The sequence below is a fragment of the Streptomyces sp. NPDC003456 genome (assembly GCF_042878735.1).
Taxonomy (GTDB): domain Bacteria; phylum Actinomycetota; class Actinomycetes; order Streptomycetales; family Streptomycetaceae; genus Streptomyces.
Map to the genome: position 1 here is coordinate 645,840 of NZ_JBIAOK010000001.1, position 112,475 is coordinate 758,314.

Annotated in this window: 102 protein-coding genes and 5 pseudogenes (2 of these 107 cut by a window edge); 42 read left to right on the forward strand and 65 right to left on the reverse strand. The window is 73.1% G+C overall.

Annotation, left to right across the window (positions count from 1 at the left end):
* On the reverse strand, positions 1-65 hold the 5' portion of the coding sequence (locus tag ACFYWG_RS02415) for a glycoside hydrolase family 15 protein (RefSeq protein WP_383499638.1). 1,774 nt of this gene lie to the left of the window's left edge; the window shows 65 of its 1,839 coding nt (coding positions 1-65); it begins with the start codon at positions 63-65; the stop codon falls past the left edge of the window.
* A 434-nt stretch (positions 66-499) separates the two neighbouring features.
* Between ACFYWG_RS02415 and ACFYWG_RS02420 the strand changes: the two genes are divergently transcribed.
* Positions 500-1,351, forward strand: a complete 852-nt coding sequence (locus ACFYWG_RS02420; protein ID WP_389198785.1) for a YhjD/YihY/BrkB family envelope integrity protein — start codon at positions 500-502, stop codon at positions 1,349-1,351.
* 280 nt (positions 1,352-1,631) lie between these two features.
* On the opposite strand, the gene ACFYWG_RS02425 is transcribed toward ACFYWG_RS02420, so the two are convergent.
* Both ACFYWG_RS02425 and ACFYWG_RS02430 read right to left on the reverse strand, forming a co-directional pair.
* Positions 1,632-2,012 carry an amphi-Trp domain-containing protein gene (locus tag ACFYWG_RS02425; RefSeq protein ID WP_389198787.1) on the reverse strand — a complete coding sequence of 127 codons (381 nt, stop codon included), beginning with the start codon at positions 2,010-2,012 and terminating at the stop codon, positions 1,632-1,634.
* A gap of 147 nt (positions 2,013-2,159) precedes the next feature.
* Positions 2,160-3,134 (reverse strand): helix-turn-helix transcriptional regulator, encoded by a 975-nt coding sequence (locus ACFYWG_RS02430; protein WP_385413862.1) that lies wholly within the window; start codon positions 3,132-3,134, stop codon positions 2,160-2,162.
* 193 nt (positions 3,135-3,327) lie between these two features.
* On the opposite strand from ACFYWG_RS02430, the gene ACFYWG_RS02435 reads away from it, so the two are divergent.
* The gene (locus ACFYWG_RS02435; RefSeq protein ID WP_383499788.1) at positions 3,328-3,729 is read left to right on the forward strand and encodes a RidA family protein; all 402 of its coding nucleotides are present in this window, start codon (positions 3,328-3,330) and stop codon (positions 3,727-3,729) included.
* 57 nt (positions 3,730-3,786) lie between these two features.
* On the opposite strand, the gene ACFYWG_RS02440 is transcribed toward ACFYWG_RS02435, so the two are convergent.
* A complete protein-coding gene (locus ACFYWG_RS02440; protein WP_389198790.1) occupies positions 3,787-5,226 on the reverse strand; it encodes a Gfo/Idh/MocA family protein in 1,440 nt (479 codons plus the stop codon).
* Positions 5,227-5,473: 247 nt separating this feature from the next.
* Between ACFYWG_RS02440 and ACFYWG_RS02445 the strand changes: the two genes are divergently transcribed.
* Positions 5,474-6,514, forward strand: coding sequence for a vWA domain-containing protein (locus ACFYWG_RS02445; protein WP_385413867.1), 1,041 nt, complete (start codon positions 5,474-5,476; stop codon positions 6,512-6,514).
* A 71-nt stretch (positions 6,515-6,585) separates the two neighbouring features.
* Here ACFYWG_RS02445 and ACFYWG_RS02450 read toward each other — a convergent pair whose 3' ends face one another.
* On the reverse strand, positions 6,586-7,638 hold the full coding sequence (locus ACFYWG_RS02450) for an enoyl-CoA hydratase/isomerase family protein (RefSeq protein ID WP_389198793.1): 1,053 nt from the start codon (positions 7,636-7,638) through the stop codon (positions 6,586-6,588).
* 327 nt (positions 7,639-7,965) lie between these two features.
* On the opposite strand from ACFYWG_RS02450, the gene ACFYWG_RS02455 reads away from it, so the two are divergent.
* Positions 7,966-8,121 (forward strand): hypothetical protein, encoded by a 156-nt coding sequence (locus ACFYWG_RS02455; RefSeq protein WP_383499618.1) that lies wholly within the window; start codon positions 7,966-7,968, stop codon positions 8,119-8,121.
* Positions 8,122-8,197: 76 nt separating this feature from the next.
* Here the strand turns inward: ACFYWG_RS02455 and ACFYWG_RS02460 are convergent, their stop codons facing one another.
* A complete protein-coding gene (locus ACFYWG_RS02460; RefSeq protein ID WP_389199440.1) occupies positions 8,198-8,893 on the reverse strand; it encodes an ANTAR domain-containing protein in 696 nt (231 codons plus the stop codon).
* Positions 8,894-9,130: 237 nt separating this feature from the next.
* Positions 9,131-10,162 (reverse strand): LacI family DNA-binding transcriptional regulator, encoded by a 1,032-nt coding sequence (locus ACFYWG_RS02465; RefSeq protein WP_389198795.1) that lies wholly within the window; start codon positions 10,160-10,162, stop codon positions 9,131-9,133.
* A gap of 125 nt (positions 10,163-10,287) precedes the next feature.
* Between ACFYWG_RS02465 and ACFYWG_RS02470 the strand changes: the two genes are divergently transcribed.
* From ACFYWG_RS02470 to ACFYWG_RS02480, 3 genes are all read left to right on the forward strand, one after another.
* Entirely contained in the window at positions 10,288-11,139 is an 852-nt protein-coding gene (locus ACFYWG_RS02470) for a phytanoyl-CoA dioxygenase family protein (RefSeq protein WP_383499612.1), read from the forward strand.
* A complete protein-coding gene (locus ACFYWG_RS02475; protein ID WP_383499610.1) occupies positions 11,132-12,553 on the forward strand; it encodes a sugar porter family MFS transporter in 1,422 nt (473 codons plus the stop codon). Before ACFYWG_RS02470 ends, ACFYWG_RS02475 begins: the two co-directional genes overlap by 8 nt.
* A gap of 241 nt (positions 12,554-12,794) precedes the next feature.
* Positions 12,795-13,694: an NAD-dependent protein deacetylase gene (locus ACFYWG_RS02480; RefSeq protein ID WP_383499607.1), complete on the forward strand. Its 900-nt coding sequence runs from the start codon at positions 12,795-12,797 to the stop codon at positions 13,692-13,694.
* A gap of 67 nt (positions 13,695-13,761) precedes the next feature.
* Here ACFYWG_RS02480 and ACFYWG_RS02485 read toward each other — a convergent pair whose 3' ends face one another.
* Positions 13,762-15,828: a glycosyltransferase gene (locus tag ACFYWG_RS02485; RefSeq protein WP_389198799.1), complete on the reverse strand. Its 2,067-nt coding sequence runs from the start codon at positions 15,826-15,828 to the stop codon at positions 13,762-13,764.
* Between the two features lie 422 nt (positions 15,829-16,250).
* Positions 16,251-16,685: pseudogene (locus ACFYWG_RS02490) on the reverse strand (ATP-binding protein); the annotation flags it as partial.
* Positions 16,686-16,854: 169 nt separating this feature from the next.
* Here ACFYWG_RS02490 and ACFYWG_RS02495 point away from each other — a divergent pair.
* Complete coding sequence (locus ACFYWG_RS02495; protein ID WP_383499602.1) at positions 16,855-17,220, forward strand: STAS domain-containing protein; 366 nt, start codon at positions 16,855-16,857, stop codon at positions 17,218-17,220.
* 773 nt (positions 17,221-17,993) lie between these two features.
* Positions 17,994-19,181, forward strand: a complete 1,188-nt coding sequence (locus ACFYWG_RS02500) for a type III polyketide synthase (RefSeq protein WP_389198801.1) — start codon at positions 17,994-17,996, stop codon at positions 19,179-19,181.
* Between the two features lie 198 nt (positions 19,182-19,379).
* Here the strand turns inward: ACFYWG_RS02500 and ACFYWG_RS02505 are convergent, their stop codons facing one another.
* Both ACFYWG_RS02505 and ACFYWG_RS02510 read right to left on the reverse strand, forming a co-directional pair.
* On the reverse strand, positions 19,380-21,560 hold the full coding sequence (locus tag ACFYWG_RS02505; protein ID WP_383499596.1) for a SpoIIE family protein phosphatase: 2,181 nt from the start codon (positions 21,558-21,560) through the stop codon (positions 19,380-19,382).
* A 271-nt stretch (positions 21,561-21,831) separates the two neighbouring features.
* Complete coding sequence (locus ACFYWG_RS02510) at positions 21,832-23,148, reverse strand: phytase (RefSeq protein ID WP_389198803.1); 1,317 nt, start codon at positions 23,146-23,148, stop codon at positions 21,832-21,834.
* Positions 23,149-23,389: 241 nt separating this feature from the next.
* Here ACFYWG_RS02510 and ACFYWG_RS02515 point away from each other — a divergent pair, with 241 nt between their 5' ends.
* On the forward strand, positions 23,390-23,962 hold the full coding sequence (locus ACFYWG_RS02515; RefSeq protein ID WP_376327857.1) for a DUF6328 family protein: 573 nt from the start codon (positions 23,390-23,392) through the stop codon (positions 23,960-23,962).
* A 358-nt stretch (positions 23,963-24,320) separates the two neighbouring features.
* On the forward strand, positions 24,321-24,944 hold the full coding sequence (locus tag ACFYWG_RS02520) for a serine hydrolase domain-containing protein (RefSeq protein ID WP_389198806.1): 624 nt from the start codon (positions 24,321-24,323) through the stop codon (positions 24,942-24,944).
* Between the two features lie 165 nt (positions 24,945-25,109).
* Here the strand turns inward: ACFYWG_RS02520 and ACFYWG_RS02525 are convergent, their stop codons facing one another.
* The 4 genes from ACFYWG_RS02525 to ACFYWG_RS02540 form a co-directional block, all read right to left on the reverse strand.
* A complete protein-coding gene (locus ACFYWG_RS02525) occupies positions 25,110-25,280 on the reverse strand; it encodes a hypothetical protein (protein ID WP_376327861.1) in 171 nt (56 codons plus the stop codon).
* 198 nt (positions 25,281-25,478) lie between these two features.
* Complete coding sequence (locus ACFYWG_RS02530) at positions 25,479-26,573, reverse strand: barstar family protein (protein ID WP_389199442.1); 1,095 nt, start codon at positions 26,571-26,573, stop codon at positions 25,479-25,481.
* A gap of 73 nt (positions 26,574-26,646) precedes the next feature.
* Positions 26,647-27,024 carry a VOC family protein gene (locus ACFYWG_RS02535; RefSeq protein ID WP_389198808.1) on the reverse strand — a complete coding sequence of 126 codons (378 nt, stop codon included), beginning with the start codon at positions 27,022-27,024 and terminating at the stop codon, positions 26,647-26,649.
* A gap of 93 nt (positions 27,025-27,117) precedes the next feature.
* Positions 27,118-28,590 carry a tannase/feruloyl esterase family alpha/beta hydrolase gene (locus tag ACFYWG_RS02540; RefSeq protein WP_389198810.1) on the reverse strand — a complete coding sequence of 491 codons (1,473 nt, stop codon included), beginning with the start codon at positions 28,588-28,590 and terminating at the stop codon, positions 27,118-27,120.
* A gap of 421 nt (positions 28,591-29,011) precedes the next feature.
* On the opposite strand from ACFYWG_RS02540, the gene ACFYWG_RS02545 reads away from it, so the two are divergent.
* The 4 genes and pseudogenes from ACFYWG_RS02545 (at position 29,012) to ACFYWG_RS02560 (ending at position 32,512) form a co-directional block, all read left to right on the forward strand.
* Positions 29,012-30,511 carry a PHB depolymerase family esterase gene (locus ACFYWG_RS02545; protein ID WP_389198812.1) on the forward strand — a complete coding sequence of 500 codons (1,500 nt, stop codon included), beginning with the start codon at positions 29,012-29,014 and terminating at the stop codon, positions 30,509-30,511.
* Positions 30,512-30,609: 98 nt separating this feature from the next.
* Positions 30,610-30,942 carry a hypothetical protein gene (locus ACFYWG_RS02550; protein ID WP_389199477.1) on the forward strand — a complete coding sequence of 111 codons (333 nt, stop codon included), beginning with the start codon at positions 30,610-30,612 and terminating at the stop codon, positions 30,940-30,942.
* Positions 30,852-31,364, forward strand: a pseudogene (locus ACFYWG_RS02555) (PLP-dependent transferase); the annotation flags it as partial. The gene ACFYWG_RS02550 and the pseudogene ACFYWG_RS02555, both read left to right, overlap by 91 nt.
* A complete protein-coding gene (locus tag ACFYWG_RS02560) occupies positions 31,361-32,512 on the forward strand; it encodes a homoserine O-acetyltransferase (RefSeq protein ID WP_389199444.1) in 1,152 nt (383 codons plus the stop codon). The pseudogene ACFYWG_RS02555 and the gene ACFYWG_RS02560, both read left to right, overlap by 4 nt.
* A gap of 252 nt (positions 32,513-32,764) precedes the next feature.
* Here ACFYWG_RS02560 and ACFYWG_RS02565 read toward each other — a convergent pair whose 3' ends face one another.
* The 14 genes and pseudogenes from ACFYWG_RS02565 to sfnG form a co-directional block, all read right to left on the reverse strand.
* Positions 32,765-33,628, reverse strand: a complete 864-nt coding sequence (locus ACFYWG_RS02565; RefSeq protein ID WP_383499574.1) for a glutathione S-transferase C-terminal domain-containing protein — start codon at positions 33,626-33,628, stop codon at positions 32,765-32,767.
* 98 nt (positions 33,629-33,726) lie between these two features.
* Positions 33,727-33,876, reverse strand: a complete 150-nt coding sequence (locus tag ACFYWG_RS02570) for a putative leader peptide (RefSeq protein ID WP_376327872.1) — start codon at positions 33,874-33,876, stop codon at positions 33,727-33,729.
* Between the two features lie 18 nt (positions 33,877-33,894).
* Positions 33,895-34,369: pseudogene (locus ACFYWG_RS02575) on the reverse strand (LLM class flavin-dependent oxidoreductase); the annotation flags it as partial.
* A gap of 70 nt (positions 34,370-34,439) precedes the next feature.
* On the reverse strand, positions 34,440-34,778 hold the full coding sequence (locus ACFYWG_RS02580) for a hypothetical protein (protein ID WP_376327874.1): 339 nt from the start codon (positions 34,776-34,778) through the stop codon (positions 34,440-34,442).
* Between the two features lie 457 nt (positions 34,779-35,235).
* On the reverse strand, positions 35,236-35,721 hold the full coding sequence (locus tag ACFYWG_RS02585; RefSeq protein ID WP_389198815.1) for a hypothetical protein: 486 nt from the start codon (positions 35,719-35,721) through the stop codon (positions 35,236-35,238).
* On the reverse strand, positions 35,721-36,308 hold the full coding sequence (locus ACFYWG_RS02590) for a hypothetical protein (protein ID WP_389198817.1): 588 nt from the start codon (positions 36,306-36,308) through the stop codon (positions 35,721-35,723). The genes ACFYWG_RS02585 and ACFYWG_RS02590 overlap by 1 nt, the downstream gene beginning before the upstream one ends.
* 791 nt (positions 36,309-37,099) lie before the next feature.
* Positions 37,100-37,789: a hypothetical protein gene (locus tag ACFYWG_RS02595; RefSeq protein WP_389198819.1), complete on the reverse strand. Its 690-nt coding sequence runs from the start codon at positions 37,787-37,789 to the stop codon at positions 37,100-37,102.
* 232 nt (positions 37,790-38,021) lie between these two features.
* The gene (locus ACFYWG_RS02600) at positions 38,022-38,378 is read right to left on the reverse strand and encodes a hypothetical protein (protein ID WP_389198821.1); all 357 of its coding nucleotides are present in this window, start codon (positions 38,376-38,378) and stop codon (positions 38,022-38,024) included.
* Positions 38,362-40,152 (reverse strand): hypothetical protein, encoded by a 1,791-nt coding sequence (locus ACFYWG_RS02605; RefSeq protein ID WP_389198823.1) that lies wholly within the window; start codon positions 40,150-40,152, stop codon positions 38,362-38,364. The genes ACFYWG_RS02600 and ACFYWG_RS02605 overlap by 17 nt, the downstream gene beginning before the upstream one ends.
* A 195-nt stretch (positions 40,153-40,347) precedes the next feature.
* A complete protein-coding gene (locus ACFYWG_RS02610; protein ID WP_389198825.1) occupies positions 40,348-41,505 on the reverse strand; it encodes an LLM class flavin-dependent oxidoreductase in 1,158 nt (385 codons plus the stop codon).
* A 32-nt stretch (positions 41,506-41,537) separates the two neighbouring features.
* A complete protein-coding gene (locus ACFYWG_RS02615) occupies positions 41,538-42,734 on the reverse strand; it encodes an SfnB family sulfur acquisition oxidoreductase (RefSeq protein ID WP_383499551.1) in 1,197 nt (398 codons plus the stop codon).
* Complete coding sequence (gene ssuE / locus ACFYWG_RS02620; protein ID WP_376327886.1) at positions 42,731-43,288, reverse strand: NADPH-dependent FMN reductase; 558 nt, start codon at positions 43,286-43,288, stop codon at positions 42,731-42,733. Before ssuE ends, ACFYWG_RS02615 begins: the two co-directional genes overlap by 4 nt.
* 15 nt (positions 43,289-43,303) lie before the next feature.
* Complete coding sequence (locus ACFYWG_RS02625) at positions 43,304-44,521, reverse strand: acyl-CoA dehydrogenase family protein (RefSeq protein WP_376327888.1); 1,218 nt, start codon at positions 44,519-44,521, stop codon at positions 43,304-43,306.
* 27 nt (positions 44,522-44,548) lie between these two features.
* Positions 44,549-45,676, reverse strand: coding sequence for a dimethylsulfone monooxygenase SfnG (sfnG, locus tag ACFYWG_RS02630; protein WP_383499546.1), 1,128 nt, complete (start codon positions 45,674-45,676; stop codon positions 44,549-44,551).
* A gap of 394 nt (positions 45,677-46,070) precedes the next feature.
* On the opposite strand from sfnG, the gene ACFYWG_RS02635 reads away from it, so the two are divergent.
* A complete protein-coding gene (locus ACFYWG_RS02635) occupies positions 46,071-46,985 on the forward strand; it encodes a LysR family transcriptional regulator (RefSeq protein WP_383499543.1) in 915 nt (304 codons plus the stop codon).
* 14 nt (positions 46,986-46,999) lie between these two features.
* On the opposite strand, the gene ACFYWG_RS02640 is transcribed toward ACFYWG_RS02635, so the two are convergent.
* The 8 genes and pseudogenes from ACFYWG_RS02640 to ACFYWG_RS02675 form a co-directional block, all read right to left on the reverse strand.
* The gene (locus ACFYWG_RS02640; protein ID WP_383499540.1) at positions 47,000-48,373 is read right to left on the reverse strand and encodes an NtaA/DmoA family FMN-dependent monooxygenase; all 1,374 of its coding nucleotides are present in this window, start codon (positions 48,371-48,373) and stop codon (positions 47,000-47,002) included.
* 19 nt (positions 48,374-48,392) lie between these two features.
* Complete coding sequence (locus tag ACFYWG_RS02645) at positions 48,393-49,592, reverse strand: LLM class flavin-dependent oxidoreductase (RefSeq protein WP_383499537.1); 1,200 nt, start codon at positions 49,590-49,592, stop codon at positions 48,393-48,395.
* A 25-nt stretch (positions 49,593-49,617) separates the two neighbouring features.
* Complete coding sequence (locus ACFYWG_RS02650; RefSeq protein WP_385413927.1) at positions 49,618-50,607, reverse strand: ABC transporter substrate-binding protein; 990 nt, start codon at positions 50,605-50,607, stop codon at positions 49,618-49,620.
* Positions 50,608-50,665: 58 nt separating this feature from the next.
* Positions 50,666-51,430 carry an amino acid ABC transporter ATP-binding protein gene (locus ACFYWG_RS02655; protein WP_383499531.1) on the reverse strand — a complete coding sequence of 255 codons (765 nt, stop codon included), beginning with the start codon at positions 51,428-51,430 and terminating at the stop codon, positions 50,666-50,668.
* Positions 51,427-52,446 (reverse strand): amino acid ABC transporter permease, encoded by a 1,020-nt coding sequence (locus ACFYWG_RS02660; protein ID WP_389198831.1) that lies wholly within the window; start codon positions 52,444-52,446, stop codon positions 51,427-51,429. The genes ACFYWG_RS02655 and ACFYWG_RS02660 overlap by 4 nt, the downstream gene beginning before the upstream one ends.
* Before the next feature lie 90 nt (positions 52,447-52,536).
* Positions 52,537-52,980, reverse strand: a pseudogene (locus ACFYWG_RS02665) (transporter substrate-binding domain-containing protein); the annotation flags it as partial.
* The gene (locus tag ACFYWG_RS02670; RefSeq protein WP_383499526.1) at positions 52,977-53,513 is read right to left on the reverse strand and encodes a GNAT family N-acetyltransferase; all 537 of its coding nucleotides are present in this window, start codon (positions 53,511-53,513) and stop codon (positions 52,977-52,979) included. The pseudogene ACFYWG_RS02665 and the gene ACFYWG_RS02670, both read right to left, overlap by 4 nt.
* Positions 53,510-54,721 (reverse strand): LLM class flavin-dependent oxidoreductase, encoded by a 1,212-nt coding sequence (locus ACFYWG_RS02675; RefSeq protein WP_383499524.1) that lies wholly within the window; start codon positions 54,719-54,721, stop codon positions 53,510-53,512. The genes ACFYWG_RS02670 and ACFYWG_RS02675 overlap by 4 nt, the downstream gene beginning before the upstream one ends.
* 593 nt (positions 54,722-55,314) lie before the next feature.
* On the opposite strand from ACFYWG_RS02675, the gene ACFYWG_RS02680 reads away from it, so the two are divergent.
* The 9 genes from ACFYWG_RS02680 (at position 55,315) to ykgO (ending at position 62,207) form a co-directional block, all read left to right on the forward strand.
* Positions 55,315-55,542: a hypothetical protein gene (locus ACFYWG_RS02680; protein WP_383499521.1), complete on the forward strand. Its 228-nt coding sequence runs from the start codon at positions 55,315-55,317 to the stop codon at positions 55,540-55,542.
* 65 nt (positions 55,543-55,607) lie between these two features.
* Positions 55,608-57,596: an FAD/NAD(P)-binding protein gene (locus ACFYWG_RS02685; protein WP_389199447.1), complete on the forward strand. Its 1,989-nt coding sequence runs from the start codon at positions 55,608-55,610 to the stop codon at positions 57,594-57,596.
* Between the two features lie 320 nt (positions 57,597-57,916).
* Positions 57,917-58,486 (forward strand): winged helix-turn-helix domain-containing protein, encoded by a 570-nt coding sequence (locus ACFYWG_RS02690; protein WP_383499518.1) that lies wholly within the window; start codon positions 57,917-57,919, stop codon positions 58,484-58,486.
* A gap of 12 nt (positions 58,487-58,498) precedes the next feature.
* The gene (locus ACFYWG_RS02695; RefSeq protein ID WP_389198834.1) at positions 58,499-59,731 is read left to right on the forward strand and encodes an acyl-CoA dehydrogenase family protein; all 1,233 of its coding nucleotides are present in this window, start codon (positions 58,499-58,501) and stop codon (positions 59,729-59,731) included.
* A 194-nt stretch (positions 59,732-59,925) separates the two neighbouring features.
* Positions 59,926-60,021 (forward strand): putative leader peptide, encoded by a 96-nt coding sequence (locus tag ACFYWG_RS02700; protein WP_376327912.1) that lies wholly within the window; start codon positions 59,926-59,928, stop codon positions 60,019-60,021.
* Positions 60,022-60,254: 233 nt separating this feature from the next.
* Complete coding sequence (locus tag ACFYWG_RS02705) at positions 60,255-61,361, forward strand: ABC transporter substrate-binding protein (protein WP_376327913.1); 1,107 nt, start codon at positions 60,255-60,257, stop codon at positions 61,359-61,361.
* Between the two features lie 220 nt (positions 61,362-61,581).
* Positions 61,582-61,746, forward strand: a complete 165-nt coding sequence (gene rpmG, locus ACFYWG_RS02710; protein ID WP_383499512.1) for a 50S ribosomal protein L33 — start codon at positions 61,582-61,584, stop codon at positions 61,744-61,746.
* 52 nt (positions 61,747-61,798) lie between these two features.
* A complete protein-coding gene (locus ACFYWG_RS02715) occupies positions 61,799-62,056 on the forward strand; it encodes a type B 50S ribosomal protein L31 (RefSeq protein ID WP_389198837.1) in 258 nt (85 codons plus the stop codon).
* A 28-nt stretch (positions 62,057-62,084) separates the two neighbouring features.
* Complete coding sequence (ykgO, locus tag ACFYWG_RS02720; protein ID WP_376327917.1) at positions 62,085-62,207, forward strand: type B 50S ribosomal protein L36; 123 nt, start codon at positions 62,085-62,087, stop codon at positions 62,205-62,207.
* Between the two features lie 87 nt (positions 62,208-62,294).
* Here ykgO and ACFYWG_RS02725 read toward each other — a convergent pair whose 3' ends face one another.
* A complete protein-coding gene (locus ACFYWG_RS02725; RefSeq protein WP_383511353.1) occupies positions 62,295-64,388 on the reverse strand; it encodes a SpoIIE family protein phosphatase in 2,094 nt (697 codons plus the stop codon).
* A 329-nt stretch (positions 64,389-64,717) separates the two neighbouring features.
* Between ACFYWG_RS02725 and ACFYWG_RS02730 the strand changes: the two genes are divergently transcribed.
* Entirely contained in the window at positions 64,718-66,838 is a 2,121-nt protein-coding gene (locus tag ACFYWG_RS02730; RefSeq protein ID WP_389198840.1) for a SpoIIE family protein phosphatase, read from the forward strand.
* A gap of 53 nt (positions 66,839-66,891) precedes the next feature.
* On the opposite strand, the gene ACFYWG_RS02735 is transcribed toward ACFYWG_RS02730, so the two are convergent.
* From ACFYWG_RS02735 to tap, 3 genes are all read right to left on the reverse strand, one after another.
* A complete protein-coding gene (locus ACFYWG_RS02735; RefSeq protein WP_383511357.1) occupies positions 66,892-67,302 on the reverse strand; it encodes an MmpS family transport accessory protein in 411 nt (136 codons plus the stop codon).
* 88 nt (positions 67,303-67,390) lie between these two features.
* Positions 67,391-67,948, reverse strand: coding sequence for a telomere-protecting terminal protein Tpg (tpg, locus tag ACFYWG_RS02740; RefSeq protein WP_376327924.1), 558 nt, complete (start codon positions 67,946-67,948; stop codon positions 67,391-67,393).
* Positions 67,949-67,954: 6 nt separating this feature from the next.
* Positions 67,955-70,249: a telomere-associated protein Tap gene (gene tap / locus ACFYWG_RS02745; protein WP_389198843.1), complete on the reverse strand. Its 2,295-nt coding sequence runs from the start codon at positions 70,247-70,249 to the stop codon at positions 67,955-67,957.
* A 255-nt stretch (positions 70,250-70,504) separates the two neighbouring features.
* On the opposite strand from tap, the gene ACFYWG_RS02750 reads away from it, so the two are divergent.
* Together ACFYWG_RS02750 and ACFYWG_RS02755 are read left to right on the forward strand one after the other, a co-directional pair.
* Entirely contained in the window at positions 70,505-70,948 is a 444-nt protein-coding gene (locus ACFYWG_RS02750; protein ID WP_383511362.1) for an ATP-binding protein, read from the forward strand.
* Between the two features lie 41 nt (positions 70,949-70,989).
* On the forward strand, positions 70,990-71,352 hold the full coding sequence (locus ACFYWG_RS02755) for a hypothetical protein (protein ID WP_376331058.1): 363 nt from the start codon (positions 70,990-70,992) through the stop codon (positions 71,350-71,352).
* Between the two features lie 81 nt (positions 71,353-71,433).
* On the opposite strand, the gene ppk2 is transcribed toward ACFYWG_RS02755, so the two are convergent.
* From ppk2 to ACFYWG_RS02840, 17 genes and pseudogenes are all read right to left on the reverse strand, one after another.
* Positions 71,434-72,396 carry a polyphosphate kinase 2 gene (gene ppk2, locus ACFYWG_RS02760; protein WP_383511991.1) on the reverse strand — a complete coding sequence of 321 codons (963 nt, stop codon included), beginning with the start codon at positions 72,394-72,396 and terminating at the stop codon, positions 71,434-71,436.
* 35 nt (positions 72,397-72,431) lie between these two features.
* On the reverse strand, positions 72,432-72,674 hold the full coding sequence (locus tag ACFYWG_RS02765; protein ID WP_376331062.1) for a DUF6411 family protein: 243 nt from the start codon (positions 72,672-72,674) through the stop codon (positions 72,432-72,434).
* A 205-nt stretch (positions 72,675-72,879) separates the two neighbouring features.
* Positions 72,880-74,166, reverse strand: a complete 1,287-nt coding sequence (locus ACFYWG_RS02770; RefSeq protein ID WP_389198846.1) for an ABC transporter substrate-binding protein — start codon at positions 74,164-74,166, stop codon at positions 72,880-72,882.
* Entirely contained in the window at positions 74,163-75,281 is a 1,119-nt protein-coding gene (locus tag ACFYWG_RS02775) for a branched-chain amino acid ABC transporter permease (protein ID WP_389199450.1), read from the reverse strand. The genes ACFYWG_RS02770 and ACFYWG_RS02775 overlap by 4 nt, the downstream gene beginning before the upstream one ends.
* 19 nt (positions 75,282-75,300) lie before the next feature.
* Complete coding sequence (locus ACFYWG_RS02780; protein ID WP_383511773.1) at positions 75,301-76,200, reverse strand: branched-chain amino acid ABC transporter permease; 900 nt, start codon at positions 76,198-76,200, stop codon at positions 75,301-75,303.
* On the reverse strand, positions 76,197-76,997 hold the full coding sequence (locus ACFYWG_RS02785; protein WP_383511771.1) for an ABC transporter ATP-binding protein: 801 nt from the start codon (positions 76,995-76,997) through the stop codon (positions 76,197-76,199). Before ACFYWG_RS02785 ends, ACFYWG_RS02780 begins: the two co-directional genes overlap by 4 nt.
* Positions 76,994-77,875, reverse strand: coding sequence for an ABC transporter ATP-binding protein (locus ACFYWG_RS02790; protein ID WP_376331071.1), 882 nt, complete (start codon positions 77,873-77,875; stop codon positions 76,994-76,996). The genes ACFYWG_RS02785 and ACFYWG_RS02790 overlap by 4 nt, the downstream gene beginning before the upstream one ends.
* A 207-nt stretch (positions 77,876-78,082) precedes the next feature.
* A complete protein-coding gene (locus tag ACFYWG_RS02795) occupies positions 78,083-78,592 on the reverse strand; it encodes a GNAT family N-acetyltransferase (protein ID WP_383511832.1) in 510 nt (169 codons plus the stop codon).
* Positions 78,593-79,238: 646 nt separating this feature from the next.
* Complete coding sequence (locus tag ACFYWG_RS02800; protein ID WP_385413962.1) at positions 79,239-80,576, reverse strand: PucR family transcriptional regulator; 1,338 nt, start codon at positions 80,574-80,576, stop codon at positions 79,239-79,241.
* A 265-nt stretch (positions 80,577-80,841) separates the two neighbouring features.
* Positions 80,842-82,041, reverse strand: a pseudogene (locus ACFYWG_RS02805) (LuxR C-terminal-related transcriptional regulator); the annotation flags it as partial.
* A gap of 702 nt (positions 82,042-82,743) precedes the next feature.
* Complete coding sequence (locus ACFYWG_RS02810) at positions 82,744-83,673, reverse strand: alpha/beta hydrolase family protein (protein WP_383506870.1); 930 nt, start codon at positions 83,671-83,673, stop codon at positions 82,744-82,746.
* 310 nt (positions 83,674-83,983) lie between these two features.
* The gene (locus tag ACFYWG_RS02815; RefSeq protein WP_383506873.1) at positions 83,984-86,173 is read right to left on the reverse strand and encodes a SpoIIE family protein phosphatase; all 2,190 of its coding nucleotides are present in this window, start codon (positions 86,171-86,173) and stop codon (positions 83,984-83,986) included.
* A 213-nt stretch (positions 86,174-86,386) separates the two neighbouring features.
* Positions 86,387-87,334, reverse strand: a complete 948-nt coding sequence (locus tag ACFYWG_RS02820) for an anti-sigma factor RsbA family regulatory protein (protein ID WP_389198850.1) — start codon at positions 87,332-87,334, stop codon at positions 86,387-86,389.
* The gene (locus tag ACFYWG_RS02825) at positions 87,331-88,200 is read right to left on the reverse strand and encodes an MEDS domain-containing protein (protein WP_389198852.1); all 870 of its coding nucleotides are present in this window, start codon (positions 88,198-88,200) and stop codon (positions 87,331-87,333) included. Before ACFYWG_RS02825 ends, ACFYWG_RS02820 begins: the two co-directional genes overlap by 4 nt.
* 144 nt (positions 88,201-88,344) lie before the next feature.
* Positions 88,345-88,755, reverse strand: coding sequence for an STAS domain-containing protein (locus ACFYWG_RS02830; RefSeq protein ID WP_389198854.1), 411 nt, complete (start codon positions 88,753-88,755; stop codon positions 88,345-88,347).
* An 85-nt stretch (positions 88,756-88,840) separates the two neighbouring features.
* Positions 88,841-89,149, reverse strand: a complete 309-nt coding sequence (locus tag ACFYWG_RS02835; RefSeq protein WP_376331083.1) for an STAS domain-containing protein — start codon at positions 89,147-89,149, stop codon at positions 88,841-88,843.
* The gene (locus tag ACFYWG_RS02840) at positions 89,149-93,315 is read right to left on the reverse strand and encodes a SpoIIE family protein phosphatase (protein ID WP_389198857.1); all 4,167 of its coding nucleotides are present in this window, start codon (positions 93,313-93,315) and stop codon (positions 89,149-89,151) included. The genes ACFYWG_RS02835 and ACFYWG_RS02840 overlap by 1 nt, the downstream gene beginning before the upstream one ends.
* Before the next feature lie 419 nt (positions 93,316-93,734).
* Here ACFYWG_RS02840 and ACFYWG_RS02845 point away from each other — a divergent pair, with 419 nt between their 5' ends.
* The 3 genes from ACFYWG_RS02845 (at position 93,735) to ACFYWG_RS02855 (ending at position 95,165) form a co-directional block, all read left to right on the forward strand.
* Positions 93,735-94,118 (forward strand): STAS domain-containing protein, encoded by a 384-nt coding sequence (locus ACFYWG_RS02845; protein ID WP_389198859.1) that lies wholly within the window; start codon positions 93,735-93,737, stop codon positions 94,116-94,118.
* Positions 94,119-94,229: 111 nt separating this feature from the next.
* Entirely contained in the window at positions 94,230-94,652 is a 423-nt protein-coding gene (locus ACFYWG_RS02850; protein WP_389198861.1) for an ATP-binding protein, read from the forward strand.
* A gap of 114 nt (positions 94,653-94,766) precedes the next feature.
* Positions 94,767-95,165, forward strand: coding sequence for an STAS domain-containing protein (locus tag ACFYWG_RS02855; RefSeq protein WP_389198863.1), 399 nt, complete (start codon positions 94,767-94,769; stop codon positions 95,163-95,165).
* A gap of 130 nt (positions 95,166-95,295) precedes the next feature.
* Here the strand turns inward: ACFYWG_RS02855 and ACFYWG_RS02860 are convergent, their stop codons facing one another.
* Positions 95,296-96,096 carry a class I SAM-dependent methyltransferase gene (locus ACFYWG_RS02860; RefSeq protein WP_389198865.1) on the reverse strand — a complete coding sequence of 267 codons (801 nt, stop codon included), beginning with the start codon at positions 96,094-96,096 and terminating at the stop codon, positions 95,296-95,298.
* A gap of 309 nt (positions 96,097-96,405) precedes the next feature.
* Between ACFYWG_RS02860 and ACFYWG_RS02865 the strand changes: the two genes are divergently transcribed.
* The 4 genes from ACFYWG_RS02865 to ACFYWG_RS02880 all read left to right on the forward strand — a co-directional run bounded on the left by ACFYWG_RS02865 (position 96,406) and on the right by ACFYWG_RS02880 (position 99,617).
* On the forward strand, positions 96,406-97,653 hold the full coding sequence (locus ACFYWG_RS02865; protein WP_389198867.1) for an NAD(P)/FAD-dependent oxidoreductase: 1,248 nt from the start codon (positions 96,406-96,408) through the stop codon (positions 97,651-97,653).
* Between the two features lie 38 nt (positions 97,654-97,691).
* Positions 97,692-98,585, forward strand: coding sequence for an RNA polymerase sigma-70 factor (locus ACFYWG_RS02870; RefSeq protein WP_385413987.1), 894 nt, complete (start codon positions 97,692-97,694; stop codon positions 98,583-98,585).
* 61 nt (positions 98,586-98,646) lie between these two features.
* Positions 98,647-99,051, forward strand: a complete 405-nt coding sequence (locus tag ACFYWG_RS02875; protein WP_389198869.1) for a hypothetical protein — start codon at positions 98,647-98,649, stop codon at positions 99,049-99,051.
* A gap of 137 nt (positions 99,052-99,188) precedes the next feature.
* Positions 99,189-99,617: a DUF6223 family protein gene (locus tag ACFYWG_RS02880; protein ID WP_389198871.1), complete on the forward strand. Its 429-nt coding sequence runs from the start codon at positions 99,189-99,191 to the stop codon at positions 99,615-99,617.
* Positions 99,618-99,698: 81 nt separating this feature from the next.
* Here the strand turns inward: ACFYWG_RS02880 and ACFYWG_RS02885 are convergent, their stop codons facing one another.
* The gene (locus ACFYWG_RS02885; RefSeq protein ID WP_383506912.1) at positions 99,699-100,727 is read right to left on the reverse strand and encodes a saccharopine dehydrogenase family protein; all 1,029 of its coding nucleotides are present in this window, start codon (positions 100,725-100,727) and stop codon (positions 99,699-99,701) included.
* A 112-nt stretch (positions 100,728-100,839) separates the two neighbouring features.
* Between ACFYWG_RS02885 and ACFYWG_RS02890 the strand changes: the two genes are divergently transcribed.
* A complete protein-coding gene (locus tag ACFYWG_RS02890) occupies positions 100,840-101,817 on the forward strand; it encodes a helix-turn-helix domain-containing protein (RefSeq protein ID WP_376331100.1) in 978 nt (325 codons plus the stop codon).
* Between the two features lie 171 nt (positions 101,818-101,988).
* On the opposite strand, the gene ACFYWG_RS02895 is transcribed toward ACFYWG_RS02890, so the two are convergent.
* Positions 101,989-103,194, reverse strand: coding sequence for a glycoside hydrolase family 64 protein (locus ACFYWG_RS02895; protein WP_383506915.1), 1,206 nt, complete (start codon positions 103,192-103,194; stop codon positions 101,989-101,991).
* A gap of 210 nt (positions 103,195-103,404) precedes the next feature.
* Positions 103,405-104,040 carry a DUF998 domain-containing protein gene (locus ACFYWG_RS02900; protein ID WP_383506917.1) on the reverse strand — a complete coding sequence of 212 codons (636 nt, stop codon included), beginning with the start codon at positions 104,038-104,040 and terminating at the stop codon, positions 103,405-103,407.
* A 225-nt stretch (positions 104,041-104,265) separates the two neighbouring features.
* On the opposite strand from ACFYWG_RS02900, the gene ACFYWG_RS02905 reads away from it, so the two are divergent.
* The 5 genes from ACFYWG_RS02905 (at position 104,266) to ACFYWG_RS02925 (ending at position 108,747) form a co-directional block, all read left to right on the forward strand.
* Positions 104,266-105,264 carry an anion permease gene (locus ACFYWG_RS02905; RefSeq protein ID WP_385413999.1) on the forward strand — a complete coding sequence of 333 codons (999 nt, stop codon included), beginning with the start codon at positions 104,266-104,268 and terminating at the stop codon, positions 105,262-105,264.
* A 47-nt stretch (positions 105,265-105,311) separates the two neighbouring features.
* Positions 105,312-106,124, forward strand: a complete 813-nt coding sequence (locus ACFYWG_RS02910; RefSeq protein WP_389198875.1) for a DUF817 domain-containing protein — start codon at positions 105,312-105,314, stop codon at positions 106,122-106,124.
* A gap of 124 nt (positions 106,125-106,248) precedes the next feature.
* Positions 106,249-107,079 (forward strand): PP2C family protein-serine/threonine phosphatase, encoded by an 831-nt coding sequence (locus ACFYWG_RS02915; RefSeq protein WP_383506925.1) that lies wholly within the window; start codon positions 106,249-106,251, stop codon positions 107,077-107,079.
* Between the two features lie 51 nt (positions 107,080-107,130).
* Positions 107,131-108,144: an MASE1 domain-containing protein gene (locus ACFYWG_RS02920; RefSeq protein WP_383506928.1), complete on the forward strand. Its 1,014-nt coding sequence runs from the start codon at positions 107,131-107,133 to the stop codon at positions 108,142-108,144.
* 105 nt (positions 108,145-108,249) lie between these two features.
* On the forward strand, positions 108,250-108,747 hold the full coding sequence (locus ACFYWG_RS02925; RefSeq protein WP_383506932.1) for a molybdenum cofactor biosysynthesis protein: 498 nt from the start codon (positions 108,250-108,252) through the stop codon (positions 108,745-108,747).
* Between the two features lie 45 nt (positions 108,748-108,792).
* Here the strand turns inward: ACFYWG_RS02925 and ACFYWG_RS02930 are convergent, their stop codons facing one another.
* The 3 genes from ACFYWG_RS02930 to ACFYWG_RS02940 form a co-directional block, all read right to left on the reverse strand.
* Entirely contained in the window at positions 108,793-109,443 is a 651-nt protein-coding gene (locus ACFYWG_RS02930) for a YceI family protein (protein ID WP_389198879.1), read from the reverse strand.
* Between the two features lie 176 nt (positions 109,444-109,619).
* Positions 109,620-110,564: a transferase gene (locus ACFYWG_RS02935; RefSeq protein WP_389198881.1), complete on the reverse strand. Its 945-nt coding sequence runs from the start codon at positions 110,562-110,564 to the stop codon at positions 109,620-109,622.
* Between the two features lie 191 nt (positions 110,565-110,755).
* Positions 110,756-112,021, reverse strand: coding sequence for a glycosyltransferase family 4 protein (locus tag ACFYWG_RS02940; protein ID WP_389198883.1), 1,266 nt, complete (start codon positions 112,019-112,021; stop codon positions 110,756-110,758).
* Positions 112,022-112,240: 219 nt separating this feature from the next.
* On the opposite strand from ACFYWG_RS02940, the gene ACFYWG_RS02945 reads away from it, so the two are divergent.
* A protein-coding gene (locus tag ACFYWG_RS02945; protein ID WP_389198885.1) for a VanW family protein crosses the window boundary here: on the forward strand, positions 112,241-112,475 show its beginning. 1,466 nt of this gene lie beyond the right edge of the window; only the first 235 of its 1,701 coding nucleotides appear in the window; its start codon is at positions 112,241-112,243; its stop codon lies off the right edge, out of view.

The following is a 112,475-nucleotide window of genomic DNA, read 5'->3' on the forward strand; positions in this document are numbered from 1 at the left end:
ACCAGCGCGGCGCTCTGCAGATCACCGACGAGTCCGTGGTTCTCGATCAGCGGGTAGTCGTCCATCGGACCGCCCTTCCGGTGCGCGATTCACCCGAACGCCCCCGGCAACAGACTAAGCCGGGGGCCCCGGACCGGCGCGCGGGCCGGCCCGTGCGACGGGCGGGTCCACGGCCTCCCCTGTTGCCTCCCGGTCCCGCTGCCGCCGTCCGCGGGCGGTGCGGCGGGGTGCCGTGGACGGCCCCGTCGCGCACTCTGGGTGAGGAAGGGAGCAGCGCGATGCGGATGTCGCCGGGTGTGCGATCGGCCGGGGGGACCCGGCCGTCGTGTGCGGTCTGGCGGCGCGCGTCGGACGGCCGGTCCGCCGGTCGGTGGGGTGCCGTCGGCCCGCGGGTGCGGATCCGGGTGAGCCGCGCACGCCGTGCGGCGGAGTGAACCGCGGAGCCGGCGCGTCACGCCGGACGCCGCGGGTGGTCCGCCCGTCGTGGTGGGGGGCCCTGGTGCGCGGAAGCGTCGCGCGGCTGCGCTCGGCCGCCTCACGGTTCAGGGCACGCTTCCCCCTGATCACGGCACTGGTGGAGCGCATGCTGGCGGTGAACATCTTCGACTCGGCGACCCGGATCGCGGCCCAGTCGTTCCTCACCGCCATTCCCCTGCTGTTCGTGCTCGGTGCCTACGCCCCCACGGCTCTGAAGGAGCAGGTCGCGACCTCGGTGAGCACCGTGTTCGGGCTGAGCGCCCAGGAGAAGGCCCAGTTGCAGCAGGTCTTCCAGCCGCCGACGGCCGAGCTGCGGCAGGCGACCGGCCTGGTCGGCGGTCTGATGGTGCTGCTGTCGGCGACCGCGGTGAGCCGGGCCGTGCAGCGCCTGTGCAGACGGGCGTGGCAGCTGCCGCGTTCGGGTCCGTCGGTCGCCGCGTGGCGCTGGCTGGCGTGGATCGCCCTGTGGCTGGGCGCCCTGGTCGTGCAGGGCCTGCTGCGCAGCCAGCTGGGGCCGGTGCTCGGGTTCGCGATCGGCCTGCTGCCGCAGACGGCGATGTGGTGGTGGACCCAGCATCTGCTGCTGGGCGGCCAGATCCGCTGGGGGCCGCTCCTGCCGGGGGCCGTGATCACCGCGCTCGCGGTCAGCGGTCTGTCGCTCGCCGCCCAGTTCTACATGCCGCGGGCCCTCAAACGGGCCCTGGACGCCTACGGGGCAGCCGGTTCGGTCTTCGTGCTGCTGTCGTGGCTGATCGTGCTGTGCACGGCCATCGCGGTCGGGCTGAGCGTGGGCGCGGTGCTGTCGCAGTCGACGTCGCTGCGCCGCAGGCGGGCACGGTGGAGTCGCCGCCGGAGGGCACCTGAAGGCACCTGAGGGCACCTGAAGGCACCTGAGGGCACCTGAGGGGCGCCTGCGCGGACCGCCTGCACCGAGGGTGTCCGTGCCCCGGCGGCAGGCATCCGGTCGGTGTCCGCGCCGCCGGCCCGCACGAGGCAGCTCCCTCAGCTTCTGTGCCGAACTGAGGGAGCCTCGCGCTGATGGGCTCCCGGGAACCGACCTCCGCGTACCACCGAGGCTACTCTTCGGCGCGGATCGCCGCGGCGGTCGGTGAGGCGGACGCGGGCAGGCACGGGACTGCTCCCGCCCGGCGGTCTCAGGACGTCTTGGTGGCGGGTCGTTTCGCCGTCCTGCTCCTGCCCGCGCCACGCCCGGAGGTCGCCGCGGCGTCCTTGGGCCGCCTCTCGGACGTCGTCCTGGCCGTGTCGGACGCCGCCGTGTCCTTCCCCGATCCGGACGGAGGCTCTTCCGTCCCGGTGGACCACTTGAACTCGATCTCCAGCTCGGCCTCCCCGCCGCCGATCTCGACCTCGATCTCGCTGCGCAGACCGTCGGGGATGCGCAGGGTCAGTGTGCCCGCGCCGAGTTTGAGCTCGGCGTCCTCACCTTCCCTCAACGCGTCCGCCAGCGCCGAGAGCTGATCCGCGGCCTCGCGGCGGGACAGCGTGCGCTTCTGCTCGAACTTGAGGTCCTTCATGGTCGCCCTCCGATCCGGCGCACAGGATGCGACGAGGTCCATTCTCGCGCGGTGGGCCGGATCGAACCTCTCCGTGCGCCCGCGCCCGTGGACGTCGCCGTCCGGCCCGGCGGCCGTGCACCACAGGTCGCAGGGCTGTGCTCGGTCTCAGGACGGCGCTCCGTAACGGGCGGCCAGGGCTGCGGCGCGGTCGTGCAGGGCGTCCCGCAGCCACTGCGGGGCCAGGGCCTCGGCGTCCGCGGCGAGGTGCCACAGGGCCCATTCGGCGTGCCTCGGGTCCTGGAAGGTGACCTCCAGCCGCGACCGGCCGTCGGCCTCGGTCTCCTCGGCCGCGACGGCCAGCGCGGTGTCCACCAGCTCCTTCCGTCGCGCCGGGTCGACCCGCACCAGCACGGTGACCTGGTCGCCGCCGGTCCGGAACCGTCGGCTGCGTTCCTGCCACAGCCGGTCAAGGTCGACGCCGTCGGGCCTGCGGGCCGGTTCGCGCTGCTCCTCGGCGGCGAGGATGCGGGACAGCCGGTAGGTGCGGTCGGCTCCGGACCTGGCGGCCAGGAGGTAGCCGTGGCCCCGTACGGTGACCAGGCCGATCGGGTCGACCGTGCGCCAGGCGGGGCTCCGGTCCGCGGCCGCGTAGTGGATGCGCAGGCGGTGACCGGCGAACACCGCCCGCCGCACCTCGCCCAGCACCGTCTCGGGCACCTCCTCGGCGTCCTGGCGGCGTGACAGGAGGTCGATGTCCGGCTCGACGAGCAGGCGCCGGGCCGCTCCCGCGGCGGCGGCCCGCGATGTCTCGGGAAGCGCGTCGACCACCTTGCGCACGGCCGAGGCGAGCGCCGAGCCGAGACCGAACGTCTGCGCGCCGCGCCGGGACCCGGCGACCAGCAGGGCCAGTGCCTCGTCGTGGGTGAGCCCGGTGAGTTCGGTCCGGAACCCGGGGAGCAACGCGAAGCCGCCGTGCCGGCCGCGTTCGGCGTACACCGGCACGCCGGCCGCGGACAGCGCCTCGATGTCACGCAGCACCGTGCGGGTGGACACCTCCAGCTCCCGGGCCAGCGCGGTCGCGGAGAGCCGCCCGTGCTGCCGCAGCAGCAGCACGATCGATACCAGTCGGTCGGCGCGCATCCGCGAAGCCTAGGGCCTGTCGTTCGGATCACGCCGCAGACGCGGGACCGCTCATCGGCGTTCACAGGTGCTGCCGATGCCCTGCGCCATGATCCGAACGACAGACCCTAGTGCCGGATACGTGACACAGGGTGTCACGTATTCCTTGGGAGGCTGCTCGCGTCAACGCCCCCCTACGCAAGAGGTGGTTCCCATCGCGCACACATTGGTCAATCCGGAAGGGCTGCACGACCCCGTCCCGTTCGGGTACAGCCACACCGCCGCCGTCCCGGCGGGAACCGAACTGGTGCTGGTGGCAGGCCAGTTCGGGTCGGCGCCCGACGGCAGGGTGGTGTCCGACGACTTCGCCCGGCAGGTGAAGCAGGCGTTTTACAACCTCGGCGTGGCGCTCGCCGCCCACGGGCTGGGGTTGAGCCATGTCGTCCAGCTCAGGACGTACGTGGTCAACCATGACGTCGGGAAGCTCGGGCCGATCGCCGAGGCCGTCCGGGAGGGTTGGGGTTCACGGCCTCCGGCCCAGACCCTGGTCGGCGTGGCGGGCCTGGCCACGCCCGATGTGCTGTTCGAGGTCGAGGCCGTCGCCGCCCGGCACTGACGCGCAGTCGCCCGCACCGGCCCCGTCGGTGCGGGCGGTTCGAGGGGCGGGGCCGCGTCAGGGCACGGGGGGCATCTCGGAGGGCCGGGTGTCGAGGCCCGGGCGCCGGTTCACCCATGCTCCCCGGGTGAAGTCGGGAATGCGCACGGGGCGCCCGCCCGTCGCCAGGGACCGCGCGCTGAGCGGCACGGGTGAGCACCACACGGCCGCGTCGTAGACGTCGATGTCGGGGACGAGCCCGGCGCGCATGAGCTGGACGGTGCGCCACTGCAGCACGTAGTCCATCCCGCCGTGGCCGCCGTTGTTCCCGGCGTCGTCGCCGATCTTCGTCCAGAGCCAGTGGTCGAACTCCTTGCGGTAGGCGTCGAAGTCGCGCCAGGTGTGCCCGCTGTGGTCGGGTTCGACGTAGATCCGGCCGTCGGTCGCCGAGGTGCCCGCGTAGTCCTCGAAGATGCCCCGGGTGCCGGCGAGGGTGTTGATGCGGCTGTACGGTCGTGGCGAGCTGACGTCGTGCTCGGCCCGGACGGTCCGGCCCTGCGCGGTGTCGATCAGGCAGGTGACCAGGTCACCGTTGATGTAGGTCTCCTTCCAGGAGGGGTGCGACCGCGGCAGGAACCTCGCGCGGTAGTCGGCCAGGCCCCGGGGCTCGGTGGCGGTGGCGCGCAGGGTGGTCAGGCGGTCGCCGCGGTTGACGTCCATGGCGGCGGCGATCGGTGCGAGCCCGTGCATCGGGTAGAGCGAGGCGGTGCTGCGCGTGTGCCACCGGCGCCGCCAGGCGTCGGTGTAGTAGGTGTCGGAGAAGAGCAGTTCCCGCAGGTCGTGCAGGTAGCCGCCGTGCCCGTGGGTGAGGTCTCCGAACAGCCCGTCGTGGGCCATCTTGAGCATCGCCAGTTCGTTGCGGCCGTAGGAGCAGTTCTCCGCCAGCATCAGGTGCCGCCGGGTGCGCTCGGAGGTGTCGACGAGGTCCCACAGCTCCTCGAGCCCGGTGGCCACGGGCAGTTCGACCAGGGCGTGCTTGCCCGCCCGCAGCGCGTCCCGGCCCTGTCGGTGGTGGAACTCCCAGGGCGTGGCGATGTAGACGAGGTCGACGTCCTCGCGCCGGAGCATGCGGGTGTAGGCGTCGTCCGAGCCGCCGTACTCGGCGGGGCGCGGTCTGCCCCGGGAGACCAGGCGGTCGGCGACGCGCCGGGCACGGTCGGCCCGTACGTCGCACACGGCGGTCACCGCGCAGCCCGGGACGGCGGACCAGCCCTCCGTCATCCCCGAGCCCCGGTTGCCGAGTCCGATGACGCCGACGCGGACGGTCCGGTGCTCGTCGAACGGCACGTCGATCATGGACTTCTGGCCCGGCCCGCGGCGCGGGGAGAGGCCGGTCTGCTCGGGGGAAGGTCCCGGTACCGCAGCGGCCTGCGCCGAGCCCAGACCGGCGGCCGCCGCACCGCCGGCCAGCGCTCCTCCGAGGAGCAAACGCCTGGTGACTTCGGGGATTTCGGGCATGGGGGTGCACGCTCCTCGGGTCCGCGGATCGGCATCACTCGGTGGGACGACTGTGGAGGGAGCGCCGTCGCCGTGTCAATAGATGCTCATTAGGCCACTGTTGCGAGCAGGAATGAGCACGGAGACGGTCGCGGGCGGCCGGCTGCCGGAGGGGCGCCCGGCCCGTCGGGGACCCGGGAAGCAAGATCGATTGTCAGTGGTGGATGAGAGGGTGGAATCACCAAGCCCGGAACGAGGGGGAGTTGTGATGTCCGGAAGCCAGAATTACATCAACCACGTCGCGCTCGTGCTGGATGCCAGCTCATCCATGTCGCATCTGAGCCACAAGGTCGTGGACGTCGCGGACCAGCAGATCGCCTATCTCGCCCGCCGTTCGAGGGAGCTGGACCAGGAAACCCGCGTCACGGTGTACGTGTTCGCCGACAAGGTGGAGTGCGTCATCTACGACAAGGACGTGCTGCGCATGCCGTCCCTGAAGCAGCTGTACCGCACCGGTGGAATGACCGCGCTCCTCGCGGCCGCACTGAAGTCGCAACGGGAACTGGCACAGACGGCGCAGCTGTACGGGGACCACAGCTTTCTCACGTTCGTGCTGACGGACGGGCAGGAGAACGCCAGCCACCGCTGCCCGGACGCCCCGACCAGGAACGCGCGTGACCTGGTCCGGGCCGTGGCCGACATGATCGAGACGCAGCAGGACAACTGGACGCTGGCCGTTCTGGTGCCCGACCAGATGGGCAAGCGCGAAGCCATGCAGTGCGGTTTCCCCAAGGACAACATCGCCATTTGGGACGCCACCAGCACCCAAGGTCTGGAAGAGGCCGGTCAGGTCATCCGGCAGGCCACCGAGAATTTCATGGTGGGTCGCACGCGCGGAATCCGGGGCTCTCGGGCGGTGTTCTCCACCGGAGCCGATGCGGTCAATGAGAACACCATCAAGGCGGCCGGCCTGACGCCCGTCGATCCGTCGCAGTACCAATTGATTCCGGTGGCTCGGGACGCGGCCATCCGGGACTGGGTCGTCGAATGCGGGCACACCTATCGCACGGGCGGCGCCTTCTATCAGTTGAGCAAGTCGGAGAAAATCCAGGCGCGGAAGCAGATAGCGGTGCTGGAGAAGAAGACGGACCGTGTGTACACGGGTCCGGAGGCTCGGGCCCTGCTCGGCCTGCCGGACACGGAGGTCAGGGTGAAGCCCGACCACAACGACCACTTCACGATTTTCGTGCAGAGCACCAGCGTCAACCGGAAGCTGGTGCCCCACACTCGCCTGCTGCTCATGCTCTGACGAGACGCCAGAACCGCACCGCCGGAAGAGGGCGGGGCCGGCAGGTTCACCTGCCACGGTCGCCCGACGGCCTACTCCTGGGCGAGCCCCAGTTCGCGCTCGCCCAGGGAGGCGAAGAAGCGCTCCACCTCGGCGTCGGTGACCTCGGCGAGGGTCTTCGGCGACCACCTCGGCCGGCGGTCCTTGTCGACGACCTGGGCGCGGATGCCCTCCACCAGGTCGGCGGTGGTCAGCGCGGCACAGGAGACGCGGTACTCCTGGTCCAGGACCTGTTCCAGCGTGCCGAGCCGGCGGGCCCGGCGCACGGAGGCCAGGGTGACCTTGAGGGCGGTCGGTGACTTGGACAGCAGGGTCTCGGCGGTCTCCTTCGCCGCCGGGTCGCCGTGCGCGAGCAGGCGACGGACGATCTCCTCGACGGAATCGGCGGAGTAGCAGGCGTCGATCCAGTCGCGCCGAGCCGCCAGCACTCCCCGCGGGGGTGTCCGCCGCACACCCGCGACGGCCTCGGCAGCCGGCCGCGCGGACAGGGAGTCGAGGAGTTCCGGCAGGGCGTCCGAAGGCACGTAGTGGTCGGCCAGCCCGCACAGCAAAGCGTCTTCGGCGCCGATCTGAGTGCCCGTCAGAGCGAGATGCGTGCCCAGTTGGCCCGGGGCGAGGGCGAGCAGGTGGGTGCCGCCGACGTCCGGCACGAAGCCGATGCCCGTCTCGGGCATGGCGACCCGGGACCGGTCGGTGACGATCCGGACGTCGCCGTGCGCCGAGACACCGACGCCGCCGCCCATGACGATGCCGTCCATCACGGCGACGTACGGCTTGGGGTAGCGGGAGATCCGGGCGTTCAGGCGGTACTCGTCGCGCCAGAACGCCGCTGAGGCGGAGCCGTCCCCGTCGCGGGCGTCGTCGTGGATGGCGCGGATGTCACCGCCCGCGCAGAGGCCGCGTTCGCCCGCGCCGGTGATGACGACGGTCTCCACGGCCGGGTCGCGCTCCCACTCCCTGAGGGCCCCGTCGATGCGGCGGACCATGGTGTGCGTGAGGGCGTTGAGCGCCCCGGGCCGGTTCAGCGTGATGTGGGCGGCGCGTCCGGTGGTGCGGAAGAGGACCGGTTCCTCCGCCGCGCTCATCGGACCGTCTCCCTCAGGCCGTGGACCACGATGACGCCCCTGTCTTCTCGTGCCTCGTGACGCGGTGGCGGGAGCCGCTCGCCCGCCGGCCGCAGGTGGCGAAGGGCTCCGCCACCGGACCCTACGGTGCCCGACGCCCGGCCGGCACGGTCCGGCGGGGTGGGGGAAGGGGCGGTTCGCCCAGGTCTCCGGCCCGCCGCAGGCCGCTCAGCGCCTGGCTGCGATGGCCCCGGCCTTCCGGTCGACCGGGAATCCCGATGGCAGTCGTCTCGCAGTCGTCGTTCCCCCGCGAAGGGGCACCCGGCCCGCGAGAGGGAAGGAGCCGACATGACGAGTCCCGACAACGATCTGTCCCACCCGCTGGAAGAAGTCACCGGGGAGAAGGACGTGCACCCCGAGGAAGAAGGGGCGTCGCAGCCCGACACCTCGGACGAAGGCGGCTCGGAGGGCACCGGCACCTCCGACGAGACCGAAACGCCCTGAGAGGTCTGCCGACGGGGCGGGACGCCGTGCGCGCGGTGTCCCGCCCCGGTGTGCCCGCCCTCCCGGGGGAACCCGGTCAGGGGCGGGGCCGCAGCGGCGGCTGGGGGGTCGGCGGGCGGCCGGCGATGTCGGTCAGCAGGCGGGTGCAGGCGTCGTGGAGCTTGAGGTTGGTCTGCTGGGACAGGCGGCGCAGCAGACCGAAGGCCTCCTCCTCGGTGCACTGCCGCTGCTGCATGACGATGCCGATGGCCTGGTCGATCACCCGGCGGGAGGCCAGTGCGCTCTGCAGGTCCCGGGTGAACTCCTCCGCGTCGGCCAGCCGCTGCGCCAGTGCGATCGCGCCGCCCGCCTGGGCCGCGGACAGTGCCAGTGCGTGCCGGTCCTCCTCGGCGAAGGCGTCGGGGTCCGCGGCGTAGAAGTTGAGCGCGCCCGCGGTGTGGCTGCGGACGGCGATCGGTACCGACAGCGCGGAGCGGACACCCAGGGACGCCGCGAAACGCGGATAGGCGGCCCAGCGGGACTCCTCCAGCATGTCGGGCACATGGACGACCTCTCCCTTGCGCAGGGCCTGCAAGCACGGGCCGTCGTCCTGGCCGTACTGCTTCTCGTCGAGTTTGTCCGCCACTCCCCCGGTGCTCACCACGGTCAGTGGGCGGCCTTCGCGCTGCACCGTCACCCCGCAGCCGTCCGCCGCCGAGGCACCGACCGCGTCGGCGACCAGGAGCTGCAGGAAGTCCCGCAGTGTGTCGGTCTCCAGCAGCCAGTCGATCATGTCGAGCGCGTGCCGATCGTGATCCGGCCGGTTCACTGCCCTCCACCTCCCACAGCATGAACCCGTGGCCTGTCCTTCGTTGTGCTGATACCCGCACGAGGGCGGATACGCGCACCCCGCCGCATCGGTCGCGGAAGGGCGGGCCCGGGGAGGGATCGTGGGCGGCGCGGGGCACGGCGCATCGCCCTGTCCGATCACCCCCCGGCGGGGCGGTAAGGGACCGCGGTCCTCAGCAGGTCAGAGCGCCGGCGCGGTCGCCGCAGGGTCCGTCGTGCCCCGCACGACCAGCCGGTGCGGGATGGTCAGGTCGGAGGCCGGCAGGTCGTTGCGCGGGCTGTAGATGCGGTCGGCGAGGCACTGCAGGGCCCGCTGGGCGATCTGCCGCTTGTCGGGCGAGACGGTGGTGAGGGACGGGTTGCTGAACCGGCCGTCCTCGATGTCGTCGAAGCCGACGATCGCCAGGTCCTGCGGTACGGACACACCGCGGGCATGGGCGGTGTGGAGGGCTCCGAGGGCCAGTTCGTCACTGAAGGCGAACACCGCGTCGGGGACGGTGTCGCCGTCGAGGAGGTGCGCCATGGCCCGGGCGCCGTCCGTGCGGTGCAGCGAGGCCACGGCCAGCTCCCACTCGGGGCGCGGGGTGATGCCCGCGCGGCGCAGGGCCCGGCGCCAGCCTTCGGCGCGCTGCTCGGCGGTGCCGTTCGCCAGGTGCGGTTGCAGACCGATGGCGGCGATGCGGCGGCGGCCCTGCGCCAGCAGGTGGGTGGTGGCCTCGTCGGCGGCGGCCACGTTGTCCACGGCCACGCGGTCGGCCAGGCCCTGCGGGCTGCGCTCGCCGAGCAGGACGACCGGCAGCGAGCGGGCGGTATCGGTCAGGTCGCGCGCACCCAGGGCCCAGGGGCTGATGATGAGCCCGTCCATCACGCGGCCGCCGTCACCGGTGAGCAGCCGCCGCTCGGCCTCGGCGTCGCCCTGCGTCTGGTCGATGATCACGGTCCAGGACCGGCGGCGCGCCTCGTCCACCAGGAGTCCGGCGAGTTCCGCGAAGTACGGCGAGTGCAGCTCCGGGATGGCCAGCCCGACGATGCCGGTACGGCCGGCGCGCAGGCTGCGGGCGGCGAGGTTGGGCCGGTAGCCCAGTTCGTCGATCGCCTCCTGCACTCGCTGCCGGGTCTCGGCCGACACCCGGGCGGACCCGTTGACCACGTTCGACACCGTGCGCGCGGAGACACCCGCGCGGGCGGCCACGTCTTTCAGGCTGCTCCTCACCCGCACATCGTGGCACGGGCCGCGTCCGGCGGGACAAGATCCCCCCAAGAAGGCACCGCCGGCTATTGCCACGTTGAAATCAACGATGCAACATGGCTCGGACAGTTCTGTGCAAGGAGGCACGCATGAGCCCGTACGCCTACCCCGGCATCGCGCCGGCCGGCCTCGACGTCGACGTGACGGCCGACGTGGAGGCCCTGTACTCGGACGGCATCACGGCGCGCAAGGGCGCGTTCACCAAGGAGTGGACCGACCGGCTGCGCGAGGACGTCGAGGCCGCTTTCGAGGAGGCGCGACAGCGGCCCGGCGGCGCGGTCGGACGCGGCCCGAACCGGTACTACGTGGAGATCCATCCCGAGCAGTTGCGCGGCTTCGTCGAGCTCGTCGACCACCCGTGGGTGCGCTCGGTCTGCACCGCCGTGCTCGGGCCCGGCTACCGCATCGTCGAGCTCGGCTTCGACGTACCGCTGGAAGGCGCGGTGAACCAGCCCTGGCACCGGGACTTCCCCATGCCCGAGGAGACCCGCGCCGAGCGGCGGCTGACGTCGCTGGCCTTCAACGTGACGGCCGTCGACACGGAGGAGGACATGGGCCCCTTCGAGATCGCGCCCGGCACCCAGTGGGACGACAGCCCGGAGTTCGGGCACGGCATGTTCCCGCCCCGCTCGCACTACGCGCGCTACGAGGAGCGGGCCGTGCGCAAGTACCCGCAGCGCGGGGACATCTCGGCGCGCACCGCGCTGACGATCCACCGCGGCACCAAGAACCACTCCGCGAAGTCCCGCCCCGTGCTGGTGCTGGGCGTCGACGGCCCCGAGGCCACCAACGGCGACCGGCACGACACCGCCGTCACACGGTCCTACTGGGAGAGCCTGCCCGAGCGGGTCCGGCGCCACCTGGACTGCCCGGTCGTCGACGTCCTGCGGCCGGTGACGCAGAAGCACACCATCGAGGGTCTGGTCATGGGCGATGCCTGAGCTGACCGCGGAGCCCCGGCGCGCCGACCCCGGCGCCGGCGCCCGGGCCCGGGTCCCGGCGGCGGTGTACGCGGTGTCCGGCGTGTCCGCCCTGGGCGGCCTGCTGTTCGGCTACGACACCGGCATCATCTCCGGGGCGCTGCTGCACCTGCGCGAGGATCTGCACCTCACGTCCCGCGAGCAGGAGATCGTCGTCAGCGTGATCCTCCTCGGCGCGATGGCCGGGGCCCTGCTGTCCGGTCGTCTGGCCGTACGGCACGGGCGCCGCAGGATCGTGGTCGCGGTCGCCGTGGTCTTCGCGGTGGGAGCGGCCGCGGCGGCGGTGGCCCCCGGGGTGGGCACGCTGATCGCCGCGCGCTTCGTGCTCGGACTGGCCGTGGGCGGCGCGTCCAACATGGTGCCCGTCTACATCGCCGAGGTCGCGCCCGCGCGGATCCGCGGCCGCCTCATGGTGCTGTTCCAGCTGATGGTCGCCACCGGCCAGCTCATCGCCTACCTGTGCGGCTGGGCGCTGTCCGGCGAGGGCGGCTGGCGCGTCATGTTCGCCCTGGCGGTCCTGCCGGCCGTGGCCCTGGGTGTCGGCATGCTGTTCCTGCCGGAGAGCCCGCGCTGGCTCATCGAGCGGGGCATGACGGACCGGGCCCGGCAGGTCCTGACCCGGCTGCGGCCGGCCGGGACGGACGTCGGCCGGGAGATCCGGGAGATCGCCGAGGTGGCCGCGCGGGTCCCCGCGGGCGGCTGGCGGGACCTGCGGCAGCGGTGGGTGCGGCCCGCCCTGCTGATCGCCGTCGGCATCGCCGCCTTCAGCCAGCTGACCGGCATCAACGCCGTCGTCTACTACGCGCCGACCATCCTCGTCGACGCGGGCTTCGGGGACTCGGTGGCGCTGCTCACGGGCGTCGGGATCGGCGTCATGCTGGTCGTGGCCGGCGTGGTGGGTGCCGTGGCCGTGGACCGGGTGGGGCGGCGGAGCACGATGCTCTGGTTCCTGCCCGGCTCGGCCCTGGCGATGGCCGTGATGGCTCTGGCGTTCCTGGGGGCGGGCGGTTCGGCGGCCCAGCGGTGGACGGTGATCGTCGCCCTGTTCGCCTACATCCTCTTCAACGGGGTGGGCATGCAGGCGGTGGTCTGGCTCATCGGCCCGGAGATCCTCCCGCTGAGCGTGCGCGGCCCGGCGACCAGCCTCGCCACGGTCACCGTGTGGGGCGTCGACCTGCTCATCGCCGTCACGGCGCTGACCGCCATCGAGACGATCGGCCGGTCCGGGACCTTCTTCGTCTACGCGCTGATGAACGTCGCCTGCATCGTGTTCGTGCTGGCGAAGGTGCCGGAGACCCGGGGCAGGTCGCTGGAGAGCATCGAACGGGCACTGCGGCGCGGCGGCACCTTCCGCAAGGCGCTCGACGGCTCGTGAGGTGACGGCGGGCGCGTGCCTGCTGCGCAGGCGAGCTCCTCGGGGCCGGGCGCGGGTGCGGGTGGGCGCGCCGAGCGGCGGCCGTCGCGCTCCGCGGCCGTACGGCGGTCCGGCCGGGCCACCGTGCCCGGCCGGGGCGGGCAGGGTGAGCGGGGCGAGGCGGGGACAGCCTTGGGGTCCCGCCCGTCCGGCCTCGTGGCGGGCCGGCGCATCACGGGCCGCCGTTCCGTACCCTGACGGCATGCGCATGCGCCCCACCCTGAGCTGGACCCCTGCCGGAGACCTGCCGCCGGGCACCTCCGACCCGAGGCCGGTCGCCGACGCGCTCGGCGCCGGCGGTGTCCTGGTGCTCAGCGGCGCGGGCATCTCGACGGAGTCGGGCATCCCGGACTACCGGGGCGAGGGCGGGAGCCTGAGCCGCCACACGCCGATGACCTACCAGGACTTCACCGCCGACGCCCGGGCCCGGCGCCGGTACTGGGCGCGCAGCCACCTCGGCTGGCGCACCTTCGGCCGGGCCCGCCCCAACGCGGGGCACCGGGCGGTGGCCGCCTTCGAGCGGCACGGGCTGCTCTCGGGTGTCATCACACAGAACGTGGACGGGCTGCACCAGGCCGCCGGCAGCGCGGACGTCGTGGAACTGCACGGCACCCTCGACCGGGTCGTGTGCCTGTCCTGCGGCGCGTTCAGCCCGCGCCGCGAACTCGCCCGGCGCCTGGAGGAGGCGAACCCGGGCTTCGAGCCGGTTGCGGCGGGCATCAACCCGGACGGCGACGCCGACCTGACGGACGATCAGGTCGGGGACTTCCGCGTGGTGCCCTGCGCGGTGTGCGGTGGCGTCCTCAAACCCGACGTGGTCTTCTTCGGCGAGTCCGTTCCGCCGCGGCGGGTCGAGCACTGCCGGGAACTGGTCCGGGGCGCCACCTCGTTGCTGGTCCTGGGCTCCTCGCTGACGGTGATGTCCGGGCTCCGCTTCGTCCGTCAGGCGGCTCAGGCCGGCACGCCGGTGCTGATCGTCAACCGGGACCGGACACGGGGTGACCAGCACGCCGTCACGAGGGTCGCCCTGCCGCTGGGCGCCACCCTGACGACGGTGGCGGACCGCCTGGGCATCGCCGTGGAGGACGAGCCGGCCGCCTGACGGGGCACCACCGGATCGCCGCACCCGGCCGAGCCCCGGGTTGCCGCACGCCTATACGGGCAGAGCCTCAGAGGTGCCCGCCGCGGCCTGCGCGACTCCGCGCCAGGCGGCGGCGCAGGGCCGTCGTCAGCCTGATCGGTGCGACGCGCAGGGTGAGGACGTCCCGTGGGGGCCGCGGAAGCGGCTTGGCGTAGTAGGGGCGGCCCAGTCGGGAGACGCGGAACCAGCGGGTGCCGGGGAGATGCCGGGTGTGCGGGACGGGGACCGGCGTGCCGCCCTGGTCTGTGCGAAGTGCCAGCGCCCAGCGGCCGGGCCGCAGTCCGGCGAACGGCATGCGGCCGGTGAAGTGATCGCCGTCCGGCCCGTACGTCAGCGCCACCTCCCGGACCCGCCCCGAGATCTCCTCGGCCCGCAGGGCGACCGGACGGGGGCGGCGGGCGGTTTCGCCGGTCAAGTGCCCGCTGACGACGAGGGTGCCGGGGGCGGAGACGTCCCAATCGGTCGCGGTCACGCGGCACGTGGGCTCGGCTGCCGTCCCGGTCTGCCGGATGTCCAGCGCCAGTTGGCCCTCGGGACCGAACAGGAGCCGCGCGGTGGCGGGTTCGGTGCGGGAGCCGGAGGCCAGTTCGCGGGCCGGCGGTGTGCGGCGTGGGCCGTCGGCGTCCGTCCGGAGCCGCCGGAGCCTGACGGTGCGGCTGACTCCCTGTGCGCGCAGATCGAGGTGGACGTTCCATGTGCCGATGCCGAGCGGGGCGTTCGAGGCCGCGGTGGCCAGGTCCACGTCGACGGTGAAGCGGGTCGCTGCGCCGTCCCCCTCGGACGTGGCGGCCGGCGTCCCGGGTCGTTCCGCGCCGGGCGGGGCGGCGGCGAGGGTGACCGGCACATGGACGTCCGGGTGCCGGAAGCCACTCGGGCGCAGGACCAGCCGGCAGCCGGGCTGGAGCGGGCCGAGGTCGTCGATGCGGGCGTGGCCCGACAGGCGGAGCACGTCGCCCTCGCCGGTCCAGGCCGCCTCGGTCAGGTCGTGGTGGACCGGGATCCGGTCCGTTGCGTCGAAGCAGGCGTCCGGGACCGCCTTCGCCGGATCGCGGAAGAAGGGATGGGCCCAATAGACGCGGCCCTTGTCGACGACGTGGCCGCGCGCCGCGTCCCGCCGGGCGTGGCGCGCCACCGTCATGAGGTCGTCGTAGCGGTCGGCGCGCAGGAGGTGGACGACCAACCGGTCCGGCGGGGCGAGCAGTGGGAAGACGCCGTCGGTCGCGTGGTCGAGCGCCCACTGCCGGAACTGCGGGTAATACTGCCCCCTGGCCCGCTGTTCGTCCTCCCGCGGCAGCAAGGCCCGCACGGGCCCGCACAGTTCCCACTCCACGTGGCGGCGCATGAGCCGGTCCCGGCGCGGCCCGGGTGCGAGGTGGCGGGCGACCGTCTCGAAGCACAGCCGAGTACCGTCCATGCGGTGCACGAGGTCGGCGGCCGTCAGGGTGAGGTTGTTGCCGTTCTGCCGGTTGCGCGAGTAGTAGCAGTCGTAGTCGGCGACGACGGAGATGCCGTCGGCGTTGAGGTAGGCCGCGGCCGTGAAGGGCTTGTCCTCGCAGTTGCGGTACGGCGGGAACCGCAGGCCGAGTCGCTCGATCAGCGACCGCCGGAACAGCTTCCAGCACCCCAGCGTGCGGTACGCGTGGGAGGAAAAGACGTCGGTGCGCGGCTGGTTGTGGGAGAAGACGGCCGTCGGCACGGCTCGCCCGCCGACCGACACCATCTTTCCGAGCACCACGTCCGTCCCGTTCTCGTCGGCCATGGCGACCATCCGGCGCAGGGCGTCGGGGCCCAGGTAGTCGTCGGAGTCGAGGAAGAAGACGTAGTCGCCGACGGCCAGGTCGAGACCGGTGTTGCGCGGGCCTCCGGCTCCTCCGCTGTTGGGCTGGTGGACCACGCGCACGCGGGAGGAGGCACGGGCGAGGCGGTCCAGTTCCTCCCCGGTGCCGTCGGTCGAGCCGTCGTCGACCGCGATGATCTCGATCTCGTCCGGGCGGAGGGTCTGTTCCACGGCGGACCTGACGCACTGGGTGATCTCCGGCATGGCGTTGTAGGCCGGGATGATCACGCTCACGCGGGGCGGGGTCGTGCGGGACATGGCGGGCTCCCGGGCCGTGGGGTGCTGCGGAGGACGGGACGGGCCGTCCCGTGCTCGACGGGGCCGGACGACGGCCGGCCTTCCACGCGAGCTTCCGCCGTCGGCCGCCGCTTCCGCCGTGCCGGGGGTGTCTTCCTGGGCTGTCGGAGTGCGCGAACCACCCGTTCGGCCGCGTGTCGACGCCGTGCGCGTCGGAGGTCGGGCCGGGGAAAGGGAAGGGGCTGGAGCTCGGTGCGCCGGGCGGGCTACGACTGGCCGAACCCGGAGCCCGTCGAGGCGTCCTGGGGGATGGCCTCGGAGCTCGCCGCAAGGTCCTGGGTGAGGGCCTCGGAGCCCCTGGAGACGTCGTGGGTGAGGGCCTCGGAGCCCGTGGAGGCGTTCTGGACGGTGGAGGCGACGGCCGGCTTGCCCGGCAGGTGGTGCAGGGGGATGCGGGCGGTGATGCGCTTGCCGACCGCCTCGCGTTCGACGGTCAGGCTCTCGGTGACCGCCTTCACGATCTCGAGACCGTGCTGCCCGATCCGGCCGGGGTCGGCGGCGCGGGCCGCGGGAAGCGCGGAGTCGCTGTCCCACACGACGACCTCCACGGTGCGCTCGGTCAGGCGCAGTTCCACGAAGACGGGGCCGGGGGCGTACTTGCGGGCGTTGGTGACGAGTTCGCTGACCACGAGCTGGATGAGGTCCCGGACCGGGTCCGGGACCGGCACGTCGTGGTCGTGGACAGCCCGGTCGAGGAAGGCGACAGCATGGTGGCGGGCGTCGGCGATGCAGCTGTCGTCCCCGCCCAAGGCAAAGCCGACCTGCGCCACGTGCTCGTCCGGCGCCCCGCCGCCGTCACCCTCGCCACGACATTCCACTGGCCTCGCCCTCACTCCCCGTTTACGTGCCCGCCAGTACCCCCACTGACGCCATACATACCTCACAGGTGATGTTCGATACAGCCGCGGGGTGCATCCGGGACGAGCGGTGGGGCAGAATCATCCTCGTTCCGAACCTAGGGCGAGCCCTGAACGCATCGAGGAGATCGTGGCCCACATCCAACCCGCGGACCGGCCGGACCGGCTCTGCGCCGAACACCATCTGGTCGAGGGCGTCCGTGTCGTGACCCTTCGGGGCGAGATCGACCACGACGTCCAGGACGTGCTCAGCCGGGCGCTGCTGGGTGGACACGCGTCCGAGCCGCCCCGGATAGTCGCCGATCTCAGTGGTGTGACCTTCATGGACTCCAGCGGCATCAACGTCTTCGTCGCCGCCCACCAGCAGGTCAGCGGAGCGGACGGATGGGTCCGTATCGCGGGGGCCCAGGATTCCGTGCTGCGCGTTCTGCAGCTGGTCGGCGTGGACACGGTCATCCCCTGCCACCCCACCACCGAGCAGGCCCTGATCGCCTGATCACGTGATCGCGCCCGCCGGCCGGGCCCACAGGGGGGCCCGGCGGGGCGCGCACGCATGTCGCGGGCGCGTACGGAGAACCGCACACCGCCCGCACGCCCCTTTGCCGGCCCGCCACGGCCTGGCGCCCGCGCCGGTATGAGCCTCGACACAATTTCGCCCTCGCCGGTCCGCCGCAGACGCGGGATTCTGCTGCCCGGCCTCCTCCTCATCGGTGAGCCGAGCGCTGTCCATTTCGTCGGGCGGGGTCTGCCGCGTCCGGCGGGCTCTGCCGATGGCCGCGCCGATGCGCGCCGGCTCCGCAAGACGGACAGCGGTGTGCTGCCCCACCGGAGCCGCGTGCCGGGCGAAATCCGGTAGCCGGCCGACGCGTTCGACGCGGTGCACGGACGACGCGGTCCCAGGTGGCCGAGCACCCCGCCCGTGGCTCCGCGGAACTCCAGCCGCGCACGGCGACCGACGAACCTCGTGAGGCTTCCAAGTCCTCCGCCCCGGCCACCCGTTGCGGCACCGGCCACCTGAGACCGAGTCATACGCCGGTCGATCTGTGTGCCGTATCACGCCACTCATGCTGGCCTAAGTTGTCTGCATCACAGCGGAAATGTCCTTTTGGCGTCCATGCTCGAAACAGGTACCGAATCTCCCGAAGTGGAGCCCCTCGGCACCCTTTTGGGCGCTGGGCCGCGGAAGTGACCCCTGACACACCCCTCGTGGCGGTCGCACCCGGCGTCAGTGCCCGACCCTCCCACCCCGCTCCCCGGAAGGCTCCCGACATGGCCGCGTACCTCTGCCCCCCTGCCGTCATACACGGCGAGCACACCGTGAAGACCAGCGAGATCGTGGCGGAGGTGCGCGACAGGCATCCCGATGCCGCCTGGGCGCCCCGGATCGACTCCATCGCCGCCAGCACGGGCATCGAGTCGCGCGGCTGGATGCTGCCGCTGGAGACCGCCGTCGCACCCGGCCAGGGAAGCGCACTGGACACCGTGAGCGTCGCGTCGGCCCAAAAGGCCCTGGCCGCCGAGGGGTTCGCGCAGCAGGACGTGGACCGCGCGATCGCCGCCCTGGAGTCCCTGCCCGTCTCCCAGACGATCGAGGAGCGCACCGCACCGGCCTGGGAGGCCGTGCAGGCGTACGGGGAGCGTGCGGCTCGCGGGGCCCTGCAGTCGGCCGGGCTGGACGTGTCCGACGTCGACTGCCTGATCACCAGCCACTCCACCACCCCGGCGCTGCCCGGTCTGGACATGGCCCTGGCCAACAGGCTGTCGCTGCGTCCGGACGCGTTGCTGCTGCCCGCCACGCAGTGGGCCTGCATCGCCGGAACCCGTTCCCTGGCACTGGCGGCGGACCTCGTGGCCGCGGACCCCGACCGCGTCGTCCTCGTCGTCATCTCCGAGGCCCTCAGCACGACCTACCAGCCCGCGGACGACACCCTGGAGTCCCTCATCGTCCGGCTGCTGTTCGCCGACACCGCGGTGGCGGCGGTCGTCACGGGGCGGCAGCGGCCCCAGTCGGTGCTGCGGCTGGACGCCTCCTGGCACCACACGCTGCCCGGCACCCAGGACCTGCACCGGCTCAGGACGCGGGCGGACGGCACCCACTTCGTGATGGACCGGCGCGGGCCGCGTGCCGTGCAGGAGACCGTCACCGCCATGTGGGACTGGCTGCGCTCCCGCTACCAGGACGACCCCGAGGCCTGGCACCCCGACGTCCTGCTCGCGCACCCCGGGGGCACCCGTGTGCTGGAGTACATGGAGCAGACGATGCCCGACTCGTGGCCGTCCGGGCTGCTCGACTACAGCAGGGAGAGCTACACCACCGGCAACCGCGGCGGCGCCGCCGTGTTCGACATCCTGCGGCGGGCGCACGACGCGGGGCAGCAGAAGCCCGGCAACCGCGCCGTCCTGTACGCGGCGGCACCGGGCCTGACGGCCACCGCTCTGGAAGGCGAGTGGCTGTAGGGCGCCGTCGCGCCGCCGCTCCCGGCTGGTGGGGGTGCCGGCAGCACCACCGGGTCGGCAGCGGATCGCCGGTCACGGCCGGGTCCTTCGCCGGTCACGGCCGGGTCCTTCGCCGGTCACGGCCGGGCCCTTCGCCCGGCGGGCGGCTCCTCGGCGGCCGCGATGCTGCACGCCGGTGTCCGCTTCCACATGAGCTGCTCAGCCGCGTGGCCGCGCGACCTCCGCCCACACCACCTTGCCGTCGTCGGTCCACCGCACTCCCCACCGGGTGGTGAGGCGGTGCACGATGCCGAGGCCGCGGCCGCCGTCGTCGAGCACGTCGCTCCTGCGCAGGCGGGGCCGGCCGTTCCCGGTGTCGCCCACCTCGCACAGCAGGCCGTGCCCCGTCCTGATCAGCCGTACGGTGACGGGGCCCGTCGCGAAACGCACCGCGTTCGTGACCAGCTCGCTGACCAGCAGCAGCACGGCCCAGCGGGTGTGGTCCCTGGTCTGCCAGCGCCTGAGCAGCGCGTCGACGTGCACGCGGGCGCGGTGCGGGGCGTCGTCGCGGGCCGGCAGCCGCCAGGTCGCCGTGTCGCCCTTGCGGTAGCCGATCATGCGCGCGAGCAGCAGGGTCACGTCGTCGCGCTGGGGGGCGGGCGCGACCGTGGACGCGACGTGCCGTGCGGCCTGATCCAGTGTGTCCCAGGGATGCACCGCGGCCACGGCCTCCGTCAGCCTCCCGATGCCGTCGTCGATCGACAGCGCCGGGTCCTCCACCAGACCGTCGGTGTACAGCGCGAGCAGGGAGCCCGGGGGCGCGTGGAAGGTGTGGACGTCGAACGGCTCGCGCAGCGCGAACTCGGCCCCGAGGCCGGGGTGGGGCCGGATCCCCAGCGGTTCCGCCCGCCCGGCCGGGGAGACCAGGATCGGCGGCAGGTGGCCCGCGCTGGACATGGTGACCTGGTGGCTGACCGGGTCGTAGAGGGCGATGCAGCAGGTCGATCCCAGGGCGCTGTAGCCGGCCGTCAGCCCGGACTCCGCGTCGTCCAGCAGGGACACGGTCTCGTCCAGGTGCTCCAGCACCTGGTCGGCCGCGAGGCCCGCGGAGAGCAGCGCCCGGGCCTCCATGCTCAGCTGGCCCATGGTCGCCGCGGCCCCCAGGCCGTGCCCGACGACATCCCCCACCACGAGCGCCGTACGGCCGTCCGGCAGGGGGAAGCTGTTCACCCAGTCGCCGCCGACGCCCGCGCTGTCGGGAGTGGCGGGCTGGTAGACGCTGGCGATCTCGACGGTGTCGCCGCCGGTCCGCGGCAGCAGCCGGCGCTGCAGCGCCAGGACCTGTGTGTGCTCGCGCTGGTGCTGACGGGCCAGGTCGACGTGGTGGGCCGTCCGCGCCACCAGTTCCTGCAGGTCGAACAGTTCGCCGTCGCGGAACGGGTGGTCGGCCCGCCGCCAGACCTCCGCCACGCCGAGGACGGCGGGCGGTGTGCCGTCCAGGACCAGCGGGATGCACGCCACACCCGCCGACCGGTCGCTGGGCACCAGGGCGCGGATGACCCGCGGGTTGCCGAAGACCCGCTCGAGGGCCTCCCGATCGGGTATCACGACGGTCTGCGGGTCGTCGTCGCGCATCACCGCCTGCGCCAGCAGGCGTCCGGCCTCACCGGGCAGGTCGTTGCCGGGGGTGACGTAGCCCGCGGGCCACGCCCGGTCCGGCACGAGGGCCGCGCGCCGCAGCCGGATGCGTCCCCGCGGCGTGCCGGTGACTCCCTCGCCCGTCCACACGGCGAAGTCGAGGTCGACGGCGGCCACGTCTCCCCAGGCCAGCAGGGACTGGGCCAGTGACTGCGCGGTCTCGCCGATGTCGAGCGAGGTGCCGATGGCGGTCTCGGCCGCGTAGAGGTGCAGCCTCCGGGCCATGGCGATCACGGAGACCGTCAGGCCCTCCTCGGGCGGGGCGGCGGGCAGGATGCTGATGGAGACGACCAGCTCCGACCCGTCGGTGCGGCGCAGGCGCTGGATCCGGGCCACGTGCGCCTCGCCGGTCTCCACCACCTGCCGCAGGCGGCGGGTGACCGTGGGTACGTCGCCGGGCGGCAGCAGGTCGACGAACGGCTTGCCGGGCGCGGCGTCCAGTCCCGCGAACACGGGAGCGTCCAGCTTGCCGCGGGTGATGATCAGGTCCGTGTCCAGGTTGAGAGCGCCGAGGATCTGCTCCTGACGGCTGTTCGCCGCGGTGTCGGCCGTCCGCTGCCCCGTGGGGGCGCGCTCGTCCCGCGCCTCGGCCGAACCGGTGGCCGCTTCCTCTTCGCCGCGCGGGATGTAACGTCCCAGCGCGCGGCTGACCAGGTGGAACGCCGAGGAGGACGGGGACGAGGGCGAGGGTGTGGAGTCCATGCGGCTCTTTCCGTATGCGGACCCGTGCGATCGGGGCCCCGAGCTCCCTGGTCGCACACCTCATTCAATAACACCGAGGGCCGCCGCGCCCACACCAGCGCAGCACCGACGAACACGCACAGTGAGGGTGAGGTGCGCCCGCCGGGCGGGGTACCGCATGCGGCGGGCAGGGGCTCGCATCGGCGGGCGGGTGCCGCATCCGGCGGGCGGGTGCCCCATCCGGCGGGCGGGGCCGCGAGGCACCCGTGTGCCGGGCGCCCCGCGTCCGGGCTCACAGGTCGGCGGCCTCCTTCACCTCGCCCAGGTCGAGGAACTTGAATCCGGTCGCGTCACGCGTACCGCCCTCGCCGTCGGCCGCCTCGGGGGTCTCGTCACCGTCCTGGACGACCAGCAGGCCGTTCGGGTAGCGACTGCCCAGCGGGGCGTCGAGGACCGCGGCGCCGTCGCACTCCTGCGCCCCGTCGAGTGTCGCCGTGGCCGCCGTGACGCGGAAGCCGCCCTCGTACTCGTTGTCCTCGCTCACCTCGCGGTCGTACAGCGCGAAGGTGTCGTCGCCCTGGCTGGAGGCGAGCAGGTAACCGTCGCCGCCGGGCTCCTGCAGCAGGGTCAGTCCCTCCACGTCCGCGGACAGCCGCTCGCCGCCGTAGCCGGGGTCGGTGCCCACCGTGCACTCCTCGGTCGCCTCGTCGTACACGCCGGGGACGCCGTACTCGCGGACCTTGTCCACCAGGACCGGCTTGCCCGTGAGGTCGGCGCGGAGCCGCCAGATGCCGACGTCCTCCTGGCCGGCGTAGAGCGTGCCGGTCGCGGGGTCCACCACCATGCCCTCGACCTGCGGGAGCTCACCGGGCTCCGCGCACGGCGACCAGGTCGCGCCGTTCGGGAGGCGGAAGGACGAGGGCAGGTCGAGGGTGCGGACCTTGCGGTAGGTGACGGTGCCGCTGGGGGTCGGGCGCAGCTCGACCAGGGCCAGGCGGGTCCGCTCCCGCTGGCTGACCAGGGCGTAGCTGCGGCCGGTGGACCTGTCCTGCCAGGTGGCGAGGCCGTACGCGGTGCGCTGCTCGTTGATCTCGGTCTGGTCCGCGGAGAAGACCGGGGCGGCGGCCGGGTCGGTGATGTCGGTCAGCGGCCCGCCGGGGGCCGCCGGGTCGATGCGGTGGATCCGCAGCCGGTCGGTGCCGCGGTCGCTGACCACGGCGACGTCGGCCGGGCCGTCGGAGAGGCGCAGTCCCGTGACGAGGTCGACGTTGTTGTACCGGCCCGGCGCGTCCTCCGCGGCCGGCGGGCGGGGCGCGGGCAGTGACTGCACCAGGCGGGCGCCCAGGTCGTACACGCGCAGGCCGCCCTCCTTGGCAGTGGCGATGACGAGGCTGCGGCCGGGCTGGGCGGCGTTGCGCCAGATCGCCGGATCGTCCGCGTCGGAGTTCCCGCCGGCTTCGTCGTCGTAGAGGGCGGGGGTCTCGCTGACCGGGCTGACCGCGGGCAGCCCCTGGTGGAGCGCCACGGCTTGCGTGGGGCCCAGCAGGGCGAGCACAGCGGTGCCCAGTACGAGAGAGGCGGTTCTGAACGGACTGCGATACGTCGCCACGGGCACTTCCTTGGTCGGGGTCGAGGACCTGCCGATGGTGCGGGTGGAACGTTGCGCGCAGAAGACTGTGGCTTGTACGCGCGGGCACGGGAAAGACGCCGACCGGCCAACTGCCGTTGACGGCGCGGCACCTGGGGCGCCGGGTGCGCGAGGGGGACGGACGCCTCCGGCAGGGTGCCACCGCCCGGGCATGGAAGGCGCCGACCCAGGGCAGACGGTCCCTCTGACAGGGGAGGATGCCGTGACCATGACCGAAAAGCACGTGGAACCGGAAGGCAGGAGCGACGCCGACGGTGCGCGCAACGACGAGTCGGAGAGGAGACCGGCCGGCGAGGGACCCGAGTCACCGCACGAGCGGGTCAACCGGCGCTGGAACGAGATACTGCAGGAGACGCGCGTGTCCCAGACGGGCGTGCAGATCCTCTTCGGCTTCCTGCTCAGCGTGGCTTTCACCCCCCTGTTCAGGGAGTTGGAGACGCTGGACCGCGGCATCTACGTCACGACCGTGGTGCTGGGCGCGGCGGCCACCGGGACGCTCATCGCCCCCGTCTCCATCCACCGCTTCCTGTCCGGCCAGCGCATGAAGGACGAGCTGGTGGAGACCGCCGGCCGTCTGATGATGTGCGGGATGGTCCTGCTCGCGCTGACCATCGGCTGCACGCTGCTGCTGATCCTCCGCTTCGTGGTGCCCGGCATGCTGGCCGAGACGCTGGTCGTGGGCGTCATGGTGTGGTTCGGCTTCTGCTGGTACGCGCTGCCGCTGTACCTGCGGCGCCGTGCCGACCGGCGGGCCCGCGAGGCCGACGGCTCCTGAGGCGGCGGGCCATGGCCCGGTGGTGACAGGCACACCTTCCTGCCGGCGCTCAGCCCTACTGATCTTCCCGTCCGGTCCCGGAACCGTCGTGGTGGGCGAACCGGACGGGGAGGAACGTGGGTGCAGAGGAAGATCGCGTCAACGCTGCGCAGCGGACTGCTGGTTGTGGCGGCGGCCGGCCTGGCGGGCACGGCGGTGGCCCACACGGCGGTGGCGGGCTCGCCGCCGGCCTCGCCGCTGCAGCGGAGCATCGACTCGCTGGTGAGCGAGGACGAGTACCCGGCCGTGACGGCGTGGGTGCGCACAGACGGCCGCATCAGGTCCCTGGGGCGCCGGGTCCGCCCGGCTGGGCCAGCAGGTGCCGGTCCCCCGCGACGGCTACGTGCGCGCGGGCAGCAACACGAAGACGTTCACCGCCGTCGTGGTCCTCCAACTGGTCGCCGAGGGCAAGGTCCGCCTGGACGAGCCCGTCGAGACGTACCTGCCCGGGGTGGTGCGCGGTGAGGGCATCGACGGCAGGGACATCACCGTCCGCCGGCTCCTGCAGCACACCAGCGGTCTGCCCAACTGCACCGATCACCTGGACCTGGAGGACTTCGGCGACGTCCAGCACAGGTTCTTCCACCCGCACGAGCTGCCCCCGGTCGCGCAAGGTGATCGACGTGACCGAGATGGACCCGTCCTGGGGCGGAGCCGTCGGCCAGCTGATCTCCACCCCGAGCGACCTGGGCACGTTCGCCCGCGTCCTGATCGACGGCAGGCTCCTCCCGGCCGCGCAGCTCGCCGAGATGCGCAGCTGAGCCGCGGCGGCGTCTACTGGGGCCACGGCGGTGACATCGACGGGTACGAGACCCGCGGCGGTGCCACGGACGACGGGCGCTCCGTCGGGCTGGCGGTGACCGCGCTGGCGGGGACGTTTGGCGACGCCGAGGAGGGTGCCCGGGCCGTCATGGAGTCGGTCGACACGGCGTTCCGCGAGTGACCGGTCGCCCGATCGCCGGCGGTGTCGGTGCCGGAGGGGGAACACGAAGGACGCCTGCCGGTCGCCGTGTCGAACCGTTCCGGACGCTGGGGAACATCTTGTGCCGTGCGTCGCGGAGCAGTTCGGGCGAACCGGCAGGCGTCCTCGGTCCTGCCGTGAACGCGGTCAGCGTCTGCGGGCCGACCAGCCGCCGCCCACGCCGGCCACGTGCAGGGCCAGACACATCAGACCGAGCAGCATCACGTTCGTCGAAGAGAACACGTCGTTGGTACCGATCTCCGCCGCGTTGATCAGGAACGAGATGAAGAACAGCACCGCTGCGACTATGCCAAGCATGGAACGAGCTCCTCTCGAAGGGGTGAAGCCCGTATGCCCGGCCAACGCCCGGACATTCACGAGCGGTTCACCGCGGAATCACGCGTGCTGTTCCGGGCAGGGACCGGTTGGCGCCGCGGACCGGTCGGCGCCGGGGTGCGCGCACCGTCCGGGTGACGGCTCGAGCTCGCTCGGACCGGCTCCGCCTGGTCCGGCGCCTCACTTGAGGAGGACCCGCACACCTCGCTCGCCCAAGACGTCCAGCACGTCGGCGAACAGGTCGTAGGGCTTGCCCTGCGGTGTCAGACGACGCGACAGGTGCTCACGCGCCACGGTGGTGTCTTTCCAGTGCAGCGTGGCGGGTGAGGTGTGGCCGAAACCCCCGCGCAGGCAGTCGTCCAGGGCGTCGAGGCACGCACCGAAGTATCCGCCCGGTCCGTTGACCGCCTCGCCGAGCGCCAGGTAGAGGCCCGGTTCATCAGTGATGTGCCTGCCGTCCAGCCGGTACGCCTGCCCCGGAGGCCGCTCGCCGTGCTCGCGCCGGCAGCCCCGGTCGCGGACGAGGTCGAGCCAGGCGTCACGCTCCCGGATGCCCAGGCCGGCCCACGCGCCGGCAGTGTCGGGCGGACCGGCCAGCCAGCGCTCCCACAGGGGCCGGGCGAAGGACGGCACCGGCATGAACTCGCCGTCGAGTGCGAGGTCGACGAGGTGGCGCCCGTGCGGGGAGACGCTCCAGCCGCGGATGCGGGGGTGCAGCAGCCGATCGCCGAGCAGGTTCCCCTGGTCGTCTCTTATCTCCAGTTCGGCTTCTTTCAGGTCCAGGGTGCGCCGGGTGCCGGTCTCCCATGCGCGCCTCAGCCGATCGCTCGGTGCGAGACCGCGCAGGACGAGCGAGGGCGCCGGAATATCGCCCGGCAGAACACGGGTGAACTCCCGGCACGAGCCCAGCCGGCGCCGCTGGTCGTGCACCTGCACAGGACTTCGGTATCCCTCGGGCGGACCTTCGTGGTCGTCCAGCGCGGTGAGGACGAGGCCGTCCGTCCCTGGGTGCCGCCCCAGGCTCTCGACGTCCTCCAGCAGCCAGGGTCCATGCGCCGCGTCGTCCGGCACGAGCCACACGCGGGTGCCGACCCACCCCACCGTTTCGGTCCCGCCCGGCACCCAGCCGAACAGTTCGTAGCTGCTGCGCGGAGGGTCGGCGAACAGCCCTTCGGCCTCGGCACAGACACCCCAGACATGAGCGTTCGCTGTGTCCGTCAACGCGTAACGCGCCTGCCCGCCGTGGTGTTCGGTGTCCTCCAGCATCGCCACCATCATGCCCGGCCGGCAGGCGCCCCGCGCGGAACTTTCCCCGCTGCACGCCAGGCCCCCGGAGGGCGCCCCGCCCTCAGTGCCGCACCAGGCAGAACGGGTGCCCCGCCGGGTCGGCGTAGATCCGCCAACTACGCGTCCCTGAGCCGCCGTCCAGCAGGACCGCCCCGAGGGCCAGCACCTGCTCCTCGGCGTGGTTCAGGTCGGTGACGCCGAAGTCCAGGTGGAACTGCTGGGGACGGGACGGGTCGGGCCACTTCGGGGGTCGGTGGTCGGCGACACCCTGGAACGCGAGGGCGAGGCCGGACGGCGTGTGCAGCGTCGCCCAGTCGTCTCCGAGCGACCACCGGCGGTCCTGCCGGTTCACAGTGCCGCCGAGCAGCGACCGGTAGAACCGGGCGAGCTCCATCGGCTCCGGACAGTCCAGCACCACGCACTGCAGCTCCGCGATCACGAACGGATCGTATGCGGGCCGGGGATGCGGCGTGGTGCCGGGCTGCCGCGATCAGCGCGTGGCCCTCCCTGCATGGCGTCGACCCACAGCCGCTCAGCCCAGCGAGCAGGTGTTGGCGAGGTTCGTGGGTGTTCGGTCGGTCGGGAGGGGGATCGTGTGGGACGCGGGGGGTTGTTCCGCTGAGGTGAGCCAGGCTTCCAGTGTCGTCATGGCCGTGTGGTGGCACGGGGTGATCGGGCGCAGGCGGTCCGGGTGGGCGTCGGCAAGGGCGTCGGCGTGAGTGCCGCCCTCGACGCGGTAGTAGCGGTGCAGGTGGCTTCGGCCCGACGCGCGGACCATGCGGGCGTAGACGTCGGAGTCCCGGCTGATCGGCAGCAGGACGTCCAGTGTGCCGTGCAGGGTGATGAGCGGCTTGCCGATGCGCCCGGTCAGCCCGATCCTCTTCACGGCCTTCCTCACCTCGGCGGGCCGGGCCGCGTAGTCGTAGTCGGCGTCGCAGGCGGGCGTTCCGGTCGTGCAGTAGGGCGTGCCGGCTTCGGTCGGGCCGTCGTAGCCGGGGTCCAGTTCCTCGCGGTAGAGGCGCTGCGTCAGGTCCCAGTAGACGGTGTGGTGGTACTGCCAGAGGAACTCCGACCCGGCCGGGAAGCCGGCGCGGTGCAGGGCTGCGCGTGCCTCGTCCGCTCCTTCACCGCCGGTCGCGTACACCGGGTAGTTGCGCAGGGTCGCGGGCAGGAAGTCCAGCAGCGTGGGGCCGTCGGGGCGCCACAGGGTGCCCTCCCAGTCGACTCCCCCGTCGTAGAGCTCGGGGTGGTTCTCCAGCTGCCAGCGCACGAGGTACCCGCCGTTGGAGAGGCCGGTGACCAGGGTCCGTGACGGCGGCCGGCCGTAGCTGCGGGCGACGGTCGCCCGGGCGGCCCGGGTGAGTTGGGTGAGCCGGCGGTTCCACTCGACGATCGCGTCGCCCGGCTTCCTGCCGTCCCGGTGGAAGGCCAGACCGGTGTTGCCCTTGTCGGTGGCGGCATAGGCGTAGCCGCGGGAGAGGACGTGGTCCGCGATGGCGCGGTCGTTGGCGTACTGTTCGCGGTTCCCGGGAGTGCCCGCGACCACCAGGCCGCCGTTCCAGCGATCCGGCAGGCGGAGGACGAACTGGGCGTCGTGGTTCCAGCCGTGGTTGGTGTTGGTGGTGGAGGTGTCGGGGAAGTAGCCGTCGATCTGCACGCCGGGCACTCCCTTCGGAACCACGAGGTCCTTGGGCGTCAGCCCCGCCCAGTCGGCCGGGTCGGTGTGTCCCGAGGCGACCGTGCCGGCCGTCGTCAACTCGTCCAGGCAGGCGGCCCGTTGCCGCTCCGCGCCCGGTACCCGCGCCTTCGGCAGCTGTGCGCAGTGACCGCTGCCCGGGGCCTGTGAGGCCGCCGCCGCACCGGGTCCGGCGGCCGCGGAGCCGGCGGGGACGAGGAGGGCCGCCAGGGCGAGAGCTGCCGGAACGCCTAGCCGCCAGGCGTCCGCACGAGGGCGGGCGGGAGGACGGAGTCGGGGGTGCGGACGGGGGCGGACGGAGAGATGCATGGGTGACGCCTCCACGATCACGTGCAGCGCCTGCGGCGCGTGCCTCGCTTACCAGGACCGCCGGGAGGCTATGCCGTCCGTGTGCCGGCTACATATGGGGTGGTGGACCACCTTCCGCCGCCCGGCCATGGTCTCGAGCCCCATCTCCTCCGCGGCCAGGCGTCGGCGCAGCCCCGGGCAAGCCGCTCCGCTTACACCCCCCGTCCATGCGCAGCCATATAGCGCCGTCACACATGTTCGCGCCGACCATGGCCGCCGGGCCCATGTCGGCAGTGGCGGGCGCACCCGGACGATGCAGCCGTGCGGTGGCCGATCGCACTCCCGCACCGGCCACGCGGGCGCTCCCCAGCAGCCCTCCCCTTCCGAGCTCCACTCCCCCAGTGGTCCCGGTCCCCCACTACCCCACCAGGAGGCCCTCGTCATGGGACAACCGCCGCCTCGCTCCGCTTCCCTCTCCCCCGTCACCACACGCCGCCACCGCCTCGGCGCCCGCTTCCGCCGCTGCGTCGCCGCCGCTGCCGGAGCTCTGGCGCTGACCGTCGGCCTGATCACCGTGAGTCCCGCGGCCTCCGCCGCCGGCCTGACGCAGGTCACCGGTTTCGGCACCAACCCCGGCAATCTGTCCATGTACGCCTACGCCCCGGACGCGCTGCCGGCCGGCGCCCCCCTCGTCCTGGCCCTGCACGGCTGCACGCAGAGTGCGGGCGACTACTACACCCACTCCGGCTGGCCGAAGTTCGCCGACGCCTACGGCTTCGCCCTGGTGCTGCCGCAGACGAGCAGCGCCAACAACGCCAACTCCTGCTTCAACTGGTTCGAGCCGGGCGACAGCGCTCGGGGCCAGGGAGAGGCGCTGTCGATCAGGCAGATGGTCGACAAGGCCGTCGCCCTGTACGGCAGCGACCCCCGGCGGGTGTACATCACCGGCTTGTCGGCGGGCGGTGGCATGACGGCGAACATGCTCGCCGCCTACCCGGACGTCTTCGCCGGTGGCGCCGTCGACTCCGGGCTGCCCGCACGCTGCGCGACCAGCGTGTCGGCGGCGTACACCTGCATGTACAGCCCGCCGGACAAGACCCCTGCCCAGTGGGGCGACCTGGTCCGCTCCGCCGCCCCGTCCGGCACCGCCTCCTGGCCGCGCGTGGCCATCTGGCAGGGCACCGCCGACACCACCGTCCGGCCCGCCAACGCCGGCGAGCTGCGCGACCAGTGGACCGACGTGTGGGGCATCGGGCAGACCCCCTCCCGCACGGAGAGCCTCGGTGCGGGTACGACGCTGAGCGTCTACGACGACCCCTCGGGCCGTCCCGCCGTCCAGGTCTACTCGGTGTCCGGCATGGCACACGGTCTGGCGGTCGACCCCGGCAGCGGTCCCGAACAGTGCGGGAGCACGGGCACGTACTACCTCGACACGATCTGCTCCAGCTACCACACCGCCCGCTTCTGGGGGCTCGGCGGCGGCCAGGGCACCGGTTCCCTGCCCGCGCCGACGGGGCTGTCCGTCACCGCAACCACCGACAGCACGGTGTCGCTGAGCTGGACCGCGGTGCCCGGCGCGGCGTCGTACGTCGTACGCCGGGGCGGCACGAAGGTCGGCACCGCCACGGCGGCCTCGTACACCGACACCGGTCTGGCCACGGGCACGGCGTACAGCTACAGCGTGGCGGCCGTGGACACCTCGGGCGCCGAGGGGCGCGTCTCCCCGAGCGTCACGGCGACGACGTCCGGGTTCACGCCGACGTGCCACACGGCCAGCAACTACGACCACACGGTCGCCGGACGCGCCTATCAGAGCGGCGGACAGACCTACGCCAAGGGTTCGGGCCAGGCCATGGGCCTGTGGAACACGTTCACCACGCACACCCTCAAGCAGACGGCACCCGACCACTACGTCCTGGCCGACTCGGGCTGCTCGCCGTGACCCCGCGCGCCGCCTCGCCCCTTGGGGGAGGGGCGGCGCCCCACACCCAGCCCGGTGTGGATCGTCTCGCCCGTGGTGCCGGATGCCATAGTGCGGACATGAGTGCTCCGGTTTCCGCGGGTACAGCACAGGCCTGGGCGGTCCTGGACGGCGACGCCTCGCTGCTCGCCCGCGTGTCCTACAGCGGTCCCTCCGGCGGGCTTCCGGCACGGCTGCCCGTGCGGGAGCTGGCCCGGGCGAGCGTCGCGGTGTGCTCGCTCGCCGCCGCGGAGCTCGCCTCCGTCCGGGGGCGGCGACCCGTGGCCCGGGTGCGGGTCGACGACGAGGCGGTCGCCGCGGCGTTCCTCAGCGCGTGCAGCTGCTGCGCGACCTCGGCCCCGCGCTCTCCCCGCACTCCGCCTTCCTGCTGCTGCAGGGCGTGGAGACGCTGAGCCTGCGCATCGAGCGCCATTCGGCCAACGCCCAGGCCCTGGCGGAGTGGCTGGAGCAGCGGGACGAGGTCGCGGCCGTGCACTACCCGGGCCTGCCGTCCAACCGCTGGTACGAGGCCGGGCAGCGCTATCTGCCGCGCGGTGCCGGGGCGGTGCTGTCCTTCGAGCTGCGGGACGGCGTCGAGGCGGGCAAGCGGTTCGTGGACGCGGTGGAACTCTTCAGTCACCTCGCGAACATCGGTGACGTGCGCAGTCTGATCATCCATCCCGCGTCGACGACTCACAGCCAGCTCGACGAGGGACAGTTGGCGGCCACCGGTGCTTCACCCGGCCTGGTGCGCCTGTCGGTCGGCATCGAGAACCTGGCCGACCTGAAGGCGGATCTGGAGGCGGGCTTCCGCGCGGCGAAGGCCGCGTCCTGAGCACCGTACTGACACCGTCCGCGGTCCCTCTCCCGCCGGCCTCCGGTGCCTGGCGGGAGGGGGACCCGCCCGGGCGCCGGCAGTGGCACCGGCACGGCGGACCGCTCCCGCTGGAGGCCGGTGGTGAACTGCCGGACGTGCGGCTCGCGTTCGAGACCTGGGGGCGGCTCGCGCCGGACCGGTCCAACGCGGTGCTCGTGCTGCACGCGCTGACCGGCGACAGCCACGTCACCGGCCCGGCCGGGCCCGGGCATCCCACCGCCGGCTGGTGGGAGGGGCTGGTCGGCCCCGGGCGCGCGCTGGACACCGATCGCTGGTTCGTCGTGGCGCCGAACGTCCTCGGGGGCTGTCAGGGAAGTACCGGGCCGTCGTCCGTGTCGCCGGAGGGGCGCCCCTGGGGCAGCGCCTTCCCGTTCCTCACCCAGCGGGACCAGGTGGCGGCCGAGGCCGGTCTCGCGGACGCGCTGGGCATCGACCGCTGGGCGCTCGTGCTCGGCGGGTCGATGGGCGGGATGCGCGCGCTGGAGTGGGCGGTGTCGTACCCGGAGCGGACCGGGTCGCTGCTGCTGCTCGCCACCGCGGCGGCCGCGAGCGCGGAGCAGATCGCCTGGGCGAACATCCAGCTCCACGCCATCCGCAGCGACCCGCACTGGCGCGGCGGCGACTACCACGACGCTGCGGACGGGCTGGGTCCGCACGCCGGGCTGGGGCTCGCCCGCCGTCTCGCCCATGTCACCTACCGCAGCGAACCGGAGCTCCGGGCCCGTTTCGGCCGGGCGCCGCAGGGCGGGGAGGATCCTTGGCGCGGTGGCCGCTACCAGGTGGAGTCCTATCTCGACCACCACGCGGACAAGCTCGTGCGCCGCTTCGACGCGGGCAGCTACGTCACCTTGGCGCACGCCATGAACAGCCACGACGTCGGCCGCGGCCGGGGTGGTGTGCGGGCCGCCCTGAGCCGGGTCACCGCACCCGCCCTGGTCGCCGGGGTCGACTCCGACCGGCTCTACCCGCTGTCCCAGCAGGCGGAGTTGGCCGCCGGGCTGCCCGGTGCGGACGCCCTGCGGGTCGTCGAATCGCCGTACGGGCACGACGGGTTCCTCATCGAGGTGGAGCAGGTCGCTGCGCTGGTGACGGAGTTGCTGGGCTGACCTACGCCCGGGCTGGTGCAGGGGCGAGCCCGGCACCGGACGTCGCCCCACCCGGGAGCGCGGCGGCCCCGGCAGCGGACATAGCCCTACCCGGAGCACGGCGGCCCCGGCGCCGGAGGTCGACTCGTCCGTGCGCAGGGCGGCTTCGGTTCCGGAGGCCGCCCCACCCGCATGTCACCACACCCCGAGCGCCGGTGGTGTCACCACGCCCCCAGCGCCGGTGGTGTCACCTCACGCAGCGCTCCGGCGGCGTCACCCTGCCTCCGGCGTCCGCCGCCGGGTGAAGGCGGCCCAGTCGACGATCTGTACAGCCGAGCCCGCGGCCTCCTTTCCCCGGCAGTGGGCGTGGTGCCTGCGCGCGATGCCGTCGAGGTCGAGGTGGGGGCCGAAGGCCGGGCGAGCCGCGAGGCGGCGCGCGTAGGCCCACAAGACCGGGTGGTCGGTGATGCGGTGCACCGCGGCGACGTCCAGATGGTGCCGGTGCACGGTGTCCAGTTGCACCAGTGTCACCCACAGCTGTACGTCGGCGAGGGTGAGTTCGGCTCCGAGCAGGTACTCCCGGGCGGCCAGCCGCTCCTCCAGTGAGTCCAGAGTGCTCAGCAGCGTGGCCAGGGCCGCGTCCCGTTCCGCCGCCGTGGCTTCGACGCGGCCCGCGCGCTGGGCGGCCGCGGTGATGCCCTGCTCGCCGAACCGGGCCAGGGCCTCGATCTCCTCCTCCGCTCCGGGCGGGACGAGGTCGGGGCCGTCGCCGCCGAAGCGACGGACCATGTCGCGCAGGATGCCGGGCGTGTGCGTGCTGACGATCGTCCCGGTCCAGCCGTCGCTGAGCACGGGCGCGGCGGCGGGCCCTGGGTGCTGGTGCGAACTGGCTTCGTACAGCGCGCGCAGCGCCGTGTGACCGCCGTCGGGGGCGTCGGGTACAGCAGGCAGCAAGGTCACCGGCAGAGCGTCCTCGAGACCGAGGAGGCTGTGAGTGACCGCGATCTGCAGACAGTGCGGACAGGACGGCGACAGGTGGAGCCGGTAGCGGTGCGGCGCGGCGTAGTAGCCGCTGCGCGCGTCACAGCCGATCCGGCCGCGGAAGGACGGCACGGCGGTCGGGGATGGTGCGGACATGCGTCTCCCTGGGGTGCTCGTTCACAGGCGTACAGGCACGGAAGGCGGCGGCACGCGGCGGCATCGGCGCGGCCGGACGGGTCCTCGGGGCGGAGGAATCAGACGGGGACGGGACCGCCGTCGCCGGGGGAACCGGCCGCACTGCACACCCGCTGGAGATCGATGTGGCGGCGGGACGTCAGCAGGGGGGACTGCCGGAGGGCGAGACGGGCGGCGTCACCGCCGAGTGCCCGGCCGGCACGGTCCATGATTGCCCTACCTTTTCACTAGGGTTCCCGTGTAGGAGTCTCGGACCGGACCGGGCCCCCGTCAAGAGGGCCGTACCACCCGGAGGTTGCCGTCTCACCTCGTGGAACGGGCACCCGCGCCGCCTCTTGCCCCTCCAGCCTGGGCAGGACTCCCGCGCCGAACCAGTACGCCTCCTCCAGGTGCGGGTAGCCGGAGAGGACGAACTCCTCGATGCCCAGCGCCGCGTACTCCTTGACGCGGTCGGCGACCCCGTCGTGGCTGCCGACCGGGGCGGTGCCCGCGCCTGTGCGCACGGGCCCGATACCGGCTCACAACTTGGGCAATTCTCCAGGCGTTCGCGGTTGCGCGGGCCTGCGCCGAGGTGTCGCGGATGATGACGTGCAGCCGGATACCGAAACGGATGCTGCAACCCTCGGCGGCCGCGAGCGCCCGGATTCAGGCGGTCTTCTCCGCGATCTGGGCGGGTGGTTCACTCCAGGTGAGACACAGGTCGGGAGCCATGAGCTGCGCTTGTGAGCGCGAGGAAGGGATTGCCATGCCGTTGGCAGGCCCCGGCCCACACTTACGGACAGGAGCTTGAACTCTGCCCGATGACATGGGCGTCCGCGTTGTCGGCCACTTTGACGTAGGCGGCCGACAGGCCGCGGCGATCGTAGGTGCGATTGAAGTCGTCGCCGAAGTCGACGATGAATCTCACCTTGTAGCACCAGCCGGCGTCGACGCGCAGCGTGTCCCAGTCCTCTCTGTACGGAGTGTGGCCGCCGTTGGGAGACAGATACATGCTGGCCTGCGGGACGTCGTCGCTCTTGCAGGTCGGCTGAGTAGCCGTCCATGCACCGGTGCTGTCCCCACCGCGACACCAGTTCTTCAGCGCGGTCGCCCCCAGACTGGTGTCGTTCACCGAGGAGGAGCACCCGGTGACTCCGCAGCTTGCTCCTGCGTGCGCTGTTGTACCCGTCCCCAGAACCGCGACAAACGCCATGGCTGTCACAGCGACTGCCGATCTAGCTGAGCCACCGAAGTGCTTCTTCAAGATCACGAGGGAGTCCCTTTCCATGCCGCAGTCAAATGACATGAGCTCGACAGGGAAGGTAGTCCTCTTTCGACGCTGTGTCAGCACTCCGGCGATCCCGCTCCACCGCGAGTTTCGGTTCGCCTTATCGATCGGAGGGCGGTGCAGACGTGAGGCGCCCGATAGTGGGACGCATGCTGCCGCCCGGAACGGCGCGCGGCCCGTCGCCGGCCGGGCGGCGGCATGCCGGCCACGGCCGAACCGCTCCTGCAAGGCCAAGCAGCACCTGCACGGCCGTGGCCGAACCGCGCCAAGACAACAGGTGCTGCAGCCCCTTCAGGGGATACTACGATTCGTTCTTCTTCTCGACGTAGTAGGCGTAGGCATAGCCACCACTCGAGCCGTCAGCGGTGACAGCCGAGAATGCGACAGGACCCGACTCGGCCGTGTTGATGCTCCGTTGAAAAATGGACCCATCGCAGACAACGGTGCCCGATGCAGCATCTCTGCCCGAAGTGGTGAGCGTCAGTTCCACCTTCTCGCCACCAATACAAGTGAACGCGAACGCCACGCTCACTACATCGTCGGGCACGGATGCCAGCGTGTTCCCGAAGTTCCGCTTCAGCACACCAGACCCGCCATTCAGCGAATCCATCTCGATAATGCCCTTCTCCAGCACTGACTTCGCCGCTTCTGCCCCGTCCGAAGCGGAGCTCTTCGAAGTCGAGGCCTTCGGAGGAGACGGCTCGCTGGAGCTGCAAGCCCCCAGAGCGAGCGGCATGGAGATGCCCAGGCAAACGGAGAGATGTCGTATGCGCCTGCTGCTCATCATCACGACTTCTTCCGCCCGATCGAGATGTCGCCCTTCCTCGGAGCCTTGATGACGATGGTCTTCTTCTTGACATTACAAGGCGGAGCGATCCACGTCTTGGTGGCCGTGAGCTTCCATCCCTGCTGGCCGAGCACTGCCCGGTACCCCTTCGTTGTGCGATTCTTGTCGGTCACGGTCTGCGTGCCGGACCACGTCCACTTGTTGCTGATCTTGGTATCGATGGAGGTCTTGGCTTTCGACAGGACGATCCCGGCCTCGGCTTCCGCACTGACGCCGATGTCCCAGGTGAACTCATAGCTCTCAGTCAAGGCCCAAGACACGCTCTGACCGGGCAGCAGCCAGGTCGATTTCGGCGGCTTGCTGGCTATGAAGTACGGCGATCCCTTGACTTTGTACTTTGGCTTATCGTTCACCTCAGGGCATGCACTCGCCACTCGGTCACCACTCGCCTTCTCGCGCTCCTCCTCGAAGGTGAACGTAACCTCCTCACCGACATCGATGACACGCCCATCGTTCAGGTGTATCCCGCTGCCCTCTGCGGAAGTTATCTCATCCTCCCCGCTATCCGCGTGCGCGACAGTCGGCATACCAAGCACCGCGACGACGGTGGCAGCGGCGAGAATCCGCGTCCTTCTGCACATAAGTGCGCCCCCTGTTCTGTGTGTTGCCTCCAGCCGGGTTGGTCACTTCCCGGCCGTGATCACCATCCGATCACAGGCGAACCAGGCCTCACAAGCGCACAACGAGGACTTGAGGAACAACTGAGCAAGAAGCGGTGAACGTCGAAGACCCGTGAACGCGATGGCTCGAGGGTCATGGAGCCCGGGGGGTTAACAGATCGGCCAAGCGATAGACGCTGCCATGCACGACAACCGATGCCGCGTGGTGAGTACCAACGCCCAAGCCTCCCGGAGAAGCAGCGCCAGCGTCGCGCCGGCCTCCGACGACAAGCCGGGTTTGTTCGGCACGACAGGCCGCCGCCTCGGCGCGGTCGCCGTGGGCCTGGCAACGGTGATCGGCACCGGCGCCGTGGCCACTCACCTAGCGCTGCAGGGCCAGGGCGCCGTTGCGGAGTGGCTACCCGATCCAGATGACGTCCAGGTCGAACGGGTGTCGGGTGAGCCGGTCGATCACGTGGACGACGCCTCGTCGCGGGGTGGCGAATCAGAGCGAGGCGCCGTCGATGTCGAAGCAGGCGCGGCTGGTTGCCACGCTATGGACGGCTTCAGCAGAAGGGGGCGCCTGGATCGTTGGCCCAGGAGGAGAGGAAGGACCACGTCTGAGCGCCGATGCGCCCATCGGCAACGATCTCGGCGCAACGCTGGAAGTACCTCTTCGCCCGCCATGTCTCTTGTAATCACCGAGGCAGTTCCCGAGGTCATGGCGGAGCGCAGGTCCCCTGGGGCGGACAGAACCACTCGACGGCCGTGCCGGCCAGCTCGAACTCGTCGTCCCGGCCGTCGTCGTCCCTGCCGTAGGCGATGACGGCGTACCTGCCGCCGTTCGCCGTCTCGAACCGGGTGTCCACTACATGCCACGTCCCCGCATCGGGCTCGCCCCTGATCGAGTCGGCCAGGTACTCCAGACGTCGGCCTGTGACGTCGACGCCGGTGAGATCGTGCATGCCGAGCTGCTCGAAGCCGCGGGCCTTCGGAGTCTGCGGCGACAGGAACAGCTCGAAGGATTCCCGCACGGTCGTCTCCGCCACCTCGAACACCTGAAGCCTCTGCTCACCGGTGGGACTGCGGTAGTTGACGACGTCCATGCCGTACTCGGACGGGAGAGCCTCCCGCGTCCAGCCCGCAGGCATGGCGATACGGAAGCCCTGCGGATCGACGAGCGACTCGTAGCCGCTGGGGAGATCAGGGCTCGACGCGGAAGCTGAGGGCGGTGCCGAGGGTTGCGGTTCCTCCTGCGGCGCTTCGGAGAGGTATGTCTGCACCGACGGGGTCGACGACACGGTCCCGTCTGCCCGTGTGCTCGGCCGGTGCCCGGGCTCGTCACCGTCGTTCACCTGCACCATGACGAGCGCCGCCGTGACGCCGATGACGGCAGCCGCGGCCACCACCGGTGCCCACACCCGGCGTCGCTGCCGCCACCCCGGCACGTCCGACACCGATGGCCGCCCCGGGTCCGGCCAGGGCGCTGCCGCAGTCGTGTCACCGACGTCGGCGCTCGGCGGTTGGGGATCAGGCCGGGCCGGCGGGGGTGGGGTGGCATGGGCATACCCTCGGGTGCCGGCCTCCCAGCGCTGGGTCTCCTCGTTCCAGTACCTTTCTCCCCCGCTCATGGCTCACCTCTCACATTCCCAGCAGCCCCGCCACGGCCCCGGCCGAGGCGATCAGGCTCACCAGGGCCTCCGAGTCCGTGAGCAGCTGCCGTAACCGCTGGAGCCTGCCCTGACCGACCGTGCCGGTCCGGGCTATCTCGCTCTCGGTGTCGGCCAGTGCAGCGTCCAGTTGTGCGGTGCGCTCGTCCGCCCGCACCCGGGTCAGATCGGCCCGTAGCACGCGCACCGCCGCCAGCAGTTCCTCGGCTGCCGGGTCGCGCTGCTGGGCCGCGCCGTGGTGGCTCTCGGCGCGCGCCTGGCTGCCGATGGCGAAAGTGCTGTGCGAGACGTCACCGATCCGGACGCCCGGTTCATTCCCGTCGGTCATCGCCGTCGGATCCCTTCTGCGTGGTCGAGGTGGCGCGTGCCTGGTTGCCGACCGCGAACGTGCTGTCCGCCACGGAGTCGATGTGCACGCCGCCATTGCTGATGTTGACGACCTTCTGCACGAACTCGCCGGTCTGATAGCCGTGCGCGGCCAGCGCCGCACGCACGCCGTGCGCGATCCGGTCCTGCACGCTCCTGAGGTAGCGGTCGACGTCCATCTGCTGGAACAGCGACCCCGTGGAAGCCGCGCCCAGTTCGCGCACCGACAGCGCGGGGCCGTCGGGCAGCGCGTTGGCGTGACCCGCGGTGAGCAACTGCCACCCGTAGGCGGCGCCCTGGAAGAGCGTGACCACCGAGCGGAACGCGGAGCGGGGCACCTGTCCGACGGCCCACGTCGCCTTGCCGAATGCGCTGTTGTGGCGGAAGCGGTGGGCGGTCCGGTCGGAGTCCTTGAAGTCCGCGCGGATCGGCTGCAGCACGTGCGGGGCGATCTCCAGCATGAGCATCCGGCCCTGAGTGTGCACCCGGATGAAGACCGTGACGACCAGTTCCTCCTCCCAGCCGCCGACACGCACGCGCAGGAAATGCCGGCGCTTCTCCGCGCCCTCCTCCACGGCGCGGGACCGGTGCGTCTCGAAGGCAGTCCGGTCGTACGGGGCGTCCTCGCGCCGGGCGAGACCCTCAGCGGGCAGAAACACACACTCGTCGATCTCCAACCACCGCAGCCGGTCGCGGACCGTGACCCCCGCGTACTCCGCAGGCAGCCTCAGCCCTTCGAGCAGTGGGCGGATCGTGTCGAGCACCGTCCGATTGCTCAGCGGACGCGTCTTCTGCGACTCCTCCGGCCTCAGTTCGACGGCGAGCACCCAGGTGTCGTAGGCCGCTCCGGCACCGCAGAACGGGTGGGCCTCGTGGTACATGATCAGCGGCTCGTGCTGTTCCGACCGGATGCGGTCCCTCATCCGCCGGAACCGCCCACCCTCAGCGTTCTCCGCCGGGTCGGAGGCGGCGTCCGCGAACCGTTCCGGGGCCAGCTCGCCACCCAGCGCCCGGACGAACTGGCTGCGCTGGGCACCCGTGCACAGGGCCACAGCCACGAACAGCACCAGCGCCAGCCACGCCTGCAGCGGCCGGACCGCGCCGTCGCCGCCGGCCGACTGCGACAAGGCGGGCAGCAGCTCTTCGAGGGAGGACCACAGACTCGAGGACTCGCCGCTGGAGGAGCCGTACGCCCCGTAGGCGGGGTCGTAGGAGCCGGCCGACGAGTCGTCGTCGGAGCCGGTGAAGGCGATGGCCACCGTGGCGGCCAGGAACACCGCGAACACGAGGCGGCCCAGCCAGCGCATGACGAACGCCACGAGTCGCCGTGGAAGCGACGGATGGTCGGTGTCGCCGCGGACCGCACTCGCCACGGCCAGCAACAGGCCGGGAAGCAGGTAACCGGCCAGCAGCATGTCGGTCACCAGGAGGCCCACGAACCACAGGCCGACGATCGCGCCTGCCCAGGCCAGCTCCATACGCCGGGCGCGCAGTGCGTGAGCCAGGACCCGGGCCGCGTCGAAGCCGAGCGAGGGCGCCACGATCCGCTGCTCGTTGAGATGCAGCTCCTCGATCACCCGGTCCCGGTAGGGGGCGTCGAGGTAGGCGCCCGCGCAGAGCAGACGGGTGGCCTCACTGGCGTACGGTGAGGTGGGCGGCGGAGCAGCAGGCGCCGCCGGCGGCGTGGACGGCTCGGATGTCGGCCGTGATGACGGTGGCAGATCCGTGGTACTCACACGATCCCCCGATGCGCGCATGTGTCGTGTGGTTCACCCCAGTTGAGATTCCATCAACATAGCGCGCCGCAAGGAAACCGGGAGGGAATAGTTACGGATGGAGCCCGATCGGTGGCAGGAGATGAGTGCCGGAGATTGCCGGTTCACTCCCTCGAACGGGCATCCGCGCCGCCTGGGCCGCAAGCCCCGCCTTCGTCAGGCGCTCCGGGCGCCGGCGAACGGCACCTGCGCGGAGGGCGCCGTCCGCGCGCCGAGGGGATGCTGCCACAGCCCTTGACCCTCCAGCCTGGGCAGGACTCCCTCGCCGAACCAGTACGCCTCCTCCAGGTGCGGGTAGCCGGAGAGGACGAACTCCTCGATGCCCAGCGCCGCGTACTCCTTGACGCGGTCGGCGACCTCGTCGTGGCTGCCGACCAGGGCGGTGCCCGCGCCTCCGCGCACGAGCCCGATACCGGCCCACAGGTTGGGGTGGATCTCCAGGCGTTCGCGGTTGCCCCCGCCGTGCAGGGCGAGCATCCGCCGCTGCCCCTCCGACTCGCTGCGGGCGAGGCCCGCCTGGACCGACGCGACGGTCTGCGGGTCGAAGCCCGCCAGCAGCCGCTCCGCCTCGGCCCAGGCCTGCTCCGAGGTGTCGCGGGTGATGACGTGCAGCCGGATACCGAAACGGATGCTGCGGCCTTCCGCGGCCGCGAGCGCCCGGATCCAGGCGATCTTCTCCGCGACCTGGGCGGGCGGTTCACCCCAGGTGAGATACACGTCGGCGTGCCGGGCGGCGATCTCGCCGGCGATCGGTGAGGACCCTCCGAAGTAGACCTCGGGCACGGGATCGGGCACCCGCGCGAGGCGGGCGTCCTCGACCTGGAGGTGTTCGCCGTGCAGGTCGACGGTCTTGCCCGCCCACAACTCCCGTACGACGTGCAGGAATTCGCCGGTGCGGCGGTAGCGGGAGTCCTTGTCGAGGAAGTCGCCGTAGGCGCGCTGCTCGTGGCTCTCGCCGCCCGTGACGACGTTCAGGAGGAGGCGGCCGCCGGTCTGCCGCTGGAACGTGGAGGCCATCTGCGCGGCGAGGGTGGGCGAGACGAAGCCGGGCCGGAAGGCCACGAGGAACTTCAGCCGCTCGGTCTGCTGGCTGACCATGGCGGTGGTCAGCCACGCGTCTTCGCACCAGGCGCCGGTCGGGGTGAGCGCACCGGCGAAGCCCAGGTCCTCGGCGGCACGGGCGATCTGGCTCAGGTAGGCGACCGTGGGCGGCCGGTCGCGGCCGGACTCGGTGGCCGGGGTGCCGTGGCCGCCGCCGACGACATGGCGGCTGTCGCCGTTGGTGGGCAGGAACCAGTGGAAGGTGAGGGACACGCGGGTCTCCGATCGGAAGTGCCGGCGGGACGTCAGAGAAGGCCGTGCCGCGGCGGTCTGGTGCCGTTCAGCACGTGGCGGCCGATGTGCTGGACCTTCCAGCGGACCGGATCGTGCAGGGTGTGGGTGCGGGCGTCGCGCCAGTGGCGGTGCAGGCCCAGGGAGTCGAGAGCGGAGCGCGTCCCGGCGACCTCGAAGAGCGCGCCGGCGATCTCCACCGCCGCCTCGGCCGCCGTCACCTTGGCCGCGGCCACGGCGATGGAGGCCTCGGCGGCGGAGTCGTCGGTCAGGTCGGCACGGGCGGCGTCGACGAGGCGGGCGGCTTCGCGCAGCAGCGCCGCTGCGGCCCGCTCCCGGACCGCCAGCTCGCCGAACCGCTGGATCAGCAGCGGGTCCTGCGCCGCGGTGGCGTGCCCCTCCTCGACACTCTCGAACCAGGGGCGGCTCTTGGTGCGGACGAACTCCACCGCTTCGGCCAGCGCGCCGGAGGCGATCCCGGTGTCGATGGCGGCGTGCAGCAACTGGGCCACCGCACCGTGCAGTTGAGGGCCTTGGAAGGTGAGGTGGTGCGGAACGGTCCGCCCGGCCGGGACGCGCACGGCCTCCAGCCGGACCGTTCCGCTGGCGGTGGTGCGCTGCCCCATGCCGTCCCAGTCGTCGGCCACGGTGAGCCCGGGGGCGTCGCGCGGTACGTACGCCACGTGCAGGGTGCCGTCCTCCGCCCGGGCGAGGACAGGGATCCAGTCCGCGAACAGGGCGCCCGTGGAATAGTGCTTGACCCCGTCGAGGACGTACGAGCCGTCCGGGCCGGGCAGGAGGCGGGTGCGGATGTCCTGCACGTGCGCGGTCCCGGCCTCGGACTGGGCGTTGCCGAACCGCCTGCCCGCCAGCACCTCGCCGAAGAAGAACTCCTGCTGCTCCCGGGTCCCCTGCCGGCGCAGCACGTTGACGTAGACGAAGTGGCTCTGCGGGATCTGGGCGAGGCTGGCGTCGGCGGCGGCCAGCAGCCGGAAGATCTCGGCGAGGGTGCCCGCGCCGACGTCCGCCCCGCCGAACCCGGCCGGTACGGTCACGCCGAGCAGCCCGGAGGCGGAGAGCCGCTCCACCTCCGCGTGCGGGAGCCGGCGGCGGGCGTCCCGCTCGGCGGCACCCTTGCGGAACTCCTCCGCGAGCGAGGCGGCGACGGCGAGGGCCTCGGCGTCGTCGGCGATCACATGGGCGGGACTCATCCGGTGGCCGCCAGCACGGTCGTACGGCCGCCGAGGGCGGCGGAGAACTGGTCGGTGACCTGGGCCAGGGCCTCTGCCGAGCCGGGCGCGACGGTCAGGGTCCCGTCGTCGCCGGCGGTGATGTCCTTGTCGAGGGTGAACCAGCCGGGGACGATGTGGGTCGCGCCCATGGAGCTGAGGACGGGGCGCAGGGCGTAGTCGATGGCCAGGACGTGTGCGGTGGAGCCGCCGGTGGCCAGGGGGAGGATCGTCTTGCCGGCCAGGGCGAACTGCGGGAGCAGGTCGAGCAGCGACTTCAGCAGCCCGGAGTAGGCGGCCTTGTAGACGGGGGTGCCGACCACGAGCCCGTCCGCCTGCTCGACCAGGGCGGTGGCCCGGACGATCGCGGGGTGACGGAAGTCCGCACCGAGGAGGGCCTCGGCGGGGAGGGTGCGGACGTCGAAGGGGATCACCTGGTGCCCCTGCGCGATGAGCCGCTGGTCGAGGTGGCGCAGCAGGCGCGCGGTGCGCGAGGTCGCGGAGGGACTGCCGGAGACGGAGAGGATCGTGGCCATGGGGAGGGGGTCCTTTCAGGAGTACCAGGTGGGCTGGGGCAGTTCGCCGGTGAGGACGTGGCGGCCGACCTCGCGGCGCTTGTAGGCGACGGGGTCGTGCAGGGTGTGGGTGCGGACGTTGCGCCAGAAGCGGTCCAGCCCTTCGGCGGAGGCGGTGGCGCGTGCGCCGGTCACCTCGAAGATGCGGTGGGTGATCTCCAGGGCGACGTCGGTGGCACGGGCCTTGACGGCGGCCACCCGCACCTCGAACTCGCCGCGGGCCTGCTCGGTGACCGCGTCGGGGTCGTCGTGCAGCTTCTGCCCCTCGGCGGCCACCGCGTCGGCCAGCGCCTCGGCGGCCCACAGCTTGGCGGTGAGGTCGCCGTAGGTGTCGATGACGTACGGCTCGTCGACGGCGCGGTCGTGGCCGCCGTGCAACCAGGGGCGGGACTTGGCGCGGGTGTAGGTGGCAGCGGTCTCCAGGGCGCCGGCCGCGATGCCGAGGTAGAAGCTGACGAACACCAGCTGGATCGTCGGCACGTTGAGCGTGTTGTACACGCGGGGGCGGAACTGCTTGTCCACGTATCCCGCGGCGGCCGACCAGGGCACGCGGACGGCGTCGAGGGTGACGCCGCCGCTCTCGGTGAGGCGCTGGCCGATGTTGTCCCAGTCGTCGTGGAAGGTCAGGCCCTCGCTGTCGGAGGGAACGATGGCGAAGACGTGGTCGTCGGTGCCCTCCAGGACGCCTTCGAGCACGGTGACGTCGGAGACCTTGCTGCCGGTGGAGAACGTCTTGCGGCCGGTGAAGGTGAGGGTGTCGCCCTCGTCGCGGACGGTCACATCGGCGTCGCGGGGGTTGACGGCGCCGCCGAAGAACCAGCGGCCCCGCGCGGCCTCGGCCTCCACGTGCTCCCACTGTTCGCGGGTGCCGACCAGGCGGGCGGCCCAGTTCCACAGGTAGTGGTAGCCGAGGAGCTGGCCGATGGAGCCGTCGGCCTTGGCGACCTCGCGGACGACGCGGTAGGCGGTCGGCCAGTCCTGGCCTCCTCCCCCGTGCTCGACGGGCCCGAGCAGGGTGACGAGTCCGGAGTCCTTCAGCAGGCGGACCTCCTCGTGGGGGGTGGCACCGGCCTTGTCCCGGGCTGCGGCGTCGGTGGCGAGGACGGCGGCGACCTCGGCGGCCCGGGCGATCCAGCCCTCGGCATTCTCGGGGCGGGGGGCGGTCTGCCAGTCGGTGCGGGCGACGGTGCTCATGAGGCGTCTTCCTCTCGTGGGGGGCGGTCAGACGTGTGCGGCGGACGGCTCGGACGCGGGCTGCCGTGCTTCCAGTTCGCGGACCAGGGGCAGCACCCGCTTGCCGAAGTACTCGACCTCCTCCAGGTAGTGCAGGAAGCCGAGGAGGAAGAGGTCGACGCCGAGCCGCTTGTAGGCCACGATGCGCTCGGCGATCTGCTCGGGTGTGCCGATGAGGCCGGTGCGGAAGCCGTCGTTGTACTGGACGAGGTCCTCGAAGGTGGAGTCCTGCCACATGCCCTTGCGGTCGGCGGTGGACTGCCCGGCCTGGCGAACGGCGTCACGGAAGCCGTGGACGGCCGGTGTGTCGGCCTTGGCGACGATCTCGCGGAGCGTCTCCCGGGCTTCGGCCTCGGTGTCGCGGGCGATGAGGAAGCCGTTGAGGCCGAACTTCGGCGGCCTGCGCCCCGCGTGCGCGGCGGACGCGCGGACGTCGGTGATCTGCTCGGTGACGCCGTCGAAGTCCTTGCCGTTGCTGAAGTACCAGTCGGAGACGCGGCCGGCCATGGCGCGGGCGGCGGTGGAGTTGCCACCCTGGAAGATCTCCGGATGCGGGCGCCCGGGGCCGTTCAGCGGCTTGGGCTTGAGGGAGAAGTCACGCAACCGGTAGAAGTCCCCGGCGAGTTCGGCGTGGTCCTCGGTCCAGATGCTGCGCAGGGCGGTGATGAACTCCTCGGCCCGGCGGTAGCGCTCGTCGTGCTCCAGCCAGGGCTCGCCGAGGGCGGTGAACTCCCCCTTGAACCAGCCGCTGACGACGTTGACGGCGAAACGGCCGCCCGACAGGTGGTCCGCGGTGGCCCCGAGTTTGGCGAGGACACCGGGATGCCACAGCCCCGGGTGGACGGCGGCGATGACCTTGAGCCGCTCCGTGGCGAGCAGCAGGGCGAGGCTGAAGCTCGTCGACTCGTGCTGGTACTCGGCGCCGTAGCTGGCCATGTAGCGCACCTGGCTGAGGGCGTAGTCGAAGCCGTTGTTCTCGGCGAGCACGGCCAGTTCGCGGTTGTACGCGTAGCTCCAGTCGGTGCGCTGTTCGATGGTGCTGGTGACCAGGCCGCCGCTGACGTTCGGCACCCAGTAGGCGAAGCGGACGGGGTCGGTTCCGGGGAATTCGGGCATGGGAAACTCCTGGCCGGCGAATGCGGGGTGAAAGCGTGACGGAGCGCCTTCCGGCCATGCGGGCGCGTTTCGGTGACGTCCCTGGAAAGCCGTCGTCACGCAGGAATGCGGCCGGGACGGCGATTCACGGAAGGGGAAGGCGGGGAGAGCGGGGTGGGAGGGTTTCCCTCGGTGCGCTCAGGCCCGGCGGCGACAGCGGGAGCTGCAGACACGCGCGAGATCGACATGGCGTCGCCGCGTGAGATCCTGTCGCTTCATGCTTCGATCAAAGCAGCGCGACATCCGGCCGGTCAAGAATGCCCGGCTCGATTTCACATGCTGGGCTTCGGTATTCACGAGGTTGTGACAGGGATTCCCTTGAACCCGGCTCCGTGCGATCGGCAGTCTCGTTCCCGTGCGTATCGAACAGCTCGAATACATCGCCGCGGTGACCCGCCTGGGGTCGCTGCGGCGGGCCGCCGAGGAACTGCACCTGTCCCAGCCGGCCCTCAGCGAGACCGTGCGCAATCTGGAGCGGGAGCTCGGCGTGGACCTGCTGGAGCGCAAGCGCTCCGGGGCGAAGATCAGTGACGAGGGGCGGGAGCTGCTGCCGCACATCATGACGGTGCTGGACGCGGTCGACCGGCTGCGCGACGCCGCCGGGGACCAGCACCGCATCAGCCGCATGGTCCGGCTCGGCACGGTGAACACGGCCACCGTACCGCTGGTCATCCCGACGGTCCGGGAGTTCCGGGCCGCGCACCCGGTCACCCAGGTGGAGCTGGTGGGTGCGCAGCAGTCCGAGATCCACCGGGGGCTGCTGGAGGGGTCCTTCGACCTCGGGCTGGTGAACTATCTGCGCGGCGACGACCTGCCGCCCGGTTTCGAGGCCACCGAGCTGCTGTGCGGGCGGCCCGTGGTGTGTGTGCGGCCGGACAGTCCGCTCGCCGCCCTGGACGCGGTGGACACGGACAGCCTGCTGGCCGAGCCGCTGATCGTCATGCGGTCCGGGTACGTCATGCACCGCTTCCTGCACCGCCTGCTCCGGGGGCGGGCACCGGTGTTCTCGTACTCCACCGACGGCGCGGAGATGGGCAAGCTGATGGTCGCCGAGGGGCTGGGGGCCACGGTGCTGCCGGACTTCAGTGTCGTCGGGGACCCGCTGGAGCGGCGCGGCACGATCACCGTGCGGCCGCTCGCGGGCGACGGGACGGAGGTGCTGCTGGTGCTGCAGCGCCGGCACTCCGGTTCCGCCGCCCGGGCCGTGCGCGACCTGCACGAGCTGTTCGTGCGCAACGCCGCCGCGTACCGGGCCGCGTCGGACGGCTGATCGTCCGCGGTGGTTCAGGAGGCGGCCCGCTCCGCGCGGCCGCCGTCCGGGTGGGCCAGGCCGAGGTGGTCGCGCAGGGTCGTGCCCTCGTACTCGGTCCGGAAGACGCCCCGTTCCTGGAGCAGGGGCACCACCTTGTCGGCGAACTCGTCGAGGCCGGTCGGGGTGAGGTGCGGGACGAGGATGAATCCGTCGCTCGCGTCGGCCTGGACGAGGTCGTTGATGGTCCGGGCGACGGTGGCGGGTGAGCCGACGAAGTTCTGCCGGTTGCCGGTGTGGATGACCAGGTCGCGGATGGACCACCCGTGGGCCTCGGCCAGCCGGCGCCACTCGCGTGCGGTGGCCAGCGGGTCGCGGTACATGCGCACTTGTGCGCGGCCCTGGGAGATGTGGTCGTCGCCGAGGTCCGGGTCGACGTCGGGCAGGGGCCCGTCCGGGTCGTAGGCGGACAGGTCCCGGTTCCAGACGAACTCCAGGTGCCTGAGGGCGGTGGCTCCGCTGACCTGCTGGCGGCGCACCTCGCGGGCGAGTTCCTCCGCTTCGGCATCGGTGTCGGCCAGCGCGAAGGTCGCGGCGGGCAGGATGAGCAGCTGGTCGGGCCGGCGGCCGTGCCTGGCCAGGCGGGACTTGACGTCGGTGTAGAAGGCCCGGCCGGCGTCGAGCGTGCCGTGCCGGCTGAAGATGGCATCGGCTTCGGCGGCGGCGAACTCGCGGCCCTCGTCGGAGTCCCCGGCCTGGAAGACGACGGGGCGGCCCTGCGGGGAGCGGGGAACGTTGAACTGCCCGTGGATGTCGAAGTGCGCGCCGGTGTGGGTGAAGGAGCCGGCCTTGGCGTCCGACAGGAACCGGCCGGTCTCCTGGTCGGCGAGGATCTCGTCGCCGTGCCAGGAGTCGAAGAGCGTGTGCGCCGCGGTGAGGAACTCCTCGGCGCGCGAGTAGCGCTGCTCCTGCGGCAGGAATCCGCCGCGCCGGAAGTTCTCACCGGTGAAGGCGTCCCAGGAGGTGACGACGTTCCAGGCGGCGCGTCCGCCGGAGAGGTGGTCGAGGCTCGCGAACTGGCGGGCCACCTCGTAGGGCTCGTTGAACGTGGAGTTGATGGTGCCGGCCAGGCCCAGGTGTTCGGTGACGGCGGCGAGCGCGGCGAGGACGGTGAAGGTGTCGGGGCGGCCGACCACGTCCAAGTCGTAGATCTCTCCTCCCTGTTCGCGCAGGCGGAGCCCTTCGGCCAGGAAGAGGAAGTCGAACCTGGCGCGTTCCGCGGTCCGTGCGAAGTGGGCGAAGGAGCTGAACTCGATGTGGCTGCCGGCCCGGGGATCGCTCCAGACGGTGGTGTTGTTCACGCCGGGGAAGTGGGCGGCCAGATGGATCTGCTTCAGCGGTGCGGTCATCGGTGCGGGTCCCTCCGGCTCAGGCGGCGTAGCGGTTGGCGGGGCGGGCCAGGCCGAGCAGGCCGCGCAGGGTGGCGGCCTCGTAGGTCCGGCGGAAGGCGCCACGGCGCTGGAGTTCGGGGACCAGCCCCCGGGTGATCGCCGGCAGGTCGTGGCCGGTGACGGCGGGCCGCAGCCGGAAGCCGGAGAGTCCGGCACCGCTCCACTCCTGCAGCAGGTCGGCGAGTTGGGCGGGCGTGCCGGTGAAGACGGGGGCGTCGCTCGTGTACGGCTGCCCCGCGAGCGTGTCGAGCCGCTCGCGGCGTGCGGCGGCGCCGGCCGGGTCCTCGTCGAGGAACACGAGGAGGTCGCCGAAGACGTGCAGCGGATCAGCCTCCCGTCCCGCGTCGCGCTGCTCGGCGCGGATGCGGGCGACGATCGTGCGGGCCTCGTCGGTGTCGTGCGGAGTGACGTAGCCGACGTCGGCGGCGCGGGCGACGAGACGGTAGGGGACGGTGTCGTGCGCGAGGGCGCTGACGATCGGCTGGCCCTGCGGCGGGCGGGGGGTGATGGAGGGCCCTCTGACCTTGAAGTACCTGCCTTCGAAGTCGATGTGGTGCAGTTTGCGGCGGTCGATGAACCGCCCGGTGGCGGCGTCCCGGATCTCGGCGTCGTCCTCCCAGCTGTCCCACAGGCGGCGCACGACCTCGACGTGGTCGGCGGCCTCGTCGAACAGCTCGGTCACCGTCTCCAGGGCGTCCGGGCTGTCGTAGGCGTCGATGCGGGGGACGGTGCGGCGGCCGAAGTGCGCGGCCTCGTTCGGGCGTGCGGTGATCTGCACCCGCAGGCCCGCGCGGCCGTTGCTGACGTAGTCGAGGGTGGCGATCGCCTTGGAGATGTGGAACGGCTCGGTGTGGGTGGCGATCACGGTCGGGACCAGGCCGATGTGCCGGGTCAGCGGCGCGACGCGGGAGGCGATGAGCACGGCGTCCAGACGGCCGCGCACCTGGTCGGTGCGCTCGTCGGGGTCGAGGAAGTGGGAGGACTGCGGGCCGAGTCCGTCCTCGACGGTGACGAAGTCGAGCAGTCCGCGCTCGGCTTCGGCGACGAGGCCGGCCCAGTGGGCGGCGGTGAACAGTTCCCGTGGCCGGGCCTGCGGCTCGCGCCAGGAGGCGGGGTGCCAGCCGGTGCCGTCCAGGGCTACGGCCAGGTGCAGTGGTGACGAGGGGGTGGAGGACATGCGGGGGCCTTCCTGCGGCAGTCGCCTACTTGTTGGTCCTGGGCAGGCCGGGCGGGTTGATCTGCGACGTGGGGACGGCCTCGTCGGACAGGCCCCAGCGCTTGAGCACCTTCGCGTAGGTGCCGTTGTCGATGATGTGGTTGATGGCGTCGGCGAGCGGCTCGACGAGGCCGCTGTCCTTCTTCGTGGTGGCGGCGATGAGCCCCTGGAGGGTGGCGCCGGCGCCGGAGTAGGTGCCGACCACCTCGGTCCTGCCGGTGGTGGCCGCGTGGTAGGCGGCGGTCGGGTTGGGGCCGAGGTAGAGGTCGATGCGGCCGGACTGCAGGGCGAGATAGGTGTCGCTGTCGTTCTGGTAGTACTTGATGTCCACCGGTTCGCGGCCGGCCTTCTCGTTCTCCTTGCTCCATTCGATCAGGAGCTTCTCCTGGTTGGTGCCGCTGCTGACGGCGACCGTCCTGCCCGCCACGTCCTTCGGGCCGGTGACCTTCAGGCCGCTGCCCTTCTTCGCCTCGAAGCCCAGGTTGTCCTCGCGGTAGGTGGCGAAGTCGTACTTCTCCTTGCGTTCCTCGGTGACGGTGATGTTGCTGAGGCCGGCGTCGTACTTGGCGCTGTCGAGGCCGACGAAGATGTTCTCCCAGGAGACGGTGTTGATGTGCGGCTTCAGGCCCAGGACGTCGGCGACGAGGTGGGCGAGGTCGGGCTCCACGCCGATGACGGTCTTGTTGTCGGTGGCGTAGAAGGTCAGCGGGGCGGCGGAGCCGGAGGAGGCCACGAGCTCCAGGGTCCCTCTCTTGCGGATGCGCTCGGGCACCTGTGCCGCGATGGAGGCGACCTCGGCGGTCGTGACGCGCTTCTGGTCCGGGCTCGTGTCGATCTTGATGGTGCCGCCGGAGGTGGCCGCGACCTCGGTCGTGCCGCCGTCGTCGGGATCGGCGCAGCCGGCGAGGACGAGGGCGGCGGCGAGTCCGAGTGCTGCTGCGGCGCTGGTACGGCGTGTGGTGAGGGCGGTGGCCACGGGGTGCTCCTTGCGTGCGTGAACGGGTGGGTGGGGGAAGGGTTCCGAGCCGGCCGGCTCAGAGGACCTTGGAGAGGAAGGCGCGGGTGCGCTCGTGCTGCGGGGCGTCGAGGACGGCCGGGGGCGGCCCCTGCTCGACGACGACGCCGCCGTCCATGAAGACCACGGTGTCGGCGACCTCGCGGGCGAAGCCGATCTCGTGGGTGACGACGATCATGGTGGTGCCGGTGCGGGCCAGGTCCTTGATGACGTCGAGGACCTCGCCGACCAGTTCGGGGTCGAGGGCCGAGGTGGGTTCGTCGAACAGCAGCACCTTGGGTTCGAGGGCGAGCGCCCGGGCGATGGCGACGCGCTGCTGCTGGCCGCCGGAGAGCTGGCGCGGGTAGGCGTCGGCCTTGTCGGCGAGCCCGACACGGCCGAGCAGCCTGCGGGCCGTCTCCTCGGCCTCCCGGCGCGGGCGGCGCAGCGCGGACACCGGGGCCTCGATCAGGTTCTCCAGCACGTTCAGGTGGGGGAAGAGGTTGAAGTTCTGGAAGACGAACCCGATGTGGGTGCGCTGCTTCAGGACGTCCTTCTCCTTCAGCTCGTGCAGTCGGTTGCCCGAGCGGCGGTAGCCGACGAGTTCGCCGTCGATGGTGATCCAGCCGCGGTCGACCTTCTCCAGGTGGTTGATGGTGCGCAGCAGGGTCGACTTGCCGGAGCCGGACGGGCCGAGGACGACGGTGACCTCGCCGGCGCGGACCCGCAGGTCGACGCCGCGCAGCACGTCCAGCGGGCCGAAGCTCTTGTGGACGCCGTGCACGTCCACCATGACCTCGCTCATCGGCTCTCTCCCAGGGGTCCGAGGGTCTTCAGCGGCAGGACCGGCTGGTCGCGCCGGGCGGCCGCGGCGCGCAGGGTGCGCACCAGGCGCCGGGCGCGCTGGAAGGGGGTGGGGGGCGGGGTGCGGTCGGCACCCCGGGCGTAGTGGCGTTCGACGTAGTACTGGGCGACCGACAGCAGGGAGGTCAGCACCACGTACCAGGCGGTGGCGACCAGCAGCAGCGGGACGACCCGGCCGTTGCGGCCGTAGATGACCTGGACCTGGTAGAAGAGTTCGCCGATGGACATCACGTAGACCACCGAGGTGCCCTTGAGGAGGCCGATGATCTCGTTGCCGGCCGTGGGCAGGATGGCGCGCATGGCCTGGGGCAGGACGATGCGCCGGATCTGACGCAGCCGGGGGATGCCCAGGGCCGCGGCGGCCTCCAGCTGACCGGGGTCGACGGAGATGACGCCGCCGCGCACGATCTCGGCGGCGTACGCTGCCTGATGGAGTGTCAGCCCGATGACGGCGGCGCCGATGGTGCCGATGAGGCCGTTGCTGTCCACCGACCAGAACACCGGCCCGAAGGGGATGCCGACGCCCAACTCCTTGTACAGGGCGCTGAGGTTGAACCAGAAGACCAGCTGCACGATCATCGGGATCGACCGGAAGACCCAGATGTACGTCCACGCGACGGTCTGGAGCACCGGGCTGCGGGACAACCGCATGAAGGCCAGGACCGTGCCCAGCAGGAAGCCGAGGACGGTGGCGTAGGCGGTGAGCTGGAGGGTGACCCACACCGCTTCCACGATCGTCTCGGACAGGACGTAGTCGCTGAACACGCCCCACTCCCATACGGGGTTGGTGGCCAGGCCGTGCACGAACTGGGCGACCAGCACGGCCACGGCGGCGGCCGCCGCCCAGCGGGCGTAGTGGCGTGCCGGGACGACCTTGAGGGAGGCCGGGCCGGTCGTGTCGGGGCGGGTGTCCGCGGGGGCCGTGCCGGAGGGCGCGGCGTCGGTGGTGGATGCCATCGTGGTGTTCCTGCTCGGCTTCTAGGGGTGTTCGGGCGGGTTGATGCGCGATCTGTCGATCGCGGAGGCGGACGTGCCCCACTTCTTCAGGATCCGGGCGTAGGTGCCGTCCTTGTTGCCCGTTCCCACGTCGTACTTGCCGCTGTCGAGGGCGGGCAGGATCGTCTCGAAGGAGGCGTCCTGGCGGAGCAGTCGCAGTTCAAGGACCTTGGCGACCGCGTCGGCGATGTCGATGTCCTGCCCCGCGGGAGCCTTGTCCGGGCCGTCCGGGTGGTACGCGCCCGGCGGGAAGCCGATGGAGCTGCCGACCCGCAGTGTCCCGGAGCGGCGGACGCCGGCCGGGAGCAGGGCGGCGGCGGAGGCCACCCCGCGCACGGCGGCGACGGGGTCGTCGCTGGGGGCGGGCGAGGCATGGGCTCCGGTGGCCGCGGTGCCGCCCGTGTCGCCGGAGCCGCAGGCGGTCAGCCCCAGCAGCGGCAGGAGCGCGAGGGCGGTGGCGCCGCGCAGGCGTCCTCCGGTCCCGGGAAGCTTCACAGGTCCGTGGCCTTTCCGCTGTGCGGGACGGCAGGCAGGTGCTTCTCGAAGGGCAGCGGGCCGATCGTCTCCGGGTCGGCCGCGGTGTCGAACAGGGGTGTGTAGCCGGTGGCGAGGTAGAGGCCGCGGGCCTCCGGCTGGCGGGGCCCGGTGGTCAGGTAGATCCGCCGGTAGCCGCGGGCGCCGGCCTCGCGCTCCAGCTCGCCGAGCACCCGGCGGGCGAGTCCGCGCCTGCGGTGTGCGGAGTGGGTCCAGATCCGTTTCAGCTCGGCCGTGCTCGCGTCGTGGCGGCGGAAGGCGCCGCCGGCGACCGGGGTGCCGTGCTCCAGCAGCAGCAGGAGCAGGCCGCCGCGCGCGGGGGTGAACTCCTCGTCGGGATAGCGGGAGATCTCGGCGTGCGCGTCCTTCCCGTAGCGCGTCGAGTACTCGTGGCCGAGTTCGCGCAGCAGGGGCCTCACCCGGGGGTCGGAGACGGGGACGTGAACGACGGCCGGCTGCGCCGCGCCGGGCGGGAGGGGGGCCACGGACGTCATGCGCCCACCACCGCCCGGGTCCGGCCCTGGCCCCCGGCCGGCTCGCGTGCCCCCGCCTGCCCCTGTCCTTCGGCCCGCTCGGTGTCGCGCTGGGCGGCCCGTTCGGCATCATCCCTGGCGGCCCGCTCGGCGTCGCGCTTGGCGACCTCCTCGCGGACGAGGGGGATGACGTGGCGGCCGAAGTCGATGGCGTCGCCCAGCAGGTCGTACCCGCGTGCGGAGAGGATGTCCACTCCGAGGTCGTAGTAGTCGAGCAGTGCTCGGGCCACGGTCTCGGGCGTGCCGACCAGGGCGTTGGAGTTGCCGGCGCCGCCGGTGGCGGCGGCCGTCGGGGTCCACAGGGCGCGGTCGTAGCGCTCGCCCTGTTCCGCGATGGCGATCAGCCGCTGCGACCCGGTGTTCTCCGGGGCACCGGAGCGGTGCCGGCGCTTGAGCCCGGCCGCGCCCAGCTCCCTGATGGCACCGACCGTGCGGTGGGCCTTCTCCCAGGCCAGTTCCTCGGTCGGGGCGATGATGGGGCGGAAGGCCACCTGGATGCGTGGGACGTCTGCGCGGCCGGCGGCCCGCGCGGCGGCCTTCACCTGCTCGATCTGCTCGGCGGTCCGCGCCAGCGGCTCGCCCCACAGGCAGTGGACGTCCGCCTCGGCACCGCCGGCGGCGTGAGCGGCGGGCGACGAGCCGCCGAACGAGATCCCGGGGCGCGGCTGTTGAACCGGGAAGACGTCACTGACGAAGTCGTGGAAGCGGTAGTGCTCGCCCTCGTGGTCGAAGGGCTCGTGCGTGGTCCAGATCTTCTTGACGATCCGGATGTACTCGCGGGTGCGGGAGTACCGCTCGTCCTTGGTCAGGGTGTCGCCCTCACGGCCCTGTTCGTGGTCGTTGCCGCCGGTGATGAAGTGCACGGTCAGCCGGCCGTCGCTGATCTGGTCGAGGGTGGCGAAGGTCTTCGCGGCGAACGTCGGGTACGACACGTTGGGCCGGTGCGCGAGGAGGATCTGCAGCCGGTCCAGGCGGCTCGCGATGTACGCGGCGGCGGGAGCCGGGTCGGGGGAGCCGGACCCGTAGGCGAACAGCACGCGGTCCCAGCCGTGCTCCTCGTGGGCCCGGGCGAGGCGGAGGGTGTAGTCCTTGTCGAAGGCGGCGCCGGAGCGCGGGGTGGTTTCCGAGCCGTCGTTGGTGGCGGCGATGCCGAGGAACTCGACGGGCATGGCAGGGGGGCCTTTCGGGAGCGACCGCACGCGGGCATGGCTAACTGCCGGGTGTGCGACGGGAGATGGCCGGCCTGAGAGCGGACCGGTGGACACGCGAAGTGACGACGCCGTGCGTCAGGAAGAACAGGTGCGGCAGCGCGCGCGAAGCGGGAGACCGGCCAGCGACGGGGTCACCGAGGGAGGGAAGGGCCGGTCAGACGGCCCGCTGCCGAGTCAGGCGCAACACGCCGCGGACCACACCCGACCGAAGTCGATGTGGTCGCGCGAGACCAAGCGCTGCTGGGCGTTCATGCGCCTAATTGAGCAGGACGACGCGCGTTCCGTCAAGGAGCGACCGGATGCCGGACCTTCCCGTGCCCGCCTGCCGCTCCGCCTTGTTGACACACGTGTGCCGTGGGCACATACGATCGACGACGGACGGCTCCGCCTCGCGTGGGCCCGTTTCCGAGGCCGCGTTGAGGGACGCGGCGACCGTGACGACGCAGCTTCCCGGCCGCGCTCCGTGTCCGCCCGGCGGCAGTTCCGCCGCACGCCGGCACGAGCGCCCCGGGCGGTCGCCCCCGCCTGACTCCCTCCCCCGGAGAGCCTCCATGGTCACGTCTTCCGACGTCACGTCCCTCCGCGTCGCCGCCGAACCCCCGTTCCGTGCCGGCGACACCGGTTCCTCCCGCGTCGAGCGGCACTACGCCCGCGGCGGCTCCCGCGCCCTGCCGCCGACCCCGCTGCAACGGTCGCGGGCCCGCCTGTCGGCCCTGCGCCTTCGGCTTCGGACGGCGACGGCCTCCGGCGCCCGCCCGGTGCTCGGCGGTGACCGGTGAACGGCGTCGACGGAAACGGCGTGAGCCCAAACAGCGTGAGCGGAAACGGAGTCGGCGGAGACGGCGTGGACGACGACGGCCCGGACGGCGCCGTGTCACCGGCCGTCCTGGTCGTCGTCGGCGCGGGACCCCGTGCCACCGGCCTGGTCGAGCGCATCGCGGCGAACGCCCCCGAACTGTGGGACGGCGCGCGTGCGTTGCACATCCACCTGGTGGACCCGTATCCGCCCGGGCCCGGCCGGGTGTGGCGGCACGAGCAGTCCCCGCTGCTGCGGATGAACTCCATGGCGGAGGACGTCACCATGTTCACCGACGAGTCCTCCACGATCGAGGGCCCGGTGCGGCCCGGCCCGTCGCTGGCCGAGTGGGCCGCGCAGTTCTCGGGCCGCGGCCCCCGTCACACGCCGGGCTACGAGCCCGTGGACGCGGAGGTCCTGGCCGAGCTGCGCTCGCTGAGCGGAGCCGACTTCCCGACGCGGCGCGCTCAGAGCGCCTATCTGGACTGGGTGTTCCGCCGGGCGGTGGCCGAACTGCCGCCCTCGGTCACCGTCGAGGTGCACCCCACCACGGCGACCGCCGTCACCGGCCCCCCGGACGGCCGGCAGTGCGTCCACCTCGCCGGCCGGACCGCCCCGCTCGCCGCCGACCTGGTGGTGCTCACCCAGGGGCACCTCGGCTCCGCGCCCGCGGCCGAGCACCGCACGCACGCCGCGTTCGCCCGCCGCCACGGCCGTTTCCACCTCCCGCCCGAGTTCTCCGCGGACGCCGACCTCTCCGGGCTCCGTCCCGGCGAGCACGTCGTCGTGCGGGGCTTCGGACTGGCCTTCATCGATCTGATGGTCCTGCTCACCGAGGGGCGGGGCGGTACGTACCGCCCCGGGCCCGGCGGGTCGCTCACCTACGTGCCGTCAGGCCGCGAACCCGTGCTGCACGTCGGATCGCGGCGCGGTGTGCCGTACCACTCCAAGACCCGCTACCGGCTGGGCGGCCCACGCCCCGCGCTGCCCCGGTACTTCGGCCCCCGGGCGGTGGACCTGCTGCTCACCCGGTCCGGCCCGCTGGACCTGCGCCGTGACGTGTGGCCGCTGATGGCCAAGGAGATCGGGTACGGCCACTACCACGAGCTGTTCCACGCCCACCCCGGTCGCACCGCCCTCGCCTGGCCCGAGTTCGCCGCCGCCTACGACGGCCTCGACTGGTACGCGGACGAGATGGCCGCCCTCGTCGCCGCGGCCGTACCGGACCCGGTGGACCGGCTGGACTTCGAGGCTCTCGACCGCCCCCTGGACGGTCGCTCGTTCCGCACACCCGAGGCGTTCCAGGACTTCCTGCGCGAGCACATCGCCCAGGACGTGGCGCGGCGCGAGGACCCCGAATTCAGCGCCGACCTCGGGGCGTTCCACGCCCTGCTCTCCGTCTACGGTCAGCTTCCGCGCCTGGTCGCCTCCGGCCGGCTCACCGCCCGCTCGGTCGCGGACCACCTCGACGGCTGGTGGCACGGCTTCTTCAGCTTCCTCGCCTCCGGCCCGCCCGGCGACCGGCTGCGGCAACTGCACGCGCTCTCCCGGGCCGGTGTCGTCCGGTTCGTGGGCGCCGGGATGCGGGTCGGCACCGACGAGGCCGCGGGCACCTTCACCGCCACCAGCCCCACCGTCCCCGGCCGGGCCGTGCACGCCACGGCACTGATCGAGGCGTACCTGCCCGCCCCTTCGTTGGCCCGGACCGAGGATCCGCTGCTGCGCGACCTGTTCCGCAGGGGTTCCCTGAGCGAGGAGGTGGTCGCGGACGCCACCCGCACCCACCGCTCCGGGCTGCTGAGCGTCTCCCCCGTCGACGCCCGCGTCCTGGACCCGGCCCTCGGCGGACCGCACCCGCGCCGCCTCGCGCTCGGCGCCCCCACCAACAGCCGGTCGGTGGCCGCCTTCGCCCGGCCCCGCACCGACGCCCCGGCCTTCCGCCAGAACGACGCGGTGGCGCGTCGGCTGCTGCGCGCCCTGAGCGGTGCCGGGGCCGCGGACGGGGTCGGCGGGGAACGGGCGACCGCACCGGCGTGAGACGGCCCGGGGGTGCGGCCGGGCGGTGCCGCCACCCGGGCGTGAGGCATTCCCCACGTTTCCTATCGAGTTACTAGGAAACCCTTGACGGTGTCCGTGGAGGATGCACAGGATGTTGCACATGTCCCGTACACAGCAGCGACTCGTTCGCCGTCGGCATGTCGACTTCGGTCACGTCGTCAGCGCCGCCTGCTGTTGCGCCTGAGGCACCCGGCTCACCCGCCGGCCCTGCCGCTCGGCTCAGCCCCCTTCCTTTCCCCGCGGCCGGCCGCGCCCGCACCCGGAGCACGACGGCCCGCACACCTCTGAGGGACATCCCCATGACCACGGCACTCCCGGCCCGGACCACCCCCCTGGCCGCCCCCTCCGTCGAGACCCGCCGCCTCCACCTGGTGGGTGAGGCGGGGCGCGACGGCAGCGGCGGTTCCGCCGCCCCGCGCCTCGTCAGCTACCTCGTCGTGGTTCCCGAAGGCACGGACCTGCGGGACCTGTTCGCCGAGGACGGCCCGCGGCCCGAGATCCGGCCCCTCGCGGCCACCGTCGCGGCCGCCGCCCCGCGCACCGGCGAGGGCGCCGTCCACATCGACCCGGCCCGCCAGGTCGCCGAGGTGGACGGCCGGCAACTCGACCTCACGTACCTGGAGTTCGCTCTCCTGGCGCATCTCGTTCAGCACCCGCACCACGTCCACACGCGCGAGCGGCTGGTCGCCGCGGTCTGGGGCTACGACCACGTCGGGGACGGACGCACCGTGGACGTCCACATCGCGCGGCTGCGCCGCAAGCTCGGTACGGCCCACCGGCACACGATCGTCACGGTGCGGCGCGTGGGCTACAAGTACGTGCCCGACCAGCAGCAGAGCCCCGGCACCACACCCTGCCACCGACCTTGAGGAGAGCCCGCCATGGGCGTTGCCATCGCACCGGCCGACCCCGCCCCGGCGCCCGAGCGGACCGGGCCCGGCCGTGCGCACTGGCTGCACGTGGCGCGGGAGGCCGCCGACGACCTGGCCACGGACGCCGTGGCCAGGGAGCAGGCGGGCAAGCACCCGTTCGACGAGGTGTCCAGGCTCCGTGAGGCGGGGCTGCTGACACTCCTCGCGCCGGTGCAGTCCGGGGGCGGCGGCGCGGACTGGGCGACGGCCTGCGCGGTCCTGCGGGAGATCGCCGCCGCCGACGGGGCGATAGGCCAACTGCTCGGCTGTCACTACTACTTGTCCTGGGGCACCCGCTTCTTCTCCTCGCCGGACCTCGCCGCGCGCGTGGCACTGCGGTCCACGGCCGAACAGTGGTGCTGGGGCGGCGGCCTGGCCCGCCAGGAGGCCTCGCCGGTCCTCGGCGGGCGGAGCGGCCGGCGGGTGCTCGACGGCCGGCAGAGTTACGCGACCGGCGTCCTGGTCGCCGACCGCCTCGCGGTCCGGGCCGTCCGGGCCGGCACGGGCGAGCCCCTGGCCGTCCTGGTCGACCCCGCCGGTCCGGGCGTTCGGGTGGACGCCGACACCGGCGGCTTCGGCCAGCGGCTCGTGGCCGGCGGCAGCGTGGAGTTCGACGCCGTGCCGGTCGCCGACGACGACGTCCTCGGCTCGCTGTCGGCGGACGAGGAGGCCCTGTCCCCCTCGGCCGCCCTGGCGGCACCGGTCGGGCGCCTGGTCTCGGTGCAGCTCCTGCTCGGGATGGCCGAGGGCGTCCTGGCGGAGGTGCGCGAGTACAGCAGGACGAGCCACACACCGTGGCCCCTCACCTCCGCGGCACCCCAGGCCCCGACCGATCCGCACGTGCTCACCGCCTACGGGGAACTCACCGTCCTCACCCGCTCCGCCTCCGCACTCGCCGACCAGGCCCTGGACGCGGCGCGGGAGGGACTCTCCGCCGGGGACGACCTCGGCTTCGACCAGTACGCGGAGATCTCCGTCCTCGTCGCGATGGCCGAGGCCGCCGCCTCCCGGGCGGCACACGAGTCCACCACGCGCGCCCTCGACGTCCTCGGCCCGCGCGCCGCCTCCGCGCGGCTGGGTCTGGACCGGTTCTGGCGCAACGCCCGCACCCACACCCTGCACGAGCCGGCCGCCCGCCGCTTCCGCGAGGTCGGGGACTACTGGCTGAACGGCACCCACCCCGCTTTCGTCCTTCCGGTGTGACGCGAACGCAGCGGTCCGGCACCCAGAAGCCCGTCGACATACCGAGCCAATTCACGCATTCCGGCGTCATATCTCACTGAACGAGATGCAGATGCCCGGCATACGGACACCCTCTTGGGGCGGAGACCGTCTTCTGCCACGATCCCTAGCAGCCAGGTAGGAAAGCTAGGGAACAGCGAGGTGTGGCCGTGCGCATGCTCAACTCCACAGCCCTCGCGCTGCTTTTCCTGACCTCACGCCGGCACATCGACTTCGCCCGTACGGCGAGTGCCATGTGTCGGCCCGCCTGAGACGTCGCAGACCGCGACGCCGCCGGCCGACGGCTCCCGCACACCCCGCTGACCTCCCGGGTCGCCGGGGAACTCCTGCGCCGGAGCGTCGTGCCACCCCTCCCCCACGCTCCGCCCGGCGGCCCGGACGGCTTCCCCGTCCGAGCCGGCGAGCGATCTTCGACGCATGCCCCGGGCCCGCCCCACACCGTCGCCCGCCTTCCCTATCCTTCATCTGCCGAGAGGACACCTCAGTGTCTGCCGCAAGACCGTTCACCAGCCTGCGCACCCTCGCCGCCCTCGCGGCGCTCCCCCTCCTGCTGACCGCCTGCGGCTACGGCTCCGAGTCCACCGACGACGGCAAGAAGAGCGAGGTCGCGGCGGGCGCCGAGAAGCTCTCCGCCGACCAGGTGAAGATCGGCTACTTCCCCAACCTCACGCACGCCACGGCTCTCGTGGGCGTCCAGGAGGGACTGATCCAGAAGGAGCTCGGCGGCACCACCATCAAGGCGTCGACCTTCAACGCCGGGCCGTCCGAGATCGAGGCGCTGAACGCGGGCGCCATCGACATCGGCTGGATCGGCCCCTCCCCGGCGATCAACGGGTACACCAAGTCCAACGGCAAGAACCTGCGCATCGTCGGCGGTTCGGCCTCCGGGGGCGTCAAGCTGGTCGTCAACCCGAAGAAGATCAAGTCCCTGAAGGACGTCAAGGGCAAGAAGATCGCCACGCCGCAGCACGGGAACACCCAGGACGTCGCGTTCCTCAACTGGATCGCGGAGCAGGGGTGGAAGGTGGACGCCAAGAGCGGCGCGGGTGACGTCTCCGTCGTCCGCACCGACAACAAGATCACCCCGGACGCCTACAAGTCCGGTTCCATCGACGGCGCGTGGGTGCCGGAGCCGACCGCCTCGAAGCTGGTCGCCGAGGGCGGCAAGGTCCTGCTCGACGAGTCGACGCTGTGGCCGGACAAGAAGTTCGTGATCACGAACATCATCGTGTCGCAGAAGTTCCTCAAGGATCACCCGGACGTCGTCGAGGCCGTGCTGCGCGGCTCGGTGCGGACCAACGAGTGGATCAACGCCAACCCCGACAAGGCGAAGGAGTCCGCCAACAAGGCCCTGAAGGAGCTGGCGGGCAAGGCGCTGCCGGCCGAGGTCCTCGACCCGGCGTGGAAGTCCGTCACGTTCCTCGACGACCCGCTGGCCTCCACGCTGAACACGCAGGCGAAGCACGCGGTCACGGCGGGTCTGCTGGAGAAGCCCAGCCTGCAGGGCATCTACGACCTGAAGCTGCTCAACAAGGTGCTCAAGGCGGACGGCAAGCCCGAGGTGGACGACGCCGGCCTCGGCGCGAAGTAGCGCCACCGGCGGAACACGGCCGGAGTTCTCCGCCCTCGGGGGCGCGGGGACTCCGGCCGCGGCATGTTTCCCGGTTCCGCCGGCCCTGCGGTCGTCCCGACCGGGTCGGCCGGACGGGGCGGGTGGCTCGGGAATGCGGAGCCGGTGCAGGTGGTTGAGACCCATGTCTGACATGCCTGAGTCAATCGAAGGCTCGTGTGTCGGCGGGAAAGGAGTCCTCATGGCACGCAGCAGCGCGCGGCCCGTCGTGAAGCTGAAGTCGACGGCCGGCACCGGCGTCACCTACGTGACCCGCAAGAACCGCCTCAACGACCCCGACCGGCTGGTCCTGCGCAAGTACGACCCGGTCGCCGGGGCCCACGTCCCGTTCCGCGAGGAGCGCTGACCGCCCGCCTCCCGCCGCCCGGCGGCGGGAGGCCCCCGACGAAAGGACAGCCATGAGGACCGCGATCCACCCCGTCTCCCGTCCGGTCGTCTTCCGCGACCGGGCAGCCGGCTTCGCCCTGCTGACCCGCTCCACCCTCGACTCGCAGCGCGCGGTCGAGTGGGAGGACGGCCACACCTATCCGGTGGTCGACGTGGAGATCTCCTCGGCGAGCCACCCCTTCTACACCGGCACCTCGCGCGTCGTGGACACCGCAGGACGCGTGGAGCGCTTCGAGCGCCGCTACGGCGGCGCCGCCGCCCGGCGCTGACCGGGCGCCCGACACGGAGGAGACCGACATGAAGGTGCGCACGTCGCTGCGCGCGCTCAAGGCCAAGCCCGGCGCACAGGTGGTGCGCCGCCGGGGCGTCACGTACGTGATCAACAAGAAGGATCCGCGCTTCAAGGCCCGCCAGGGCTGACGGACTCCGCACCGCACACCAGGGCCGGCCCGGCCCCCGCGTCCGTCGCGGGGGCCGGGCCGCCCCCGTGTCCGGGGCCGTTCCGCTTCATGCGCCCTCGGCGGGAGTGCCGAGCGGCCGGGCCCGGGCGATGAGCAGGGCCACGTCGTCGTGGTCGGTGGGCCCTCGCAGCCGTTCCAGGAGCCGGTCGCAGGTCTCCTCCACGGAGCCGTACGGCGGGGACAGCAGGTCCACCAGGTCCTCCAGGCGCCGGTCGATGGGATCGTCGCGCGTCTCCACCAGCCCGTCGGTGTACAGGACGAGCTGGTCGCCGGGGCGCATGTCGAAGGTCGTGCTCTCGAAGGGGACGCCGCCCACCCCCAGCGGGGTGCCGGTGGGCAGGTCGAGCAGCTCGGGCGGCCCGCCGTCGCGCACCAGGACCGGCGGCAGGTGCCCCGCGCAGGCCACCTGCAGCCGGCGCAGCCGGGGGTCGTACACCGCGTACACGCAGGTCGCGATGTAGGGGTCGAGGCCCTGGGTGATGCGGTCGAGGTGGCTGAGGATCCGGGAGGGTTCGAGGTCGAGTGCGGCGAGGGTGGAGGTGGCGGTGCGCAGCCGGCCCATGGTCGTGGCGGCGGGGATGCCGCTGCCCATGACGTCGCCCACCGCCAGGGCGGTGCGGTCGCCGCTGAGCGGGATGATGTCGTACCAGTCGCCGCCGACCTCGCTGAACGCCTGCGCCGGGCGGTAGCGGGCGGCGATCTCCAGGCCGGGGCGGTGGGGCGAGGGCTGCGGCAGCAGACTGCGCTGGAGGGTCTCGGCGGCCGTGCGGATGTGCTGGTGCAGTACGGCGTTGTCGATGCTCAGCGCCGCGGAGGAGGCCAGTTCGCAGGCGAGCGTGAGGTCGTTGTCGTCGAAGGGCTCCGGGTTGCGCGCGCGGGCCAGGCTCATCACCCCGATGATCTGCCCGCGGGCGATGAGCGGGACCGCCATGTCGGTGTGGACGCCGGCCTGGGCGAGCAGGTCGGCCGCGGCGGCGTCGGCGGCAACCCGGCGGAGCTCGCCGCTGTCCAGGTGTCTGATCAGCAGGGGCTGGCGGGTGCGCAGGCAGTGGGCCGCCGGGTGGTCGGCGTGGTAGGTGGTGAGCTGGCCCGGCGCCATGATCGCCTCGGAGGCGTCGGTCGGGTAGGCGGTCTTCACCGCGAGGGCGCGGAACAGCGGCGGCTTCTCGCCGATGTCCGGCCGGCCCGTGCGCAGCACGGAGTCCAGCACGTCCACGGCGATCATGTCGGCGAGGTCGGGCACGAGCACGTCCGCCAGCTCCTGCGCGGTCCGCTCCACCTCCAGGGTGGTCCCGATGCGCGCGGACCCGTCGGCCATCAGGCGCAGCCGCTGCCGGGCCCGCTCGGCCTCCCTGGCCGCCTCGTAGCGGTCGGTCACGTCGACCACGACGTTGGCGATGCCCAGGGCGTTGCCGGCGTGGTCCTGGAGGCGGTAGATCGACACGGCCCAGGCGTGGTCGTGGTCGGGGTCGGCCCGGGTACGGCCCACCACCTGCTGGTCCACCACGGGCAGACCGGTCGCCAGGACCTCCAGCATCTGGTTCTCGGCGGCCTCGAAGGGAGCGCCGGGCAGGATCTCGCGGAAGCCCCGGCCGAGGTGACCCGCCTCGGAGACGCCGTGCATCGACGCCAGGGCCGGGTTGACCGCCACGTAGCGCAGCTCGGTGTCGAGGACGGACAGACCGATCGGCGCCTGGGCGACCAGCTGGCTGGACAGGGCCACCTTGCGTTCCACCTGCCGCAGCAGGGCCCGGTCGGTGGCCAGTCCCAGGGCGTAGTGGTCGCCGAGGTTGTCCGTCAGCCGCATGTTGCGGAACTCCACCATGAGGCCGCTGCCGTCCTTGCGCCGGACGGGGAAGGAGCCCGCCCAGCCCCGTCCGGTGATCATGACCTCGGCGAACAGTCTGATGGCCGTCTCCCGGTGTTCGGGGCTGAGCAGCAACTGGGCCGCGTACTGCCCGACCGCTTCCTCGCGGGTGTAGCCGAACAGCTCCTCGGCCTGGGGGCTCCACATGTCGATGCGGCCGTCGGCCTCGGCGAGGACGGCGGCGACGCCCAGCAGGTCCGGCAGCCCGCTCGGGCCGGACACGGGCCCCTCCGGATGCTCCGGAGGCTCCGCGTGCTGATCCGCTCCGCTCATCGCACTCGCCCCTTCCGCGTGTCGGCCGCCACAGCGCCTCAGTGGACGGACCCACCGCTTCCCCGCCGTCCGGCGACTCGTTCACCTTGCGGCACACGGCTGGGGACGGCCAGGGGACGCGCCGGGGGGCCGCCGTACCGGGACCACTGCGGGGGCCCGGACGCCCGGCACGGGAACGACATGGTGCTCACCTCGCGGATCGGCGTTCTCCTCCACCCTTCCACACACCGGCCGCCCGCGACGGGTACCGCCGGGCGGCGGCCGGACGCCGGGGCCGCCGTGCTCCACCCACCTCACGGGAGGGGGCTTTTGTCGCTTATGGTCGACATGTGGACCAGCTGGATGGCGAGGTGCGTGACGGCTCGTCGCTGGAGGAGACGCTCAGCGCGACGGTGCGGCGCACGGGTGCTTCCGCCGGAGGCGTGTACCTGCTGTCGCCGTCCGAGCCGGTGCTGGGGCTGACCCTCGTGTGCGGGGTTCCGGTGATGGCCGTCGCGCCCTGGTGGCGGGTGGCCGTGTCGGCCGCGGGGCCGCTGTCCGAGGCGGTGCGGGACGACCGCCTGGTCTGGGTGGGACGGCAGGAGGACCTGGCCCGGCTGTACCCGAACGCCGCGGCGGGGCTGCCGTACCGGTTCGCGCTGGCCTTCGCCCCGCTCAACGGCGTGCGCCGGTGGGGGGCCCTGGCCCTGGTGTGGTCGGCGACCCATCCGCCCTCCCTGACCCGTCGCGAGCGCGGCCACATCCTGTCCAGTGCGCAGCGCGTCACCCAGGCGCTGGAGGAGTCGTCCACCCCCTCCCTCGTCCCGGACCAGCCTCGCGCGGTGCCCTTGCACCCGCCGGAACCGGACACGGCCCAGGCCGGTCTCGCCGCCGCCGACCTGGTCCAGCGGCTGCCCATCGGCGCCCTCGGCCTCGATCTCGAGGGGCGCATCACCTACGTCAACGACGCCGCCGCCCGGCTGCTCGGCCTGGGGCCCGAACGCCTCCTGGGCACCCTGCCCTGGCAGGCCGTGCCCTGGCTCGACACCCCCGTCCACGAGGACCACTACCGCACGGCCGTCTTCAGCCGCGAGTCCGTCTCCTACACGGCGCTGCGCCCGCCCGACACCTGGCTCGACATCCAGCTGCACCCGAGCGACAGCGGGATCAGCGCGCTCCTTCAGCCCCGGCGCGACTCCCGTGCCACGGGCACCGCGCCGTCTCCCGCGCCCCCGGTACCCGCCCCGCCCGAGGGCGCCGGCACGGGCCGGATCCACCAGCTGATCCACCTCGCCGCGGCGCTCAGCCAGACCGTCACCGTGGCCGACGTGATCCATGTGGTGGGCGATCAGATCGTGCCGGCCTTCAATGCCCAGAGCGTCGTCGTCTCCGCGGCGGACGCCGGCCGGCTGAAGATCACCGGGCAGCGGGGGTACGACCCCCGCACGATCGCCCGTCTCGACGGCCTGCCCCTGGACACCGACCTGACGCCCGCCGGCCACATCCTGCGGAGCGGCGTCCCGTCCTTCTTCTCCGACCGCGGCGAGATGTCCCGCGCGTACCCCCGGGCGACCATGGTCAGCGGGAAGCACGCCTGGGCCTTCCTGCCCCTGGTCGTCTCCGACCGCCGCGTCGGCTGCTGCGTGCTCTCCTACGACCGCCCGCGCACGTTCAGCGCCGGCGAACGCGCCGTGCTCGTCTCATTGGGCGGGCTGATCGCCCAGGCGATGGACCGGGCCCGCCTGTACGACGCCACGCACGACCTCGCGCACGGGCTGCAGCAGGCGCTTCTGCCGGTGACCCTGCCGCCCGTCCCCCAACTCGGCGTCGCCGCCCGCTACCTGCCCGCCGCGCACGGCATGGACATCGGCGGCGACTTCTACGACCTGATCCGCCTCGGGGACACGTCCGCCGCCGCCGTCATCGGCGACGTGCAGGGGCACAGCATCCACGCGGCGGCCCTGATGGGCCAGGTGCGCACCGCCGTGCACGCCACCGCCGGCGGGCGGCCCGACGAGGTCCTCGCGCGCACCAACCGCGTGCTGCTCGACCTGGAGACCGATCTGTTCGTCTCCTGCCTGTACCTGCACCTCGACCTCGCCGAGCGCCGGATGTTCCTCGCCAGCGCCGGGCATCCTCCCCCGCTGCTGCGGACGCCGGGGGCCGAGCCCCGCACCGAGGTGCTCGACGTGGAGCCGGGGCCGCTGCTGGGCATCGACACGGGCGTCGACGCCCTCTACCCGGTCTCGACCACGACGCTGCCGGCCGGGTCGCTCCTGGCCCTGTACACCGACGGTCTGGTGGAGGCGCCGGGCGCCGACATCACGGAGTCGATCGCGACGGTCGCCGACTACCTCACCACGACCGGGGAACGGCCCCTCGACGAGCTGGCCGACGACCTGATCCGCCATGCCCTGCCCACGCACGCGCACCTGGACGACGTCGCCCTGCTCCTGCTGCGCCTGCGGTGACGCCCCCGCTCCTGCTGCGCCTGGGGTGAGCCGCGCGCCCCGTGCGCCGGCCGTCAGCCTCCGACCGGGGACTCGGCGGTGCAACCGCCCGAGGTCACCAGGCCCTCGGCGCTCTGCTCCTCGATCACCTCACCCTTGTAGAGGATCGTGCAGGTCACCTCGGCGCCCTCCGGGTCGACGGCGACGGGCATCACGGCGGCAGGCATGATGCCGCGCAGGGTGACGGTCTTCTTCCAGGGCAGTTCCGGTTTCGACACCGACTCGATCCTCGGCTCCATGGCGGTGCCGCCGCCCCCGTGGAACTCGATCGAGTCCACGTTCTCGCCCGTGACCTCGTAGGTGACCCGGTAGGTCTCGTTCACGGCCTTGTCGACCTGATCGACCGCCTCGGAGCAGGCGGTCGGTCCGGCCGCGAGGCCCGCCACGGCGACGGAACACAGGGCGGTACGGAGCGTGCGGTTCATGAGGATCCCCCCGGATCTCGGCATGGTGATCCGCAGCCGATCGCAGAGGGAAGGTCATGTCAAGGCCGCGCACCGGCTCCTGACGGGGCTACAGGTCGAACTCGACGTGGTCGATGTCGGTGAAGCGGACCTCCTCGAGCTGTCCTGCTCGGCGGCCGCCGTCCTGGAAGTAGATCTCCCTGAGGCCCTCGGCGGTGATCTCGCGCAGGCGTTGTTCGGGTGCGCCCTGCTGCTGGGCCTCGAACAGCCGGGCCGCGTACTGCGGGGGCAGCGCCACCGTCAGGTGGCGCAGCCGGTCCTCGTCGGTCGTCCCGATCGGCGCGGTGTAGCCGATCCGGGCCCGGGTGTCGACGACGATGCCGCCGGTCGTCGCCGCCCGCTGCCGTGCCCTGGCCCGGACCTGGGGCTGCCACCGCCGGTTCACCTCGCGCTCCAGCCGTGCGGCGAGGTCCGGCCGCGGTTTCCTGATCTGGTTCTTCACGTACCGCTCGACCGTGCGCTGGGAGACGCGCAGCAACCGGGCCACCTGCCCGGTGCCCTTGAGCTGCCGGACCAGGTAACGCATCTGCGCGGGCGCGGTCTTGGGCGCCGGGCGGGTGAACGCCTTGCGCACGGCGGCCTCCAGGCCCTCCCCGAGGGTGCTCATCGGCCGCTACTCCCCGCTGTCGGCGCCGGTGACGGCGCCGTCCTTGATGTACCGGGCGAGGTTGAGCTCCGGCGCGCCGAACCGTTCACGGACCTCTTCGCCCCACAGCACGGTCTGGGTGCCCTCGTGTTTCACGAGACCGGGGTTGACCCCCAGTCTGAACCCTCCCGGCAGGGGCTTGCCCTCCCGGTAGGGCAGGAAGTCCAGCGGACCGGTCCCCTCGGCCGCGTACACGACGCAGTCGGACAGGACCGCGACCGGGTACTGCCCGGTGAACGCCGCGTGCTTCACCATCTTGCGGTGGAGGTTGATCCGCGTGCGCGAGATGACCGCCGCGCGGATGTCCGGCCGCCATGTGGGGCGGGACAGGGCACGCCAGGGCCGGCCCGGCCGCCAGCCCTCGCCCCGGGGCCGCTCGCGGAGTTTGCCCAGTCCGCCCTTGACCGTCGCCTTGATCGCGTCGGCGACGATCGCCGCCTGCGGGTCGCGGTCGCGGTACCCGGCCATCGCCGCGAGGAAGTCGGCCGGCGCCATGTCGGCGTGCACCCCCAGGTCCGCCATCGTGGCCAGGTAGGCGTCGCGCAGCCGGCCGTACCAGGCGTCCAGGTAACGGCCGTTGTCGTAGCGGAGGTACGCCTCGATCGGGCGCACCTCGTAGCCGAGTTCCACGGCGTAGGCGACGGTGGGGGTGGCGTACCAGGCCGGGCCCTCGGGGCGTTCGCCCGTGGGGGTGAACGGGCTGGGCAGCAGACCGGCGTCCAGGTCGGCCCACCGCTCCTTGCCGGTCCGCACCCGGGACAGGTCGACGTGGGACAGGTCGACCAGCCACGAGCCCGGCAGCTTCGCGTCGAACTCCGGTGCCCTCACGTGGGTCGGTCCGCCGAGGCCGACGACGAGGCCGTTGGCTCCGGCGGCGAAGGCCATGTTCACGTCGATGCCGACCAGATGCCGCTGGGCGCACTCGTCGTCGGTCATCGGCCGCGCCCAGTCGTACGCCTCCTCGAACAACTTCTCGTCGGGGCCGCGGACATGGAAGCGGGGCAGGTCGGCCAGGAGCGGGTGCCCGTCTGGGGCCTCACACGGGGCGCAGTCCACCGGGTCCTTGCCGAGGCTGCCCGGGTTGCGCTCGGAGTGCCGCCTGCCGTGGGCGTCCGGCTCCGAGGCGCGTGTCGGCGGGTGCAGGGCGGTCATCAGCTCCAGTCCGGTGACGGCCGTGGATCCGCGCGGCGTCATCACCAGGGAGGCGTACCGGCCGAGGAGACGGGCGAGTTCGGCCGGGGGCAGCTGGGCGGCGTCCCCCCAGTGGCGCGGGTCGAGGGCGCGCCAGGACGGGACGCAGAGCTGGACGCAGGCGCGCTCGGCGCCGGTGGCCGGACGGTAGATCCGGGCCCATGGGCCGAACCCCCGCTTGGTGAGCTTCCAGTCGGCACGCGCGAGGTGCCTGACGACCTTGTGGTCCTCCGGGAGCCGTCCGGTCCGCCTCTCCTCGTCGGTCAGGGCGACGGGCAGGCCGTAGCGCTCCAGCGCGGTCTCCGTGAGCACGAGCAGGGGATCACCGTCCTTGCCCGCGCCGGCCAGCCTCGGCTGGCCGAGCCTCGCTTCCTCCAGGGTCCACGCGACCAGGGCGGGCAGGGTCGTGGCGGGCACGTCGAGGACCAGGCCGCCGGTGCAGTACGCCAGGACGCGCCCCTCGGAGTCGGCATCGACCACGGCGAGGGGGCCGTTCTCGAAGCGGGGATCGGCGGGGGTCCCCGCTTCCGCAGGTGCCTTCCGTGAGGGGGCCGTCCCCCGGGAAGCGGCCGTCTTCCCAGGTGCACGCCCCGCTTCCGCCGCAGCCGCCCGGCGCGGAGCGGCGGGCTCGGCGGCGGGAGGCGCAGCCCCGGAGGGCGCCGGGGCGACAGGCGCGGGTGGCGCCGCAGCCGGCGGCGCAGCGGCTGACGCCGAGGGTGGCGGAGCCGCGGCCGGGGCGGCAGCTGCCGGGGCCGCGGCCCTGGAGGCAGGTGCGGCCCCGGCGGGTGCCGTCGGAGCCGAGGGGGCCGGGCCGGCCGGCAGCGCCGCCGGGTACAGCTCCGCGAGCCGGTTCAGCAGACGCGCGTACGCCTCGCGCTCCGGGCCGCGGGGCTCGGTCGGCTTCTTCGCCGACTCCCAGCCGGAGACGGTCGCCCGGCGCACCTTCAGCGCGGCGGCCACCTGGTCCAGCGTCAGCCCGTGCGCCTGGCGCAGCCGCTTGCGCTCCGGCGCGGGCGGCAGCGGCGAGCGGGACGCGACCAGCGCGTCGACGGCGTCGAACAGCTCCGACATGGCAGCACCTCCACCAGCGATCCTAGACCCGGACCTCCGTACGGACGGCGTACGGCTCGCGTACGCGTGCCGTACAGGGGCAACCGGGCGGCCCTGCCCACGCGGCCGCAGTCCCCTCCGGAATCCGGGCAGGGACCCCCGCACTCCGGCCGCTCGATGCGGTGAGCCCGCGGCCGGCGATGTCTGCCGGGCCGGGTGCCGGGTAGTCGGTTCTGGCAGGACGCCCGTGTGGTCGGAAGAGAGGTGGTCGGGGCCGTGGCGGTGAAGGCGATGGGGTGGGCGCACTCGTTTCCCATGTCGGAGGGAGTGCGCGCCGGGCGGGAGTGGACACGCGAGCGCCTCGAGGCCCTGCCCTGGGCCGCCGAGGAGCCGGACACGGTGGACTCGGTGGTGCTGGCCGTGTCGGAGCTGATCACCAACGCGCACGTCCACGCGCACAGCGACGCCCACCTGGTACTCACCTGGGACGGTGACTGCCTGCACGTGAGCGTCCACGACGAGGACCCCCGGCTGCCGCGCCAGCGCGACGCCCAGCCGGGTGAGGTCTCCGGGCGCGGTGTGGCGATCGTGCAGAAGCTCGCCGACGAGTGGGGCATGAGGTGTCAGCGGCACGGCAAGACGGTGATGGCGTGCTTCCGTCCCGCGGACCCCGAGGGCGGCGACGGCGACGCCCGGGGGCACGGCGGCGGCAGCAGTTGAGTCCCGCTCACCGGTGAGCCCGCCGCAGAAGGAGAAGTGTCGTGTACCTGGCACGAGGATCGAGTGACGACCCGTACGTCTGGCTCTGGGTCCTGGGCGCTCTCGCGCTGTACGCGCTCATCAGCTACGCGCTGGCCTACCGGGCGCGCGCCCGGCGCGGCTCCGCGCACCCGGCCAAGGACGCCGTGCACGACCTGAAGGACCGGGAGGATCCCCAGCCGCCCGAGGACCGTTTCGTCAGTCGCCTGATCATGTTCTGCGGCGCAGGGCTGACCGGCCTGGTCGCCTACCTGACCGGGGGCGCGCTGCGGGTCCTGGCCGTCGGCCTCACCGCCCTGGTCGCGGTGACCGTGTGGGCGTACTTCGACCACCGCACGCAGACACGCGCCGCCGCCGGGCGGTGAGAAGGACCGGACACCGCTCGTGACGAGGCCGGGCCCCCACTCCTCGGAGTGGGGGCCCGGCCTCGTCACGTGGTGAGAGCGTCAACGGGCGGTGGTCTCCGGGTGGTTGCCCGGCCCGTCCGCTCCCGGGGACAGCGGGGTGGGCGACAGCGTCGTGTCCTCCTCCCCGGGCTCCAGCAGGGTGTCGGCGGCTCCGACGATGAGGGGATCGGCGCTGCCGACCGCCTCGTGGTCCTTGTTGGCGTAGTCGATGCGCGAGAGCAGGCTGCGCATGGTCTCCAGGCGGGCGCGCCGCTTGTCGTTGCTCTTGACGACCGTCCAGGGGGCGTGGGCGGTGTCCGTGGCGCGGAACATGTCGACCTTCGCCTCGGTGTAGTCGTCCCACAGGTCCAGCGAGGCCAGGTCCGTGGGCGAGAGCTTCCACTGGCGCACCGGGTCGACCTGGCGGATCGCGAAGCGGGTGCGCTGCTCGGAGCGGGACACCGAGAACCAGAACTTCATCAGCAGCAGCCCGTCTTCGACGAGCATCCGCTCGAAGGCCGGGCACTGGGCGAGGAAGAGCTCGTACTCGTCCTTGGAGCAGAAGCCCATCACGCGCTCCACGCCGGCCCGGTTGTACCAGGAGCGGTCGAAGAAGACGATCTCCCCGGCCGTCGGCAGCTGGGCGATGTACCGCTGGAAGTACCACTGGCCCATCTCGCGTTCGGTGGGCTTGTCCAGGGCGACCACGCGGGCGCCGCGCGGGTTCAGCCGCTCGGTGAACCGCTGGATCGTGCCGCCCTTGCCCGCCGCGTCACGTCCTTCGCAGACCACGACCAGGCGGGCGCCGGTGTCCTTCACCCACCGCTGGAGCTTGAGCAGTTCGATCTGCAGGACGCGTTTGGTCCGCTCGTACTCCTTGCGGCTGATCTTGCGGTCGTAGGGGTAGTTCTCGCGCCAGGTCCGGATGGGACGCCCCTCGGCGTCGAGCACGATCGGCTGCTCGCGCCGGCTGGCGTCCACGGTCAGTCCGTCCAGCAGCTTGTCCGCGTCTTCGGCGTTCATCGTCCGGCTCCCCGTTCGATTGCTTCCGTCACCCGTCAGAACGGCATGCGGCCGCGGGAACGGCGGCCCGCCGCACCGCTGCGGCTCACCGCGCGGGAGCTGGAGTGGAAGGGCTTGCTGAAGAGCCGGCCCAGCGGGCCGGGCGCCTTGCCGCCGGCCCGGGCGCCGGCGCCGAGCGTCCGCTGCGTGCCGCGCTCCGGGTGACGCGACAGACGGGGGACGAGGAAGGCCAGGACGGCCAGGACCACACACACGCCGATGACTGCGGCGACCACCATGATCGTTCTCCTTCACACTGGGTGACGCAGACACGGGTGCCCCCGCCGGCTTCACCCATGTGGAGCAACGAAGGAGGACGTCCGGGCCGCCGGCCGCGATCATGCCCGCGCACAGCGAACCGGCCGCGGCCGGCGGCCGCCCGTCCTGCCGGCCACGGCCGGGCGGGTGCGGCTGCCGGCCACGGCCGGTCTCCGGTTCGGTGGGTCAGGAGGAGCGGGAGGCGAGGTACTCCTTCACCCCCGGCGCGGTGTGCGCGTCCTCGACGTTCACCGCGGCGCCGACCGCCTTGGCGTCCGGCTTGTGGATGTACGCCTCGGTGCTGGCGGGCTGCGCCTTGTCGGAGAAGTCCTGGGCGGTGCCGAGACCGACGTCCACGCCGGACTGCGCACGGTGCGCCTCGATCACGGCCTCCCGGGTGAGGCTGCCGCCCTCGCAGGCCTTCTTCAGGTCGTTGCCCATCAGGCGGGCGGCGTTGTAGCCGGAGAGGACGCCCGAGTCCAGGAGCGCGCCCGGGTACTTCTTCCGGTAGTCGGCGACCATCTTGCGCACTCCGGGCAGCTCGGAGCTGACGGCCGGGGCGGCGCTGACGACGTTCAGCAGGGCGGCGAGGGCGGGGGCGGCCGGGGTCTTCATGAGCTGCGGGGCGTAGCCTGGCGCGCTGGTGACGACGGGCACCTTCAGGCCGCGGGAGGCGGCCACGCCGACCAGGGAGGCCGTCTGGGCCGGTCCGGCGCTGATCAGGACGGCCTTCACGCCCTCCTTGCGCAGGGCGGAGACCTGGGCGGACAGGTCGGTGTCCGTCGCCTTGATCTTCTGCCCGGCGATCTGCAGACCCGCCTTCTTCGCGGCCCACTGCGAGCCCTCCAGGGCGTTGGCGCCGTAGTCGCCCTCGAAGTAGACGTGTCCGACGGTGTCGCCCTTGTCCAGGCCCTTGGTGCGGGTGAGGAAGTCGACCGCCGCGATCATGTCGATGTCGTAGGTGGTGCCCAGGACCTGCACGGCGTCGCGGCCGAGCAGGGAGGCGGCCCAGGCCTGCGGGAAGGTGAGCACCTTGTCGCGCTCGATGTCGTCGAGCAGCGCCGCCATCACGGGTGAGCCGATGACCTGCGGCAGCGCGACGACGTCCTCGGACAGGTCGGCGTAGGCGGTGACGGCCTTCTGGACGTCGTAGCCGTGGTCCTTGACCACGATCTCGACGCGCCGGCCGCAGATGCCGCCGTCGGCGTTGACCTCGTCCGCCCACATCTGCTGGGCCTGCACGATGCTCTTGCCGAGGGTGGCGTAGGGGCCGGTGAGGTCGGTCAGGGCGCCGAGTCTGATGACCTTGTCGGTCACTCCGGGCCCGGCCTTGACGCCGTCGGCACCGTCGCCCGCGTTCTTCGCGGAGTCGGCCTTGGAGCTGCATCCGGTGGCGGTGAGCAGCAGGACGGCCAGGGCGGTGGCCAGGAGCGTGGTGGGGCGTGCGCGATGCGTGTGGTGCGTGGACTTCACGGGGTGGGCTCCTTGGCTCGTGCGGACGACGCGGGTGCGGGTCGGGGCGAGGGGTGGGACGGGGGCGGTGGGGCGTTGCGCCGGTGATGCAGGCGGGCGCGCAGGCGGCGGGCCAGCCCGTGCAGGCCGTCGGGGGCGAAGAGGAGGATCAGGACGATCGCCGCTCCGTAGAGGTAGCGGGCGGCCTCGGTCGGGCCGACCGTGCCGCCGGTGGTGCCGGGGGCGGCCACCAGGGGGAGCTGGTCGGCGTAGCGGGTCATGAGCAGGGGCAGCGCGGTGACGAAGACGGCGCCGGCGGTGGCACCGGCCACCGAACCCAGCCCGCCGATGACGATCATCGCGAGGTAGTCGACGGACAGCACCAGGCCGAAGTAGTCGGGGACCACCCGGCGGAAGGCGAGCGCGAGCATCACCCCGGCCAGGCCCGCGTACATCGAGGAGACGACGAAGGCCGCCGAACGGTAGCGGGAGACGTCGACGCCCATCACCGCGGCCGCCGTCTCGCTGTCGCGCAGGGCGACCAGGGCCCGCCCCGGGCGGCCGCGGAGCAGCCCGCGGGCGGTGAACCAGGTCAGGGCGAACAGCGCGAGGCTCAGGTACCACAGCCGCTCCTCCGCCCCGAACGGCACGCCCAGCAGGGTGAGTCCGGAGTCGGCGGAGAAGGAGAAGCCGCCCAGTTCCAGCGGCGGCACCGAGCGGCCGTTGAACCCGCCGGTGACGGAGTCGGCGGTGAGCAGGACGTGGTGGCCGAGGAAGACCAGGGCCAGGGTGGCCACGCCGAGGTAGACGCCCCGTACCCGGCCGGCGACGGGACTGAACAGCCCTCCGGCCGCTCCGGCCAGCAGGACCGCGAGCACGGCGGCCACGGCGGTCGGCAGCCCGGGTCCGGGTTCACCGGACAGCCATACGTAGCCGTAGGCGCCGACGGCGAGGAAGAAGGCGTGCCCGAGGGAGAGCTGGCCCGCCGTGCCGGACAGCAGGCCGAGGCCCACCGCGCCGACGGCGGCCGCCATCGAGAACAGCCCGATGCGCAGCCAGAACGCGTCGAGGTAGAAGGGCAGCGCGCACAGCACGACGGTGACCGCGAGGATCCGGCCGAGGCGTGCGGCACCGATACGGTTTCCGGTGAGCCGGTCAGACACGGACCGCCGCCTTCCCGCCGAACAGCCCGGTGGGCCGCACCAGCAGGACCAGCACCATCACCGCGTAGGGCGCGACGTCGCCGAAGCCCTCGCCGAGGACGTGCAGGTCGGACTGGTAGCCGGCGACGAGCGCCTCGGTCATGCCGATCAGCAGGCTGCCCGCGAGGGCACCGGGCGGCGAGGCCATCCCGCCGAGGATCGCCGCCGGGAACGCCTTCAGGGCGATCTGCCCGGTCGTGCGCTCCAGGCCGGGCGCCGGGAACGCGGCGAGGAAGACCGCCGCGAGGGCGGCCAGCGCCCCGGCCAGGCACCACGCCAGCATGCGGATGCGCACCAGCCGCACGCCCATCAGGGCGGCCGCCTCCACGTCCTCCGCGGAGGCGCGCAGCGACAGGCCCCACGAGGTGTACCGGAACAGGGCGAAGACGCCGGCGATGACCGCGGCCGAGACCACGATCGCCGCGATGCGGCTGTCGGCCACGGTCACCGGGCCCAGGCCGCTCACCGCGTCGCCCCAGGGGTCGCCGAGCGAGAGCAGGTCGCCGCCGATGCGCCGGGAGAGGTCGGTGAGGATGAGGATGTCGACGCCGATGGTGACGATGGTCTGCACGTGGGCGGCGTGCGGATCGGCACCGCCGCCCGCCTGGAGCAGGAAGCGGTCCATGGCACCGGCCACGGCGGCCGTGACCAGCACGGACACGGCGAGCGCCCCGGCGAAGCCGAGGTCGTCGTGGAGCACGGCGGTGAGGTAGCCGCCGAGCAGGAGCAGGGAGCCGTGGGCGAAGTTCATGACGCCGGAGGCCTTGAAGATGATGACGAAGCCGAGCGCGACGAGGGCGTAGACGGCCCCCAGCGCGAGGCCGTTGAACACGTTGTCCAGCAGGGTGGTCATGCCGCGTCCTCCTGTTCGGCGCCGGTGCCCAGGTAGGCGCGCAGCACCTCGGGGTCGCGGCGGACCTCGTCCGGGGTGCCGTGGGCGATGACGCGGCCGAAGTCGAGGACGGTGACCTCGTCGGCGAGCCGCATCACCAGGCCCATGTCGTGCTCCACCAGCACCACGGACAGGCCGAGTTCGGCCCGTACGGCGTGCACGACCTCCACCGTGCGGGCGCGTTCGGCGGCGTTCATGCCGGCGACGGGCTCGTCCAGCAGCAGGACGCTGGGCTCCAGGCACAGGGCGCGGGCGAACTCCACGCGCTTGCGGTCGCCGTAGGAGAGCAGTGCGACGGGGCTGTCGAAGTGGGCGGCCAGGCCGGTCAGTTCGGCGATCTCACGGGCCCTGCCGAGGTGGGCGCGCTGCTCGCGGCGCGCCTGCGGCAGGCGCAGGGCGCTGGCGGCGAAGCCGGCCCGGGACAGGGCGTGGCGGCCGAGCATCAGGTTGTCGGCGACGGTGCCCTGGGTGGTGACGATGTTCTGGAAGGTGCGGGCGACCCCGAGGCCGGCGATGCGGTGCGGGGCGAGCCGGGTCAGCTCGGCGTCGCCCAGCCGCACGGTGCCCGTGGCGGGGCGGCACAGACCCGACAGCACGTTGAAGCAGGTGGACTTGCCGGCTCCGTTGGGCCCGATGAGGGCGTGGACGGTGCCCGGGGCGACGGTGAAGGACACCGTGTCCAGGGCGGTGAGTCCGGCGAACCGCACGGTCACGTCGGTGACGGCCAGTTCGGGCGGTGCGGTGGTGCGGACGGTCACGCGGCTCCCTGCCCCTCGGTGCTCGCGGCGGAACGCGCGGGCCCGCCGCTCCCGGTGCCGTCGGCGGTCTCGCCGGCGCGGGCGGTCCCGGCCGGGCCGGTGGTCCCGGCGGCACCGGTGGTCTCGCCCAGGTAGAGCCGCCGGACGGCGTCCGTGCGGGCCAGTTCGTCCGCGAGCCCGGACAGGCGGACCTCGCCGACCTCCAGGACGTGGGCGGTGTCGGCCAGGGACAGCGCCATGCCCGCGTTCTGCTCGACGAGCAGGACGGCGGTGCCCTGGGCGTTGATCTCGCGGATGACGTCGGCGATGCGGTGGACCATCTGCGGGGCGAGGCCCAGGGACGGTTCGTCGAGCAGCAGCAGGCGCGGCGCGGCCATGAGGGCGCGGCCGATGGCGAGCATCTGCTGCTCGCCGCCGGACAGCAGCCCTGCGGCCTGGCGGGTGCGTTCGGCCAGGCGCGGGAAGAGGGTGAAGACCCGTTCCCGGGCCTCGGCGACCTGGTGGGGGCGGCGCCGGCCCAGGCCGAGACCGCCGCTGCGCAGGTTCTCGTCGACGGTGAGCCCGGCGAAGACCCGGCGCCCCTCGGGCACCTGGACGACCCCGGCGCGCACCGCGGCGACCGGGTCGCGCCCGTCGAGTTCCGTGGTGCCGTAGCGGATGCGTCCGGCGGTGATCGCGCCGCGGTGCAGGCGCAGGGTGCCCGACACCGCCCGCAGCAGGGTCGTCTTGCCCGCGCCGTTGGCGCCGAGCAGGGTGACGACCGTGCCGTGCGGGACGGTCAGGGAGACGGAACGAAGGGCGGACAGGGCGCGGCCGTAGGTCACGTCGACGCCCTCGATGTGCAGGGCGGGCTCTTCGTCCGGTGGTGCTTCGGGCATCACGGCTCCTCGGGTCCCGTGCCGTCGGGCACGGGTGCTTCGGGGGAAGGGCAGCCCACGACAGCACGGGCGCGGACGCGCGGTACAGGTGTCCGGCCCGGGTGGCTGCGCGGTCCCAACGCCGCAGGCCGCAGACTGTGCGGCTGCCCAGAGCACGGCGGCGCCCCCGGGGTGGGGACCCCGGGGGCGCCGCAGGAACAGTGGGAATCAGACCCCGAAGGCGGCCGGGTACCGGATGGTGCCGGTGGGCACGGGGCGGGTGTCGTCCAGCGCCAGGGCCATCATGGCCTCGTCCGGCACGTCGAAGGGGGCGCGGACGCCGAAGCGGGAGGCCGGGGTGAACCCGAACCGCGGGTAGTAGTCGGCGTGCCCGAGGACGAGCACGAGGTTCTCGCCCCTGGCACGAGCCGCGTCCAGCACCGCGCGGACGGCGGCGGAGCCGGCGCCGGTGCGCTGGACCGACGGCAGGACGGCGCAGGGGGCCAGGGCGAGGGCGGGCGCGCCGTCGACGTGGCATCGGGTGAGCAGGGCGTGGCCGACGAGGGTGCCGTCGGGGGCCTGGCTGACCATGGAGAGGCCGTCGATCCAGGCGCTCGGGTCGGCGCGCAGGGCGTCCACGAGGTCCGCCTCGTCGGCGGTCGGGAAGGCGGCCAGGTTGACGGCGCGGACGCCGGGGATGTCCGAGGGGGTTTCGGGGCGGGTGGTCCAGGTGCTCACGGGGGTTCCGTTCTCGGGGGTCGGAGGGTGGTCGTCCGAGCCCTCGGCCCGGACGACGTCGAAGTGGCGGTCGGGGAAGGGGAGTCGGTCCATCGAGGGGTCGACCGTCGTGATCCGCCCGCCCAGGCCCGGGGCGTCCGCCCGGGCGGCGAGCCCGTCCGGGCGGGGCCGGTGCGGTTCCACACCGGTGTCGTTCCCGCCGGTCTGCCGGGCGAGCACCGGCGCGGAGCGGCCGGTTCCGGGGCCCTGCCGGGGCAGGCCGTGCTGGAGCGCGGAGAAGGCCTCCGGCGCCGGTTCGGGACACTCGGGGCCGGTGGGGCTGTCGGTCTCCTCGCCGCTGCCGCAGCAGGGCGGGGTGTGCTCACCCAGGGACGGGAATGGTGGGTACATCGTGGAAAGCCCTTGAGGAAGGGGCCCCGATGAGCGCGGGACGGTCATCGCCGCGGCCTGGTGGGCTCCAGGGCGGCGTGGGACGTCAGGTCAGACCGGGGCCCGGGACGTGAGGATGGTCCGGCGGGCACTGCGCACGGCAGCGGTCTCCACGACAGTCATCGACTCACCTCCCCCTCGGTTCCCGCAGGCGGCCCTGTTGCCTCTGCGGCGGACACGCTAACACGAGGCGCGACCGGGCCTGCGGGCCGCCGCGTCAGCCGTGCCGCAGGCGGCGGGCCGTGAGGGCGAGGCTGATCTCCACCACGTCGTGCGGGCGGGCCAGGGATCGGCCGATCAGCTGTTCGCAGCGGCGCAGCCGGTTCAGGACGGTGTTGCGGTGGCAGTACAGGCGCTCACCGGCGCGCTGGGCCGAGCCCTCGCAGGCGAACCAGGCGACGAGAGTCGCCAGCAGGACGTCCCGGTCGGCCGGTTCCAGGCGCAGCAGCGGGCCGAGCACCTGCTCGGTGAGGGTGGCGCCCAGCTCCGGACAGGAGCCGACCAGGGCCTCGGGCAGATGCTCGGCGAGCCGGACCGTGCCTCCCTCGGCCGGGCAGATGCTCAGGGCCAGGTCGGCCAGGCGCCGGGCGTCGCCGACGGCGGCGAGGCCCGTCACGGCGTTGCCGATGCCGACCCGGCGGCCCGGGGCCCCGTCGGCGGGCACGCCGAGTGCGGCCAGCGGGTCCCGGTGCGGGGTGCCGTACCCGCCGGCCGTCTCCCCGCCGTCCGCCCCGTCCGGCCCGTTCGGCGCGCCGTCCCCGAGCAGGACGATGCCGTAGTCGACGTCGGCCCCCGCGTGCCAGTACGTGCCGTCGCCGTGCGCGGGGGCCAGGGCCCGCACGCCGGTGAGGCCCTGCGGCCGGTCGCAGGCGACCGCGACGACGACGTACCGGCCCTGCTCCGGCAGGCCCAGCCCCTCGGCGGTCTCCGGGAGGTCGGCGATCCTGCTGGTGCCGTCCAGCAGGGCGGCCGCCAGCAGGCGCACGCGGTTCTCGCGCCGCCAGGCCAGCTGCCGTTCGGCCTGGCGGTAGGCGTCCGCGACGAGCGTGCAGTGCTCGTCGACGAAGTTCCACACGTCCGTGGCCACGTGGACCAGGAGCCGGATGTCCTCCGGTTCCGCCCGGGCGGTCTCCTCGACCAGCCGCTGCCACACGAGGGACCCGCCCAGCCGGAACGCGTGCAGCAGCGCGTCCAGCGGCAGTCCCTGCTCGGCCCGGGCCACCCCGATCCGCCAGGTGCAGCGGTGGGCCGCCTCCCGGCTGCCGCGCGGGTCGATCAGCGAGGTGACGCTGTGCCGCAGGGAGCGGTACGCCTCCTGCCAGGTGCCGGTGCGGTCGTTCTCCAGGGCGGCCCGGTACGCCGGTTCCTGCTCGCCCAGGACGGCCAGCAGCCGGTCGGTCAGTTCCGGCAGGTCGTCGAGCAGGACACGGGCCGCGCGGTGCAGGACGCGCAGCGCGTCGGCGTCGATCAGCGACCTGATCCTCCGGGTCCGCGGCTGCGGCGCGGGCAGCGGCCCGGTGCGGAACGTCGTGCGTGTGCGTGCGGCAGGATGCATCGCGGTCCTCCCCCGACATCGGCCTTCCCGCCGCCGCGCCCCGCCGGATCCGATGAACGCCGGCGGGCACGGCACCGGGACGGGCGTCGTCACCCAGTACTCCTGCTCCGAAGAATGGCATACCGTCCGGTCGGTCCCCAGACTCGTGCGGGCATCTTCTGCGAACGGAGGGCCTTACTCCGGTTGGCGGGGGCCGTGCGCGCGGGCGGCGGGGGCGGAGGTCAGGGGCCGGGCCGCGGAGGCCGGAGGCCGGCCGCGGCGGGGTTCAGCGGCCCGGGTCCCGGTCCTCCCGGCCCACCATGCGCGCCAGTTCCATCCGTGAGCGCACACCGAGCGCGGCGAAGACGTTGCGCAGGTGGTAGTCGACGGTGCGGGTGCTGACGGCCAGGCGCCGGGCCACCTCCCGGTTGGTCGCGCCCTCGGCGACGTGGCGGGCGATGCGCAGCTGCTGGGGGGTCAGCCGCGACAGCCCTCCGGCCGGCTGCTCCGCCCCGGACGCGACGCCGTTGGCGCGCAGTTCAGCACGGGCCTGCTCCGCCCAGGCACCCGCCCCGCAGCGCTCGAAGCCGACCAGGGCGGCCCCCAGCCGGCCCCGGGCCTCCCGGAGCCGGCGGCGCCGCCGCAGCCACCGGCCGTACAGCAGCTCCGTGCGGGCGCGTTCGAAGTCGCCGCCCGACTCGTCGTGCAGCGCCAGCGCCTCCAGGTACAGCTGGTCGGCCTCCCCCTCGTCCGCGGTCAGCAGGGCGCGGCAGCGGGCGAACTGGGCCGGTGCGTGCGGATCGGCACCGAAGGCGGCCCACTGGGCGAGGTCGCCGAGCAGGTCCCGGGCGTCCTGCGGCTGACCGGCGAGCACGGCGGCCTCGACGAAGCAGGGCACCGCCAGCATCCAGACGGCGAAGTGCCCGCGCCTGGGGCCCGGGCCGACCAGCGGGGTGAGCCGGTCGGCGGCCTCCAGGGGCCGGCCGCGGGCCAGGTCGGCGCGGGCCAGGGCCCATTCGGCCAGGGTCGCCGCCTGGGCCAGGCCGTGGCGGCGGGCGACGCGCAGGGCGGCCGAGGCGTACCCGGCGACCGCTGCCGTGTCCCCCTCGATCGAGGCGGCCAGGGCGAGCATGGCGTGGTGACTGGCCGCGGTGTTGTGGTGCCCGCCCGCCCGGGCCGCCCGTACGCCCTCCTCGGCGTGGGCGCGGGCCTGCGCGTGGCGGCCGGCGCGGAGTTCGGCGTAGGCCAGGTACTCCAGCGCCCGCGCCTCGAACGCGGCGCACTCCGTGCTGCGCGCGGCCGCGAGGGCCCGGGCGCCGGTCGCACGGGCCGCGTGGACGTCGCCGAGCAGCAGGGCCGCGGCCGCGGCCCGCAGCAGCCGCTCGGGCCGGTCGTCGGTGCGTGCCCGGTCCAGCACGCGCCGCAGCGGCCCGGCGGCGCGCTCCGGGTGCCGGGCCAGCAGGGCGCGCATGCCGTCGCGGTAGTCGCGGAGGAAGGGATCGGCCGGGGCCGGCGGTCCGCCCCGTTCCGCCGCGGGCTGGGCCGCCGGGCCGGCCCCGTGGCCGCCGGAAGCGGTGGTAGTCGCGGCCGGGCCGGGGTGGTGGGGGCCCGCCGCGGTCCGCCGGATGTCCGCCTCGCCGGGCAGGAGCAGGGCGGGCCCGGGCGCGGACCGCCCGTCGAGGGTGGCCAGGCAGGCCGCGATGTCACCGGCCGCCCAGGCGGCGTCCGCCGCGCACAGGCGGGCGGCCTCGGCGCCGTCCGGGTCCTCGGCCGCCAGCAGGGCCGCGGCCAGCATCAGGGACTCCCGAGCGTCGGCGACCGGCCCGCCGGCCAGCTGGCGCCTGCCGCGGGCGAACGCGACCCGGCCGCGGTGCGCGGCCGGCCGTACGGCTTCCGGTCCGCTCCCCGTGCGGGAAGCGGACCGCACGCTGCTTCCTTCTCCGGTCATTCCACGGAGGTTACTTGCGCGTAAGGAAGACCGGAAGGCTCGCGTCCGTGCCGCTCGGCGCGGCAACCGGCGTGCTCACCTGCGAGTTGGCCCGCTGTGGCCGCCGGTCGGATTGTGCGGCTGCCCAACGGATCGCCCCCGCGGGGGTGTTCGCGCACGGCACGGCGGCGGGCGCCCCGGAGCGTCCGCCGCCGGCCTCGTACGCCGCCGCCGGCCGCGCGGGCCGGAGGCGGCGAGGGGTCAGGAGGTGTGCGGGCAGTTGCCCCGGTACTCCTCGATGGTCAGGCTCGGGCGGGGCAGCGGGCACAGGAACTGCTCGTAGCGGGTGTCGTTGTCGACGAACCGCTTGAGCCAGCTGATGCTGTACTTCGCGATGGTCGTGTCGTTGCTGTTGGGCGTGAAGTGGCTGGCGCCGTTCAGCTCGAGGTACGCCTTGTCCAGCGCCGACGGCAGGTTCTCGTAGAACGGCTCGGCGTGGCTGGAGACCGGGGCGATCGTGTCGCCGTCGGCACCGAAGATCAGGGTGGGCGTCCGCAGCTCGGGCCAGGTCTTGTCCAGGTTCCACGGGGTGAGCGGGATGGCGGCCTGGAGGGAGGGCCGGTCCTTGGCCGCCTCCAGGGTGCCGCCGCCGCCCATCGAGTGGCCCATCACGCCGAGGCGGGTCGCGTCGACCCGGCCGCGCACGGAGCTGCGCTGGGTGAGGTGGTCCAGCGCGGCGAGGAGCTGGTCACCACGGGAGTCCGGCTGGTCCACCGTGGTGTTGGTGTCGATGGTGAACACCACGAAGCCCTGCGACGCCAGGCGCGGACCGAGCCAGGCGATCGACGACTCGTAGGCGGTGAAGCCCGGCGAGATCGCCACGGCGCCGAAGGTGCCGTCGGCGGTGCTGGTCGGGTAGTAGATCGTGCCGCCGCCGAAGCCGGTCACGGCCAGCGAGGACACGGAGACCTGCGAGACGGCGTACGGACCGCGCAGGGCCTCGATGCTGGACTGGGTGGGTGCCGGGCCCCGCTCGTAGGGGTTGTCGGCGGCGTGGGCCCCGGGAGCGGCCAGGGGGCCGACGCCGATGACGGCGGCGAGCGCGGCGGCGGCGCCGGCCAGTCGCCCGGCCCGGCGTCCGGACGCGCCGCGGGCGCGGGTGGGTGAGTCGGTGTGGGGGTCGAGGTGCACGACGAGTCGTCCTCTCGGTCGTGGCGGACGGCCCACCGCACGGGCATGCGGGACCTGGGGTGTCTCCGCATGCCCGCGGTGGGGCACCGCCGTCGGGCTGGCCGTGCCACTGTCGGCGGCCGGCCACCCCGGAGGGACCGGCAATGTCACCGGTCTCGTGCACCGTCGGGGAGGAGGACATGAGGAGGCGCGAAGGGCCGCCCGCCTACGGGCGCGGGGTGGGCGCGTGGCGGGAGAAGGACGCGCGGGAGCGGGCGGCGGCAGGTGGGGCAGGAGGCCGCGGTCCCCGCGACCCCCGGCCGGCGGCGGTTCAGCCGCGGGCCGGCGCGGGCTCCTCGGCCGTGATGACCAGGGCCGCCTGGTCGTCCTCGACGGTCCGGCCGTCCATGAAGGCGCGGACGTCCTCGGCCACCGCGTCGACGACGTCGTCCGCCGTCGGCCGGTGCGGAGCCGCGCCGAGGGCCTTGATCAGCCGGGCCTCGCCGTACTGTTCCGCGTCGGCGGCCCGGCACTCGGTGATGCCGTCCGTGTAGAGCAGCAGGCTCTCCGTCGGGCGCAGCGTGAACCGGCTCGCCGTGAGCGTGGGCGGGATGCCGATGCCGATCAGCCCGCCGAACGCCTCGACCGTACCGACCCGGTGGTCGCCGTCCAGCACGAGCGGCAGGGTGTGCCCGGCGCGGACCAGGTGGACGGCGAGGCCGTCGGGAGCCGGGGCGAGATGGCCGTAGACCAGGGTCACGAAGCCGTTGTTCTGGTGGGCGTGCCGGTCGTTGAGCGCCTTGTCGACGGCCTTGACGATGTCGACGGGGTCGTCCAGCAGCGAGGTGACGGCGCGTGCGGTGTGCCGGACCAGGGCGGTCGTGGTCGCCGCGGTGGCTCCGCGTCCGCAGACGTCGCCGAGGATGAACGCCCAGCTGCCGTCCTCCCGGGGGAAGACGTCGTAGAAGTCCCCGCCGATCTCCAGTCCCTCACCGGCCGGGTGGTAGAAGGCGGCGAGCCGGGCGCCGGGGATGTCGGGCAGGTCGGGCAGCAGCAGGCCGGTCTGCAGGTCGCGGGCGAGTGCGGCGCGCTGGGCGTACTGGCGTGCGTTGCGGGCCGCGGAGGCGGCGCGGCGGGCCAGTTCCTCGGCCAGGGCGACCCGGTGGCCGTCGAAGGAGTGCCCGTCGGTGGACAGCAGGGTCAGCGCCCCGAAGGGCCGCCCGCGGTCCACCAGGGGCACGCACACGTAACCGGTGACGCCCAGTTCGCGCCAGGGGCCGCTGCCCGTCGGGCTGCGGCGGGCCACTTCGGTCAGGCCGGAGGCCATGACCCGGGCGACGACGTCGTCGTCGGCCCGGAGGGAGGGCTGGTGGGAGGTGAGGAGCGTGCGCTGCTGCTCGCCGGGGGCGGCGGCCGCCACGCGCTGGACGCGTCCGGCCTCCAGGATGTCGACCGTGGTCAGGGGGGCGAGTCTGGGGCTGCACAGGGCGGCCAGGCGCTGGAGCGTCTGTCTCTCGTCCAGCCGGCCGGACAGCGCGTTGCTGGCCGTCAGCAGGAAGGCCAGGTCCTCCCGGGCGGCCTTCTCCCGGGCGTCGGCGGCCTGCCGGGCCTGTTCGGCCTGGTGCCGCTCGACGGCGAGGGCCGCGGTGTCGGCGAAGACCCGGGCCAGGGCGAGGTCGCTGTCCTGGGGGGACCGCGGTGTGCGGTGGTACATGGCGAAGGTGCCGAGGACCCGGCCGTCGCGTGCCAGGATCGGCGTGGACCAGCACGCGGCGAGCCCGGCCCGCCCCGCCAGGGCGCGGAAGTCGGTCCACAGGGGGTCGGTGGCGATGTCGCTGACGACCACGGTGCTGCGCCGGTGGGCGGCGGTGCCGCAGGAACCGACGCCCTCCCCGGTGGCGATGCCGTCGATGGCCTGGTTGTAGAAGGCGGGCAGGCTGGGGGCCGCGCCGTGGCGCAGGTGCCGCCCGTCCTCGTCGGCCAGCAGGACGGAGACGATCACGTCGGGCGACAGTTCCTCGATCGTCCGGCACATGCCGTCCAGCACCTCGGGCAGCGGGTCCTGCCGGGCGATCTGCTCCAGCAGCGCGCGCTGCTCGGCGGCGAGGCGCCGGGCGTGCTTGACCTGGGTGGTCTCCACGCCGATCATCCGGACGCCGATCACGTTGCCGCCCGCGTCGCGGCGGGCTTCGTAGGTGAAGTCGAAGAACGCCTCGCGGGCGGCATCGCCGGTGCCGAGGACCACCCGGGCGTCCCGGCCGACGTGCCGCTCCCCCGAGCGGTACACCTGGTCCAGCAGCTCGATGAACCCCTGCGCCGCGAGTTCGGGCATGAGCTCGGCCAGCGGCAGCCCGGTGCGTTCGTGCCGGTCGCCGACGGCCGCGAAGAAGGCGGGGTTGGCCGCCTCCAGGACGTGGGCGGGCCCCGCCATGGAGGCGAACAGGGCGGTCGACGTCCCGAACAGCAGCGAGAGGTTCTCGTCCTCGTCGCGCACGGTCCCGGACCGGCGGGTGCCGCTCATGGACCTCCGTTCACGCTCGGCCGTCATCTGGTCCCCCTCGCCGACCGCCTGCCCCGGATCCGGGGGGAGCCAACATCACGTTCGTCCGGCATGAGTCATGCCACATCCCTGGTCGTATGCGCCGGAACGGCCCGGGCAATCCTGCCCGGGCGGAGCCGAGCGAGCCGGGACGAGTGGTGACCGTCGGTAACCCCGTGTCCGCCATGGCGGCGCTCAGTCCACGGTCAGGTGCAGGCGCACGACGAGGCCCGAGGCGGGCGTGCGGATCTCCACCAGATCGCAGAGCTGGTGCATCATCCAGACACCGCGCCCGCCGGCCGGGGACAGCGGATCGGGGCGGCGCCGGCCGACCAGCGGATCGGTGATCCGGCCGCGGTCCCGGGTCTCGGCGATCAGGGTGTCGCCGGCGCGCCACAGGCGCAGGGTGCCGCGTCCGCCGCCGTGGCGCACCGAGTTGCCGGTGGCCTCGTTCACCGCCAGCAGCCAGTCGGTGCGGCGGCGCGCCGTCATGCCGGCGTTCTCCGCCCACGCGGCCGCGGCGTCGCGGACCTCGCCGAGGTCCTGCTCCTCGAAGTGCAGGACGACCGGATCGGCGGGCTCGGGCAGGGGTGCGTCGCAGTCCCGGTCCACCGCCCGCGGGTCCGTGTAGTGCGGGCTGGGACGGCAGTCCTCGGCGGCGCCGAGGACGGGGTGGGTCCGGTGGGCCTCGTCCAGGATCCAGCCGGGCAGGCGGGTGTCGTACGGACACAGGATCGTGGCCTGCCGGCCGGCGAAGGCCAGGTTGATCAGGGCCTCGTGACGGGTGGCCTCGCGGGCCTCCTCCGGGGTGCGGCCGACCCAGATCGGCTCGCCCACGATGGAGGGGCGCCGCTCGGTGTGCCGGTCGGCGAACTCCTGCAGCATCGACAGGATGCGGCCCGGATTGCGTCCGGCCCGGCACATGTCGACCCAGGTGGCGTCGAGGTCCCCGAGCGCGTCGCGCAGCAGGCCGAGACGGGGGTCCGGCACGGCGACGAGCAGCGGCCGCCCGCGGGCCGCTTCCCCGCGGACGAACTCGCCGACGCTCTTCAGGTACTCCTGCTCGGTGCCGTAGAAGACGGCGGGGTGGTGGAACGCCGCGTCCCGGTTCGGGGTGGCCGGCGGTCGCGAGTAGGTCGTCATGACGCCGCCTCCTCGAGACCGGCAGCCAGTTCGGGGAAGAGCTCCAGCACGCGGCGGACGGCGGGCGGGGTGTTCAGGAGGCGCACCGGTGACGCCGGGGACCTGCGGCGCGCGGCGCGGGCCATCTCGGCCACGGCGGCCACGTCCAGGTGGTGCAGGTCCGACAGGTCGAGGGTGAGGTCGCGGGCCGGGGAGGCGGCGAGGGAGGCCGCGGTGGCGGCGACGACGCGGCGGCTCTCGTACCCGCCGGCCCCGGAGAGCCGGAAGCCGGGCGTGCCCGCCAGCGGGGCCGCCGACAGCGCCGGCCCGCCGGCACCCGGGGCGCCGGAGCACCGCAGGTGTGCGGAGGTCAGCACCGCCAGCTCGTCGGGCGGGAAGAGGCGCCGGTCGTAGAAGCACCAGGCGGTCAGGGGCAGCCGCTCGAACACCTCGTGGTGGATGCGCATCTCGTACTCCAGCAGGCGCTCCGCCCCGGGTATGCGCCGCGTGCCCCACGACATCTCGCCGATGACCCGCAGGTTCCGGTAGCCCTGGGCGGCCGCGCCGTCCACCGCCTGCTGCCACAGGCCGATCATCGCGTCCGGGTCGAAGCCGGATCCGGCCAGGTACGTCTCGCCCGCGGTGGTCACCAGCAGCTGTCCGCGGCGCAGGGCGCCGGCGGCGTCGACGCCCTGATCGGTGAGGACGTGCGTCACGCGGCCGGGGTCGGTGGCGTCGGCGAAGTACTGCACCTGTTCGCCTCGGTCGAGCCCGGCCCGCACGAAGGCCGCGAGGTGACCGGTCCATTCGTCGTCGCTGGAGTAGCTCACGGCGACATGGCGGGCGGCCGCGGACCCGCCGCCGGAGGTCGGGCGTGTCTCCCGCATGGATGCACCGTCTCCTTCCGGACGCGAGAACCGCTTTTCTCGGGCCGACAGCACGGCGCAGCCTACCTCAGGACGGCCTCGCCCTGAGGGGCTCCGCTCAGCGCCGGAAGCGTCCGGGAGGCCGCGGCGCCGCAGGTCAGGGCGTCACCCGGCGGTACCGGCGTCGGGACCGGCGACGTCGGTCACAGTCGCAGCGGCGGGGCCGGCGGCCACCGCTTCGTCCACGGTCGCGTGGACGGGCAGCAGCTGGGAGATGCCGGTCATGGTCATCATGCGCATCAGACGGTCGGGGACCGCGGCCAGCCGGAGCGAGCCGTCCCGCCGCCGGGTCGCCTGCAGGATCGTGATGAAGGTGCTCAGACCGGTCGAGTCGACGAAGTCCACGCGGGCCAGGTCGAGCACCAGATGCCGCACGCCCTCGTCGACCAGGGCCAGCGCGTGGGCGCGCAGCGTGGGCGAGGTGTGCAGGTCCACGTTCCCGGTCACCGTGAGGACGGCGCTGCCGTCGCTGAGGTGGTGGACGGTCATGTCGAGCGTGTCGGACACGTCTGTCATCACTCCTGGCCAGGGCTCGGGGTGCTTCGGTGGGGCGTCGTGGCGGGTTCTCGGGAGGTGGCACGGGCGAGCGCGGATTCCGGGCTCACTGCCGCGGTGGACCGCCGCCCGGGGTGCGGACGGGGACCAGTTCCGCCAGGCCGGAGACCGTGAGGACGGGCTGCAGCAGCGGTGTGACGACGAGTTCCAGCCGGTCGGCGTGCGCGAAGAGCACGCTGAGTCCGGCGCTGTCGAGGTACTCCACCGCGGTCAGGTCCACTTCGACGGGGCCCGATCCGGCGTCGAGGGCGTCCGCCAGGGACCCAGCGTTGCTCATGTCGATCTCGCCGCTGACCATGAGCCGCGGGATGCCGTCCGGACGCCGGCCCGGGGTGAGGGTGAGCGGGGTGGTCATCAGGCGATCCTCATCTGCATGTCGACGGTGGTGCCGGTCGGGCCGGGTGTGATGGTGACGCGCTGCATCATGGCCCGCATCAGGGCGACACCCCGGCCGCGGTGGGCGTTCAGCTCAGGCTGCGGCACCTTCCACCGGCCGCTGTCGGCGACCGTCAGCCGCAGGCTGTCCACCAGTGCCTCGGCGCGCAGCCGCACGGCCTGGCCCGGCGCGTTGCGGTGTCCGTGCTCGATGGCGTTGGCGCAGGCCTCCCCCGCGGCGACGAGGACGTTCTGCACGGCGTTCGGCGGCAGGTCGCACTGGTCGAGCCAGCCGCGCAGCGCCTGGCGGACGGGGGCGAGCTGGGCGGACTCGGCCGGGAAGGACAGCTCCAGCGGGCCCGGGTGGCGGTAGAGCAGCAGCGCCACGTCGTCGTCGTAGCCGCCGGCCGGTGACAGCCGGGCCATCAGCCTGGTGGCGAGGTCGTCGACGGGCACCTCGCGCCCTTCCTGCACCGCCTCGCCGGCCTCCTCGATGCCGGCGTCGAGCGAACGGCGGCGGCGCTCGACGAGCCCGTCGGTGTAGAGCAGCAGCGTGGACCGCGCGGGCAGGACGCGGCGCGCCTCCGGCCGCTCCCTGCCCGGGCGGACGCCCAGAGGGAGCGAACGTCCGTCGTCGAGCCGCTGGACGGACCCGTCCGCGTGGGCGAGGATCCCCGGCGGGTGCCCGGCGCTGGAGTACGTCAGCTCCCCGGTGGCGGGGCTCAGGACTCCGCAGAACACCGTCGTGCACTGCGCGCCCGGCACGCTCGCCGCGAACTGGTCGAGGGCCATGAGGGTGCTGGCGGGGCCGGACTCGCGCAGCAGCAGTGCGCGGCAGGCACTGCGGAGCTGGCCCATGACACTGGCCGCCCCCAGGCCGTGGCCCACGCAGTCCCCGACGACGATGCCGATCCGTCCGCCGGGCAGGGCAACGGTGTCGTACCAGTCGCCGCCCACCTCCAGCGGGCGCGTGGCGGGCTCGTAGCGCACGGCGAATCCCTCGGGGAGTCGTGCCGGGCCCAGGATGGCGCGCTGCAGCGCGATGGCGGTCTCGCGCTGCTGGTCGATCTGGTGCGACCGCACCAGGCCCTGCGCGAGGTGCCCGGCCAGCAGGGAGAGCAGCAGCTGGTCCTCGCCGGTGAACGGCCGGTGTTCGCCCAGGTCGATCCAGAGGGCCAGCGGGCCGAGGGGGTGCTCCAGCAGGACGACGGCGCCGCTGTCCTCGGGGACCGGGGTGAGCGGTGACAGGTGCCGCAGGCCGGTGAGCAGGTCCCGTCGCTCGGTGGGCAGGCCCTCCCAGGTCAGATCGGGGTCTGTGGCGGTCAGCACGGGCACGTCGCCCTGTTCGAAGACGGCGGCCACGACGCTCCGCGCCCGCCACAGGGCCTTGAGTTCCGTGAGGGCGCCGGACAGCGCGGCGGGCAGGCTGGTGGCCTGCGACAGGGTCGTGCTCAGGGCCGCGAGCGCCGTCTGGCGCTGGACGGCGTAGTGCTCGGAGGTGACGTCCCGGAAGGTGCCGACGGTGACCTGCCGTCCGGTGTCGGGGTCCTGCGCCTTGTTCCAGGTGACCGCGATCCACAGCCGGTGGCCGTCGCGGTGGGCGACCGGAACGGTCGAGGAGCCCTTCTCCCTGTGCAGCAGACGGGCGAAGGCGGAACCGGCCCGGCGGTGTGCCTCGGGGTCGCTGCCCGGGTCGGGCCACCAGGGGTGGACCGGCGCGTACGGCAGGTCCTCGGCGCCGAAGCCGAGGATGTCGGTGAAAGCGGAGTTGATCTCCACGACGGTTCCGGACTCGTCGCAGACGAAGAACGCCTCCTGCAGCGAGTCGACGACGGCCGTCCGCCACCGCAGGTGGTGGCCGCGCAACCGGGCCAGTTCGACGTTGGCGCGTACCCGGGCGAGGAGTTCGGCGGCGGCGAAGGGCTTCACCAGGTAGTCGTCCGCGCCCGCCTGCAGGCCCTCGATGGACGCCTCCTGCCCGGCCCTCGCCGACAGCAGCAGCACGGGCACCGCGGCGGTGCGCGCCTCGGCGCGCAGCCGGGCCACCAGGCCGAGCCCGTCCAGACGGGGCATCATCACGTCGCTCACGACGAGGTCGGGGATGTCGCGGCGGACGGCGTGGAGGGCCTCGACGCCGTCGGTGGCGGTGCCGACCTCGTAGCCGGCCCCGGCGAGGATGCGGGTGAGGTACTCGCGCATGTCGGCGTTGTCGTCGGCGACCAGCACCCGGGCGGGGGCGGACGGCCCGGGCCCCGGCGTCTCGTCCGTGTTCACCGTGGTCGGCACGCCGATGTCCTCGGGGGTGCTGCCGGCCGGCAGCCAGCGCAGTGCCTCCTGGACGAAGGGGTCGGCGGTGGCGGAGGCCACGGTGCTCCTCGCCTCGGACACCACCGATTCCGGTGCCAGATGGGCGGTGCCGAAGGGCAGCCGGACGGTGAAGGTGGTGCCCTCGCCCTCGCTGCTGCGGGCGGTGATGGAACCGCCGTGCAGGCCCACCAGCTCGCGGACCAGGGCCAGTCCGATGCCGCTGCCCTCGTTGGAGCGGGAGCGGGCGTTCTCGATGCGGTGGAAGCGTTCGAACAGCCGCGGGATCTCGGCCGCCGGCACTCCGGCGCCCGTGTCGGACACGCTCACCTCGGCCTCGTCGCCCGACCTGCGCACCCGGACGGTCACGGACCCTTCGAAGGTGAACTTCAGGGCGTTGCTCAGCAGGTTGAGCACCACCTTCTCCCACATGCCGCGGTCGATGTAGACCGGCTCGTCCAGGGGCGGGCAGTCCACCTCGAAGGTGAGCCCGGCCCTGTCCATGGCGGAGCGGAAGACGCTGGCCAGTTCCGCGGTGACCGCAGCCAGGTCGACGGGCTCGTGGCGGGCCTGCATCCGGCCGGCCTCGATCCGGGAGAAGTCCAGCAGCGTGTTGACCAGCTTGCCCAGACGCAGTCCGTTGCGGTGGATGACGTCCAGTTCCCGGCGTACGTGGTCGTCGGCGCCGGCGAGGCGGGTGCGCAGCTCCTCGGTCGGTCCCATGATCAGCGCCAGGGGGGTGCGCAGCTCGTGGCTGATGTTGGAGAAGAACGTGGTCTTGGCGCGGTCCAGCTCGGCGAGTTCCTCGGCGCGCCGCTGCTGGGCCTGGTAGCTGCGGGCGCTGCCGATGCCGGAGGCGATGTGTCCGGCCGTCAGCTCGACGAAGCCCCGGTAGCCGTCGTCGAGTTCGCGGTAGCGGTTCAGCGCGGCGACGCAGAACCCGTACGGGGCGCTGCCCTGCTGCAGCAGGGGGACGACCAGGGCCTCGGTGGGCGGCTCGGGCCAGTCGCCGGCGGGGAGTGCGGCGAAACGGTCGCATGTCAGCGGGACGAGGGCGCTCTCGCCCCGGGCCAGGGCGTCCACGGGCCACGGGGCGCCGTCATCGCCGGCCCGCAGCAGTGCCGGCGCGGCCGGGTGCCCGGCGGGGATGCCGGTGGAACCGGACAGCCGGGCGTCGCCGCCGTCGAAGAGGTACGTGAGGGTGAAGGGCAGGTCCCGGCGGTTGCGGGCCAGCTGCCGGTCGGCGAAGGCGAGCACCTCCTGCTCCGTGCGGATCACGCTCGGGTCGGAACCCAGGTCCCGCAGCGTGGCCATGCGCCGTTCGCCGATCACCCGCTCGGTGTCCTCGCTGACCACGCAGAGCATGCCCACGACGTCGCCGGAGTCGTCCCGCAGGGGGCTGTAGGAGAAGGTGTGGTACGTCTCCTCGCTGTAGCCGGAGCGCTCCAGGAACAGCAGCAGCCCCTCGTCCCAGGTGGCCCGGCCGGTGCGCAGCACGGTCTCGATGCGCGGGCCGATGTCGCCCCAGATCTCCGCCCACACCTCGTTGGCGGGCCGGCCCAGCGCCCAGGGGTACTTGCGGCCGAGTGTGTCGCGCCGGTAGGCCGCGTTGCAGAAGAAGGTGAGCTGCTCGCCCCACGCCATCCACATGGGGAAGCGGGAGGACAGCAGGATGCTCACGGCGGTCTGGAGACTCTGCGGCCACTGCTCCGGCGGACCGAGGGGCGTGCCGGCCCAGTCCACCCGGGCGAGGTCCCCGCCCACCTCGCCGTCGGCGGCGAACACGTCGCCCGCGGTGGTCACCGGCGCCGGTCCGTGGCCGGTCCCGTCGGAGCCCTCCACGCGACATCCCCCTTCCTGCCGGCCCGCTTCCGGGACCACTGCCGTGCCCATCCGTACCGAACGCGCCCGGACACCCCGGTCCGCGCGCTCCTGCCTCTGTCTGCCCCGGAACCGCCGCCTGACGCCGACGAATGCCGCATCGGCCTGCGTGCGGTGACGGCGTTCCTCCGCCCCGGCCGGCCCCTCCCCCGAGGTGCCACGGACACGGTCCCGGTGCGGACGTGACGTCGTTGTCGAGCAGGTGCGCTCAGCCTACTGTCGACGGCAAGGATCTTCTTGCGGGCGGCCCGGGCGGGAGGGGCGCGGGCGGGGCACCGGAGCGCGGGTCCCCCGGCACCCCGCGCGTCCGCGGGCCCGTGGATGGAAATCGCACACCAGGGTGATTGGCCTCTCGGCCCCGCCGATGTGAGGATGGCGCAATGTCTGCGCCCTTCGACACGAAAGTCCACGTCAGCCACCACGACCTGATGGTCCGGATCACCGTGAGCGGCGAACTGGACCACGAGGACGCCGAGGACGTCGAGGCCGCCTGGCAGGTGGCGGAGCGCGCCGGGCTGCCCACGACCACGGTCGACCTGTCCCGGGTCACCTTCGCGGACAGCATGCTGCTCAACGCCCTCCTCGCCGCCCGGCACCGCCACCTCGGGGACGGCCGCCGGCTGGTCCTCCTGGGCCCGCTGCCGCCGTCGGTGCACCGGCTCCTGGAGATCAGCGGCACCCTCGAACACTTCACGGTACGGAACACCCATGAAACGGGAGATCGTGACGACGGTCGTCCTCATGAATGCGGCCGCAGCGGGTAAGCGCACACTGTCCGACAGAAACGATCAGTGATCGAAGACATCCTCACCGCACAGGAACCCCCCATGGTCATCCCGCTGAGGAAACACGCGCCCGATGCGCACACTCCGGCAGTGCCCCCGCGCTTCGGCGCCGCCTGGGGCTCCGAAGGAGCATCCATCGCCGACGCACGCAACGCGGTACGTGGCCTGCTGGCCCGGGCCGGTCACGACCGCGACCACCGGATCAGCCAGGACGCCGAGATCGTCGTCAGCGAGCTCGTCACCAACGCACTGCGCCACGCGCCGGGACCCGGCGGCCTCTTCCTCGAGATGCCGGCGCCGGACCGGCTGCGGATCACCGTCCGCGACAGCTCGCCCGAGGCACCTGCCCCGCGCTCCCCCGACCCCCGGCGGGTCGGTGGCCACGGCCTCCACCTCATCACACGGCTCTGCGAGCAGTTCCGCACCATCACCGTCGAGGGCGGCAAGCAGGTGATGGCCGAACTGGGCCTTCCTCCGGCACCGGGAGTCCACCGGCACCGGGCGGCATGGTGACCGGCGTTCTCGCATAGTCTCTCGACCGAGGTACGACCGACAGGACCGGTCGGACCCCCAGGACCGCCCCTGGCCGAGGAGCCACGGACCCGCGCAGGAGAAGGAGGGACGATCGTGCTGAGGCTGATCAGCCGCGAGGAGGATCTGGCCGTCGCGGCGCTGCCGGAGGACGTCGACTTCTTCACCAGCGCCGATGTCCGCGCCGCGGGCGAACGGCTCCTCGACGACGGCTGCCGCTACCTCGTCGTCGACACCTCTCCCGTGGACTACATCGACTCCACCGGGATCACCGTCCTGCTGGCGTTCTGGCAGCGGCTGGAGGGGGCCGGGGGCGCGTTGCTCGTGGCCGTGCCCGACGAGCATCTGCGGTGGCGTCTGGAGACGCTCGGCCTGGCCGGGGTCATGCCCATCGCCCCGACCCTCCGGGAAGCCGTCTCACGGGCCCGCCGCTTCCGCAGCATCAGCCACCGCTCCCGCCGGGAAACCGTGGACCTGGACGCCGAGACCGCCTGAACCCCCGCGGGCCTCGCGCCGACCGCGGCCGGAACGCCGGCCGTCCGGGGTGTCTGAGGCCGACGGCACACCGGGCCCCGGGATGCGCCGCCGCCCAGGCGCGCCCCGTCGCGGCCCGGCCGGTGGAGGGTCAGTGACCGCCGCCCGCCTTGACGGCTCTCGTGGCGAAGTAGCCGGGCAGCCAGCCGGCGGTGGCCTCCGAGTGGTGCGGCGCCTCGGCGAAGCCGGTGAGGGCGAAGCCCGCCGCGATCTGCCCGCCCAGCTGCTCGCTGAGCGTGTGGCTGTACTCCACCGGCGCGTCCAGGCCCCACAGCCGTTCCCGCTCGGCGGGCTCCAGGTGGGTCAGGTCGCTGTAGGGCAGGCGGTGGCGTACGACCAGTTCGCCGCGCGCTTCCAGGGACTCGGCGTCGAAGAGGTAGAGGTCCGGGTTGAGGAAGCCGGACAGCAGCGTCCCGCCGGGGCGCAGCACGCGGTGGCACTCGCGCCAGACCGGCGGCAGCTCCGGGATGAACAGGTTGGCGACCGGGTGGACGACGAGGTCGAACGAGGCGTCCGGGAACGGGCTCAGGTCGCGCGCGTCGCCGAGCACGGTGCGCAGGTCGAGCCCCTCCCGCGCCGCGACCAGCTCGTCCTGCGCCAGCTGGCGGGGCGAGTTGTCGAAGACGGTCACCCGCGCGCCCGCCGCGGCCAGCACCGGGCCCTGCTGCCCGCCGCCGGAGGCGAGGCACAGCACGTCCAGACCGGCGATCTCAGGCGGGAACCAGGCCGGGTCGACCGGCTCGTGCCCGATCAGGACGACGGACCACTGGCCGGCCCGCGCCTTCGCGATCACCTCGGGGCCGACCGGGCGGGACCACTCGTTGCCCTTCTCCACCTCGCGGTCCCAGGCGAGGCGGTTGTGCGCGACGGGGTCGACGGGAGTCTGGCTCATACGCCGTACCCTAGGGGCTTTCCCGTGAATGATCTCCACGTTTCCCGGGGCGTTCTGGACGGTCGCGCGCCCCGCTTGCCCACTCGGTGAGACTGCGCACCCGTGCGATGCCGGGCAACTGCGCGGTGGACGCCGTCGGCTTCGAGGCGACAGTCACCGAGGTCCCAGGCCGGCGGAGTCCGGCCGGCGGGGGCCCTCGCTTCCCGGCCCTCCCCATGCCCTCCAAAAGGTGATCTGGGTCACTTCGTGTCACAGGAGGCGGTGGCTCGGTGTCTTGTGTCCGATCGCCTTGATGCTGAGGAGGAAGCCATGCCTGACAGGAACGGCACGAAGCACCGCGTCGTGGTTCTCGGCGCCGGTTACGCCGGGGCCTACGTCGCCGGGACCCTGGCGCGGCGGCTGGCGCCGTCGGAGGTCGAGGTCACCGTGGTGAACGCCGAGCCGGACTTCGTGCAGCGGTTGCGGCTGCACCAGCTCGCCGCCGGCCAGGAGATCGAGACCCCGCCGCTCGCCGATGTCTTCGCGGGAACCGGGGTCCGGCTGGTCGTGGCCCGGGTCACCGGCATCGCACCCGAGCGCCGGGTCGTCACCGTGGCCGGCGGCGACGGTGGCGGTGAGGTCGGCTACGACACGCTCGTCTACGCGCTGGGCAGCCACGGCGCCGACCACGGTGTCCCCGGCGTCGCGGAGCACGCCTTCGACGTCGCCGGCCGGCCCTCCGCGCTGCGGCTGCGGGAGCGCCTGGACGGTCTGGAGGCACGGGGGGAGGGCGGGAAGGTGGTGGTCGTCGGCGACGGGCTGACCGGGATCGAGACCGCCGCCGAGGTCGCCGAGTCCCGGCCCGGTCTGTCGGTGACGCTGATCGCCCGCGGCGCATTGGCCACCCCCCTCTCCGCGGGGGCCCGCGACCACGTGCGCCGGGCCTGCGACCGGTTGGGCACCACCGTCCAGGAACACACCAGGGTGCGCTCCGTCGAAGCGGCGCGGGTCCTTTGCGCGGACGGCACCGTCCTGCCGTCGGACGCGACCGTGTGGACGGCCGGGTTCGCGGTCGGACCGATCGCTGCCGCCGCCGGTCTTCAGGTCACCGACGACGGCCGGATCGCCGTCGACCGCACCATGCGCTCGGTGTCGCACCCGGACGTGTACGCAGTCGGCGACAGCGCCCACGCCCTCGGTGACAACGGCCTTCCCCTTCCCATGTCCTGCGCCTCGGCCGGTTACACCGGCCGGCAGGCGACGGCCGCGATCGTGGCCCGCCTGACCGGCGGCAAGGTCAAGCAGACCGGGCTGGAGTACGTGGGCAACCACATCAGCCTCGGACGGCGCGACGGCATCCTGCAGATGGTCGACCGCGACGCCCGGGCGAAGCCCGCGTACCTGGGCGGCCGGAAGGCCGCGCGGATCAAGGCCGGCATCCTCGCCATGTCGCTGTGGACCACGTCCCACCCCACCTTCGGCCTCCCCACCCGAAGGCAGCGCCTGACCGGGATGCCGAAATCGAACGACGAGGCGACGACCCGTCAGGTAGGAAGCGGAGAAGCCGCCCGTGGCTGAGCCGTCCCCGTCGTGCATGCCGGAAGTGAGGCCCTGAGATGACCGACGACACCACCGACCTGGCGACGGAGGCGTTCATCGCCCACCGGAACCTGCTGTTCACCGTCGCCTACGAGATGCTCGGCTCGGCGGCCGACGCCGAGGACGTGCTTCAGGAGACCTGGCTGCGCTGGGCCGCCGTGGACCTCGGGCGGGTGGGCGACCCGCGGGCCTATCTGGTGCGGATCACGACGCGGCAGGCACTCAACCGGCTGCGCACCGTGAAGCGACGCCGCGAGTCCTACGTCGGCCAGTGGCTGCCCGAGCCGCTGATCACCTCGTCGGACGTGACCGAGGACGTCGAACTCGCCGAGAGCATGTCGATGGCGATGATGCTCGTCCTGGAGAGCCTCGCTCCGACCGAGCGGGCGGTGTTCGTGCTGCGCGAGGTCTTCGAGGTCGGCTACGACGAGATCGCGCAGGCCGTCGACAAGAGCCCTGACGCGGTCCGCCAGATCGCGCACCGCGCCCGCCGGCACGTCGGAGCCCGCCGCCCCCGCACCACGGCATCGCCCGGCGAGGCCCAGGCAGCCCTGGAGTCGTTCCGGCGCGCCGTCGAGACCGGCAACCCGCAGGACCTTCTCGACGTCCTCGCCCCCGACGTCGTGCTGCTCAGCGACGGCGGCGGCCTCAAGAAGGCGGCCCTGCACCCGGTCGTCGGCGCCGAGAAGATCGTCCGCTTCTACCTCGGCGGCACCGCCAAGCTCCGGGCCACCCTCACGTGGGAACCCACCGTCGTCAACGGCAGCCCCGCACTCGCCGCCTACCTGGACGGCGCACTCGACGGCGTCCTGGCCGTCCGCGTCGAGAACACCCGCATCACCGGCCTCTACTTCGTCCGCAACCCCGACAAGCTCACCCACCTCGACTCCGAGACCCCGCTCACCCGCTAGGGACCGGGCACCCCGGCGCCTCGCCGACCGCCGCAGCACCTTACGAAAGGAAGCACCCACCATGCCCGGACAGGCGACCACCAGCCCTCGCGGCGGAACCTTCCTCAGGACCGCGGCAGTGCTGCAGACCCTGGCCCTGTTCTTCCAGGCGTCCACCGCCGGCCTGCTGCTGACCTCGTCCCGCGCCTACGCGCTGCACGACTACGGCTCGAAGGTGATGTACGGGGCCGCCATGCTCTACGTGCTCGCGACGATCCTGGCCTGGCGCCCGGGCGGCGGATCCGCCCGGCCCGTCCTGTGGTCCACCGGCTTCCTCCTCCTCGCCTCCGCCCAGGTCGTGCTCGGCATCGCCCACGTGGCGTCGCTGCACGTCCCCCTCGGGGTGCTGATGTTCGCCCTCAGCACCCTCGCCCTCGTCCGCGCACTCTCCCCCCGCTCGCCACTGCGCCCGGCCTCCGGCTCGTGACCACCCGACAAGAGGGGCCCGCGGCGAACTCGCCCGGGAGGCCCCCCGGACGAAGCCCGGCACCGCATCGCCACCGCCGGCGTCGTCCGTGCGGCGACCGGTCCACTCAGTCCATCCCAGAAGGGACGCGTCACGCCATGTCCACTCGCTCCACGCTCTCCGCTGCCGCCGCGGTCCTGATCGCCGCGCTCGCGCTGGCCGAACCCGCCGCCGCCGCGTCGGCCACGCCGGTCGCCGCCGACGTCCTCACCCTGAGCGTCGGCCGGATCGGAGCCTCCCTCTCGGCGCTGACCGGTCTGATCGGCTCGGTGTGCGGAGGCATGGCCCTGGCCCGCACCACCGGCAAGGGGCGCGCCGCCGCCTGGGCCCGACGCAACGGAGCGGTGACCGCCTTCGTGACGGGCCTGATCGCCGCGGCCGTCGGCGGGGTCGTCGCCGCCACAGCCGAGGGCGGTCTCGGCACCGGCAACGGACTCGGCGGAGCGTACGTCGCCGTGCTCCTGGGCCTGACCGCCATCACCCTCGGCTGGCTGGCCCGCACCCGTTCCCACGCGACTGCCGCTTGAAGCGGGACGGTGTCCACCAGGCCATGCTCGGCCTCGCACGGTCGAGCACCGTCCCGGCGACGAGCCGAGGCCGTCGGCGACCTAGGGACGCAGCTCGACGGTGACGTGTGCGGACAGCGCGCGCAGGAAGTCCGGCGCGTCGAACAGCTCCCCCGCCGACACCACCCCCACCGCACGGGTCCGCCCGGTCAGTACGCGGTCGAGCGCTTCCACGACCAGGGGCGCGGTCACCGCGTAGATGTCCCGGCCGCGCGCCACGGCCCGCCGTTGCACGCCGCCCGAGCGGACGACGACGTCGACGAGGAACGTCTGGTCGGACCGGCCCCGCTCGTCGGCCGCGGCCGGTGCCGGGGTGTCCGGGGCGGCGATGTCACGGGCCGCCTCGACCGTCATGTACGTGCACACGTCGGGGACCGCCAGGTGGCTGGGGATCGTGACCACGTCGGCCATGGTGAACTCCCCGACCACCGCGCGGCGGCCCAGCGGCTCGGGGAAGTCCCACTCCAGGGTCGGCGGGGCGTCCTCGCGGTACTCCATGCGCCCCTGGGCGTAACGGATGCGCCGTCCGCCCCGGCGCTCCCGGGAGACCGCGCCCGAGGAGCGCGTACCGGCGGTGGGATGCCAGCCGCTGAGCCCGTACGCGACGTGCGCCTCGTCGGCCGAAGTCCAGTCGCCCATCGCCGCGGTGGCCAGCAGGTCGCCGAACCCGCCGAAGAAGGCCATCGCCGGGACGACCACCGCCTCGGCCTTCCGGGCGCGCTCGGCGAACCGCGTGAAGGTGTCGGCGTTGGCCTCGATCTCGGCGGCGACGTCCAGGTAGGGGACGCCGGCGTCCAGCGCCGCCTCGATCAGGGGGCCGGCGGTCGCGGCGAAGGGCCCCGCGCAGTTGATCACCGCTGCCGTGCCGGCCAGGGCGCGGTCGAGCGACGCACGGTCCTCCACCGATGCCGGGCGGGCCTCCCACCCCGTCTCCCGCGCCATCGCCGCGAGTCGGTCCCTGTCACGGCCGGACAGGACGGGCACGAACCCGCGTTCCGCCAGCTCTTCGACCACGAACCGTCCGGTGTGCCCGTAGGCCCCGAACACCGATATGGTCCGACCCGCTTCCATGTGGGTTCCCCCCGCGTCCATGTGCTCCGTGGTGATCCGTCCCGGACATCGTGCCCTCGGCCGGCGCTCCCGCACGACTGTCCGGAACGACACTCCCCATACACTTTCGGACATGACCACCACCGTCGCGCTGGCCGTCACCGACGGCATGCTGCACTTCGAACTGGCCCTGGCCTGCGAGGTCTTCGGCGGAAGCGGTACCGATGCCGACGGCTCCTGGTACCGGTTGCGGATCTGCGGTCCGCGTGCCGTGCGGGCCGGCCGCTTCCGCCTGGATCCCGACGCCGGGCTCGACCGGCTGGCGCGCGCCGACACGGTGATCGTGCCGGGGTGGGCCGACGTCGACCGGGAGCCGCCGGCCGAGCTGGTCGAGGCGGTGCGCACCGCCCATGCGGCGGGGGCACGGGTCGCCTCGCTGTGCACGGGTGCCTTCGTGCTGGCCGCGGCGGGCCTGCTGGACGGCCGGCGGGCGACCACCCACTGGGCGCACACCCGGGAACTGGCCCTGCGCCACCCGCGGGTGAGGGTCGACCCGGACGTGCTGTACGTGGACGAGGGCAGCGTGCTGACCTCCGCGGGCAAGGCCGCCGCGATGGACCTGTGTCTGCACCTGGTCCGGCTCGACCACGGCTCCTCTGTCGCCAACACGCTCGCCCGCCGCCTGGTCGTCCCGCCGCACCGGGACGGCGGGCAGGCGCAGTTCGTCACCACGCCGGTCCCCGAGCCGGACGGCCATCCGCTGTCCGGCCTCCTGCCCTGGGCGGCCCGGCGGCTGGACCAGCCGATCACGGTGGAGGACATGGCCCGCCGGGCCGGTATGAGCTCCCGCAACCTGGGCCGGCACTTCAGGGCGGTGACGGGCACCACGCCGTTGCGGTGGCTGCTCACCCAACGCATCCGCCGGGCCCAGGAGTTGCTGGAGACCACGGACCGGACCGTCGACGCCGTCGCCGCGGCCACCGGCATGGGTACGGCCACGACCCTGCGGCGGCACTTCCACCGCACGGTGGGCGTGGCACCCGACGCCTACCGCCGCACGTTCCGCAGCCGCGCCGCGGCAGGCCGGGGCGACGGGGGGCTCTCTCCCTGAGGCCGGGCGCGCCGCGCCCGGGCACGGAAGGGGCCCGCCGTCGGGGGGAGGACGGCGGGCCCTTCGCTGTTCTCGTGCCCCCGGTCGGGCGGGTTACGCCCCGCGGGTCTCCGGGGCGGAGTCCGGTCGTCCCGGGCGCGGCGGGAGTGGGGCGCACGCCGGGCGGGCGGGTCAGCTGAACGGGTCGAGGGTGAGGTAGGCCTGGCGCGGACTGCCGTCGTGCACGAGGGACTCGTGGTGGCCCACGTCGTCGAAGGCGAACGCGTACGCCTTGCCGTCGGCCATCTGGGCGTGGATCTTGCGGGCGTAGTGGTTGGTGACGTTGTCCTGGTAGAAGCTCCCGGCGCCGGTGTCGGGCTGGTTGGGGTTGACCAGCAGGGTGGAGCGGTTGAAGCCGGCGCACAGGGTGCGGGAGATGGGGCCGCGCACCTGGTCGTTGGGGGCGTCGAGCCGCCGGTGGCAGCCGAAGACCGAGGAGGCGTCGGGCTTCTGGAAGCTGGTGACCACCGCGCCGGCGCTGTTGGTGAAGTTCATGACGCCGCCGGAGACCCGGCCGTAGTACTTGGTGCCCGGCTGGTCGGCGAACGGGGTGACCGTGAGCGTGGAGGTGGAGTACTTCTGCCAGACGCGGTTGATGTAGTCGTCCATGACGGAGGCGGGCAGTGCCCCGGTCTCCAGGCCGTACAGCGGGGAGAGGGCGCGCAGCACGGTGCCGTCGGAGCGGGTCTGGATCAGGTTGGCCCAGCCGCCGGGCTGTCCGCGCAGGGCGTTGAAGAACCCGGTGTAGCCGCCGGGCTTGAGCCGGCCCGTGGTGGCGGTGCTGCCGTCGGCCCGCTGCACACCCACCGCGTACGGTGCCGAGAACATGTCGACCTGCGTGCTGTTGATCCACAGGCCCGCGTCGTTGAGCGTGTACTCCGACCAGTTGAACAGGATGGTGCGGTTGGGGTCGGCCGGATTCTGGACGGCGGGCTGGACGAGACCGCCGGTGGTGAGCTTGAAGACGAGTTTCTGGCCGTAGGAGAAGTAGACGCGGCCGGAGAACTTCGGCATGCGGATCGTTGTCGACTGGCCTGCCGCGGGGCCGGGGATCGAGGCGTCGGGTGCGGGCGTGGGCGGGTTGCCGCCCGCGGGCCAGGGGTGGAAGGTGCCGTTCGCGTCGGCCCAGCCCTGCCGGCCGGTCGAGAGTTCGGTGCCGAGGTTGTAGACGTACACCTGCTCGCCGCGGGACGAGTTGTTGGTGATCTTGAGTGGGATCGTGGCCGGGACGGCCGCGTGCGCGGGGGTGCCGGCACCGGGCGCGAGCACCGAGCCGGCGAACACCGTGCCGACTGTCAGCGCGATGGCGGCGGCGCGGCGTCCTAGGGTGCGCAACATGCTCTGCCTCCGTTCGACGGATGGCTGATCCGGAAGGGGTCTGAGAGCGCTCTCAGACCTGAGAGTCGCGCGTTGGTACGTACCTGTCAATCACTTGGACGCGGTGATTCCGTCGGCGGTCCGCTGCAGGGGCACGCGGCGGCACCCCGCGATCGCCGCCCCGGCGGCGCGGCGGCCGGTCCCGGCGAGCGGCTGGGCGCGACGAGGCGGTCAGCGGGTGTCGAGGCGCCGGTCCGCGGCGCCGTCGGCCCGGCGGTTCCGGGGCCGGACCGACGGGCGCAGGCAGGACAGCACGACCACGAAGGGCCAGACCGACTGGAGGGTGGTGACGGCTCGCTCGGCCACCCCCATCGCGCCCTGCTGGTGGATCTCCAGCAGGAACCAGCCCGCACCCAGCGCCATCACCGCCGTCGCCCCGAGCGACGGGACGGGCCGCAGGGCCCACGGGGCGCCCCGGCCGGACCGGGCGGCCAGGACGGGCCAAACCGCCAGGAGGACGAAACCGACCGCGGCCACCGAACCGTGCCGCAGGGAGCCGCCGCTGCTCGGCGTCGGGAACAGGGCCACCGCCAGGGCCGCTACACCGCCGCCCGCGAGGGCGATCCTCCCGGCCGCGGCGGCGGGACGCAGCCCCCAGGCGGTCAGCAGGTGGCAGACGCCCAGGACCACGAACGCGGCCGTCATGATCCAGGACCCCGATGTGCCCGGTGCCGCCAGGACGCTGATGGTCTGGGCGATCGGGTCGTAGGCGGAGCCCTGCAACGACGCCGCCACCAGCCAGCCCAGGATCAGGGCGACGGGCGCGCACCCCGAGGAGAGCAGGGCCCACAGAGGAACAGATCGCACCAGGACACCGTAGATCGGATGATCCACGACTCCGGGTTCCCGGCCCACCGGCCTCCCCGGGTGGCCTAGGGCCTGTCGTTCGGATCTTGCCGCAGGGCGTCGGCAGCACCTGTGAACGCCGCGTCTGCGTCATGATCCTCACGACAGGCCCTGGTGGCGCGGCCCGCTCCCCGGCGGGGGCGCACGATGGAGGGGTGCGGCCTCCTGGCGGAAGGTGACCGGCGCATGGAGCTCACTCTGGTCGTGCTGATCATCGTCGTGGGGCTCACGTTCGACTTCACCAACGGCTTCCACGACGCCGCGAACGCGATCGCCACCTCCATCTCCACCAGGGCGCTCAGCCCGCGCGTGGCGCTGGCCATGGCCGCGGTGATGAACTTCTGCGGCGCCTTCCTGGGCACCGAGGTGGCCCAGACCGTGGGGAGCGGCATCATCGGCGCCCCCGAGGGGACCTCGGGACTGCTGCTGGTGCTGTGCGCGCTCCTGGGGGCCATCGCCTGGAACGTCTTCACCTGGTGGCGGGGGCTGCCGACCTCCTCCTCGCACGCGCTCATCGGCGGTCTGGTCGGAGCCGCGCTCGCCGCGTCCGCCACGGTGCACTGGTCCGGCATCGTGGACAAGGTCGTCCTGCCGATGCTGCTGTCGCCGCTGGTCGGGGTCGCGCTGGGGTACGGGCTGCACGCGGCGATCCTGTGGGTGTTCCGCCGCGCCGACCCGCGGCGCACGACACGGCGCTTCCGTGCCGCGCAGACCGTCTCCGCCGCGGCGATGGGCCTGGGGCACGGGCTGCAGGACGCGCAGAAGACCATGGGGGTCATCGTGCTGGCCCTCGTGACGGCCGGCTGGCAGGACGGCTTCTCGGTGCCGGTGTGGGTGATCGCGGCCGTGGCGGCCGCGATGGCCGCCGGGACGTACAGCGGCGGGCGGCGCATCATCACCACCCTGGGGCGGCGCATCGTGCACCTCGACCCGCCGCGCGGCTTCGCGGCCGAGACCGCCGCCGCGTCCGTGCTCTACGTCACCGCCTTCGTGGTGAAGGCCCCCATCTCGACGACGCAGACCATCACGGCGGCGATCCTGGGCGCCGGGGCCACCCGGCGCGCCTCGGCCGTGCGGTGGCAGGTCGCCCGCTCCATCGGCACCGCCTGGCTCCTCACCTTCCCCGGTGCGGGCATCCCGGCCGCACTGCTCTACCTGCTCCTGCACGCTCTCACCGGCCTGTGAGAGGCCCTGCAACCGGCAGGCGGGACGGAACCGTCCTACCGGGCACCATGATCCCTGCACCCCGCACCGGCCTGCCGGCCGCACCGGTCCGCCAGTTGCTCGACTTCGCCTGGACGCAGACGCGCGCCTGCGCCTTCGCCATCGCGCTGCTGTCGGGCGTGGCGGTGTCCACGCTGCTGCCCGACCTGCCCGTGGCGCGCTACGACCTGCTCGTGGTGTACGGGGTGCTGCTCACGCTGGTGTTCTGGGCGCGCGGGTGGGAGACCGGCCGGGACATCGCCGTGATCGCGGCCTGCCATGTCATCGGGCTGGCCTTCGAACTGGTGAAGGTGTCCCTCGGGTCGTGGAGCTATCCGGAGCCGGCGGTGCTGAAGTTCGCCGGGGTGCCGCTGTACGGCGGGTTCCTGTACGCGGCCGTCGGCAGTTACCTGTGCCGGGCGTGGCACCTGTTCGACCTGGAGCTCGTGCGCTACCGCCCGCGGGCGACGGCCGTCGTGGCGCTGGGCATCTACGTCAACTTCTTCAGCCACCACTGGCTGCCGGACGTGCGCTGGGCCCTGGCCGGGCTGCTGCTGGCCGTCACCCTGGGCACGTCGGTGCGGTTCACGGTCCGGGGTGTGCGCTGGCGGATGCCGCTCGCGCTGTCGTTCGTGCTGATCGGCTTCTTCCTGTGGGTGGCGGAGAACCTGGCCACCCTGGCCGGGGCGTGGCGCTACCCGTACCAGCAGCACGGCTGGGAGCCGGTCGGGGTGGAGAAGTTCGGTGCCTGGGCGCTGCTGATCAGCGTGACGTTCGTGCTGGCGGCGACCGGGCGGCGTGCCGGACGGGACGCGGGCCGGACGTCCGGCGGGGAGCGCTGAGTCGTCGGGTCGTCCCGCAGTGAGTAGCATCTTGGGGACGCTCGTAGACCCTTATGGACGCATCTGCGGTGTTGTGGCCCGTGCGGGCCGTCACTCACCGTGGCCATCCTCGCCGGAGTGATCCATGTTCCGCACCGGCACGACCGACGACGGCGACGAGCTGCTGGCCCGGCTCGGTGCCCTGACGGCCCAGGCGCGCGCCCAGGCCGAGGTGCAGCGGTCGCAGGTGGAACTGGCGATCGCGTTGCAGCGCGGCATGCTCCCCCGGGACCTGCCGACGGTCCGGCGGCTGCACCTGGCGGTGCGCTACACCCCCGCCTGCCACGGGCTGAACGTCGGCGGCGACTGGTACGACGCCTTCACCCTGGCCGACGGCCGGATCGGCCTGTCCATCGGCGACGTACAGGGCCACAACATCGAGGCGGCCGCGTTCATGGGGCAGGTGCGGGCGGGGCTGCGGGCCCTGGCCTCCGTCACCGGCGAGCCGGGGGAACTGCTCGCCCGGACCAACGACCTGCTGCTGTCGCTGGGCACCGACCTGTTCGCGACGTGCACGTTCATGCGCCTGGACCCGTGCGCCGGTGTGGTGGAGAGCGCGCGGGCGGGACACCTGCCGTGCGTCTGGGCCGGATCCGACGGCGCGTGCGGCGTCGCCGAGGACGCGGGCGGGCCTCCCCTCGGGGTGCAGGCGGGCGTGCCCTATCCGGTGACGCGCTACGAGGTGGCGGCGGGCGGTGTGTTCGTGCTGCTGACGGACGGGGTGGTGGAGGGTCCCTCGATGCCCCTGGACGAGGGCCTCGACCGGGTGACCCGGCTCGCCGGCGAAGCGGCCGCGGCGGGCACGGGCGTGGACGCGCTCGCCGCGGCGGTGATCGAGGGGGCCGAGCGCGTGGGACACGACGACGACGCCGCGGTCCTCGTGGTGGGCCTCGACGGGCCGGACGCTCAGCCATAGGGCCGCAGGGCGTCCGCCCCCGTCTCGCCGAGGCGGCGGTCCCGGTGTCTCATGGCTGCTGTGGTGGGTAGCCAGGATCTGCGCCGGCCGGCCGTCGTCGTTCTGCGGACGCTGGCCGTCGCCGCCTGCTACTACGCCTCGGCCCGGCTGGGCCTGCTGCGGGAACTGGTCGTCGAGGGCGCGGTCGTCAGCCCGATCTGGCCGCCCACGGGTGTGGCGGTCGCCTGTCTGCTGCTGCTCGGGCTGCGCTGCTGGCCGGGGATCACCCTGGGCGCCCTCTTCGTCGTGCTGTCCCTCACCTCCCTGAGCCCGTCGGTGCTGGCCATCCTGGCGGGCAACACGGGCGCACCCGTCGTCGGGTACCTCCTGCTGCGCCGGGCCGGTTTCCGCACCGATCTCGCGCGGCTGCGGGACGGGCTCGCCCTGGTGTTCCTGGGCGCGTTCACCGCCATGCTGATCAGTGCGACCACCGGCGCGGCCACCCTGGTCGCCACCGGTCGGCTCGCGTGGGAGGGCTTCTGGCCGGTGTGGCTGGCCTGGTGGGTGGGGGACGCGATGGGTGTCCTGCTCGTCACGCCGGTCCTGCTCCTGCTGGCCCGCGTACGGCGCCCGCTGCCGCTGCGGCGCTGGAAGGAGGCCCTGGGGCTGACGGTCGTCGCCTGCTGCCTGCTCCCGGTGGCCGCGCGCAGCTCGGTCAGCGTGCTGTACCTCGTCTACCCGCTGCTGATCTGGACGGCGCTGCGGTTCCAGCTGGCGGGCAGCATGCTGTGCGCGCTGTTCGCCTCGGTCCTGGCGACCGTGGCGGCGACCGACCACATCGGGCCGTTCGAGCGGCTGAACCGCGTGGAGGTGATGCTCAAGCTGCAGACGTTCAACGGGGCGATGGCGCTGACCGCGCTCCTCCTGTCCGCGGTGATCTCCGAGCAGATCCAGACCCGCCGGTCGGTCGAGCGCGCCTGCCAGGAGCTGGTCGAAGTCCTGGGCCATCTCACCGCGGGCGACCCGGCGGACGGCCGTACCCGGGCGGAGCCGGGAGGTACGGCGGTGCGCCGGCAGGACGAGTGACGGGCCGGCCGCCCCCGCCCGCACGGTTCCGGGCCCGCGTCGCCCCGGGGCATCCGCCCGTCGGGCCCCCGACAGGGGTCGGTCACGGGGACGTACGCTGGCGCCATGAGCGAGGTGGAGGTCGTGCAGCTGCTGGTGTCGCCCGCGCACCGGCTGGCCGGGCGGCCGTCGGACGGCCCCTCGCCCGGACCCGGCGACGAACGCGTCACCGGCGTCGAGGTGCGGAGCGGGCTCGGGCTGGTCGGCGACCGCTACTACGCCCGGCCCGCACACCGGAACGCGGCGGTGACCCTCATGGCCGCCGAGCACCTCCCGGAGGGCGCCGACCTGCGGCACACCCGGCGCAACGTCCTGCTGAGGGGCGTGGACATCGACGCCTTCGTGGGCTCGACGATCTCCCTCGACTGCGGCACAGGGCCGGTGCTGTTCGCGGTGAAGCGGCCGGCCCGGCCCTGCGCGTGGATGGACGTGACCGTCGGGCCCGGCGCGCAGCGGGCCCTGCGCGGCCGGGGCGGTGTGCGCTGCACCCCGCTCAGCGACGGGGTCCTCACGGTCGGCCCGGCCACGTTCCACGTGGTGACCGGGGACGACGGACCGCGCTGACGTCCTGCGCGGCCGCCGGACCCGGATCCGTCCTCGGCCGACGTCTCAGCCTGCGGTCGGGCCCGTGCGGATGGCGGCGATGTCGAACTGCAGCCGCACCTTCTCGCTCACCATCGCGCCCCCCTCGGCGAGCCTGCTGTTGTACGTCAGGCCCCAGTCCGAGCGGTTGATGGTCGTGGTCCCGTCGAAACCGGCCCGGTCGTAGCCGAACGGGTCGGTGACCTTCCCGATGTAGGTCATGTCCAGCACGACCGGCCGGGAAATACCCCGGATGGTCAGTTCTCCGGCCATGTGAAAGAGATCGGCACCGGCCTGTTCCACCGACGTGCTGGTGAAACGCATCCGGGGATACGTCGCGGCGTCGAGGAAATCCCGGCCCACCAGGTGGGCGTCGCGCTGCTCCACCCCCGTGTCCACACTGGACGTGAACAGGGTGACGTCGGCCCGGGATCGGGTGGGGTCCTCCGCGTCGAAGTAGAGCCGGCTCTCGTACTCCAGGAAACAGCCGCGCACGGTCGTCACCATGGCGTGCCGTACCGAGAAGCCGATCCTGCTGTGGGCGGGGTCGACGACCCATTCACCGGTGAGATCCGCCAGGTGGGGGGCCGGATGCACGGCTGCCGTGCCGCCGGGGCGATGTGAGGGGACGGCCGGTGCCTGACGGCGGGCCGGCGCGACGCGGTTGAACAGGTTCATGATTCATCTAGGTACGTGAGATCGGTTATGACCGCAAGTCCCCTTCCCCGTCACGGGTGTTGAAAACGGGCCCGTACCTGCAATTCCGCGCCGCTTTTGCACAGAACCCACACATCGTTTCCGCCGCACGGGAGCGAAATGACCATGCGAAATGCCTCGTCTTGATTTCCGGCATTTCACGATTCCCGGGACACCGAGATCGAGAAGTCGTTGTCGACCGTGTAGTAGGGACGCAGGAGGAGACCCTCGGTGGGGAGCGCCGGGTAGACGTGCACGTGCTTGCGGTCGGCGACATCGTCGAGCAGCCGGGCGACCCGGACCGGAGCGGCGTCGGCCGTGGGCCGCACGAAGGCGTCCCAGACCCGGTCCGCTCCCCCGCCGGCGTCGGCCGCCCCGCCGATGGCGGTGCCGGTGCTGAAGGAGAAGTTCCTGCCGTCGTCGTCGATCCGCGGGCGGAGCGTGCGCACCGTGCCGGTACCGCGCAGGCGCAGCTGCACGACGGCGTCCGCGGCGAGTTCCGCGCCGTGCAGCCGGGCCGCGACCGTGATCGCCCCGTCGGTGACGTCCACCGCGCCGGCTTCCGCGTGGGCGGTGCGCAGCCACGTCCTGAGGGCCAGGAAGCCGTCCTTCGTCGCGTAGGGGATCCGGACGGCGACCGGCGAGGTGCGGTCGTGGAGGTGGCCGTCCACCAGGGCGCGCAGGTCCCGCAGGCCGGGGCGGAGCCGCTGCGGTCCGGCGTCCGGCGCGGGCACCAGGTACGCGTCCCAGCGCCCCTCGGCGAGGAACGGCCGGGTCTCCAGCCGGGCGCTCAGGTGGTGGCCGGGCCCGTCGGGCTCCAGGTCGAGGAGGCGGCTGTCCGTCTCCGGCCGCCCTTTCCGGGGGCGCAGCCGGAGCAGCAGCCGGGGGCGGGTGGCCGGGGTGGGCGGGAGACGGAAGGTGATCCGGCCGTCCGCGTCGACCGTGCAGTCGGCTCGCGCTCCGGAGTCCCGCGAACCGCCGCCCACCGCACTCGCCGTGCCCGCTCCGCCCGCCGTACCTGCCGTGCCGGCCATGTCCGTGTGCGCCTCACCCGCCGTCCCTGCCGTGTCGGTCGTGCCCGCTCCGCCCGCCGTGCCGGTCATTCCTGCTCCGCCCTCTGCTCCTGCCGTTCCGGCCGTTGCGGCCCTGGCCACCGCGCCTGCCGCGTCCTTCGCCCCTGCCGCGACCGATCCGGCGGTCCCGCCCGATGTGTCCGTCGTAGTTGCCGTACGTGCCCCGCGTGCCGACGCGTTCATCGGCGGTCCCTCGAAGCCCGCCCCACCCGCGACCTCGCTCATCGGCTCGCCTTCCGGACCGCGCGCAGGACGCCCGACGCGGCGGCGCGGGCCGCGTCCCGGGCCGCGTGCGCACGGCCGGTCAGGGCGCTGCCCGCCGGGCGGCGCGGCGGTGCGGGCCGCCCGGCCGCCTTTCTCGCCGCCGCGGCGTTCTCCAGGAGGCGCTCGGCCTGGGCGACGACGGGACCCGGGGCGAAGCGGCGGGAGTTCTCCAGCGCGGTGCGGCTCATACGGCGGCGCAGTTCGTCGTCGCCGACCAGTTCCAGCAGGGCCGCGGCCAGCGCGTCACGGTCGCCGACCGGGACCAGGCGGCCGTCGGCGCCGTCCGCGATGATCTCGCCGGGCCCGTAGGGGCAGTCGGTGCTGACCACGGGGAGCCCGCAGCGCATCGCCTCGACGATGGTCATGCCGAACGGCTCGAAGTTCGAGGCGGCCGCCCCGATGGACGCCTTGGCCCACTCGGCCTCCATGGGCGTGGCGGCGCCCATCAGGAACACGTTGTTCCACACACCGAGCCGCTCGATGAGCTCGCGCAGCCGGGGCTGCTCCTCGCCCTTGCCGTAGATGCGCAGCTGCCAGTCGGGATGCACGGCGGCTACCTGCGCGAAGGCCTCGATGAGCAGGTCGTAGCGCTTCACCGGGACGAGCCGCCCCGCCGCGGCGACGATGCGGGCGGTGCCGTCGGCCGGTGGCAGCACGGGGTCCGGGACGCTGTTGGGCAGTGCCTCCACATGGACGCCGGGCAGCCACATCGTGCGCCGGTACGCCTCGGCGTCCGCTTCGGTGACGGTGGTGATCACGTCGAGCCGGCGGTAGGCGCGCCGCAGGGCGGTGCGCAGGCGCGGCGAGTGGTTGTCGAGAGTGAGGTGCTCCTGGCCGACGCGCAGCACGTGCCGCGGCGCCTGGCGGGCGATGTGCACGTTGAGCCCCGGGCGGGTGCCGATGACGACGTCGGCGTCGAGCGCGGCGAGGTGCTCGCCGATGCGCTGGTCGGTGAGCTCGCTGTACTGGCGGTGGCGGTACTCGGCGGCCGGGTACACCCGTGCGGGCTTGCGGTGCAGCGGATGGTCCGCCTCCGTGCGCAGGTCGACCAGCGCCCGCAGCCGGACGGCCGGGTGCGGGGTCAGATGGGGGCGGTCCCGGTGGCGTAACACGGAGACCACCTCCACGTCGTGCCGCTCGGTCAGCGCGGCCGCCAGGTTGAACGTGGTGGTGATCGTCCCTCCGATCCCATAGGCGTTGTGGATCAGAAATGAGATCTTCATGCCGGTCTAGACGGCACCGAGTACCGGACAGTTGTTCGCCGTTACCAGTCTGTGGCCGGGCCGCCCGAGCCGGAGGACCGGGACCTTCTCGGAATGATCTCGGACATAAGTGGTCTACGCCATACCGTTCCACCGCTGGTGTGTGGGTACGTTTGAGTCGTTTGCCCGCAGCAGCGTCGCGTCACCGGGTGCGCCTTCCTACCGATCGTCTGGAGAACCATGCGCCCTCGAATAGCCTCCGCCCCGTCCCTCGCCCTGGCCGGTGGCACGCTGGCCCTGGGCGTCGGCGGCCTCTACCTGACCGGGCTGGTGGTCACGGGCGGGGAGATCGACTCGGGCACGACCGTGCGCGGCGTGGACATCGGAGGGCTCAGCCGTGCGGAGGCGGTGCGCACCCTGGAACGGCACCTCGGCGCCGCCGGGACCCGGGACCTGCCCGTGAAGGTCGGCGACC

Coding starts and splice junctions, on each gene's coding strand:
- ACFYWG_RS02425 (WP_389198787.1), bottom strand. CDS start 2,012: ATGAAGGACCTCAAGTTCGAGCAGAAGCGCACGCTGTCCCGCCGCGAG.
- ACFYWG_RS02430 (WP_385413862.1), bottom strand. CDS start 3,134: ATGCGCGCCGACCGACTGGTATCGATCGTGCTGCTGCTGCGGCAGCAC.
- ACFYWG_RS02440 (WP_389198790.1), bottom strand. CDS start 5,226: ATGCCCGAAATCCCCGAAGTCACCAGGCGTTTGCTCCTCGGAGGAGCG.
- ACFYWG_RS02445 (WP_385413867.1), top strand. CDS start 5,474: ATGTCCGGAAGCCAGAATTACATCAACCACGTCGCGCTCGTGCTGGAT.
- ACFYWG_RS02450 (WP_389198793.1), bottom strand. CDS start 7,638: ATGAGCGCGGCGGAGGAACCGGTCCTCTTCCGCACCACCGGACGCGCC.
- ACFYWG_RS02455 (WP_383499618.1), top strand. CDS start 7,966: ATGACGAGTCCCGACAACGATCTGTCCCACCCGCTGGAAGAAGTCACC.
- ACFYWG_RS02460 (WP_389199440.1), bottom strand. CDS start 8,893: ATGATCGACTGGCTGCTGGAGACCGACACACTGCGGGACTTCCTGCAG.
- ACFYWG_RS02470 (WP_383499612.1), top strand. CDS start 10,288: ATGAGCCCGTACGCCTACCCCGGCATCGCGCCGGCCGGCCTCGACGTC.
- ACFYWG_RS02475 (WP_383499610.1), top strand. CDS start 11,132: ATGCCTGAGCTGACCGCGGAGCCCCGGCGCGCCGACCCCGGCGCCGGC.
- ACFYWG_RS02480 (WP_383499607.1), top strand. CDS start 12,795: ATGCGCATGCGCCCCACCCTGAGCTGGACCCCTGCCGGAGACCTGCCG.
- ACFYWG_RS02485 (WP_389198799.1), bottom strand. CDS start 15,828: ATGTCCCGCACGACCCCGCCCCGCGTGAGCGTGATCATCCCGGCCTAC.
- ACFYWG_RS02500 (WP_389198801.1), top strand. CDS start 17,994: ATGGCCGCGTACCTCTGCCCCCCTGCCGTCATACACGGCGAGCACACC.
- ACFYWG_RS02505 (WP_383499596.1), bottom strand. CDS start 21,560: ATGGACTCCACACCCTCGCCCTCGTCCCCGTCCTCCTCGGCGTTCCAC.
- ACFYWG_RS02525 (WP_376327861.1), bottom strand. CDS start 25,280: ATGCTTGGCATAGTCGCAGCGGTGCTGTTCTTCATCTCGTTCCTGATC.
- ACFYWG_RS02530 (WP_389199442.1), bottom strand. CDS start 26,573: ATGGTGGCGATGCTGGAGGACACCGAACACCACGGCGGGCAGGCGCGT.
- ACFYWG_RS02540 (WP_389198810.1), bottom strand. CDS start 28,590: ATGCATCTCTCCGTCCGCCCCCGTCCGCACCCCCGACTCCGTCCTCCC.
- ACFYWG_RS02545 (WP_389198812.1), top strand. CDS start 29,012: ATGGGACAACCGCCGCCTCGCTCCGCTTCCCTCTCCCCCGTCACCACA.
- ACFYWG_RS02550 (WP_389199477.1), top strand. CDS start 30,610: ATGAGTGCTCCGGTTTCCGCGGGTACAGCACAGGCCTGGGCGGTCCTG.
- ACFYWG_RS02565 (WP_383499574.1), bottom strand. CDS start 33,628: ATGTCCGCACCATCCCCGACCGCCGTGCCGTCCTTCCGCGGCCGGATC.
- ACFYWG_RS02570 (WP_376327872.1), bottom strand. CDS start 33,876: ATGGACCGTGCCGGCCGGGCACTCGGCGGTGACGCCGCCCGTCTCGCC.
- ACFYWG_RS02585 (WP_389198815.1), bottom strand. CDS start 35,721: ATGATGAGCAGCAGGCGCATACGACATCTCTCCGTTTGCCTGGGCATC.
- ACFYWG_RS02590 (WP_389198817.1), bottom strand. CDS start 36,308: ATGCCGACTGTCGCGCACGCGGATAGCGGGGAGGATGAGATAACTTCC.
- ACFYWG_RS02600 (WP_389198821.1), bottom strand. CDS start 38,378: ATGACCGACGGGAATGAACCGGGCGTCCGGATCGGTGACGTCTCGCAC.
- ACFYWG_RS02615 (WP_383499551.1), bottom strand. CDS start 42,734: ATGAGTCCCGCCCATGTGATCGCCGACGACGCCGAGGCCCTCGCCGTC.
- ssuE (WP_376327886.1), bottom strand. CDS start 43,288: ATGGCCACGATCCTCTCCGTCTCCGGCAGTCCCTCCGCGACCTCGCGC.
- ACFYWG_RS02625 (WP_376327888.1), bottom strand. CDS start 44,521: ATGAGCACCGTCGCCCGCACCGACTGGCAGACCGCCCCCCGCCCCGAG.
- sfnG (WP_383499546.1), bottom strand. CDS start 45,676: ATGCCCGAATTCCCCGGAACCGACCCCGTCCGCTTCGCCTACTGGGTG.
- ACFYWG_RS02640 (WP_383499540.1), bottom strand. CDS start 48,373: ATGACCGCACCGCTGAAGCAGATCCATCTGGCCGCCCACTTCCCCGGC.
- ACFYWG_RS02645 (WP_383499537.1), bottom strand. CDS start 49,592: ATGTCCTCCACCCCCTCGTCACCACTGCACCTGGCCGTAGCCCTGGAC.
- ACFYWG_RS02655 (WP_383499531.1), bottom strand. CDS start 51,430: ATGAGCGAGGTCATGGTGGACGTGCACGGCGTCCACAAGAGCTTCGGC.
- ACFYWG_RS02660 (WP_389198831.1), bottom strand. CDS start 52,446: ATGGCATCCACCACCGACGCCGCGCCCTCCGGCACGGCCCCCGCGGAC.
- ACFYWG_RS02670 (WP_383499526.1), bottom strand. CDS start 53,513: ATGACGTCCGTGGCCCCCCTCCCGCCCGGCGCGGCGCAGCCGGCCGTC.
- ACFYWG_RS02675 (WP_383499524.1), bottom strand. CDS start 54,721: ATGCCCGTCGAGTTCCTCGGCATCGCCGCCACCAACGACGGCTCGGAA.
- ACFYWG_RS02680 (WP_383499521.1), top strand. CDS start 55,315: ATGGTCACGTCTTCCGACGTCACGTCCCTCCGCGTCGCCGCCGAACCC.
- ACFYWG_RS02690 (WP_383499518.1), top strand. CDS start 57,917: ATGACCACGGCACTCCCGGCCCGGACCACCCCCCTGGCCGCCCCCTCC.
- ACFYWG_RS02695 (WP_389198834.1), top strand. CDS start 58,499: ATGGGCGTTGCCATCGCACCGGCCGACCCCGCCCCGGCGCCCGAGCGG.
- ACFYWG_RS02700 (WP_376327912.1), top strand. CDS start 59,926: ATGCTCAACTCCACAGCCCTCGCGCTGCTTTTCCTGACCTCACGCCGG.
- rpmG (WP_383499512.1), top strand. CDS start 61,582: ATGGCACGCAGCAGCGCGCGGCCCGTCGTGAAGCTGAAGTCGACGGCC.
- ACFYWG_RS02715 (WP_389198837.1), top strand. CDS start 61,799: ATGAGGACCGCGATCCACCCCGTCTCCCGTCCGGTCGTCTTCCGCGAC.
- ykgO (WP_376327917.1), top strand. CDS start 62,085: ATGAAGGTGCGCACGTCGCTGCGCGCGCTCAAGGCCAAGCCCGGCGCA.
- ACFYWG_RS02725 (WP_383511353.1), bottom strand. CDS start 64,388: ATGAGCGGAGCGGATCAGCACGCGGAGCCTCCGGAGCATCCGGAGGGG.
- ACFYWG_RS02735 (WP_383511357.1), bottom strand. CDS start 67,302: ATGAACCGCACGCTCCGTACCGCCCTGTGTTCCGTCGCCGTGGCGGGC.
- tpg (WP_376327924.1), bottom strand. CDS start 67,948: ATGAGCACCCTCGGGGAGGGCCTGGAGGCCGCCGTGCGCAAGGCGTTC.
- tap (WP_389198843.1), bottom strand. CDS start 70,249: ATGTCGGAGCTGTTCGACGCCGTCGACGCGCTGGTCGCGTCCCGCTCG.
- ppk2 (WP_383511991.1), bottom strand. CDS start 72,396: ATGAACGCCGAAGACGCGGACAAGCTGCTGGACGGACTGACCGTGGAC.
- ACFYWG_RS02765 (WP_376331062.1), bottom strand. CDS start 72,674: ATGGTGGTCGCCGCAGTCATCGGCGTGTGTGTGGTCCTGGCCGTCCTG.
- ACFYWG_RS02780 (WP_383511773.1), bottom strand. CDS start 76,200: ATGACCACCCTGCTGGACAACGTGTTCAACGGCCTCGCGCTGGGGGCC.
- ACFYWG_RS02790 (WP_376331071.1), bottom strand. CDS start 77,875: ATGCCCGAAGCACCACCGGACGAAGAGCCCGCCCTGCACATCGAGGGC.
- ACFYWG_RS02800 (WP_385413962.1), bottom strand. CDS start 80,576: ATGCATCCTGCCGCACGCACACGCACGACGTTCCGCACCGGGCCGCTG.
- ACFYWG_RS02815 (WP_383506873.1), bottom strand. CDS start 86,173: ATGAGCGGCACCCGCCGGTCCGGGACCGTGCGCGACGAGGACGAGAAC.
- ACFYWG_RS02820 (WP_389198850.1), bottom strand. CDS start 87,334: ATGACGACCTACTCGCGACCGCCGGCCACCCCGAACCGGGACGCGGCG.
- ACFYWG_RS02825 (WP_389198852.1), bottom strand. CDS start 88,200: ATGCGGGAGACACGCCCGACCTCCGGCGGCGGGTCCGCGGCCGCCCGC.
- ACFYWG_RS02830 (WP_389198854.1), bottom strand. CDS start 88,755: ATGACAGACGTGTCCGACACGCTCGACATGACCGTCCACCACCTCAGC.
- ACFYWG_RS02835 (WP_376331083.1), bottom strand. CDS start 89,149: ATGACCACCCCGCTCACCCTCACCCCGGGCCGGCGTCCGGACGGCATC.
- ACFYWG_RS02845 (WP_389198859.1), top strand. CDS start 93,735: ATGTCTGCGCCCTTCGACACGAAAGTCCACGTCAGCCACCACGACCTG.
- ACFYWG_RS02860 (WP_389198865.1), bottom strand. CDS start 96,096: ATGAGCCAGACTCCCGTCGACCCCGTCGCGCACAACCGCCTCGCCTGG.
- ACFYWG_RS02865 (WP_389198867.1), top strand. CDS start 96,406: ATGCCTGACAGGAACGGCACGAAGCACCGCGTCGTGGTTCTCGGCGCC.
- ACFYWG_RS02870 (WP_385413987.1), top strand. CDS start 97,692: ATGACCGACGACACCACCGACCTGGCGACGGAGGCGTTCATCGCCCAC.
- ACFYWG_RS02875 (WP_389198869.1), top strand. CDS start 98,647: ATGCCCGGACAGGCGACCACCAGCCCTCGCGGCGGAACCTTCCTCAGG.
- ACFYWG_RS02880 (WP_389198871.1), top strand. CDS start 99,189: ATGTCCACTCGCTCCACGCTCTCCGCTGCCGCCGCGGTCCTGATCGCC.
- ACFYWG_RS02885 (WP_383506912.1), bottom strand. CDS start 100,727: ATGGAAGCGGGTCGGACCATATCGGTGTTCGGGGCCTACGGGCACACC.
- ACFYWG_RS02890 (WP_376331100.1), top strand. CDS start 100,840: ATGACCACCACCGTCGCGCTGGCCGTCACCGACGGCATGCTGCACTTC.
- ACFYWG_RS02895 (WP_383506915.1), bottom strand. CDS start 103,194: ATGTTGCGCACCCTAGGACGCCGCGCCGCCGCCATCGCGCTGACAGTC.
- ACFYWG_RS02905 (WP_385413999.1), top strand. CDS start 104,266: ATGGAGCTCACTCTGGTCGTGCTGATCATCGTCGTGGGGCTCACGTTC.
- ACFYWG_RS02910 (WP_389198875.1), top strand. CDS start 105,312: ATGATCCCTGCACCCCGCACCGGCCTGCCGGCCGCACCGGTCCGCCAG.
- ACFYWG_RS02915 (WP_383506925.1), top strand. CDS start 106,249: ATGTTCCGCACCGGCACGACCGACGACGGCGACGAGCTGCTGGCCCGG.
- ACFYWG_RS02920 (WP_383506928.1), top strand. CDS start 107,131: ATGGCTGCTGTGGTGGGTAGCCAGGATCTGCGCCGGCCGGCCGTCGTC.
- ACFYWG_RS02925 (WP_383506932.1), top strand. CDS start 108,250: ATGAGCGAGGTGGAGGTCGTGCAGCTGCTGGTGTCGCCCGCGCACCGG.
- ACFYWG_RS02930 (WP_389198879.1), bottom strand. CDS start 109,443: ATGAACCTGTTCAACCGCGTCGCGCCGGCCCGCCGTCAGGCACCGGCC.
- ACFYWG_RS02935 (WP_389198881.1), bottom strand. CDS start 110,564: ATGACCGGCACGGCGGGCGGAGCGGGCACGACCGACACGGCAGGGACG.
- ACFYWG_RS02940 (WP_389198883.1), bottom strand. CDS start 112,021: ATGAAGATCTCATTTCTGATCCACAACGCCTATGGGATCGGAGGGACG.